Raw genomic sequence first — 103,026 nt, forward strand, 5'->3', positions numbered from 1 at the left:
GAGGGCGAGGTCACGGACGCGGACTCCTACATCGAGCACCGTGCGTGGAGGGTCACCGGCAAAGAACTCCTCGTGGGCGTGAAACAGGACGACACCGACACTCCGGTGCAACTCGTCGTGGTGCTTCGTGAGCCCGGTGCGGATGATGAGGCGTACGACGACTGGTTGTGATGCGGGCGCGCGGTCCGGGGACCGGGCCGGCGAGGTGTGACAGGCGGAGTGGGCGGCGGCCGGGCCCTCTCCGGCGGGTGGAAAAGCGACGTGGGACGCGCCTCGGTGAACTCCCGGACCCACCGACGCAAGCCTTCGCGCCTGGGCCCGGGACGGCGCGGCACCGGGTGCAGCCCGGAGACGCCCGGTAACGGGAGACTGCGGACCGGCAGCCCCGTCCTTGCCCTCAGTAGGCCGGCAGGCGCGGGTTGCCGACGGCTCCGGGGAGGTCGCACCACGGGCGCAGTTCCTTGTACGCCTTGGCCTGGTCGTAGTAGAGGTTGGCTCCGTACCCGCTGTGCGCCTCGGCGAGGGCGACGCACGCGGCCTCACTCTCGGTGTCCACCGTCCCCGGGTCCAGCTGCTCGGCCCCGTTCACCGCGGCCTCCCGGCAGTTGGCGAGACTGCCGTGGTCGTCCGCCGCCTCACCGCTCCTTGCGGCCTTGTCCAGGGCCACGACGGCGTCCGCGCAGTCGCGCGGCATCTTCGTCGCCTCGAAGCCGATCCCCTTGGTCAGTTCGTCCACTGCCGCGTCGGTGGACCTGTCGTGCTTGCCGTAGGTGTAGAGGAGGTACTTGCTGTACGGCAGCCACCACACGCGGTGGCTGTTCCTGCGGGAGCCGTCGTAGTCGGGGAGCACGTCGGTGCCGATGGTCCAGTGCATGGCCTTCTTGTCGCCGATGTCGGCCAGTGCCCGCTCCTTCACCGAGATCACCGACTCCTCGGTGGAGCTGAGGCCGTCCTCGCTCTCGGTGGACCACATGGGGCCGGAGTCGAGCTGGCCCTCACGGATCTGGTCGAGGGTCAGAGCCGGGGAGTAGAGGATGCGTACGCCAGTATCGGGGTCGTCCTGCAGGGAGAAGTCGACCCTGGTCGCGACGGTCGGTCCCGAGGACCAGCCGTATCCGGGATCCGCGTCCTCGTCGCTCGACTGGAGCACCAGCTCCGAGTCGGCGGGAACGGTGATCCGCAGGCCACCGAAGACGTCCACCGGCACCGGTTCCTGCTCCTCTTCGGCGATGGCCTCCTGCGCGCTCGGCGACTCGTCCGCGGTGGGAGTCGCGGTGGTCGCGTCCGGGCTCGGTGCCGTCCGTTCCGGCTCGGCCGTCGTGTCGGTGACGGTGTTCCGGTCGGCGGCTCCCGTCCCGGTGTCGCCGGCGGTCACGACGGCCGCCAGGCCCCCGACGGTGAAACTCACGACCGCGGCTGCCAGCACATAGAGGAACCGCCGTCGTGTACGGCGCCTGCCGGGTGAGGGCCCAGCAGGAAACGCCCCGGGAGCCGAAAGCGGTGCGGGAACCGGTGAGTGGAGGGGAGGCGGGGGAACCGGCGGTCCGGTCCGCGCGGTCACCGGCGGCGTCGGTTCTCCGAACACCTCCGAACGGGCCGAAGGCGAAGGTTCCGGGGACACCGGCGGAACAGCGGGGGCGTCACCCGCGGGTCCTCCGCCGGCAGGCGCCTCCTCGGCGGGATGCCCGGCGGGCAGGGGGACGTTCCATCGCTCGCGGTCCAGGGGCGCGGTGACACCGGTGCCGGTGTCGACGCCGGTCTGCCCTGGGGCGCGGTCGAGGGACCGCGTGTAGGCGATGGTCGGGAAGACCGCGGTGCCCGTCGGCCCGTACACGGCGGCCGTCCGCTCGGCGACCTCCGCCGCGCTCGGGCGCCGTCCGGGCTCCTTGTCCAGGGCTTCGCGCACGAGGGGCAGCAGGGCGTCGGGCACGCCTCTGAGTGAGGGCGCGGCACTGACGATGCGGTGCGTGATCCCCGTGGGCGCCCCGAAGGGGTGGGAGGCGGCTGCGGCATAGGCGACGAGCAGGCCCCAGGTGAAGATGTCGCAGGCCGGGAGGGTGGTGCCGTCGGTGAGCTGCTCCGGCGCCATCCAGCCGGGGGTGCCGGTCATCACCGAGGTCGCGGTGATCGCGGTGGCGTCCAGGTGGTGGGCGATGCCGAAGTCCACGACGCGCGGTCCGTCGGCGGCGAGGAGCACGTTCGTCGGCTTCAGGTCGCGGTGGGCGACCCCCGCGTCATGGATGCAGGCCAGGGCGTGGGCGACGGCCGCCGCGAAGGTCAGCAGGTTGTCCGGGCTCATGGCCCCGGTGTCCCGGACGTGCTGGTGCAGGGTGTTGCCGTGGACGTAGGCGGTCGCCAGCCAGGGCAGGGGGGCGTCGGGGTCGGCATCGACCAGAGGGACGAGATAGGGGCCTATGACCTTGCGGAGCGTGGTGGTCTCGCGCCGGAAGCGGGCCCGGTGGGCGAGGTCGGCGGCGAAGTCCTGGTGCAGGACCTTGACGGCGAGGGGGAGTCCGCTCTCGGGGTCGGCCGCGTAGTAGACCGTGCCCATGCCGCCGGTTCCGAGGTGCCGGGTCGGCCGGTAGGGGCCGATGCGGGCGGGGAGGTTCACCGGCACGGTGCCCCTCCTCGCGCTGCGGAAGCCTGTCCGGCGGACAGCGCCTGCTCACGCGGATCGCACTGATGAATCATGTACCCCCCTGTTGTTCAACGCCCTCATGGCCGCCGAGCGATCCGGCGCGGGCGGCCTGTGGTCCGTCCGTACGGGCAGGCCTCAGCAGCTCGACGAAGCCCCCTGATCGGCGGAGACACTTAATGCCGAACTACCGAGAGTCGACAAAGAGTCAGTCGCACGTTGTCGTATGCACGTTCCACCGGATGTCCGACACCGTCGTTCACACTCGGTGACACGCACCCGCGATAGTACACACACCTAGAAGCAAGTGACACGTCATCCTGTTGACATCGCTAACGCGCATACGTCACCATCTGATCGGCAACAGCGTGAGGGGCCAACAGCACCAGCCCCCACCTGCCGTCGCCGCTCAATGAGCGCCCCCTCTATCACAACAACCTGCGTAACTGTCTTGCACCACGCCGCCGACACCATGTGATCGTCGTCTAGTATTGCCCGACCAGTGAAGGAGATGTGAAAGTCTCCGTCACTTCGTTTGCGCGGCAGGGGTGTACGTGGCACGCCACCGCCCTCTCCCCGTCGCGCTCCGATCTGCACAAAGTCCCGGCTTCACCGGGCAAGGGTGGGGAATGTTCACCGGGACACAACTCGACAAAGGGGTGGCCGCACGTCACCTCGAGGACGCGGCGCAGAACCCTGCGCTCGCCCCACGCGCCGAAGAACTGCGCGCCCTGGCGCGGGCACTCGACTCCACCGACGCAGAAGCCCTCAACGCATGGGCCGATCTCGACCTGATGGCCCACTTCGCCCGGCCCGAGAGCATCGCCGAACCGGTGGACACCGGTCGGGGCGGAGGGCTCGACTCGGTGCTGGACTGGGTTCTGGGGGCCCTGGTCTTCCTGCCTCTGCTCTTCACGTGGTTCGGTCTGTGGCAGGCGTCGAGTGCCTACGGGGCGCTCACCGGGGACGACCCCAAGGCCGCCGGCCGACCGTTCCTGCAGTTGTGGCAGTCCGGGTTCGACGGACACCTGAGCGGGGCGTACCGCTTCGGCCATGTCGCCGTGGGCGGGTGCCTGGCCCTGGTGATGCTGTTCGTCCTCACGGCCGTGCACGGCTACCGGCGCACGCGCGCGGAGCGTCGCGAGGAGCAGGCAGGGGAGCGTGCCCGTGCGGCTCTGGCCCGCCTGGTCCCGGTCCTCACGCGTGCTCAGCTCTCGCTCAACGAGCACCGGTTCGCCTCGCCGCAGCGCTTCGCGGCGGAGCTCAACTCGGCGGCCGGCCGGCTGCAGCGGATGCACACCAAGGCCATCACCACGCAGGAGGCGCTCAGTCGAGCCGCCGAGCTGGTGAGCGAGGCCGCGGACAAGGCGGAGCAGCGTCTCGTCCAGGCGGAGGCGTACGTACGGCCGATCGAGCAGGTGGTGCTGCGGATCGAGGAGACCGTCCGGGACAGCGGCACGGCCATTCAGGCCACCGTCCAGGGCTTGGAGGACCCGTTGACGCAGGCGGGCCGTCGACTGGCCGACGCCGTCAGCGGGCAGACCGGTGTCCTGGACAAGGCGTTGGAGGACCTGAGGACGGCCGGCGACGACATGCGCGACGTTCTGTCCCGTGCGGCGGACCGGCTGGAGACGGCGGTCGGCGACAACGGTGACCGCGTGCGCGGCGCGCTGTCGGATGCGGCCCGGCAGGTCGAGGAGTCGCTGACCGTGCTGGCCGCCTCCCAGCGCGGGTTCACCACCGGCATCGAGGTCGTGGCGGATGTCAACGGACGCCTGCTCGACGACCTCGGCACGGTGGCCGACCGAACCGGTGAGGCCGCCGAGGCGTCACGGGAGGCCCTGCTCGGCATCGAGGCACGCAGCCGCGCCGTCCAGGAGGCGACGGATCGCTTCGTCGCGGTCACCGACGCCCTGGAGCGGGCACTCCGCGAGACGGAGGCGGCGCGGATCGAGGCGGAGGCCGCGCGGGGCCAAGCAGAGACGGCGCGGATCGAAGCGGAGGCCGCGCGGGGCGAAGCAGAGACGGCACGCAGCGAGGCGGAGACGGCGCGCGTGGGTGCCGAGGCGGCCCAACGGCGCGCGGAGAGCGAACTGCGGCAGGCCGAGAAGCTGCGGGCCGGGATCGGACCGGACTGGTGAGCCCGTTGAAGAGGCGTTTCCGGTTCACACCGCTTCACCTGGCCGGGTGGCTCTTCGCCGACATGCTGCTCGTGCTCGCCCTGGTGTCCATGGGAGACCGCGGTGATCCGCTCGCCGCGCAGGCCAGCGCCAGTCCCTCGAAGTCGGCCGATGCCACGCCGTCTCCCGAACCGAGTCCGACGCCGACGGGACCGCGGTCGGTGGCGCGCAAGCCGGTGAAGATCCATCTGACCGCAGCGGTCGGCGACACCACGCGGATGGTGGAACAGCTCCGTGCCGCCACCACCCGCTACCAGGGACGCGAAGCCGCCTTCGTACTGACCTTCGGCCAGGCACCGGAGCCCAGTGACGGCCAGGCATACGCACGGGAGGTGAACAAGGCCCTGCGGAAGGCGCGGCCGGACATGTTCACCGAGGCGACGACGCGGAACTTCTGGAGCGGCGGCCCTTCGGGCTCGGCCGACCTGGAGATCTACTTCTACACCCGTTGACGGCCACGCCGTCTCATCAGCTCAGGAGAACCAACCCATGCAGCTCCTCCCCTTCTACGTGGTGTGCGACGAGTCCGGCTCCATGGCCGGCGACGGCGTGGACACCATCAACTCGGCGTTGCCCGAACTGCACCACGAGATCAGCACCAATCCGAGCGTCGCGGACAAGACCCGCTTCGCGCTGATCGGTTTCTCCACGCAGGCCTCCGTGCTGCAGCCGCTCGCCGACCTGAGCGAGCTGACGCAGCTGCCGTCCCTGTCGGCGGGCGGCGTGACCTCCTTCGGCGCCGCTTTTCAACTGGTCAAGGACACCATCGAGAAGGACGTCGCGGCGCTGAAGGCAGAGGGCCACGACGTGTACCGGCCCGTGGTGTTCTTTCTCTCCGACGGCATCCCCACGGACGAGGGCTGGCGCACCGCGCTCAACGACTTGAACGCGTTCCGTTACGCACCGAAGATCATCGCGTTCGGAATCAGCGACGCCGACGCCGCGACCATCACCGAGGTGGCCAACTTCAAGGCGTTCATCCAGAAGGACGACGACTCCATCACCCCGGCCATCGCACTGCGTGAGTTCGCCTCCAGCCTCACCCGGTCCATCGTCAACTCGGCGACCAGTATGGCCGCCCAGGGCGGGGAGGGCTTCCAGCTCCAAGTGGACGAGCAGGTGCCCGGCTTCACGAGCCTTTCCCTGGACAAGCTGTGAGCGGCCCGATGCATCACGGAGAAGCCCCAAGGGCGCACGAGGATGTGACGGGTCTCGGCGGGCCCGCCCACGGTGACGGTCTTGACGAACACTTCGCGAGCCTGCCCACCGACATCGTCGTCCACGAGACGCGCATGCTCGGGCCCGCCGCTTCCACAGAGCAGCCTGCGCCTCCGGCGACGGAGCGCCTCATGCCCCCTACGCCCCCTGCGGAACCCGGGGACGCTCTGTTGCGAGGGGTGCCTGCGCACGTCGGTCAACGGCCCCCCAGCTATCCGCCCCACCCTCTGCAGTGCCCTTCCGTGCGGGACGGCGACGAGTTCGCGGCCTTCACTCCGGCGGTGCTGCTGGACGGGGCCCAGGTCGGACGGCTGACGGTGCGGGCCGCCTCCGTGCGCGGTGACTCCCACAACTGGGAGGGCAGTTGCCGCCAAGACGCCATGGTGGTGACGCGTGTCGGCCCTCCGGAGGCCGAGTTCCTCCTGCTTGCGATCGCCGACGGGGTGGGCTCCGCGAAGTACTCGCACACCGGCTCACACCTCGTCGTTCGCCAGGCAGCTCTCCACCTGGACCAGGAGGCGGAGAGCATTCATGCGGCGTTGACCACTCAGGACGAGGGGGAGCTGCGCGGGCTCGCCAACAAGGCGATCGCGCGCGCCGTCACCGAACTGAGCGCCGGGCAGGACTATGCGACCACCCTGCATGTCCTGCTGGTGCCGACCGACGCCCGCATCCGCGAGCGTGTCGTGTTCAGCGTGGGGGACGGCGGTCTGTTCGTGCTGCGGGAGGGCCGGTGGGAACAGGGCAATCCGGTGGACGACGGAAGTCTCCTGGACACTCGTACCGAGGCTCTTCCGCACGCCTATCGCAGCGTCAAGGCCAAGCTGCTGCGTACCGAACCGGGCGAGGTCCTCCTCCTGGGCACCGACGGCATCACCAACCCGCTCACCCAGAAGGACCCCGAGTTCGCCCAGCGCCTCGCGAACGCGTGGGGCGGGCCTGAAGTGCCCTCGCTGTCCGACTTCCTGTGGCAGGCACAGACCAGGGCCAAGTCCTACGACGACGACCGGACCGTCATCTGCGTGTGGGAGAAGCCGGAATGAGCGCGGAGGACGGGGCCGACGTCGCACGGTCGTCGCTCGCCCTGGGTGAACGGGTCGGCAGCGGCGGCCAGGGGGACGTGTACGCGATCACGGGTGGCCCGCTCCTGTTCAAGGAGTACAAGGACCCGTCCAAGGCCAACGGCACCGCCCTTGCGGACCTGGTCCGGCTGCGGCAGGGCCTCGGCCAGGCGGACCGGAACCGCCTCGACGCCCTTGCCGCATGGCCCCTGTGCCGTGTGGTCGAGGGCGGCCGGACGCTCGGCTTCCTCATGAGGCGGGCCCCCGCCCACATGACGTGGCGCACCGCGACGGGGGCGACGAAGCTCCTCGAGCTGCAGTACCTGATCAGGCCGCCCAAACCGGCCTGGCAGGACGTCGTTCAGCCGAACCCGGAGCAACGCAGGGCTCTCGCGCTGGCCTGCGTCGAGACCATCGGTTGGTTCCACGACGCCGGACTCGTGATCGGTGACATCTCGCAGGCCAACGTCCTGTGGTCCCTCTCCCCCGAGCCCGCCGTCCACTTCCTGGACTGCGACGGCTTCCGCCGGGTGGGACGTGCGGCGGTCCAGGACCAGGCCGCCACTCCGGACTGGAACGACCCGCTGGCGCCCTCCACCGACGCCACGGTGGACACGGACGCCTACAAGACGGCTCTGGTGGCGGGGCGCATCGTCGCCCAGGAGCCGTATGTCAGACCGGGCCAGGACCTGAAGATCGTCCCCGGCTGCCTCAACGACCGCCAGAACGACGGAGTGCGGAGGCTCTTCGCGCAGGCCGCCGGCGAGCGCGGCAGCCGGCCCCGGCCGAGCGAGTGGCAGACCGCGTTGAGCGACCGCGGCGTCATCACGCTCACCGCGGCCGCGCCCCGGGTCCGGCCCGCCGTCGACCACACGGTCCTGGACGGGACGCGCAACCGGACACCGATCAAGCTGCGGGGCCCGGCGCAGTAGTGGGGCACCGGCTCCCCGGACGTCGGGGAGCCGTACTCCGACTCAGGTGGACGCCGGTTCCCAGCGGTAGGCGTCGGCGGCCTCGTCGTACGGACGCAGCAACGGATCCAGTTCCGTGCGCACCAGGTCCGCGTCCCCCGGCGGCAGCGCCAGTGACGCCCGTCGCATGCGCACGCTCCACGTCGTCGGGTCCGGGAAGACCGACAGCCGGGGCACCAGGTCACGCAGGATCAGCCCGTCGCGAAAGGGGGCCAGACCGGACACCTCGAGGCGGCAGCCCTCCGTGAAGGATCGGTCGCCGAAGACGACCGGCTCGTCCAGTGCCCGTACGGGAGTGGCGACCGATGCCCTGGCGATCACCCGGCCCAGGTCTCGGGTCGGATTCCGGAAGCAGCCGCGTGTGGTGTAGAGGAAGATCTCGTCGCCCTCTTCCAGCGTCCGCGCCGCCTTGGCCCGCCCGGGCGGGAACGCCATCCGCTGCCCGGTCACCACCCAGCTCAGGGCGGCCCGGTCTCCGATGATCAGCAGGTGCGCGGACGACATGCCGATCACCTTATCGAGGCACCGGGCCCCTGATCGTCGCCCTACCGGTCAGAGCCCCGCACGCGCCAGCAGCACCGAAAGCGCCTCCGGCTTCACCTTCTGCACCGACCGCACCTGCCCGAGCCCCAGCTCGTCCCGGCCCACGGGGTCGCGGTACAGCGCCTTCGTCGCCTCGGGGAGCAGAGTCGCCCCGACCAGGTACGGGACGCCGGGGTCCTCCAGGTTTTCCCAGGGCTCCCCGTTGACCTCGGCCACCGCGGCGACCGCCGACTCCGGGTGGGTGAAGAAGAACCAGAGGCGGTCGCCCCGCTTCATGCGGTTGCGGCGACTGAGCCAGAGTTCGAGTCCGGGATCCTCCTCCGCCAGTCGATGCATCGTCTCCTTGTCGGACAACTCCCCGTCCAGCGTGTCCTTGTTCGGATTGAGGATGTAGATCCAGTCCGCCACAGCTCTCCCTCGGTCAGCACACGCAACCCGTCATCCACCCCTGCGTGCACGCCACGCACCGTTCCCGCAGCAGTGGCCACGCCACACGGCGCCAAGTCACTCGGGTATCCACAGCCTCCTGTTCCCAACAACACACACTTCATGTCCGGCATGATGGCCCCATGCACGGTGGGGTGGATGTGTGGGCGGCGGCGACCGCCTTCGACCGGGGCACGGTGGCCGAGGACGAGGCCCGGGCCGACGCGGAGCGCAAGCAGGTTCTCACCCAGTTCCCTTTGCAGGACTGGCCGGTGCTCCCTCTGGAGCGCTACGCCCTCGGAGTGGAGACATCCGACGCGCACGGAGGAGGAACGGGGTACTGCCGGCTGATGGAGTTCGGGACCCCACACCTCGGCAGCATCAGGGGAGGCAGTGCCGCCAAACACATCATGTACCGCCACAACTCCGGCGAGTGGCGGATGGCGGCCCCCCTACGAGGCAGGGAACCCCAGGACGCGTGGGCACACCTGCGGACGCAGTTCCTCCAGGCCTTCGAGGCGGTGGACCGCCAGGACTTCGACGCGCTGGACGAACTCGACCTGCTGCGCTTCGGCCCGGCCCTCGTGACGAAGTCCCTGACCGCCTACTTCCCCGATCACTTCCTGCCCGTCTACTCGGCCGAGCACCTGCGGCACTTCCTCATCCTGCTGGGCGGTACCGCCGAGGCGGACTCCCCCGCCTGGCGCAGCAACCGCCGGCTGCTCGAACTGGTCGGTTCGCGAGCAGAGTTCGGTGGCTGGAGCGGACAGCAGGTGATGCGCTTCCTGTACCGGCACCACGACCCTCGGTCCAACCGGTCCAAGCGGCGCCCCATCTGGAAGATCGCCCCCGGCGAGCGGGGAAGCCGCTGGGACGAGTGCCGCGAGGGCCGGTTCATCTGTGTGGGCTGGGACGCCCTGGGAGATCTGGGCCAGTACCAGAACGACACCGAACTCAGGGCAGCGATCGACCGGCACTGGCCCGGGAAGAACGGCGGCAGTCTGACGCTCGCCCGGCGGCTGCTGGCCTTCCGGGATCTGGAGACGGGCGACCGGATCGTCGCGAATCGGGGAACGGACGAGGTCCTCGCCACGGGTACGGTCACCGACAGCTACCGGTTCGTCCCCGATCGCGCCGAGTTCCAGCACGTCGTACCGGTCGAGTGGGACACCTCCCACACACAGAGGCTGGACAGGCCGCAGCACGGCTGGCGGTCCACCTTCGCCAAGGTCGATCCGGCTCTGTTCGCCAAGTTCACCGCGCCCCGGGCCGGCGCATCTGCCGGCCCTGACGAAGCACAACAGGGCGACACGACGGTCGCGTTGCCCGACGACGTGCAGGCCGTCCTGGACGCGCTGGAGCGCAAGGGACAAGTGATCCTGCACGGGCCGCCCGGGACGGGCAAGACACGGCTCGCGCTCGGCGCGGCCCTCGCCCTGACCGACCGCGCTGACGCCCTCGGTGCCGAGCCGCGCGAACGCGCCCAGGCCCAGGCCGAGATGCTGCGCGGTGACCGTGTCCGCCTCGTCACCTTCCATCCGTCGTACGGCTACGAGGACTTCGTCGAGGGCTTCAAACCGGACCTGAGCGCCACCGGGCCCGGGCTCACCCTCGCCCTCAAGGACGGCCTGTTCCACGACCTGTGCCGCCGGGCCTCCGACCATCCCGACCAACCGTTCCTGCTGGTCATCGACGAGATCAACCGCGGTGACCTGCCCCGCGTCCTCGGCGAGCTGATCACCCTCCTCGAACTCGACAAACGGGGACTGCCGGTCACCCTTCCCGTCAGCGGACGCAGCTTTCGCGTGCCGCCCAACGTCAGGATCATCGGCACGATGAACACTGCCGACCGCAGCGTCAGCCACCTCGACGCAGCGGTCCGGCGCCGCTTCGCCTTCCTGCCGGTCGACCCCGATCCGGACGCCGTGTCGGGGACGATCGGGCCTCTCGACCTGGCGGCCTTCTTCGAGGCCCTCAACACCCGGATCGCCCGCCACCTCGACGCCGACCACCAACTCGGGCACGCCTATCTGCTGCGCGACGGCGAGCCGATCGCCACGGAGGACGATCTGGCGGCCGCCTTCCATCACGAGGTCTTCCCCCTGCTGGAGGACTACTGTCTCGGCCGGACCGACCTGCTGCACCGCATCCTGGGCAGCCTGGTCGACGCCGACACCGGGCGTCCCCTGCAGATGTCCCCGCAGGACCTCGCCGACGCACTGGCGGCCGAGTTCACCAGCGGCGGCTCCGGCACCGATGCCTGACCGCCCGGTCGTTCGGCTCGCCGAGTACCAGAGCGTTCCGTTGACCAGGGACCGGCTCACTCCACGGGACGTGGATCGGCTGCACGCCTTGCAGGCCCACGACTGCGTGACCCTGAGCGCGGACCACTCCGGTTGGCGGCTCAAGGCCGAGTCGACCGTGGGCGTCCTGGTGCTCGACCGCCTGCGGCTGGTCATCGAGCCGAAGTTCGCCATTGCAGGTGATCGGCTGATGAGCTGGCTTGACTACGCCTTGGACGCGCCCCGCCCACTGTGGTCCCCCACCCGGCGCTGGGCCACCCGGCCGGACGGTTATGCCGAACTCGTCGCAACGGCGCTGCTGGAGCAGTGCGAGCACCTCGTGCGCGACGGCCTGCGGCGCGACTACATCCGTCGCGAGACCGTCGAGCCGGTACTTCGCGGACGTTTCGACGTAGCAGCACAGGCCGTGCGCCGTTACGGGCAACTGGACCGGCTGCACGTGCGCGCGTTCGACCGGGAGAGCGATATCTGGGACAACCGCGTCCTGGGAACCGCACTGCGAGCCGCGCTGCGGCTGACGACCCATTCGGGGCTCGCCCGCGACCTGCACGGTGTCGCCGAGTTCTTTCCCCCGGCCACTTCCCCCGCCGCGGCGCTCCATGCCCTGGACCGCATCCGCTACACCAGGCTCAACGCGCGTTACCGCGCCGCCCACACCTGGGCCCGTCTCATCCTGCGCGGCGGCGGTGTGAGCGATCTCCTCACCGACAGGGGCACAGCGGCCGACGGCCTGCTCCTGCGCATGCCCGCTCTCTGGGAAGCCGTCGTCCGACGCCTCGCGGTCGAGGCCGCCGCCCGGCACGGCGGCCGGGTCCTTCCCAGTGGTGGCGGTGCCGGCATCACGGTCCGCGGGGACCTGGGGAACACCTCCGCCTTCCGGCCCGACGTGCTGCTCGAACTCCCCGGCCGGAGCGGCTCCACCCGCTCGCCGCTACCCGTGGACGCCAAGTACAAGCGCTACGACCGACACAGCGTCAGCGCTGCCGATGTCCACCAACTGCTCACCTATGCCGCCGGTTACAGTGCCTACGCTCCGGCGAGCGCCGTCATAGTGCATCCCCAGCCCGGTGGCCGTGCCCATCGCTTGCTGGAGATCAACGGTCCGCGGGGCATGCTCTCCACGCTCCACGTCATCGGCATCGACACCGCCACGCATCCCGAGCAGGCGGTCGCGTGGGTCGGGAACACGTTGCTCTGAGTCGACCGCCAACCGTCAGGCACACCAACGGTTCTCCCCTCCCCTCCTGACACGCATGATCGACCCACCCGTCGAACAACCCTTCACGTGTACACGCTTTCGAGTTATCTTAATTCTCGTTAACCTGTTGACATTGCTCACAAATCTACGTCACCCTTCTTGCGGTAACACTCGCCCGTCACTCTCAGGTGCGTCTCATCTCGCACTGCCGTGGAAGGAACAGTTCGTGATCGACCAACCGCAGGATTCCGTCGACTCCCCCGCCGGTCCCCTGCCCTCCGTGCGGGAGTTACTCCTCGCTCGGCTCGACGGCTCGGATCTCACCCCGGAGGCGCGGTCCCAACTGCGTGAACTGCTGCCCGACGAGCGCACCAGGAGCAGCGAGGGCCAAACCGGGCCGGTGCACCTGCGTTCCATCACCGCCGTCGGCTGGCGCGGCATCGGCCCGCACACCACGCTCGAACTGCCGCCCGGTCCGGGGCTGGTGGTCGTTGCCGGGCCCAACGGCTCCGGCAAGTCGAGCTTCGCCGAGGCCGCGGAAACGGCCCTGACCGGACGCAACTCCCGCTGGGAGAAGCGCCGGACCGGGGACTGGAAACAGGGATGGCGCAACCTGCACAGCCCCGACGTGGTACCGGAGGTGTCCGTCGAACTGAACGTCGGCGAACACGGCGAGCCCGTCACCGTGCGCCGGACTTGGCACGGGGCCAAGGTGGACGATGCGCGCACGCGCGCCGAGGGGCCCGACGGCACAGAGCGGAAGCTCGACGAGATCGTCGACGCCGACGCGCTCGACCTCGCCCGGCCCTTCCTGCCGTACAGCGAACTCGGTTCGATGATCAACGGCACGCTCTCCGACTTGCACGACGCCTTCTTCAAGCTCCTCGGCCTGGAACTGCTCGCCGAGCTCGACGGACGCGTCAAGGACGCCGTGAGCGAGTGCGAGAAGGCCGACAAGCACGGGAAGCAGCGCACGGAACAACTGCGCGGCGAGTTGGCCGGGTTGGACGACCCGAGGGCCCGGGACGCGGTCGAGGCGCTGTCCGGCACTCGGCCGGACACGGGCAGGGTGCGGGCACTGCTCGCGAGCCGCTCTCCCTCGGTCGAGGTGGAACTGTCGGGGCTGCGGCGACGGGCCGGCCTCACCGGCCCCGAACTGCGCGAGGTCTCCGGTGCCGTCGCGCGACTGCGCGAGGCGGCGGCTCGCGCCGAGGACGCCCGGCACGGCAGTGCGGAGGACGCCCGGCGGCTGGCGAGTCTGCTGGAGGCTGCGCTGGATCACCGGCGGCGGTCCCAGTCCCCGGACTGCCCGGTGTGCGGCAACGCCGGACAACTCGACCAGGCGTGGGCCGAGCGGGCCCGGGCCGAAGTGGAACGGTTGCAGCGGGAGGCGGTCGAGGCGGAGACCGCTCTGCAGGACGTCGCGAAGGCCCGGCAGGCCCTCCATGACGTGATCGAGCCCGTCCCGGTGTGGCTGCAGACGGACGACTCGCCGCTCGCCGAGCTCTGGCGGCAGTGGGCTCGATGCCGGAGCATCACCGACGCCTCGGACCTGGCCGACCAGGCGGAGCGAGCCGCCGTCGCTCTGGAGGAGGCGTGTCGGCAGGTACGGGATGAATCACTCCGTCGGCTGGCCGACCAGGACGGCGAGTGGCAGCCGATGGCCGTGCGGCTCACGGACTGGCTGGCCGTGGCGGAAGCGGCCGAAGCCGCCCGCGCCCGTCGCCCCCACGTGAACAAGGCGCGCACCTGGCTGCGGACGGTCATCAACGAGCTGCGGGACGAGCGGCTGCGCCCCTTCGCCGAGCGCTCGCAGGAGGTGTGGCAGCAGCTGTGCGAGCACAGCAGCGTCACGCTGGGCTCCGTTACCCTGGCCGGGACTCCCGGCCGCGGCAGGGTGGAGCTGGGCGTCACGGTCGACGACATGACCGCGCCCGCCTACAGCGTGATGAGCCAGGGCGAGCTGCACTCGCTGGCGCTCTCGCTGTTCCTGCCGCGTGCGACGCACGAGGCCAGCCCGTTCGGCTTCCTGGTGATCGACGACCCCGTGCAGTCCATGGACCCGGAGAAGGTTGAGGGACTGGCCCGGGTGCTCGACGCCGTGGCCAAGGACCGCCAGGTGATCGTCTTCACCCACGACACCCGGCTTCAGCAGGCGATCTCCCACCTCGGTATCCAGGCCACCGTGCTGCGGGTCACCCGTCAGACCGACTCCGTGGTGGGCGTCGAAACGGTGACCGATCCCGTCGACCAGGCACTCGCGGAAGCGCGGGCCATCTCCCTCGACCCGTGGGTGCCCCAGGACGTGGCCGATCGCGTGCTGCCGGCCATGTGCCGGGGTGCTGTCGAAGTCGCCTGTCTGGTCACGGCGCGCCGCCGGCTCCGCGACGAGCACGGACTGCCGCTGTCCGAGGTGGAGAAGCGCATCGCGTCCCTGGAGCGCACCAAGGAGTACGCGGCCCTCGCCCTGTTGGGGGACGGAAAGCGGAGCGCCCACGAGGCCGTGGAGCGGATCCGGGAGGGTGGCTGGAAGCTGATCGAGGCGTTCAACTCCGGTACGCACACGTCGCTGCCCACGGTCGACGACCGCAAGGCGCTGGTGTCCCGTACCAAGGCCCTGGCGACCGCCATCCTCCGCTCCGGCACTCCGGGCAGTGGCGCACAGGCCCCGGGGACCCCGGGGGGTGCGCGATGACGGTCGCCCCGGAAAGCCTGGTCACCGACGCCGGCCGACTGCTGCTCCCTCCGGCGGGGACCGCGCAGACTTTGGCTCCCGGCCTGCGGGCCCGTGCCGCCGCGGTCCTGCTGCGCCTGGCCCTGGAGCAGGCCCTCGACGCCTATTGGCGGCAGGTCACCCCGCGGATGACCCGGATCGGCAAGCACCGCATGCTGTGCCTGGAGTGGTACGCGGGACATGACACCGCGCGCCGGTGCCGCACTACGTGGGTGGCGCTCAGCGCGGCCTGCCACTACCGCACGTACGAACTGCCACCCGCCCCGGCCGAGATCCAGGCCCGGCTGGAGGAGGTCACCGCGTTGCTGGCCGCCCTGGGTGCCGGTCCGGGAACGGCAGCGGTGGGTCGGCACACGGACACATGACCGACGGCTCCGCCTTTCGCGGACGCGAGCGGCGGCGCCGGTCGGTCGACACATAGGGTCCTGGAGGACGGTCCAGGCTCTCCACGGACGAGGAGCAGGTGTGAGCGAGGAGTACGAATCCCCCTCCGGGACGGCGCAGTACCCGGAGTTCCGGCTGCGGCTGCCGGGCGGCGGGCCCGAGGCCCGGGGGCGGCTCCTCGCGGACAAGGGCACCAACGGCAGTCAGAAGTTCGTCGTCCTGGCCGGGTCGCCCGGCCGGACGGAGGTCGTGCCCTCGTTCCCGCAGCGCATGCAGTCGTCGTACCGGCTGCGTCAACGGCTGATCGCCGCGGGGGCACTGGTCGAGTCCACCCGCTGGCCGGGCCGGCTGGAGACGACCCGGGACGTCGAGTGCAACTCGCCGTCGGCCGCCGCCGAGATCCTGGCCGGGCGCAGCTCCAACGGGTGGAAGGAATGGAAGTCGGCCGACGGGCATCCGCTCGCCGACTACCTCGACCAGGTCTGGTGGGGACGCAGCAGGGCCTGGCTGGTGCGGGGCTCCAACGTCTCGGGCCTCGACCTCGTGCGACGACTGTGGCTGTCCGAAGGGCTGGTCTCCCTCTCGGCCCGTCACCTGCGCAAGGGCATCGAGCAGGGCATCAGCAAGGACAGGCTGCGCACGGCCGTCGACGAGGACTACGCGTCCAGTGCCACGTACAACCAGAAGATGCAACTGGTCGAGGACATCCACGCGTTCCTCTCCCGCATGCGGCCCGGTGACACGATGTGCACGATCTCCGGTGGTCTACTCCACGTCGGCGAGATCTCGGGACCCGCCGAGCAGGTCGACTCCGAGGACGGACGGTCCAATCTGCGCCGCCCGGTGGACTGGGCGGAGCAAGGGCATCCCTACGACGAGTTGCCGGAGGAACTGCAGCAGCGCCTCTCGGCCCAGCACGACGTGGTCGACCTCACCGTGGTCAAGGACCTCATCGACGGCCTCGGACTGAGCGACCAGGACCTGATCGACGAGGCCGAGGCCACCGACCGCGATCCCAGCGTGGAGATCCCCGCCCTCACGGCCCGTCGGGAGCTGGAACTGCCTCGACCGACGGAGGAGCTGACCGCCGACCTGCTCGTGCACGACGCGGCGTGGCTGGAGGAAGTGCGCGATCTGCTCTGGGACGAGCGGCAGCTCGTGCTCTACGGACCGCCCGGCACCGGCAAGACCTACCTCGCCCTTAAGCTCGCCGAGTTCCTCGGCGGCGGCCCCGAGCAGGTGAAGCTCGTTCAGTTCCACCCCTCCTATTCCTACGAGGACTTCTTCGAGGGGTTCCGGCCGCAGGAGGATCCGGAGACCCGCGAGGTGGCCTTCCGGCTCACCGCCGGGCCGCTGCGCGAGCTCGCCGATCTCGCGTCCCGCGAGGGCAACCGGCACATCCCGCACTTCCTGGTCATCGACGAGATCAACCGCGCCAACCTCGCGAAGGTCTTCGGCGAGCTGTACTTCCTGCTGGAGTACCGCAACAAGTCGGTGCGGCTGACGTACTCCGGGGACGACTTCGCGCTGCCGCCGAACCTGTTCGTGATCGGGACGATGAACACCGCCGACCGGTCCATCGCGCTCGTGGACGCCGCGATGCGCCGGCGCTTCGCCTTCGTCGAGCTGTCACCGCGCGTCGAGCCGACGAGCGGCCTGCTGCGCCGGTGGTTGGAGCGGGAGGGGAAGGACTCCGAGCCGGCGGACCTGCTCGACGCGCTCAACACGCGGATCGACGAGCCGGACTTCCGTATCGGGCCCTCGTACCTGATGAAGAAGGGCGTGTACCGGGAGGGCGGCCTCGAGCGCACTTGGCGGACGAAGATCCTTCCGTTGCTCGAGGAGCACCACTACGGCGAGGGCGTGGACGTCGAGAAGCGGTACGGGCTGGCGGCGCTGCGGGAGTCGTCGGGGTGACGCCGGTCGTCGAGCTCGTCGAACATGCCCCGGCGGTCAGCGTGGCTCTGCCGGACGGCGTGGGGCGGGCGCTCGCGGAGCTGCGCGTCGTGGACGCCGCGCCGGACCCGTACTCCCCGGGCCGCTGGTCGCTGCGGGCGGGCAGCAAGGTCGGGGCCGTCACGCTCACGGCGTCGGGCCACGACGCTCCGCTCACGGTCCGCGTCGTCCCCAAGGTGCCCGTCGCGCGTCTCTTCTTCCTGCTCGGTTACGGCCTCGATCCCGCCGGTGCCTGGCGGGACGGTGAGGTCGAGGTGGCCGAGCACCGGGACCTGTTGCCGGCGCTCGCGCATGCGGTGGAGCGGCAGGTGGACCGGGCCCTGCGGCAGGGGCTGTTGCAGGGGTACCGGGTGACGGAGGAGACCTCGGTGGTCGTGCGGGGGCGGATCCGGGAGGCCGAGCAGATACGGCGCCGGTTCGGGGCGACGCTGCCGGTGGAGGTGACGTACGACGAGTTCACGACGGACATCGCGGAGAACCGGATCCTGCGGGCGGCCGTGGAGCGGCTGCTGCGGCTGCCCGGGGTGCCGCGCGAGGTGCGCCGGAGGCTGCTGCACCAGCGGGCGCGGCTGGCGGACGTCACGGTGCCGGTGCGCGGTCGGCCCCTGCCCGAGTGGCGTCCGAGCCGCCTCAACTCCCGGTACCACCACGCCCTGCACCTGGCGCGGGCCGTGCTGCAGGACGCCTCCCCGGAGCACGGGCCCGGCGGACTGCGCGTCGACGGGTTCCTGTTCGACATGAACGAGCTCTTCGAGGACTTCGTGACCGTCGCCCTGCGCGAGGCCCTGTGCGGGTCGGGCCGCACCGCCCGCTTCCAGGACAGCCATCACCTCGACGAGGCCGCCGCCATCCGCATGCGGCCGGACTTCGTGCTGTACGGGCCGGACGGCGCCCCATGCGCGGTCGCGGACGCGAAGTACAAGGCGGAGAGGCGGGGCGGTTACCCGGACGCCGATCTGTACCAGATGCTGGCGTACTGCACCGCCCTCGGCCTGGGCGAGGGACACCTGGTCTACGCGAAGGGCAACGCCTCGCACGCGGCCCACCGGGTGCGCCACGCGGGCATCCTGATCCACCAGCACGCCCTCGACCTGGACCAGGAACCGGCGGGGCTGCTCGCCGACGTCGCGGAGGTCGCGCGGCGCATGCGGAATGGCTGACGCGACCTCCTGGTGCGATTCCTGCTCCTGCGGTTACCGCAGTTTCCACTCGCCGGTCTTGTCGGCGAACCCGGAGTCCATGGTGAACTGCACGGTGTCGACCTTCGCCGCCTCGGGAACCTCGAAGACGATCCAGCCGAGGCCCTTGGCACCGGGCTTGAGCTTCAGGCTGGAGGCCATGGACGGCCCGGCCGTGATGTCCCCGAAGGTGGCGTCGAACTGCTGCCCCTCGGTGTCGGCGACCTGGGCGCCGTTGGACGGGCTGTCGCTGTAGGCCGCCTCGCCGGTGTTGACGAGTTGGAACTGGACGCCGACGAACCGCTTGCCGGAGGCGGGCTCCATGAACTCGTCGGCCGACTTGGCGGGGTCGGCGACCTTGACGACGGTGACGTCGAGCTTGCTGCCCTCCTCGAAGCCCTCCAGGGTGAGGGTGTCGCCGACCTTGGCGACCTCGGGAGCCTCGGACTTCTCCTTCTCGGTGTCCTTGCCGCTGTCCGCCCGGGCGGCGGCGTTCTCCTTCGGCTTGTCGACGACGGTGCTGCCGGTGTCGCAGGCGGTGAGAGTGAGTGCGCCGACGGCGGCGGCTACGGCGGCGGCGATTCGGATACGGGCGTGCATGGTCCCCCCAAGGACAGTGCTGGATGTTCACGTACACACCCCGCCACTTCAGTCACGGCGGGACTGCACATGTAAACCATAGATATGGTCAGTTGATAATGTCAACGGACCGCCAAGGGGTGCCCACGCGATGAGGTGGCGGTCGGGCGGTGTGCACCCGATGCGTATGATCGGCCCGGATGGTCCATTCAGGGTCGGGGGGACACGTGCCGCAGCTTGCGTTCGCCAACAGCTTCTGGGAGAGCTACGACGTTCTCGAGAAGCCCGTCAAGGCCGGTGTGCGCAAGGCGATGCGCAAGTTCCAGCAGCTCACCGTGCCCGAGTTGCAGGCGGACAAGGGTCTGCACCTGGAGTCCGTCGAGAAGGCGCGCGATCCGCGGATGCGAACCATCCGCATCAACGACTTCTGGCGCGGTGTGGTCCTCGCCCCGGACGACGGCAGTGACGTCTTCCTGCTGGTGAACGTCGTCCGGCACGACGACGCCTACACCTGGGCCGCCAAGCGGCTGTACACGACGAACGCGGCGACCAGGGCGCTCGAGGTCCGCAACGTGGTGGCGATCGAGCAGTTGACGCCGCAGCTGGAGAAGGCCGCCGCCGCTGCCGGTTCCCTGCTGTTCGCCCGGTACTCGGACACGGTGCTGCGTGAACTCGGCCTCGACGACCAGGTGCTCCGTGCGGTGCGCACCGTCATCGACAAGCCCCAGCTGGAGGCGTTCGGCACCCTGCTGCCGGAGGACCAGTTCGAGGTGCTGCAGTACCTCGCCGAGGAGTTCAGTCCCGAGGAGGTCTACCGCGACGTGGTCGCCGTCCGGCGGCCGGTCGCCGCCGGGCCCGACCCGGACGAGAGCCTGGCCACCGCGATCGCGAACACCACCAGCCGCATCACGCTGGTCACCGGGCCGGAGGAACTCGCCGGCATCCTGGAGAAGCCCTTCGCGGCCTGGCGGGTGTTCCTGCACCCCTCGCAGCGACGGGTCGCCCACCGGGTGTCCTACGGCGGCCCGGTGCAGGTCACCGGTGGTCCCGGGACCGGGAAGACGGTCGCCGCACTGCACCGCGTCCAGCACCTTCTCGGCCGCTCACCGCACACCCGTGTCCTGCTCACCACGTACACCAACGCACTGGCGGCCTCGTTGCGCGAGAACCTGGCCCTGCTCCTCGACGGCGACGAGCATCTCCTGGAGCGGGTGGACGTGACGACGGTCAGCTCCTACGCGCACGGTGTCGTGAGCCGCCTCGACGGCAAGGCTCCCTCCCCCGTCGGTGACCGCGAGGAACGGCAGCTGTGGCAGCGCGTGGTCAGGAAGCTCGGCCTGCCGTGGACCGAGCAGTTCCTCGCCCAGGAGTACCGGCACGTCGTGCTCGCGCAGGATCTGCGCACCCTGGACGACTACCGTGCCGCCTCCCGGCGCGGCCGGGGCACCTCCCTGTCACCGGGCAGGCGTGAGCAACTGTGGCCCGCCGTCGAGTTGTTCGAGTCGATGCTGCGCGACCGGCAGGGGACCACGTACCTGAAGGTGTGCGCGCGGGCGGCCGAGTTGCTGGCCGCTTCCACACCCACGCACGACCATGTCGTGGTGGACGAGGCGCAGGATCTGCACCCCGTGCAGTGGCGCGTGCTGCGCGGCGCGGTGGCCCCCGGCAACGACGACCTGTTCATCACGGGCGACCCGCACCAGCGGATCTACGACTCGAAGGTGTCGCTCGGTTCGCTGGGCATCGCGGTGACCGGGCGCACCCACCGGCTGCGGCTCAACTACCGCAGCACCGAGGAGATCCTGACGTGGTCCACCGGGCTCCTGAGCCCGGTGACCGTGGAGGACCTGGGCGGCGACGGCAACGACACGCTGGCCGGTTACCGCTCGCTGCTGCACGGCCGCAGGCCTCACGTCACCGGGTACGGATCGGAGCAGGAGGAAGTGGCGGCGCTCGTGGCACGGGTGCGGGACTGGGTGGCGCAGGGCATCCGCCCCTCGGAGATCGGGGTGTGCGCCCGGTTCAACGTCCTGCTGGACAAGGCCTACGACAAGCTCGGTGCGGCCGGCGTGCCGGTGGTCCGGGTCAGGGACAATCCGGGGCGTGACGTGGACGGGGTACGGCTCGCCACGATGCACGCCATGAAGGGGCTGGAGTTCCGGTGTGTCGCCGTGCTGGGCGTGACGGCCGGCGCGGTGCCGTTCGGACGGGAGGTGACGCCGGCCTCCGTGGACGCTCTGCAGCACGAGTCCGATCTGCTGCGGGAACGGTGCCTGCTGTTCGTGGCGTGCACCAGGGCCCGGGAGGCGCTCGCGGTGTCGTGGAGCGGGGCGGGCAGTCCGTTCCTGCCCCGGTGAGCCCGGGGCGTCGGCCGTCGCGTCCCGTCAGTCGCCGGGCTTCAGGGCGCCGTTGCTGACCCCGTCCCGCGCCAGTGCGGCGATCTGCCTGCTGAGTTCGGCCACCCTTCGCGACCGCTCCTCGAACTCCCTGAGTGCGCCGAAGACCGCTCCGTAGCGGCGCTGTGCCGCGATGTCCATCTGGGGGATGCGGGCGCCCTTGCCGTCGAACCGGAAGGTGCCGCTGGTGGTGGTGGAGCGGCGGCTGTTGACTGCGCTGTGCAGGAAGCCCTGGAGGAAGTCCGTGTCGAGTTGGTCGCTGACCGAGACCGGTTCCGGGTCCGCGTACTCGACCAGTCCGGCCCTGACGAGGTCGGCGACGCTCACACTGGCCCCGTCGAGGGGGCCGGGCCCCTCACCGGCGACCAGGGTGGGGAGCAGTTCACCCAGGCGTTGCAGCTGCTCGGCCAACTCGCGGTGCAGGGCGTCGTATTCGGTGACGAAGTCGCGGTGGGACCCGTCGACGTGGCGGCCCGGGGTGAGGTCCACCAGATCGTCCAGCAGGTCGATCTGAGCGACGTCGGTGACCTGCTCGGGGCGCGGCTCCAAGGGCCCGTCCGGATCGTTGGCCGTGAGGTCGACCATGCGGACGGTGGCGGCGGTGTCGCCCGGTGTCCGTGGCCGCCGCAGGTGCCACAGGTGTACGGGCAGGGAGTGCGCGGCGGCCGTCCCCGGGGGCAGGGCGGTGACCTGGGTCAGGATGCCGCGACGGACGAGCTCGGCACGGATGCGGCGGCCGGCCTTGCGGTAGGCGACCGACGCCGGCATCACCATGACGACCCGGCCGCCCGGCGCGGTGTGCGCGTAGGCGTGCTGCAGCCAGGCGAGCTCGCCCTCGGCCCGGGAGGGCGTGCCGAGTTCCCAGCGCGGGTCGAGGAGCAGGTCCTCCCGTCCCCAGTCGGTGTCGCTCACCGGCGGGTCGCAGACGACGAGGTCGGCCTTGAGGTCCGGCCACTGGTCGGCGCGCAGGGAGTCACCTTGCCTGACCTCGATGGGAGCCGGCTTCGCGAGCTCGGCCCTCCATCGCGCGAACCGTGCGCTGTGGGTGTCCACTTCCTGGCCGTACCGCCTGCTGCCGCGGTTCGTCCCGGTGGTCAGGAGGAGGGTGCCGATTCCGCAGGCCGGGTCGAACAGCACCGCGTCGGCCGCGAGGTCACCGGCGCTGTGCCGGACGGCGCGGATGACGCGGGGCGAGGTCACCTGATCGGATCCGGCCCGCCGCACGGACTCCGTGAACCGCTCGGCCAGCCCGGTCACCACGTCGGCCGGGGAACTCTCCTCCGCCATGCGGCGGGCCAGGCGGACCGCCTGCGCCGGCAGTACGGACGGCTCCTCACCCCCGGGGACGGCGAGAGCCTGTGCGACGTCCGCGAGCCCGCCGAGGATGTCCTCGCCGTAGGCTCCGCGCAGCACCTGCCACAGCTGGACCTCGTCGGTGACGTCCTGTCCCTTGTGCTGCTTGTTCAGCCACGCCTGCACCTCGGCCAGGTCGAAGAGGGGGCTGTTGGCCCCGCCTCCGGCCGGAGCGGGGAAGTCGTCGTACCGTCGCCTCCAGTTGGACACGGCGGCTCGGGTCACACCCGCGATACGGGCGATCTCGGAACCTGTTACCAACGGGTTCGTCGGAGTGGCCGGGTTCTGTGACATGCCTTCCACCGTACACAGCCCGCCTGCCTGCATCAATGCAAGGCGACCGTTGACGACGTTAACGAGACATATCCCCTCTCAGCGCTCCAGTAGCGCTCCAGCCCGGTTTCGTGCTCCGACGCGGGTGCGGCGCCTGTCCGTGAGTGCGCACATGAGCTGCCGGAGTCGAGCGTCTCGGGTCGGCGGGAAATCGGGCGCTGCGGGATGGCCCATCGTGGGGTCAGGAGCACGGCCACAAGGTTCCGGCACGTCCCGAGGAGGACCGGGAGGACCGGGAGGACCAGGAGGACCGGGAAGAGAGAACGACGGCGGCGGCGCGGACACTCCAGCCGAACTCCCCTCCCCAGCCACGGACACGCGATCCCGGCATGCAGACGGTGGCCGGGCCCGACGGCGGGTCCGGCCACCGGAGTTCTCAGCAGGTGATCTTCAAGTCCGCCCAGTCGGCGTGGTCGTACTCGTTGCCGTCGCCGCCGTCAGTGACGACCAGCGTGACGGTCCGGGCGCCGCTCACCTCAGCGGTGAGTCGCTGCGCGTCCTGGGAGTTGGTGAGGAGGCCGGTGGCGGCCGCACGCTCGCCGTCGGCGCGGATCTCGAAGACGACGGTGCCGCGTGTCCCCGTCTCGTCGTCGAGACCGACCAGGGCCGTGACCTGTTCGCAGCGCCCCGCGGTGAAGTACTCGACGCGGCTGTGGGCGTGCACGCCCAGGCCCTTGTCCCAGGTGCGGCCGCCGATGGTGAGCGTCCCGCCGTCACCGGCCGCCTTCTCGCCGTTGCTCCGGTCCTTCTCCACCGGCCCCCAGCCGTTGACCGCTGTCAGCGGTGTGAGGTCGCTGAGGTAGGTGGTGCCGTCCTCCGGCGCGACGGCCACCTTCACCTGGACCGGGGAGACGGAACGGACCTCCCGCCCGGACGGCGTGCGGTACGTCGTGGTGAGCTTCAGCTCGTAGGTACCGGGGTCGGTGCCCTCCGGAACCCTCGCTCGCCACGTGGTCCGGAACTCCGCGCCACCACGGAGCAGCGGGCTCCCGGGACGGGAGTCGGCCTTCGTCCGCCACCCCTCGGGGCCGGTCAACGCGAGGGAGACGGAGTGCACCGGGCGGCGCCCGAGGTTCGCGGTCACCGCGGTGAGCCGTGCGCTGTCACCCGCCTCGGTGATCGCGACGCCGCCCGCTCCGGAGTCCACGGCGGGCGGCAGCTGGGCCCAGCCGCGGTCCGGACCCACCCGCACCAGCACGGTTCCGTGTCCGGGCACGGTCGCGGAGATCTCGCCCGCCGTGTGGGTGGAGCGGTGCTCCCACAGGTCCCGCACCCGATAGCCGGCCGCGTGCGGCAGGCCGACCGTACGCGCCGTGGTGGAAATCCGCTGCGGCCGGTCGCTCTCGTTGAACAGGGCCACCGCGCGGCTGCCGTCGGCCAGTTCCTTGGCCACGACCCAGCGGCCGTCCTCGGAACTGATCACCTTGCCCTGCTTGCCCAGCTCGTCCTGGTCGACGGCGATGACCTCCTCGTTGGAGAGGATGTCGAAGGCCGACTGCGGCGCCGACCGGAGGTCCGCGCCGATGAGCAGGGGCGCGGCCATGATGGACCACATCGAGAAGTGGGTGCGGTACTCGGTGTCGGTCATGCCGCCGTTGCCCACCTCCAGCATGTCCGGGTCGTTCCAGCCGCCCGGGCCCGCGTACTCGTCGAGGGGCAGGTTCTCCTTCATGATCGACAGCATGGAGTCCCAGTCGTCACTGATGTCCCCTGTGGTGCGCCATGACTGCCCGACGCCCCTGGCCCATTCCCAGGGCTTGTTCTCACCCCACTCGCAGAGGCTGTAGAGGATCGGACGCCCGGTGGCCTCCAGCGCGTCGCGCATGGTCGTGTAGCGCTGCTTCGCGTCCACGCCCTCGTTGTTGCAGTTGTCGTACTTGAGGTAGTCGACACCCCAGTCGGCGAACTGCTGGGCGTCGCTGTACTCGTGGCCCAGTGCGCCGGGGAAGCCGATGCTGCTGCACGTCTTCGTTCCCGCGCTGGTGTAGATGCCGAACTTCAGGCCCTTGCCGTGCACGTAGTCGGCGACGGCCTTGATGCCGTGGGGGAACCGCGCCGGATCGGGCACGAGCTTGCCCTCGGCGTCGCGCTGGGGCAGGGCCCAGCAGTCATCGAGGTTGATGTACTCGTACCCGGCGTCCTTGAGCCCCTTCTCCACGAAGATGTCGGCCATGCCCTTGACCAACTCCTCGTCGAACTCCGCTCTGCAGTGGGTCGAGTTCCAGTTGTTGAACCCCATCGGTGGTGTCAGTGCCAGGTGGTCGTCGATGCCCGCCGGGGCCGCGGAGGAGGCACGGGCTTCCTCCGGAGCTTCCGCGGCCGACGCCGGTGTGCCGAGCGCGGTGGCGCACAGCAGCCCTGCGGCGAGCGTGGCGAGCGCAGTGCGTACGGGAGTGCCGGACCGGGTTCTCCACCCGGGAAAGTGAGCCATCTGCATGTCTCCCTCGTCAGGCGTCCTGAATCGTTCCCCTGGTGCGACTGCCGAGTGAAGAGGCTACGGGCTGTTGGACTTTGTTGGAAGAAGTTCGACAACGAGCGTCCTTTCAACCGTTCCGGAGAGACCGTCACAGGCCGCACCTTCATGGGCGTGCGCCTGCACAACCCGGTGACCGGCCGCCCCGCCACAGGCCGAGTCCGGGAACCCTCTCACCGACGCGCATCTGGACGATCATGGAATTGCGACGCTTCACGACACCGAGGAAGGCCCCCACCACCGAACCGTCCCCGAGGAAGCCGATCTTTCATCGAACTAACGCGCCATGTAAGTTCACGTGTGCATAAGGGTGTTGACGATGTGCGTGTGACGGGGGTTGCGGCATGGCGGGCCACAGGCCGAGTGACTGGCATGTCCTGGACCTGGACAAGGACCCCACCCCCGGCGACCCGCAGCGGGTGCGCAGGCTCGCCAAGGTCCTGCACGACTTCGCCGACGACGTCTCCGAGGCGCTGCGCCTGGTCAAGGGCATGGCCGGCGAAGGGACGCTGGCGGAGTGGGCGGGCAAGTCGGCCACCGTGTTCAAGGAGGAGTTCTCCGGCGTCCCGAAGAACCTGCGGAAGCTGGAGAAGTCCTACGGGATGTGCGGCGACGCGCTCGCCGCCTACTGGCCGAAGCTGGAGCGGGCCCAGGCGCTGGCGGACAAGGCGCTGGCCAAGGCCCGCGAGGCCCGCGCCGACCTGTCCTCGGCGCAGTCGAAGCTGGCATCGGCGGAGTCCTGGGTGGGACGGGCCACCAGGGAGGCCGACAAGTACCAGGACGACCCGACCGGGTCGAAGTCGGACGCGGACCGGCCAGACGAGGCGAAGGTGCGGGCCGCGACCCGGGACGTGCAGAGCGCCAGGTCCGCCCGGACCTCGGCCCGCTCGGACGTATCCGAGGCCCAGGACGCCCTCGCGGCGGCGAAGAAGATGGCCGAGGACGCCCGGAAGATGCGCGAGGAGGCCGCCCGCGACGCCAAGAACAAGATCGACGAGGCCTCCGACGCCGGTATCCAGAACCGGTCCGTGTGGGAGGAGGTCGGTGACTGGTTCACCGACAACTGGGACACCATCGTCGCCGTCTGCAAGGTCGTCGTCGCGGTCGTCGGCATCGTCGCCCTGATCATCGGCGGGCCGATCCTCGGCGCCATCGTCCTGATCGCCGCCCTGGTCGTCCTCGCCGACACGCTCCATAAATATTCCAAGGGCCAGGCGTCCCTGTGGGACGTGGGGCTGGCGGCGCTGGACTGCATCCCCGGCATGAAGGGGCTCACCACCCTCGGCGGACTTGCCAAGGGCCTCAGGGCGTTGGGCAAGACCGGCCTCAAGGGCATGACACTCGGGGTCAAGGGATTCGGCCCGCGTCTCAAGGGCCTGGGCCGGCAGATGAAGAGTCTCTTCACCTGTGGCGACCCCATCGACATGGCCACCGGTCAGATGGTCATGTCGATCACCGACGTGGCACTGCCGGGTGTCCTGCCTCTGATCGTCGAGCGCAGCCACCGCACCGGGGTAAAGGCAGGAGGCTGGTTCGGGGCGAGCTGGACGTCCACTCTGGACCAGCGACTCCTGCTCGACGACGACGGCATCCGGTTCGTCAGCGCCGACGGGACCGTGCTCCAATACGCGATCCCGGAACCGGGCGAGCCCATGAGACCACTGGTGGGCCCCAACTGGTCGCTCGGCTGGGACGGCACGCCGGATGCCGACATGACGGTTTCCCAGTCCGAGACCGGCGTGACACTGCACTTCCGCCGCGTGCCCGGTGGCCGCGTGGCAGAACTACCGCTCTTCGCTGTGAAGGACCGCAACGGCAACTCCATTGAGCTGCTCTACGACGCAGACGGTTCGCCACGCGAGCTGGTGCATCACGGCGGATACCGCCTCGGCATCACCACTGCAGCGGGGCGTGTGACCGGCCTGTCCCTTATCAGTGCTCCCGATCAACCCAGGCTCCTGTCGTACGAGTACGACGGCCGTGGTCACCTCGCCGGAGTGCTCGACTCCTCGGGTGCCGCGCAGCGATACAGCTATGACCAGGATCGGATCACCGGTTGGCAGAGCCGGGGCGGGTACTGGTACCGCTACACCTACGACCTGGTCGGCCGCTGCGTACGAACGACCGGCGACGGCGGCGTGCTCGCGTACACCTACGAGTACGACGAGGACACGCGTACCAGCGTGGCGACGGACTCGCTCGGCCACTCGATCACGTACACGTTCAACGAGGACTGCATGCCCCTCCGGGAGACCGACCCGTTGGGACATACGGTCACCCGGAACTGGGGCGAGGACGGGCGACTTATCGCGCTCATCGACCCACTCGGTCGCACCACGGGCTTCAGCCACGACGCCCAGGGCAACGTCACGCACATCATCCGTGCCGACGGCAGCGTGGAGCGCAGGGAGTACGACGAACACGGTCAAGTGTCGAAGGTGGTGCGGCCGGACGGCAGCACGTGGGAGTCGGCATACGACGACCGAGGCAATCGTGTCGCGGTCGTCGATCCCCTGGGTGGGACCACATCCTTCACGTTCGATGACAACGGGGCACTCACCAGCATCACCGACGCCCTGGGCGTCCGGCAGCGAGCCCTCGTCAACAATGACGCGGGCCTTGTCATCGGCCAGACGGATCCGCTGGGTGCCACGAGCACGTTCGTACGAGACGCTTTGGGGCGGATCACCGAACTCACCGATACGTTCGGGCAGACCACGCGGGTCGGCTGGACCCTGGAAGGACGCATCGCCTGGCGTCACCTCCCCCAGGGGACGTTGGAGCACTGGTCCTACGACTCCGAGGGCAACCCGCTGGAATTCCGCTCTTCGAACGGCCGCCGCACGAGCTATGCGAACACCCACTTCGATCTCTGCTCGCTGCGGGAGAGCGAGGACGGGAACCTCGAGCGCTACGAGTACGACACCGAACTGAGGCTGCGGAGTGTCACCAACGCCATCGGTCAGAACTGGACCTACACGTACGACGGTGTCGGCAGGCTCATAACGGAGACCGACTACAACGGCCGTACGCTGGCCTACTGCTATGACGCGGCGGGACAACTGGTCGAGCGGACCAACGGGGCCGGCGAGACGACACGGTTCCGTCACGACGTGCTCGGCAACATCGTCGCCATGGAGGCGGGCGGCAGCACCACCACCTACGAGTACGACCTGCTCGGTCGGCTTGTCCGGGCTCGCAACGCGGACGTCGAACTCACCCGGGAGCACGACGTGGCGGGTCGGCTGCTCGCCGAGTCGTGGAACGGCCGGGAAGTGCGGTCCGAGTACGACATCACCGGGCGTCGTACTGCCCGCAGGACTCCCAGCGGGGCCACGACCAGGTGGGCGTACGACTTCGAGGGCCGCTCGATGGTCCAGGGCATGGGCGGACACGAGGTCGCCTTCCACTACGACGTGGTCGGCCGCGAGATCGAGCGGGTCCTGGGAGAGGCCACGCGCCTCACCCACGAGTGGGACGCGGACCAACTGCGCACCACCCAGAGGGTCGTCACCAGTGCCGGAGAAACCAGGAAGCGCGTCTTCCAGCACAGGGCGGACGGCCTGATGTCGTCGGTGACGGACGCCGTCCGTGGCGAACGAGTCTTCGAGATCGACCGTGCCGGGCGGGTGACGGCCGCACGGGGCGGGGCCGGATGGGACGAGGACTATCAGTACGACGCCGTGGGCAACCTGATCGGCTCCAGCACCTCGGCACCGCTGGGCGACGAGGAGAACGGGCCCGGTGACCGCACGTATTCGGGCACCGTCATCGAACGGGCCGGCCGCACGTTCTACCGGCACGACAGGCAGGGGCGGGTGGTCCGCCGGGTGACCAAGCTGCTGTCCGGCGGCAGCCGCGAATGGCGTTACGTCTGGAACGCCGAGGACCAGTTGACGGACGTTCTGACTCCGGACGGTCGCCACTGGCACTACGTCTACGACCCCGTCGGCCGACGGATCGCGAAGCAACTGTTGGCGGAGGACGGTACGACGGTCCTGGAGCAGGTGTCCTTCTTCTGGGACGGGGACGACCTGGCCGAGCAGACGGACGGGGCGGTCAGCCTGTCATGGGACTGGACCGGTGGGCAGGTCCCGATCAGCCAGCGGGTCCGGGGGACCGGTCCGATCGGGCCGGACACCCCACAGGAGCAGATCGACGAGCGGTTCTACGCGATCGTCACCGACCTCCTGGGCACTCCCACGGAACTGGTGGACCCCGAGGGGGGCGTCGTCTGGACGCAGTCGACCACGTTGTGGGGCGTGCGCGTCGCAGCCTCCGGTGGCAGCGGCATCGAGTGCCCGCTGCGGTTCCCGGGTCAGTACTTCGACGTGGAAACCGGGCTGCACTACAACCATCACCGCTATTACGAGCCTGGCACGGCACGCTACCTGAGCCCGGACCCCCTGGGCCGAACACCGGCGCCGAACCACTATGCGTACGTCAAGAATCCGCTGCAGTGGAAGGATCCACTCGGGCTGAAAGCCCCCTGCACAGTGGATCTGTACCATGGCACCTACGGAAACGCCGCCGACAACATCACCGCCCATGGGATCAACCCCAATATCTCGCCCCGAGAGATGGACTTCGGATTCGGTGGGTTCTATGTGACGAATGACCCACGACAGGCCCTGGACTGGGCGAAACGACTGGCGAGAAAAAACAACGATGTCCCTGCGGTGCTGCACTTCCGAGTACCCAAGAGCGAGCTGGACAAGCTGAACAGCAAAATCTTCGATGGTCCGAGTGATGAGCTTTCCGACTTCATCAGACGTCACCGCCTGGACCGAACCGGCGCTGACATGCACAGCTACGAGATGGTTGAAGGGCCCATGCTCCGGAACGTGGGGCCTTTCAAGAAGGGGGCGGACGGCGTGTTCAACGGACACCAGATTGCGATCTACTCCGATCGCGCTGCCCAACTGTTCGACAATTCTCTACTGCGGAGGTTGGGTCCATGACAAGGACGGAAGAGTTCCTTACGGTACTCGACGAAGGAATGCTTCAGTATTTTCGAGAAATCGCCGACGAACTGGTCGGCCGGTTCGGTATGTCCCGGGCCGAGGCCGTTGCACGCATCAATGCGGCATACGAAGGGGCTGACATCGACCCTTATCCAGATCTCATGTGCCATGAAGAACCGGATTACTGGGCCTACGGGCTCTACTTCCAGGACAGGGGTGGAAGAGTGCCGCACAGTGGGTCCACCGAGGACCTCTCGCAGTGGGAAACGCGGCCGGCTCCTCCAAAGGGCTCGCACGTCTGGACACTCACCGAGTGAACGCCTCGGACCGAGGCCCTTTGGCAGGCAGCACCTCGGCAGGCCCGTTCGGATCACCCGGCGAACTCCTCACTGAGCGTTTTCAGCGCTGCCTCTCCAGGGTGAGGACGGCCTTGGCGACTGACGTCATGCGGTTGGGACTGATCCGGGACCTTCGGAAGGTCCGCCAGGACTTCAGCAGTGCCATGCCCCGTTCGACGGGCGCCCGGGACGTGGCCAGTGCCCGGTTGACCGTCCGCTGTGTCGGGGACAGCTGCCCGCCGGGCGGCCGTCTGCGTCCGGTGGTGACCCAGGGGCCGGCGCCCTGGTAGGCGCGGTCGGCCAGGATGGGGACGCCTTGGCGTTCGCAGATCCGGATGATCCGGTGGGTGCGGGCCGCGGTCAGGTCGTGGCACCGGCCCGGCAGGGCCGGCGACATCCACAGCACATGCCCGGCCGGGTCGGTCACGACCTGCACGTTCACGCCGTGGCGGCGGTGCTTGTGCGCGTGGTCGGCCCGGCCGTCGCCGACCCGGTCGCACTCGGCGAGCGTCCCGTCGAGCAGGACGTACTCCGGTTCGTGCTCGCGCAGGACCTTGAGCAGACCGGGCGCCCGGGTGGCCAGGAGGTCGATCACCGCAGCGGTGTAGGCGTGGACGGTGCCGACCGAGATGCCGAAGCCGGCGGAGATCTGGGCCAGGGTGTCGTGCTTGCGCGGGTACACCAGACCGACGAGCGCGCGCTGGTGCGGCGGGAGCTTGCAACGGCGGTCACCCTCGCGGGTGACGATGAGCATGGTGACCCACTCGACCAGCGCATGGGGCAGGTCGAGTGCGGCAGGATAGGAGACCAACGAGGCACCTGCGCTGATGAGTTGAGACTTCGAACACCTCCCTCAACGGCACGGGTGCCTCGTGCGTTGCGCCCTCGCCGCTGTCACCCCATCGGTGGCCACTCTGAAAACGCTCAGTGAGTCCGCGGGGTCACACGCGCGAGCGGCGAACCGCCGCGGCTCGGATGGAGACTCGATTTCATGAAGGGGTCGAGTCATGGCACGATCTTCCCCTACCCGCTCGAGCTGCGCCGTCGTGCGGTGCGCATGGTCGCCGAGGTGCGCGACGACTACCTGAACGAGACGTCCGCTTTGCAGGCGGTGACCAAGGAGCTCGACATCGGGTCCCGTGAGACGCTGCGGAACCGGGTGAAGCAGCACGAGATCGACGCGCGGACGCGTCCGGGGACGACGACCGAGGAATCCCGCCCGGCTCAAAGCGTTGAGGAGGGAGAACGCCGAACTGAAGCGAGCCGACGAGATCCTGAAGGCCGCGGTAAGTTTCCTCGCGGCCGGGCTCGACCGGACGACATGCCGATCACTTTACCGAGGCACCGGGCGCGCGGCCGCCGCCGTACCGGTCAGAGACCCGCCCGCGACAGCAGCACCGGCAGCACCTCCGGCTTCACCTTCTGCACCGACCGCACCTGCCCCAGTCCCAGTTCGTCCCGGCCCACGGGGTCGCGGTACAGCGCCTTCGTCGCCTCGGGCAGCAGAGTCACCGCGACCAGGTAGGGGATGTCGGGGGCGTCCGGATCGTTCCAGGGCTCCTCGTCGACCTCGGCCACCGCGGCGACCGCCGACTCCGGGTGGGTGAAGAAGAACCAGAGGCGGTCGCCCTCCTTCATGCGGTTGCGGCGGCTGAGCCAGAGTTCGAGTCCGGGCTCCTCCTCCGCCAGCCGACGTATCGTCTCCCTGTCAAACGGCTCCCCGTCCAGCGTGTCCCTGTCCGGATTGAGGATGTAGATCCAGTCCGCCACGACTCCCCCTCGCTCAGCACACCAGGCCCGTCGCCGGGCCCCATGCACGCCACGCACCGCTCCCACAGCAGCCGCCACGCCACATGGTGCCAAGTCACTCCGGTATTCGCAGCTGCCGGTCCCGAGAAGTCGCACTCCCGTGTCCGGCACGATGGCTCGCGCACGGTGGAGCAAGTGGGTCGGGCAGCCCGTCTCCACCCTGATGTGCCCGGGGCGTCGGCCGTCGCGTCCTGTCAGTCGCCGGGTTTCAGGGCGCCGTTGCCGAGTCCGTCCCGCGCCAACAAGGCGATCTGCCTGCTGAGTTCGGCCGCCCTTCGTGACCGCTCCTCGGATTCCCCGAGTGCGCCGAAGACCGTTTCGTAGAGGCGCTGTACCGCGACATCCAGTACGAGGTCTTCGGCCCCGACCTGTGGCAGGCCGACCTGGACTGACCGTCGTGGCTGCGGCACCACGACCGGCACCCGAGTTCTCCCCTGGGCTCAGGGCGGTTCAGTTCCTGCGGGGCAGGACCAACAACGCGTCCCCGACGGGGCGTTCGCCGGCGGCGTCGGACGGGGCGTTGATGACCCGGCCGTCGGCCACCATCGTGGTCGAGCCGCCGCCGTCGAGGTTGACGGCGGCACGCAGTCCGAGTGCCCTGGCGACCTCGGCGCTCTCGCCGATGCTGAGCCCGAGGGCGTCGGTGCCGCGTCCGTCGGCGGCGACGAGCACGGTGCGGCCGGCGGCGTCCACTCCGGCCAGGGTGCGCGGGTTGCGCTTGTGCACCCAGCCGTAGTACCAGCTCGGGTCGCCCGGGCGCACCATGCCGTCGGTGGCGGGCGTGACGTGGAGCCGCCCGTCGCGGACCAGTTCGGGGCCGGCGTTCAGGATGTCGGTGCGGGGTGAGGGAGAGACCCGGTGTCCGCGTTCGTCCAGCAGGGTCGCCTCGACGCGCAGGCGGTCGCCGACGCGTGCGAGTCCTGTCAGCCCGGCGACGTGTCGGCCGGTCGCCTGCACGGAGCTGCCGCCGTCCGGGAGCGGCCCGCCGCGGGGTGAGCGCAGCTCGACGACCCGGTCCCGGGCGTCCAGTACGGCCTCCAGTCCCTCGCCCTGCGGCGTGCGGCGGCCGTAGTCCGGTGTGAAGGCGACGAGTTCGTCGGGATTGGTGCAGGTGACGTCGTGCAGGGGCAGCGCGGTCGGAAGGTCGTCCTCGGATCCGCCGCAGTTCCTGATCAGGCCGGGGACGCGGTTGACGCCGTTCAGGCGCAGGGAGGAGTCACGACTGATGACTTGTCCTCGCCAGGTGAGCCGGGTGATCTCCGTCCGTCGGCCGTCGTCGTGGACCACCAGGCCGGGGCGCCCGCTCACCGGTTCGCTCAACAGGCGTCCGTCGTACACGCCCACGCCGGCCGGATCGCCCGGCGCGCCCGCTTTCGGGTCGAGGACGAAGAACCCGGCGTTGACCGCCGCGGTCGCGCCGGCCGCCTCCGCCAGTTCGCTGATGGTCTCGCGGTTCTCCAGGTCCGGGCCGTACGAGGCCGTCAAGTCGCCGCGGAAGGCGCGCGGGTCGATGGTGAGCACGTCGACCCGCCAGGGGCCGCGGTCCGTGGCGTCGCCGTCCCAGCCGGTGTAGACGGCGGCTCCCGTGTGACCGGCCGCCCGCAGCCGCGCGCGTTCGGAGGTCGCGGCGGACTGCGAGTCGTAGGAGCCGACGCGGACCCGCCACCCCAGCGTGCCGCCGGCGTAGTCGGCGACCTTCGCCGTCGTCACCTTCTCGACCCGGGCGGTGAAACCGTCCCGTTCGAGTCCGGCGGCCAGTTCGTCGGCGCTCGCCTTGTCCTTCAGGGCGGTCGGGGGCGCGTCGGGGTCCGGTGAGATGTCACCGCCGGGGATGGAGACCTCGACCGTCCAGTGCAGTGCCGGGGCGTCGTCACCGCGCACGATGCGGGTGAGGGTGACACCCGGCTGCAGGGTGGTCGTGGTACGGGTCTCGGTCAGACCGGACGGGCCCAGGGGCAGGGCGGCGTGGTGACGCCGTGGTGGGTCCAGGGGCGCCGCAGGCGCCGCCAGCGCGCCCACCGTGATGAGGACGCCGAGGACGGCACCCGCACCGGACAGTCTCTTCTTCATCGGCACCGCCTGGAAGGATGGCATGAGGATGTGACCGCGGTTCGTCGGTACCCGCCCCAGAAGTCACGCTGCCGGTGGACCGCAGACCGGGTTCGAACGAGCACCATTCCCCCGCCTCGTGCCGACACGGCTATGGACAGCTGGCTGTGTGCGCTGCACCAGTATCGACCGGTCCTGGCTCACGTCAAGATCCTCGAGAACGGGACCACGGCACCGCACATCCGTGTGAGGGCCTGCCCGGGGCGCCGCGTGTGCGGGATGGTCAGGGCGCACGGACCGCCGAGATGTCGAACTCGAGCTCGATCTCCTCGCTGACCATCAGGCCACCGGTCTCCAGCACCGCGTTCCAGGTGAGGTCCCACTGGGTGCGGTTGAGGACTGCTGTGCCGTCGAAGCCGATCCGCTCGACGCCGAAGGCGTCGACCACCGAGCCCGTGTAGAGGAGGTCGACGGTGATCGGATGCGTGCGGCCCTTGACGGTGAGGGCGCCCGTCATCCGGAAGCGGTCCTCACCGACCTGCTCGATGTGGGTGCTGCGGAAGGTGATGGTCGGGTAGCGCTCGGCGTCCAGGAAGTCGGCGCTGCAGAGGTGACGGTCGCGCTGCGCGACGCGGGTGTTGACGGTGTCCGCCCGAATGACCACCCCGGCTCCGGAGCGTTCCGGTCGTGCACCGTCCAGCTGAAGCCAGCCGTCGAAGCCGGTGAAGCTCCCCCGGACCCGGGTCACCACGGCGTGCCGGGCGGCGAACCCGACGGTGCTGTGCGCCTGGTCGAACATCCATTGCCCGGAGAGCTGGGCCCGGGAGGGGTCGGCAACGAACGGCCGGGCGCCTGCGCCCGTCGGCGGGGCCGGCGACGGCGTCGGCTCGGTGTCGGCGGACCGTGCGTTGCGGAAGAGAGAGCGGAAGTCCATCAGATCTCCCGGTGAGGGTGCTTGACATCCGCATGTGCGGCTTCAGGAGACCGCTATTCAACAGGTGTAGAGCACACCAAAACGATCTTGCCCGGATTCTTTCTCAACTTGAGATCTTCGGCGTGGGCCGGGACCGGCGGCAGGGCTGGAGGGGCCGCGACTTCGGCGGCTCGCCGTGAGCTGCGCCGAGGCCCCGGACACGGACCCGATGTGGATCCCGCGCGGGCGGACCTCAGCCCTCGCGCCACGGCGACGGTCTCCCCGGCGCCTCCCGCCGGAACGGCGCTTCAGCCGCGTCCGGCGAGGAAGGCCTCCACCTCGTCGCGGCGGGCGAGGGAGGGCTGAGCACCCGCCCGGGTGGTGCTGATCGCCGCGGCGGCGCAGGCCCAGCGGGCGGACTGCTCGAGGGTGCGGCCCTCCGCGAGGGCGACGGCGAGCGCGCCGCAGAAGGAGTCACCGGCGGCGGTGGTGTCCACGGGCCGGACGGAGAAGGCGGGGACGTGCAGGTGCGAGGTGCCCTCGAGGAGGAGCACCCCGTCGCCGCCGAGCGTGACGATCACCGCGCCCGCACCGGTCAGCTTCCGGGCCGCGGCGACGACCTCGTCGATCGTCTCCGGTACGGGCGTGCCGGTGAGGGCCGCCAGTTCCGTGCGGTTGGGGACCAGCACGTCGACGTGGGGCGGCGGGACGGCGCCGGCGACGGCGGGGGCCGGGTTGTACAGCACGATGCCGCCGACCAGCCGTGCGGCGGCGTGGTTGGCCTCGTCCGGGACCTCCTGCTGAAGGACGGTCACGGCCGCCTTCCGCAGCACGTCCGCGGCGGCCTCGCAGTCGGCGGCACCCAGGCGGCCGTTGGCACCGGGGCTGACGATGATGGTGTTCTCGCCGGCCGGATCGACCGCGATCAGGGCGCGGCCGGTCGCCGTGTCCGGGGTGCGGGTGATGTGTGTGGTGTCCACACCCTCCTCCCGGACGGCACCGAGCATGACACCGGCCGCGTCGTCCTCGCCGACCCGGCCGACGAAGGCGACGCTCCCGCCGAGCCGGGCGGCGGCGACCGCCTGGTTGGCGCCCTTGCCACCGGGGTGCTGGGCGATACCCCCGCCGAGGACCGTCTCGCCCGGCACCGGATGCTGGGGAACCGGTACGACGAGATCCAGGTTGAGGCTTCCGACGACTGCGATCACTGGTTTTCCTCTGAGGTGCGGGTACTGCCGGTGTCCTGCGCCGAGGCGGCGCGGGGTGCGCTGGAGGCGCGTACGACGAGTTCGGGGGCGAGCCGGACCGACCGTCGCGGCCCGTCCGGCTGCCCGTTCTGCTGCCCGGCCAGCCGGTGGCCGAGCAGGTGCGCGGCCTCGGTGGCCAGTGCGCGCACGGGCTGGCGGACGGTGGTCAGGGGCGGTTCGGCGAGGTCCGCCACGGGGACGTCATCGAAACCGGTGACGGCGATCTCACCCGGGACGTCCACGCCGAGTTGCCGCAGCCGTCGCAGCGCGCCGACCGCGATGAGGTCGTTGGCGCAGACGATGGCGTCCGGCCGGGAGGGCAGGATCCGGTCCACCGCGGCCCGCCCCCACTCCAACGAGAAGTCGCCGAGTTCGACGCGGCCGGGGGCTTCCGCGTCCAGGGCGCCGGCCCCCGCCTTGTACGCCGCGAGCCGCTCGACCGCCGCCGAGGCGGTTCCGGCCGCGCCCACGAAGCACGGGCGACGGCGGCCGGTGGCGGCCAGATGGTCCAGGACGAGTGCCATGCCGGCGGTGTTGTCGGTCGCGACCGAGTCGGCGACGCCGGGCCCGCAGCCGCGGTCCAGCAGCACCAGGGGCACGTGGGCCGCCGCCATCGCCACCGCCTCCCTGCTGTGCGTCTCGTCGACGGGGATGACCAGCAGGGCGTCGACCTGCCGGTCCAGCAGGGCGGTGATGCGGGCCGCCTCGGTCTCCGGGTCGTCGTCGCAGTCGGCGAACAGCACGGCGCGGCCCTCGGCGTGCAGCGCGTGCTCCACCTCCCGTACGAGGGAGGGAAAGAAGGGGTTGGTGATCTGCGGCAGGACGAGACCGATGGTGCCGGTGGCGCGGCTGCGCAGGGCGCGGGCGACCTGGTTGGGCCGGTAACCGAGACGGTCGGCCGCCTCCTTGACCCGGCGGGCGATCTCGGGCCCGACCGGACGGGTTCCGCCCAGCACCCGGGACACCGTGGCAACGGAGCAGCCCGACGCGCGAGCCACGTCCTTCAGTGTGACCTCGGCCACTGCCGAGCCCCCCTTCACTCGGTGCGACTCCGCTGCGCTCGCCGGGCTTTCGCCGGGCGGGAAGCGGCCTTCCGGGACTGTTTCCGGCAAACGTTATCACCTGAGATTGCCGATCATCGGCCCATCCGCGGGGAGTCGTGAGATATCGGTCATTGACAACTGCGGGTTCCATGAGGAACTTTTCTGGAGAACGTTTTCCCAAACCGTTTCCAAGGAGGTGCACAGTGTTCACCCCGATCACCCCGATCGCCGCCGGCGCCAGTCGGTCGCCCCGTGCCGCTGCCGTCCCTCCGGTGACGGTGACGGAGACGGTCACCACCGCCGGCGCCGGGCGTACGAGCCGGCCCGCCCTCCGGTAGCAGCCCTCCTTCGGCGCTCCAGAGATCCGCTTCACCCCCCGTTCCACCCGTTCCGCCTTGAGCAAAGGGGCTCCCGATGGCCAAAAAGATCATCCTCGACTGCGACCCCGGGCACGACGACGCCATCGCGATGCTGCTGGCGCACGGCAACCCGGACATCGACCTGGTCGCCGTCACGACCGTGGTCGGCAACCAGACGCTGGAGAAGGTGACCCGCAACGCCCTGTCCGTGGCGCGCATCGCCGGGATCACCGGCGTGCCCTTCGCCGCCGGCTGCCCGCGGCCGCTGGTGCGGGCCATCGAGACGGCCCCGGACATCCACGGCGAGACCGGTCTGGACGGACCGGAGCTGCCCGAGCCGACCCTCGAGCTGGACCGCCGGCACGCCGTCGACCTCATCATCGACACGGTGATGTCGCACGAGCCCGGCGAGATCACCATCGTCCCGACGGCGGGCCTGACCAACATCGCCCTCGCCGCGCGCAAGGAGCCCCGCATCGTCGAGCGGGTCCGCGAGGTCGTCCTGATGGGCGGCGGCTACCACGAGGGCAACTGGAGCGCGGTCGCCGAGTTCAACATCATCATCGACCCCGAGGCCGCCCACATCGTCTTCAACGAGAGCTGGCCGGTCACCATGGTCGGTCTCGACCTGACGCACCAGGCCCTGGCGACGCCCGAGGTCGCCGAGAAGATCGCCGCGGTCGGCACCAAGCCCGCCAAGTTCGTCGGCGAGCTGCTGGACTTCTTCGGCGCCACCTACAAGGAGGCGCAGGGCTTCGAGCACCCGCCCGTGCACGACCCCTGCGCGGTCGCGTACGTGATCGACCCCTCCGTCATGACGGTGCGCAAGGCTCCCGTGGACGTCGAGCTCAGCGGTGGTCTGACCCTGGGCATGACCGTGACGGACTTCCGCGCCCCGGCCCCGGCCGACTGCCACACCCAGGTCGCGGTCGAGCTCGACCGCGAGCGGTTCTGGGACCTCGTGGTGGACGCCCTCGAGCGGATCGGTGACGTCGAGGCATGAGCGCACCCACCACCACGAGCCGGCCCGACGAGGTGTCGGGCCGCCGCACGACCCGGGTGGGCGTGCTGATGGTCGCGCTCCTCGCGGCCTGTTTCGCCTTCCAGCTCAACGCGAGCATGCTCAGCCCCGCGCTGAAGAACATCGAGGAGAGCTTCGGGGCCAGTTCGGCCGAGATCGGGCTCACCCAGACCGCGTTCTTCACCTCGGCGGCCCTGTTCTCGCTCTTCCTGCCGAGGCTGGGCGACGTCGTCGGCCGGCGCAAGGTCCTGGCCGGCATGCTGGCGCTCATGGCCATCGGCTGTGTCGTCGCCGCACTGGCGCCGAGCGTGCCCGTGCTGTTCGTCGGCCGCATCATCCAGGGTGTGTCCGGCCCGGTCGTCCCCCTCTGCCTGATCATGCTGCGGCAGGAGGTGCGCGAACCGAAGAAGTACGGCACCCTGCTGGGCGTGATCACCGCCGTCAACGGCGGCATCGCCGGTATCGACGCCCTCGCCGGTGGCTACCTCGCCGACAACTACGGCTTCCGGTCGGTCTTCTGGACGATGGCCGTCGTGGCGGTCCTCGCCGCCGTGATGGTCGCCACCCTGACCCCCGAGACCAAGGCGCCCAACGCGGACCGGATGGACTGGCCCGGTGTGGCACTCCTCGTCGTGTCCGTCGGCGCACTGCTCACCGCGCTGAACGAGGCCGGCAAGCTCGCCGACGCCGACTGGCTCCTCGTCGCCGTCCTCATCGTCGTCGGCGCGATCGCCTTCGCCCTGTTCTGGCGGACCGAGGACCGCAGCCCGCACCCGCTGGTCGCCACCCGGCACCTGAAGCAGCGCTCGACCTGGGCGACCCTGCTGACCACCCTGCTCACCATGACGGGCGTGTTCGCCGTCATGAACGGGCTGATCCCGGCACTGGCCCAGGACGGGAACGCCGGGCTCGGCATGGGCGCCGAGCAGTCCGCGTGGTGGACCCTCACCCCGTACGCCCTGGCCGGCCTGGCCATGGGGCCCCTCGCCGGCCGGCTCGCCGCCACCTTCGGGTACGGCCGTGTCCTGCGGCTGGGGCTGATCGGGGCCGTGGCGGGCGTGCTCCTGATGATCCTCACGGTCGACTCCCAGTCCCGCGCCATGCTGCTGCTGACCTCGGTCCTGGTCGGCATCGCCTACGCGGGTGTGGCGAACATCGTGCTCAACGGGCTCGGCATCGTCCTGTCCCCCAAGGAGAACCCGGGCTTCCTGCCCGGTCTCAACGCGGGGGCGTTCAACCTCGGCGCCGGTCTCAGCTTCGCGCTGCTGTACGCGGTCAAGACGGCTGCCCTGCCGGACGATCCCACGTCGCCCGCCGACTACACCGCCGGCATGATCGCCGGAGTGGTCATCCTGGCCGCCGCCTTCGCGACGTCCTTCATGATCCCGAAGCCGGTGGAGGCCGAGGCGCGCGACGACTGAGTCAGCCCTTCCGGTACCGCCGCGACCCGGCGGCGGTCCGGTCCGGTGACCTGACGACGGCCTGCGGCACGGGCCCGGGGATTCCTCCCGGGTTCCGTGCCGCAGGCCGTTCGCCCTCCGGCTCCGTCCCGGCGCGCGCCCGGGGCGCCCGGCACCTCGAACTCGTCCCACATCTTGATACGGGCTGACTGGCACGTGAGATGTTTGAGAACCTTGGAATGTCTGTACCGTACACGCGGCCTTCCTCCGGGGAGGCGCCTGCTGTCGGACGGCCCGTCGGCGGCACACCGCCGGCGTCTGTTCTCCGCCCTCGTGCGAAAGACCGAGAAATGCCCGCACCAGCCACCAGCCCAGCCCCGGCGCCCGTCAACTCGCGGTCCCGTGTCCTCGTCGCGAGCCTCATCGGCACGACGATCGAGTTCTACGACTTCTACATCTACGCGACCGCCGCCGTCCTGGTCTTCCCCGCGCTCTTCTTCCCGAACAGCGACCCGACCACCGCGCTGCTGTCGTCCTTCGCGGTGTTCGGCGCCGCCATGGTCGCCCGTCCGATCGGCGCCGTCGTCTTCGGACACCTCGGCGACCGGCTCGGCCGCAAGGGCACGCTGGTGGCCTCGCTCCTCACCATGGGCATCGCCACGTTCCTCATCGGCGTGCTGCCCACCTACGAGCAGGCCGGCTGGATCGCCACCGCGCTGCTGGTGCTGATGCGGCTCGCCCAGGGCTTCGCGCTGGGCGGCGAGTGGAGCGGCGCCGCGCTGGTCGCCACGGAGAACGCCCCGAAGAACAAGCGCGCCCTCTACGGCACGTTCCCGCAGCTGGGTGCCCCGCTCGGCTTCATCATCGGCAACGGCCTCTTCCTGATCATCGGCGCGCTGCTGCCGTCCGCCGCGGGCGCCGACCCGTCGCAGCCCTCCGAGGCCTTCCTGAGCTGGGGCTGGCGCATCCCGTTCCTGTTCTCGGCCGTGATGGTCGTGATCGGTCTGTGGGTGCGGATGCGTCTGGTCGAGGCACCGGTCTTCGCCAAGACCCAGGAGGCCGGGCTGGTGCGGAAGCTGCCGCTGGCCACCGTCTTCCGCAGCCACTGGCGGCAGTTGGTCCTCGGCACCTTCTTCATGCTGGCCACGTACGTGCTCTTCTACCTGATGACCACGTTCTCGCTGAGCTACGGCCGCACCGCGACGGACGCCGCCGTGCCCGGCCTGGGGTACAGCTACACCACCTTCGTCCTGATGATGATCTTCGGGGTGCTGTTCTTCGCCGCGTTCACCCTGATCTCGGGCCCGCTCGCCGACAAGTACGGCCGCCGCGCCACCCTGATCTGGGTCACCGCCGGAATCCTGGTCTTCGGTCTGGTGTGGGTGCCGCTGATGGGCCTCGGCACGCTCGGTGTGGTGCTGTGGCTGGTGCTCGGCTTCACCCTGATGGGCATGACCTTCGGCCCGATGGGCGCGCTCCTGCCGGAGCTGTTCCCGACGAGCGTGCGCTACACCGGCTCCGGCATCTCGTACAACGTCAGCTCGATCCTGGGCGCGGCCGTCGCCCCGTTCATCGCGGTGGCGCTGTGGGAAGCCGCCGACGGCTCGCCGTGGATGGTCGGCGTCTACCTCTCCGCGATGGCCCTGCTGACCCTGGTCTCGCTGCTGATCGGCAAGGAGACGAAGGACACCGCCCTCGACGAGGGCGAGGCCGCCGCCGACGCCCCCGCCGACCGGGACGGGTCCCCCGCCACCACCGCGGCCCGCTGAGCCGTCCGGCGTTCCACCGCGGCCCCCTTCCCCGGCACAAGGACGAAGGGGGCCGCGGTGTCTTCCCCAGCGCCGCCGTGTGCGAGCCGCTCGCAAGCATGGCCTCGCCCCTTGGGTCAACGCCGCCGAGGGCACCTGCACCGACGCCGAAACCGGCCAGTGGACCGCCCTGGCCCCGCTGTCCCCGTACAGCCGTCACCCCGTACCGCAGCGCGGTCGTGCCCTGCCGTACCGCCCCGAGTTGCCTGCTGAGCAGCCGCGCGCGGGTCGGCCCCTCCCAGCGGAATACTTCACTTTCCTGTGCCCGATCGTCGAGCACATGGTTCGCTCCGCGCCCCAGGACGCGGCATCCCTCGCCGCGACGGTCAAGGAGTTCCGAGAGACCGGAGCCGAGTAAGCAGCATTCCTCCCCACCGGCTCCGGCGTCGACCGGCTGGAGCGACTGCTCGCCGAGTTGGCACCGGGCGGCCTCCGGCCCGGGCACCGGCGTCCGCTGCGGGACACCCATCACGTTTCGGCAACCTGGCTGAAACCCCCTTGACGTTTCTCCGACCTCGCTCTTAACTGCACTAAGTAGTTGGTAGTTACAGCAGTTCACGTGCTGCGGCGCTTTCCGCAGTGTTTTGACAGGCACAGACACAGACCACCTGTCGGTGGCTTCGTCATGCCTGTTTTGTGCTCCCCGTGCCGCCGACGGGTCCTCCTCTAAGGCGGATTCATGGCACAACGTTCGAGCGTCAAGGGTGTCGCCGACGTCGTTGCGCTCATCGACGGGCTGGGCAAGATCACCGGCCGGGCGCAGATCATCTGGCTTCTCGTATTCGGTGGGCTGTTCCTCGACGCCTACTCGAACGCGGCGCTGAGCGCCGGTCTGGGGCCGATGACGTCCCAGATGGAACTCACCAGCACCCAGGTGTCGATCCTCACGGCCACCGCTCCGGCCCTGGCGATCATCTTCAACCCGGTCGGTGGCTGGCTCGCCACCCGCATCGGTCGCGTCACCCCGCTGCTCATCGCCAAGGTGTTCGCGATCGCGGGCGCCCTGCTCGCCGCGTTCGCCGACGACTTCAGCGTCGTCTGGCTCGGCCGAGTCCTGGTGGGTGTCGCGTACGGCATCGACTTCGCGGTCGCCATGGCGCTGCTCGCCGAGTACACGCCCGCGAAGCTGAGCGGTCGGCTGAACCTGTGGCAGGCCGTCTGGTACGTCGCCACCACCAGCAACCTCGCGCTGGCCCTGGTCTTCTTCAACCTGGACGTCGGCGCCGACATCTGGCGCTGGTCGGTCGGCTCGGCCGCGGTCATCGCCGCCCTCCTGCTCCTGGGCCAAGCCCTGATGCTCAAGGAGAGCCCGACCTGGCTGGCCAGCAAGGGCCGGTTGGAGGAGGCGGCGACCAACCTGGACAGGATCTACGGGATCAAGGCCGTCGCCGGCACGCCCGACGAAGCGACCCGTACCGCCGCCGAAGCACCCGCCATCGGGTTCCGCCAGGCCGGGATCCTGTTCAAGGGCGAGTACCTGCCGCGCACGATCCTCTCCTCGGTCATCTCGCTCGGGCAGTCGATGCAGTACTTCGCGGTCGGCTGGTACCTGCCGCTGATCAGCCTGGCGATCTTCGGCCAGAGCTTCGAGAAGGCCACCGTCGGCTCGATGGTCTTCAACGCCGTCGGTATCGTGGGCGGACTGCTGTCCGCGTACTTCGGTCGCCGACTCGGACTGCGGCTCAGCTCCGCCGCCGGTTTCGCCGGGGTCTTCGTGGCCCTGGTGGCGATGGGGCTGACCTTCGAGAAGGTGCCCACGGCCGTGGCGTTCCTCCTGCCGGTGCTGTTCATCCTCTGCCACTCGACGGGCCCCGGCGCCAACGGCAAGTCCATCGCAGCGCTCTCCTACAGCAGCGACATCCGCGCCCTGGGCACCGGTGTCACCGGAATGGTCGGCAGCTTCGGCAGTGTGGTCGGGCTGTACGTGTTCCCTCAGATCAAGGACTCGCTCGGACTCGCCAACACCTTCCTGGTGCTCTCCGCCGTGCCGCTGCTCGGGCTGATCACCTGCCTGGTGATCAAGTGGGACCCGATGAAGGCCGCTTCGCCCGACGAGGTGGCCGGACAGGACCGCAACACCGCCGCGGAACAGCCCGCGACCGTGCGCTGACCCGTCACACCACACGATGGCCCCTCCCCTCCGTTTCCCTCCACCCCTCCGTACGGCTCGCTCGCAAAGCTCGCACTGAAAGGGCTGCAATGACGCAGACGTTCCTCGGCGCCACCCCACGGCGCGGTGTGCTGTCCATCGACGAGGGCACCACGGGCACCCGGGCCGGAGTCGTCCTCGACTCGGGCACCGTCCACGAGGTGTTCTACCGATCGATCGAGGTCAGCCATCCGGACAACCTCTCGGTCGAGCAGGACCCGATGGAGATCTGGACGGCCACCGTCGGGGTGGCGCGCCAGGCCGTCGGCCGGGCCAGGGAGGAGGGCATCGAGATCGCGGCGGTCGCGGTGTCCACACAGCGGGCGACGGCGATGCTGTGGGACCGGGTCACGGGACGGCCGCTGCTGCCGGCCGTGGTGTGGCAGGACCGGCGGTACGCACACGAACTCACCGCGTACGAAGCGGAGTGGGACGCCGCCCTGCTGGCCCGTCAGGGCCGGCCGGTCGGCGCCCGCTCACCGTTCCTCTGGGCCGCCCGGCAGATCGCCGCGCACCCGGAGGTCGCCGAGGCGCACCGGGCGGGGCGGCTGCTCTTCGGCACCGTCGACACCTGGCTGATCTGGCGCCTCACCGGTGGCGCCGTGCACGCCACCACCCCGACCAACGCCGCGTCCACCGGTGGCTACCTGCTGGAGCGGCACGCCTGGGACGAGGAATGGATCGGCCACCTGGGCTTCCCCCTCGACCTGCTGCCGGAACTCCGCTCCGACGACGCCGGATTCGGCACGACCGACCCGGCCGCCCTCGGCATCGCCGTCCCGCTGGCCGCCTCCATGGGCGACCAGCAATCCGCGCTCGTCGCACTCGGCGGTATCGCCGTCGGGCAGGGCATGTGCATGTACGGGACCGGCGCGTTCGTCGACGCGGCGACCGGTACCCGGCCCGCCCTGCCCCGGCCGGACATCTCCGGCGTGGTCGCCCAGCCCGGTCGGCGGCAGGGCGGCATCAGCCACTACAGCCTGGAGGCGTACACCTCCACCGCGGGTTCGGCACTGCGCTGGCTCTGCGACGACCTGGGGCTGTTCGCATCGCCGCAGGAGCTCGGCGAGGAGGCGAGCCGCGTCGCCACCAGGCCGGGCCACACGCCGCACTTCGTCCCGGCGCTGGCCGGGGTCCGTACGCCGGTCTGGCACCCGGATGCCACCGCTTCCCTCACCGGGCTCACCCTCGCCACCACCCGGGCCGACCTCGCACGCGCCGTGCTGGACGGGATCGCGCACTCGGTGTGCGACCTGATCGACGGGGTCGCCGACACCATGGGCACTCCGTTCACCCGGCTCCGGGTCGGCGGCGGCGTCTCCGGCAGCGATCCGCTGATGCGGATCCAGGCCGACCTGGCCGGCCTGCCGCTGGAACGGGTCTCCGACTCCGCCACCGCCAGCCTGCGCGGCACCTCCTATCTGGCCGGGGTCGCCCAGGGCCTGTGGTCCTCACTCGAAGAGGTCGTCGAGGCGCAGCCGCACGGCCAGGTCTTCGAGCCGTCGATCACGGCGGCCGAGCGGACCGAGCAGCGGGCCGCCTGGCGCGACGTGCTGATCGCCCACCTGAACGACCCCGCGCTGCTCCCCCTGCGGGAAGGCGCACCCGAACCTCACACCCCCCACTGACGGCCCCGCCGCATCAGAACACCAGGAGTTGATGTTGTGATCACCATGCCCGCCCGGAAACCGCGGCGCAACGCCGCGGCGACCCGCCGGACGCCCCTGCTCCTAGACCGGGTGGCCCTCAAGCGCCGGCTGGCCGACGACACGTACGACGTGCTCGTCATCGGTGGTGGCATCACCGGGGCGTACGCCGTGCTCGACGCCGCTTCGCGCGGTCTGCGCGCGGCCCTGATCGAGAAGGACGACTTCGCCTCCGGCACCTCGTCGAAGTCGTCGAAGATGGTGCACGGCGGCCTGCGCTACATCGAGCAGGGCAACGTCAACCTGGTCCGCCACTCGCTCCTGGAGCGCCACCGCTTCCGCAAGAACGCCCCGCACCTGGTGCACCGGCTGCCGTTCCTCTTCCCGATCCTGGAGAAGGAGGGCATCTTCGACGCCCGCCTGGCCAAGGGCTTCGAGGGCCTGCTGTGGACGTACGACCTGGTCGGCGGATGGCGGATCGGCAAGCTCCACCAGCGGCTCACCGTTCCCGAGGTCCTCGCCCAGGCGCCGACGTTGCGCGCCGAGAACCTCAAGGGCGGGCTGCTGTACTTCGACGCCCGCACCGACGACGCCCGCCTCGTCCTCACCATCGTCCGCACTGCCGCCGCGCTCGGGGCGACGGTCCTCAACGGAGCCAAGGCCGAGGGCCTGCTGATGCAGACGGGCAAGGTGTCCGGTGCCCGAGTCTCGGCGGACGGCGACACCATCGACATCCGCGCCCGAGCCGTGGTCAACGCCACCGGGGTGTGGACCGACGAGCTGGACGCAAAGGCGGACGACGGCCACAAGCCGCAGGTCCGGCCCGCCAAGGGCGTCCACATCGTGGTGCCGTGGGACAAGGTACGGATCAACTGCACGGTCACCGTGCCGATCCCCGGCCGGGCCCGCCGCGCGACCTGCACCCGCTGGGGCAACACCGTCGTGGTGGGCACCACCGACGAGGACTACCAGGGTTCCCCGGACGACGTGCACTGCACCCGCGAGGAGATGGACTTCCTGCTGGAGGGCGCCAACACCGCCTTCGAGGCGAAGCTCACCCCGGACGACGTGGTCGGCTCCATCGGCGGTCTGCGCCCACTCGTCGGCGGCAAGGAGGGGGCCACCCTCGACATGCGCCGCGACCACCACATCACCATCGGCCGCACCGGCATGGTGACGGTGACCGGCGGCAAGCTCACCACCAGCCGGCACATGGGCGAACTCGTCATCGACAAGGTGATGACGGTCCTCGGCCGCAAGGGGAAGAGCCGCACCACCGACCTCCCGCTCCTCGGCGGCGCCGGTTACGACTCCGAGGCCGTCGCCGCGTCCGGTGGCATCGCAGCGCACCTGGGCGAGCGCTTCGGCACCGAGGCCCGCTTCGTCGGCGACCTCATCCAGGACGACCCGTCGCTGGCCGAGCCGATCGTGGCGGGGCTCCCGTACACCAAGGCCGAGGTCGTGTACGCGGCCCGCGCCGAGCTGGCCCGGTCGGTCGACGACGTCCTCTCCCGCCGCACGCGTGCCCGGCTGTTCGCCCGGGACGCCTCCGTCGACGCCGCCGAGACCGTCGGCGCGATCCTCGGCCGGGAACTGAACCTCACGAAGGCGGAGGTCGAGCGCTCGGTCGCCGAGTACCTCGCAGCCGTCCGTCACGAAAAGTCCGTACTCCTCGAAGGGGCAGCAGCATGATCAGCCGTCAGACCATCACCCACCCGTTCAACCGGGGCAACTACACCGTCGGTGCCCCCAGCTTCGCCAAGTGGGCGCAGAACACCCCGATCGGCGACGGCGAGGCCGCGCTCCAGGTGGACCCGGTCGAGGTGCCCGAGACCGTGGTCGAGGCGCTGCGCGAGGCCGCGCACGCGGTGCACACCTCCCGCGACGAGGTCGTCACCCGGACCCGTGACTGGTGGGCCGGTTCGATGATCGGCGAGACCGAGGGCCGCCCCGCGACCCCGAACGCCGTGATCGTCGAGGCCGCCGACGCCGACCAGGTCGCGGCCGTGCTGCGGATCTGCCACGAGGCCGGCATCCCGGTCACCCCGTCCGCGGGCCGCTCCAACGTCATCGGTGGCGCGCTTCCCGTCTTCGGCGGCGTCGTCCTGGACGTGTGCGGACTGAACCGGATCATCGGCTTCGACGCCGAGTCGAACATCGTGGACGTCCAGGCCGGCATGTTCGGCGACCTCTTCGAGAAGCAGCTCCAGGAGGAGTACGGCGTCACCACCGGCCACTGGCCGTCCGCGTTCGCCATCTCCACCGTCGGCGGCTGGATCGCCTGCCGCGGCGCCGGCCAGCTCTCCACCCGGTACGGAAAGATCGAGGACATGGTCGTCGGCGTCGACGTCGTGCACGCCGACGGCACGCGGGCCACGTACGGCGACTACGCCCGCGCCGCGGTCGGCCCGGACCTGCGCCAGCTGTTCGTCGGCTCCGAGGGCACCCTCGGCGTCATCGTCTCGGCCCGGCTGCGGGTCCACCCGCTGCCGGAGTACGCCTCCGCCGTCGCGTACGGCTTCAAGACCTTCGCGGAGGGCCTGGACGCCTGCCGCAGGATCATGCAGCGCGGCGCCACCCCGGCCGTCCTGCGCCTGTACGACAAGCTGGAGTCGGGCACCCACTTCGGCCACCCGGAGACCAACCTCCTGCTCATCGCCGACGAGGGCGACCCGGCCATCGTCGACGCCTCGATCAAGGTGGCGAAGGAGGTCTGCGAGGAGTACGGCCCCGAACTGGACAGCCAGGCCGTCTTCGAGCGCTGGCTGGACGAGCGGATGCTGGTCGGCAAGTCCGCCGACGGCTTCAAGCCCGGTCCGGGCTTCGTCGCCGACACCCTGGAGATGGCCGCGTCCTGGACCGACCTCCCGGTGATCTACGACGAGGTGGTCGCCGCGATCCAGGCGGTGGACGGCACCCTGGCCGCGTCGGCCCACCAGTCCCACGCGTACACCGACGGCGCCTGCGTCTACTTCTCGCTCCGCGGGAACGTGGCGCCCGAGTCGCGCCGCGACTGGTACCGCGCGGTGTGGGACGCGGCCAACGCCGTGCTCGTCAAGCACGCCGCGGCGCTCAGCCACCACCACGGCTGCGGTCTGCTGCGCGGCCCCTACCTGGAAGAATCCCTCGGGGCGGGCTTCGCGACGTTCGTCGCGGTGAAGAAGGCCCTGGACCCGGCCGGGATCCTCAACCCTGGCAAACTGGGCCTCCCCAGCCGATTCGGTACGTCTCCGCTGAGCTGACCTCAGCAGCCACGAACCCTTCCTCTCCAGGCAGGCCCTTGCCATGATCCCTTCCTCGTCCCGGTCCGGTGCCGCACTCGACCCCCGGCTCGCCTCCGCGTTCGCCGAGGTCCCGGTCGTCGCGTCGGTCGTGGGCACCCAGCCGGTGCGGCAGTTCCTGACCGCACCGGCCAAGGTGTGCATCGTCGCGTCGCTCACGGTGGGGCAGTTGCCCCAGGTCGTGCCGGCGCTGGGCCGGGCGGGGAAGACCGTGTTCGTGAACGTGGACAGCAGCCCCGGTCTGGCACAGGACCGGGGCGCGCTGGAGTTCCTCAAGAACATGGGCGCCCACGGCGTCGTCAGTACCCGGCTGTCGATGACGGAGAAGGGCCGGTCGCTCGGCCTGCTGACGATGATGAAGGTGTTCGTCACCGACCGGTCCAATCTGCGCCGCTCCACGGACGCGATCTCGCGCGGGGCGCCGGACCTGGTCGAAGTCATGCCCGCCCCGATCATCGCCCGGATGAGCGCGCAGGCACAGCGCGCGATGTCCCCGTCGATCGCCGCGGGCTTCGTGGAGACTCCCGCGGACGTGGCACTCGCACTGGCCCTCGGGTCCGTCGCCGCCGCCACCTCCGACCCCCGCCTCTGGCACCTGCGCCGGGACCAGCTGCCGCCGGTCCCGCGCGCCGCGATGAAGAGGCCCGCCGCACCGTCCAAGGAGTAAGTACCCCATGTCATACGTCGTGGTCGCCCGCTACCGCACCAAGGAGGGCGAGGAGAACAACGTCCTCCCCCTGCTCGACACCATGGCCGCCGCCTCCCGGCAGGAGCCCGGCAACCTCGCCTACCGCGTCCACCAGGGCACCGAGGACCCGCGGGCGATCGTGCTGTACGAGGAGTACGTCTCCGAGGCCGACTTCACCGCGCACTGCGCCACCCCGCACTTCCAGGAGATCGTACTCGGCAAGGTCGTCCCGCTGCTGGAGAGCCGTGACGTGTTGCGATGCGTCCCGCGTCCGGAGGCGCGGGCATGAAGACCCGGGCGGTGGTGCTGCGCGGTGTGTCGACGGCCCGCCCCTACTCCGAGACCCGCCCGGTGGAGGTGGAGGAGCTGGAGCTGGGCGCCCCGCGCGAGGGCGAGGTGCTGGTGCGGATCGCCGCCGCCTCGCTCTGCCACTCGGACCTGTCGGTGGTCAACGGCGACCGGGTCCGCCCGCTGCCCATGGCGCTGGGCCACGAGGCGGTGGGCGTCGTCCAGGACACCGGACCGGGCGTCAGCCGGGTCCGTCCCGGTGACCACGTGGCCCTGGTCTTCGTGCCGAGCTGCGGCTTCTGCGCCGACTGCGCGGCGGGCCGACCCGCCCTGTGCGCACAGGCGGCCGCGGCGAACGGATCGGGTGCGCTGCTGCACGGCCCGTCGCTGCTGACCGACGCCTCCGGAGCCCCGGTCCACCACCAGCTGGGCGTCTCCGCGTTCTCCGAACACGCAGTGCTGGCCCAGGAATCGGTGGTGCCGATCCCGAAGGACATCCCGTTCRCGGTGGCGTCGATGTTCGGCTGCGCCGTCCTGACCGGCGCCGGAGCCGTCATCAACACGGCGGCCCTGCGCCCCGGCCAGTCGACGGTGGTGTACGGCCTGGGCGGCGTGGGCCTGTCCGCGGTGCTGGGTGCCCGTGCGGCGGGCGCGTACCCGATCATCGCGGTCGACCCGGTCCGGGAGAAGCGCGAGCTGGCTCTGCAGCTGGGCGCGACTCATGCCTGCGCTCCCGGCGAGGCGATCGAGGAGATTCGCGAACTCACGGGCGGTGGAAGTGAGTTGGCCGTGGAGGCGGTGGGCAGCCCCGAGGTGATGGCGCAGTGCCTGACCGCTGTGGCCCGGGGCGGCAAGGTCGTCTCGGTGGGCCTGCCCGCCCCCGACCGGGTACTGGAGGTTCCGGCCCTGGCGTTCGCGGGCGAGGGCAAGTCCCTGCTGGGCTCGTACATGGGCGACGCGGTCCCGCGCCGTGACATCCCCCGGTTCCTGGACCTGTGGCGGGCCGGTCTGATGCCGGTGGAGCGGATGCACACAGGCACACTGCCCTTGGCCGACATCAACGCGGCGATGGAGGAGCTGGCTTCGGGCCGGGCGATCCGCCAGGTCATCGACGCCTCGGGCATGCTGGGCGTCTGACGCGGCCTGCCGGGCCCGGCCGATGGCGCTCCTCCCGGTCACGGGAGGGGCGCCATCGGTGTCTTCCCGGTCCTGCGCGTCGCCGCCCGCGGTCGTGAGTACGTGATGGATGTCGTCCAGGGCGTCCTCCTCCAGCACCGGCGCTCGTGACAGTCTGCGCTCAAGCCACTCACTGTTCGTCATAACCGCTGCTCACCCCCTCTTCGAGATACCAGCTGCATCCCAGAGGAGAGTGCGAGTCCTCCGGGAGAACGACGTCCTGTCCCTCTCGGACGAGGCCCGGTCCGTGTGAGGTTCTGGCCCGAGGTGGGCAACCTGGAGGAGGGCTCCCTAAAGTGCGGTGCATGTCACCGGTATCACGTCCACGCAAGTCGAAGAAGGCCAAGCGCTCGAAGGGGGGCGGTGCGGGCGGGGCCGCCGTGTCCCGCGGCGCGGACCAGCCGTTCGGCGGCGCTCTGCTGCCCGGGCAGCGGTCGGCTCTGGCCGCACTCGCCCAGGGCCTCGGGCATGACCGGGAGAAGGCCGACTGGTACGCCGAGTCGAGTGCTCGCGTGCTTGACGAGGCGGGGGTGCTTCTCGGAGCCGACGGGCCACGTGAGGTGGAGGACGCGACGGCTGTGCTGCTGGGTGCCCGGCTCCATGAGCGTGTGCACGGCGATGTCGGTGGCCTGTGGTTCAGTGCCTGGTTCGAGCAGCTCGCGCAGGCCGCGGCCGAACAGGTCCGGGCCGGCCTGGAGGGGGACGGCGGCGCGTGGGAGGCGCCCTGGCGACTGCTGCACGGTATGGCGTCGATCGGAACTCCCGACCTGTGCGCGGTGGCCCTTCGGATGATGAACGGCGTGCGGAAACAGGTCCGTGGGGCGGTGCGACCGCCCGACTGGTTGCGGTTGCTGCCCAAGCCGACCGCGACGGGCGAGGTCCGGCTGCTGAGGGACCCCTGTCTGCCGCGGATCGGGGTGATGGCGGAGTTCGCCTATCCCGGTGGGGTCGACCGCCATGTCTATCTGTGGGACGTCGATGCCTGCGAGATCCCGTGCCTGGCCGGTGGTGGCACCCATGAGGACTTCGCGCAGGCGGCTGCGGCCTGGCGGTCGGCCGTCGGCGACACGGCCGGACAGCGCGCACCGCACGTACCCGATCAGGCGGATCTGCAATGCCTCGTCCAGCTGGATCTCGGCGAGGAGATGCTGCGGGGCACGGAGAACCGCGGTCGGCTGGACGAGTGGTACCGCGTCGGCCGCCGCCGGTACGACCTGGACCGCGCCCTGCGCAAGCGCGGGCAGGGGCTTCCGCCCCGCCAGTCGCTGTACACGGGCGTCGAGACGCAGTGGGCTGAGGAAGCGTTCGGTGAGTGGTACGCCGAGCGGAACGGCGGACGGCGCCCCGAGCCGGAGGGAGCGGCCGCGCTCGCCGAGGAATGGCTGGAGGGAGCTCTGCCGGGCACCGAACTGCAGCCGTCCCCCCACCGGGTGCAGCACCAGTACGCCCTGATCCACGACTGGAGGCCCGACCACCCCGTCACCGCGTCGGCGCATGCCCTCTTCCCGGACTGGGTCCGCTTCCTGGCCGAGCGCGGAGGCTACCCGGAGGCCCTCGCCGAACGGGCCGCCACGACCGCGACGACCGGCGAACGCACCCCGGCGGACTGCCCGATCGAGGACTTCAGCGGCTTGGAGGGAGCACCGGACAGGCCGCGCTCGGCGGAGTGACGGCCCGCCCTGCCGCCGGCCGGGGCGAGTTCCGTGGCGCCGGACCACAAGGTGGTGATGAGCGGCGGCAGCCACGGCAGCAGCACCGCGTCGGGCAACCGCCCGAACGAGTTCGACACCGCCTCCACGACCACGTCCGCCCACCCCGGTACCGGCTCCGGCGCGTGGACGAAGCCGCGGAGGTGACGGGGGCAGGCGGGCACCACCAGCGGATGGTCCGACAGTGCGTCGCACCGGCTCCGCAGTCCGGCCCGGGCGACGTGCCGAGCTGCACCTGCGCCGCCCACAGCAGGGCAGTCTTCGACGGTCCTCGGGGTGGGACCGGGGGCTCCACAGGCTGAGTCTTTCTGCAGGATGCGCAGAGAGACTCCTGACCTTCGTGGATGTTCCGTAGGCACGCACAGGGGCGACCAGCCGGGGTCAGTTGCGTGAGGTGGTTTCCCGGACCCAGGGCAGCGCGAACCGCTCCATCAGCACCAATGCGAAGTAGAACAATATGCTCATCAGTCCGATCAGGATGATCGCCACCCAGGCAGTGGCGACGTCGCCGACCCCGCCGGCCTGCACGATCAGATAGCCCAGCCCGCTCTCACCGGCCTGGAACTCGCCGATGACCGCGCCGATCGCGGCGAGTGGCATGGCCACCTTCAGCCCGACGAAGATCTGCGGCAGCGCGGCGGGCAGCCGTACCTTCCGGAACGCCTGCCAGCGCGAGGCGTCCAGTGAGCGCGCCAGCTCGGCCAGGTCCGCTGGGGTCGACGTGAGGCCGGTCGCGGTGGAGAGCACGATCGGGAAGAAGCAGAGCAGAAAGACCATGGTCAGGACCGGCTTTTGCCCCCAGCCGAGCGCCCCCACGAGCAGCGGCCCGAGCGCGATCTTCGGAACAGCGTTGACGGCGACCAGCAGCGGCGTGAACATCCGCTCCAACAACGGCGAGCCGGCCAGTGAAAGCCCGATCAGAACTCCGCAGGCGGTGGAGAGCGCGAAGCCTGCAAGCGTCTCCACCGTGGTGTCGCCGGTGTGCTCCAGGAACCGGGCCGGGGCTGCTGTGAACGCTGAGAGCACGGCACCGGGCGGAGGCAGCACCGCCGGGTGGACCGCCTTCAGCACCGACGTGAGCAGCCACCATCCGCCGAGGGCGACCAGCAGCCCGGCCGTGGGCAGCAGCACGGTGCCGGTACCCGCCCCGCGCTGCAGGCCAGATCGCGGCACCGGCTCCGGGCCCGCCGCTGAGGTCTGCCGCGGCGGCGAGAGTTCGGTCATCCCATCCTCCTGGGGCCGCCCGGCACCTCCTCATACCCGGACCGCTCAGCGCGGAGTCGGGGCGGCAGTGTCGATGCTCCCCGCCGGTCACCGACGGGGAGCACACGTTCGGGCAAACAGTGTGATCAGGCTTTCGGTACGAGGTCGAAGTCGATGATCTGCTCAGGAGTCATGCCCTGCGGCAGCGCACCCGCGTCCTGCAGGATCGCGATGCTTTTCGCAACCCGCCCGGAGTCCAGCGTTCCGACAGCGGACTTGGAACCGTCAGGCGCGACGTACGCGGCCATCAGGTTCAACTCGGCTGCCGCAGCAGCCGGGTCCGCGGCGTCCACGTTCCGCTTCAGGATCTCGGCGGCCTCCTTCGAGTTGGCCAGGCTGTACTCCAGGCCCTTGAGCAGCGCAGTGGCGAACCGCTTCACCATCTCCGGCTTCTGCTCGGCGATCTTCGTCGAGGTGATCAGTGCGTTTCCGTAGAGATCGGGCATCACGTCGCTGTACGGCAGGAGGACGGCCTTCTTCTCGGTCACCGCCTCGATGGTCGGCTTGCCCACCACGAACTGGCCGATGCCGTCCACCGAGCCGCTGGCGAGCGTGCCCATCAGGGTCTGCGCGTCGCCGTTGACCCAGGTCACCTTGCCGGCGTCCATCCCGGACAGCCGGGCGTACGTCGGGAAGAGGTTGCGTACGACGGAGCCGGGTGTGTCGGCGAGACGCTTGCCCTCGAGGTCCTTCGGGGAGGCGATGCCCTCGCCCTGGGTGGTGGCGATCGCGGCCATGGTGCGCTGCTGGATGGCGGCCACCGCGACGAAGTCCTTCACCTGGCCGCTGCCCATCTGCAGCAGACCGCCCGTCAGGTCGATCGGGCCGAACTGCGCCTGACCGCTCACGACGGCCGAGATCACGCCGCCGGTGCCCTGGCCTGGCTTGATCTCCACGTCGAAGCCGGCCTCCTCGAAGAACCCCTTGTCCTTCGCGACCCAGGCGTACGCGTCCCGGCCGAAGTTGCCGAACGAGGTCAGGTAGGTCACCTTCTCCAACTCCGTGCCGTCCGCACCGGCAGCCGTGTCGGAGTCAGATCCGCCGCATCCCGACACAAGCGCCAGCGCCATGGCCAGGGCCATCGCGGCGACCGTACGGGCGAGTCTGTTCATGTGCACCGTGTCGTCCTTTCCGACCGCTGACCTGCGTCGGCGGAGGGGATCGTCGAGACAGAACGGCGTAACGTAACCGCCGGGGTACATGACACTTCGCGCGAGTGACAGCGTACGAGACCCCCGCCTGTGTGACACCAGGTGCGAAGAAAATGCTGACAGGACGACAGGTACCGCTGGGCCGCCTGGTCCGGCTAACCTGACCGGGGGTTACGAACCGGCCGGCATTGTTCGTCGCCAGTGGATGGGGGAGACCGCCGGATGATCAGACTCACCGGTGCATCCCGGACCTTCACCGGCCGGTCCGGTTCCACGGTGGCGCTCCAGGGCGTCGATCTCCACATCGCCGAGGGCGAGTTCGTGGCGGTGGTGGGCCGGTCCGGGTGCGGCAAGTCCACACTGCTCCGGCTGATCGCCGGACTGCTGCCGGTCTCCGAGGGTGAGATCACCATCGGCGGTGAACGAGTCACCGGAGCCCGGCGGGACGTCGCCATGCTGTTCCAGCGGCCGGCCCTGCTGCCCTGGCGGTCCGTTCTCGACAACGTCCTGCTGCCCGTGGAGATCTTCGGCTGGCGCAAGGCCGAGCACCGGGTCCGGGCGCACCGGCTCCTGGAGACAGCCGGCCTGGGCGGCTTCGAGGAGCACCGGCCGCACGAGCTCTCCGGCGGTATGCAGCAGCGTGTCTCGCTGTGCCGGTCGCTGATCGGCGAGCCCCGCGTGCTGCTCATGGACGAGCCGTTCTCCGCGCTCGACGCGCTCACCCGCGCGGAACTCGCGGCGGAGCTGCAGAGGGTCCACATGGAGAACTCCGCCACCGTCGTCTTTGTCACCCACTCGATAGACGAGGCCGTGCTGCTCGCCGACCGTGTGGTGGTGCTCAGCCCGCGCCCGGGCCGGATACGCAAGGTGGTCGACATCGACATCCCCCGGCCGAGGACGCTGGGCCGTACCGCGCATCTCGGCGAAGTGGCCCGGTGCAGCGCCGACCTGCACGAACTGCTGATGGAACGGGACATGTCGGCGCCGGCCGGAGTGGAAGGACGATGACCGTGCGGATCTGCGTCTTCACCGAGCCGCACCGCGGCGCCGACTACGACGATCAGCTGCGCTTCGTACGACTCGTCGAGGACGGCGGGTTCGAGGGTTTCTTCCGGGCCGACCACTACCAGGCGATGGGCGCCGATCCCGGGCTGCCCGGCCCCACCGACGCGTGGCTGACGCTGGGTGCGCTCGCCCGGGAGACCTCCCGGATCCGGCTGGGCACCCTGGTCACCTCGGCCACCTTCCGGCTGCCCGGCCCGCTGGCCGTGATGGTGGCACAGGTCGACCGGATGAGCGGCGGACGGGTGGAGCTGGGCGTCGGCGCCGGCTGGTACGAACGGGAGCACACCTCGTACGGCATTCCGTTCCCGGCCGTCGGGGAGCGCTTCGACCGGCTGGAGGAGCAGCTGGCGGTGATCACTGGCCTGTGGCGGACACCGATCGGCGAGAGTTTCAGCCACCACGGCGACCACTACCAACTGGTCGACGCGCCCGCCCTGCCGAAACCGGTGCAGGTGCCGGGGCCGCCGATCATCGTCGGGGGTCGTGGCGCCAAGCGCACCCCGGCGCTAGCCGCCCGGTACGCCGACGAGTTCAACATGCCCTTCAAGTCGGTGGCAGAGACGGCACAGGCGTACCAGCGGGTGGCCGAGGCGTGCGACCGGACCGGTCGGGCCGACGCCGGTCGGCCACCGCTGGTGCTCTCGGCCGGTGTCGTGGTCGCGATCGGCCGTACCGACGCGGAGGCGCGGCGGCGGGCCGCCCCGCTGCACGTCAAGAGCGCGCTGCCGCCGGAGGATCCGGTGGTCGGATCCCCGGCCCAGCTCGTCGAGCGGCTCGGCGAGTTCGCCGCGATCGGCGCGAGCCGGCTCCATCTGCGACTGACCGACCTCACTGACCTCGACCACCTGGAGCTCATCGCGAGTGAGGTGCTCCCGCAGTTGGCGGACGTGAAAACCGGGGCACCCTGTAGCACTCTCAGCGTTTCAGCCAGGTCCGCCTTCGATGGGCCGAGCTGAGTGGGATCAAGCGCCAAGGCCCTGCACGTACTCCTCGAGGAGCACCGATTCCGCAAGAACGATGCGCTGATGCCCCCGGAACGGTTCCGGAGCGCTTCGTGTACTTCCCGGCTGATCCGGGTCCCGTCCGCCCTGTAGTGCATGAGTACGCTCCGGGAGCGGCCGGACAACCTGCCCGTCGTCGTGATGAAGAAGATGGGTGCCGGCCGGCCGAGGCCGGCCCGGACGCCGGGAGGCGTTGCCCTGCTCCTGAGCCGCGATCAGAACCACGGAGTTCGCAGCGCCGGCTGTGGACGCAGCACAGCCGTCTCGTGCGGTCAGTGCGTACACCAGCGCCCGAGGTGCCGACCTGCTCGCCTGCGGCGTGACGGGAGGTCCGAGTAGAGGGGTCCTGCGGTCGCCGTCCTGAACCGCGTGATGCGAACGCTGCGACGCGTTGACCGACGCACGTGCGGGAGCGGACGCCTGCCCGGCCTCCTCCGGCGCCGGCAGCCACTGCTGGGCGACGGCGAGCCGTCCACCGGTGAGGAGGTGGTCCACGCTGCGACCGGACCGTTCCCGGCCCCGGCCCACCGCTCCGACTCGGTCCGCTTCCACAACCGCTCCATCCGAGCCTCCACCTCCTGACGCAGGGGCGCCCGCTGCCGGAACAACGCCTTGCGCGTCGCCTCGTGCGTCACCTCCGCGTACACCTCCCGGCCGGCTCGTCCGGTCCCGTCCCGGCCGGTCGTTAGCCCACCCGGGGCACCCGGACCACCCGGTCGCGATGGTGGCCGCGCGCCCCGGGGCCGCCGACCGCACGATGACCGTGTTGCCGACCGGCAACCGATCGGTACCGGCCGGATGCGAAGGAGGCCCCGCGGTGGGCGAGCTGTACATCGACGGCGAGTGGACGAAGGCGGCGGCCGGCGGGCGGCGGGAGGTGGTCAACCCGTACGACGCCTCCGTCGTGACCACCGTCGACGAGGCGGACGCCACCGATGTGGACCGCGCGGTGCGCGCCGCCCGGCGTGCCTTCGACGAGGAGGACTGGGCGAACGCCCCCACCCGTCGGCGCGCCGACCTCCTGCTGCGCGTCCACGACCTGCTGCTGCGCGACAAGGAGGAGATCGCCCGCACCGAGACCGCCGACACCGGCAAGACGCTGACCGAGGCCCGCTTCGACGTGGAGGACGTGGCGAACGCCTTCCGTTACTTCGCGGAACTCGCGGGCAAGGACGGCGGCCGTGTCGTGGACGTCGGCCCGGACGTCCTCAGTCGCGTCGTCTACCAGCCGGTCGGGGTGTGCGCGCTCATCGCCCCCTGGAACTACCCGCTGCTGCAGGCCTCGTGGAAGGTGGCGCCGGCGCTGGCCGCCGGCAACACCTTCGTCCTCAAACCCAGCGAGACCACACCGCTCACCACGATCGCCATGATCCGGCTGATCGAGGAGGCCGGCGCCCCGCCCGGCGTCGCCAACCTGGTGCTCGGCTCCGGAGCGACCGTCGGCGCTGCCCTGACCGGCCACCCCGAGGTCGACCTGGTCTCCTTCACCGGAGGCCTGGCCACCGGTCGCACCATCATGGCCGCCGCCGCCGAGGGGCCGAAGACCGTCGCCCTGGAACTGGGCGGCAAGAACCCCAACATCGTCTTCGAGGACGCCGACTTCGCCGCCGCCGTGGACTACGCGCTGGACGCCGCCTTCCTGCACGCCGGGCAGGTCTGCTCCGCCGGTTCGCGCCTGCTGGTCCAGGACTCCCTGTACGACCGGTTCGTCGAATCCCTCGCCCGGCGCGCCCGGTCGATCCGCCTGGGCAACGGCATGGAGGAGGGCACGGAGAGCGGCCCGCTCAGCTCCGCCGAGCACCGTGACAAGGTCGAACGCCACATCGCCGTCGCCCGGGAGGAGGGCGCCCGGCTCGTCACCGGCGGCACCCGCCCCGACGACCCGGCGCTGAGCCGCGGCTTCTTCCTGCTGCCGACGGTCTTCGCCGACTGCGACAAGTCCATGCGCATCGTGCAGGAAGAGGTCTTCGGGCCGGTCGTCACCGTCGAGCGTTTCCACACCGAGGACGAGGCGGTGGAGCTGGCCAACGACACCCGCTACGGCCTGGCCGGCGGCGTGTGGACCTCCGACGCGAGCCGTGCCCAGCGCGTCGCCCAGCGGCTGCGGCACGGCACCGTGTGGATCAACGACTTCCACCCCTACGTACCGCAGGCCGAGTGGGGCGGCTTCGGCCGCTCCGGCGTCGGGCGTGAGCTGGGCCCCACGGGCCTGCGCGAATACCAGGAGGCCAAGCACATCTACCAGAACCTCGCCCCGGCACCCTCCGGTTGGTTCAAGGGCTGACCAGGCGCAGCACGGCGCGGCAGCACGACGCAGCACACCACCCGCCCCACCCGACGGCACCGAAGAAAGGCACTCCATGGCCCCCACCACCCCGCACGGCGCCGAGTCCTCCTACGACTACGTCATCGTCGGCGGCGGCACCGCCGGCTGCGTGCTCGCCGCCCGCCTGAGCGAGGACCCCGACTGCCGTGTCTGCGTCATCGAGGGTGGCCCCAGCGACGTCGGTGACGAGCGCATCCTGCGTCTGCGCAACTGGATCAACCTGCTCGGCACGGAGTTCGACTACGGCTACACCACCGTCGAACAGCCGCGCGGCAACTCCCACATCCTGCACTCACGGGCCCGCGTACTCGGCGGCTGCTCCTCCCACAACACGCTGATCAGCTTCCTGCCGCTGCCGCAGGACCTCGACGACTGGGTGGGCCAGGGCTGCACCGGCTGGGACCCGGCGACGATCCTCCCCTACCGCGACCGGCTGCTCACCAAGATCGTCCCGGTGGCCGAGGCCGACCGCAATCCCATCGCCAAGGACTTCGTCACCGCCGCCTCCCGCGCCACCGGCGTCCCCGTCATCGACGACTTCAACGCCGAGCCCTTCGCCGACGGCACCGGCTTCTTCTCCCTGGCCTACGAGCCGGAGGGCAACCTGCGTTCCTCCACGTCCGTCGCCTACCTCCACCCCGTCATGGACCGCCCCAACCTCACCCTCCTCCTGGAGACCTGGGCCCACCGGCTGCTCACCGACGAGTCGGGGAGGCTGACCCGCGTCGCCGTCCGCGGCGCCGACGGCGAGCCCGCCACCGTGCGCGCCGAACGCGAACTCCTGCTGTGCGCCGGCGCCATCGACACCCCGCGCCTGCTGATGCTGTCCGGCATCGGCCCGGCCGACGACCTGCGCCGCCTGGGCATCGACGTACAGGTCGACCTGCCCGGCGTGGGGGAGAACCTGCTGGACCACCCCGAGTCCGTGATGGTCTGGGAGACCAAGGGCCCGCTGCCGCCCAACTCCGCGATGGACTCCGACGCCGGCCTGTTCCTGCGCCTCGAGAAGGGGCAGCCGCGCCCGGACCTGATGTTCCACTTCTACCAGGTGCCCTTCACCGTCAACACCGAACGTCTGGGCTACCCCGTCCCGGAGCACGGGGTGTGCATGACGCCGAACGTGCCCCGGGCCCGCTCCGTCGGCCGCATGTGGCTGCGCAGTTCCGACCCGGCCGAGCACCCCGCCCTGGACTTCCGGTACTTCACCGACCCCGACGGCCACGACGAGCGCACCATCGTCGAGGGGCTCAAGGTGGCCCGGGAGGTCGCCGCGACCGATCCCCTGAGCGGCTGGCTCCTCCGCGAGGTCGCGCCCGGCCCGAACGTCACCTCCGACGCCGACCTGTCGGAGTACGGGCGCCGTGCGGCCCACACCGTCTACCACCCGGCGGGCACCTGCCGCATGGGCGCGGCGGACGACCCGATGGCCGTCTGCGACCCGGAGTTGAGACTGCGCGGCATCGAGGGCGTGCGCATCGTCGACGCGTCGGTGTTTCCGACGATGCCCACCATCAACCCCATGGTGACCGTCCTGCTCGCCGCCGAACGCGCCGCCGACCTGCTCACCGGCAGCCCCGGGCCCACCGGCCGGGAGACGGCACGGTGACCGGTCCGCGCCCTCACGCCCTCGCGCACAGATGCCCGCAGGTCAACACGGCCGGCCGCCGAGAGCCGGCGTCCTCGCCCCTGTCCTCGTCCTGAGCGAAGGAGGAACCCGACCGTGTCGACCGATGGAGACAAGGGCACCGGAGCCGTGCCGGAGGAGATGTCGGCGGAGGAGGTGCCGATGGGCACGGTCCGGCTCAAACCCGTGGTCTTCTTCGGGTCGGCCGTCCTCATCCTCGCGATCTCGATCTGGGCGATCATCACCCCCTCCGGTGCGGAAACGGTCATCGGAGTGGTGGTCGGCAAGATCTCCCGTTGGTTCGGCTGGTACTACTTCCTCGCCGCGAGCCTGTACCTGCTGTTCGTCGTCTTCATCGCATTCTCCAAGTACGGCACGGTCAAGCTGGGCCCCAAGCACTCCAAGCCCGACTACGGCATCTTCACCTGGGGGTCGATGCTGTTCGCGGCGGGCATCGGCATCGACCTGATGTTCTTCTCGGTCTCCGGACCCGTCAGCCACTACCTCGCGCCGCCACAGGGCGACCCACAGACGCTCGAGGCCGCCCGGCAGGCCGTGGTGTGGACCCTGTTCCACTACGGCATCACCGGCTGGGGCATGTACGCGCTGATGGGCATGGCGCTCGCCTACTTCTCCTTCCGGTACCAGCTGCCGCTCGCGATCCGCTCCGCGCTCTACCCGATCATCGGCCGCCGGATCCACGGGCGGATCGGCGACACCGTCGACCTGGCGGCCATCATCGGCACCGTGTTCGGCATCGGCGTGACGCTCGGCATCGGCGTGGTGCAGCTGAACTACGGACTGAAAGTCCTCTTCGGCGTGCCGGAGGGGCTTTCCGCACAGATCGCCCTGATCGTCGTCGCGGTGGCGATGGCCACCGCGTCCGCGGTGGCCGGCGTGGACAAGGGCATCCGACGGCTGTCGCAGCTCAACGTCCTGCTCGCCGCCCTGCTGGTGCTCTACATCCTGGTCGTGGGTGAACCGTTCCGGTTGCTCAACGCCCTGGTCCAGAACGTCGGGGACTACATCAGCCGTTTCCCGTCGATGACCCTGAACACCTTCGCCTACGACCAGCCCATCGAGTGGCTGGACGCGTGGACGCTCTTCTTCTGGGCCTGGTGGATCGCCTGGGCGCCGTTCGTCGGGCTCTTCCTGGCCCGCATCTCCCGCGGCCGCACCCTGCGCGAGTTCGTCGCGGCGACGCTGGTCATCCCGTTCATCTTCACCGGTCTCTTCCTGTCGATCTTCGGCAACAGCGCCCTGTTCCTGGTGCGCGACGGGAACATCGAGTTCGGTGAAACGGCCATGAACGTCCCCGAGCATGGCTTCTACAACCTGTTGACGGAGTATCCGGGGTTCCTGTTCAGCGCCGGACTCGCGACGTTCGTCGGGCTGCTGCTGTACGTCACCTCCGCGGACTCCGGGGCCCTGGTCATGGGCAACCTCAGCGCCGAACTGCCCACCCCGGTGACCGACGCGCCCTCGTGGCTGCGCATCTTCTGGGCGGTGGCGACAGGGCTGCTCACCCTCGCCATGCTCATCGTGGGCGGTGTGCATGCGCTCACCAACGCCACCATCATCATGGGTCTCCCCTTCTCCTTCGTCATGTTCCTGATCATGGCCGGGCTCTATCTGGCGTTGCGCACCGAGCGGATGCGGGCGGAGGCGAGGATCACCACGCTGCCCGGGAGGCTCTCCGGCCGTACGGTGCAGCACGGTCTGTCGGGGGCGCCGACCTGGCGGCATCGGCTGGCGCGCACGATGGCGTTCCCCGGCAGGCGGGCGGCCGCGAGATTCGTCGACCACGTGTGCCGCCCCGCCTTCCAGGAGGTCGCCCAGGCGCTGCGGGAGCAAGGAACGGAGGCGGAGGTCCTGGAAGGCACCGACGAGGAGAACGGCCTCACCCACGTCGGCCTGCGGGTGCCGATCGGCCCCGGCGACGAATTCCTCTACGAGGTCCGGCCCGTCGAGCTGCCGACCCCCGCGTTCGCCACCCGGTCGGTCAGCACGCACGACACCTACGTACGGTTCGAGGTCCGGCTCGCCGAGGGCAACCAGGACTACGACGTGATGGGGTACACCAAGGAACAGCTCATCGCCGACGGCCTCGACCAGTACGAGCGGCACCTGGAGTTCCTGCGGATGCGCCACGAGGCGGCCACCCGCTCGAGCTTCCCCAGCCACCGCCTGGACGCACCGGACGCACACCTGCCGGAGGAGTAGGCCCCACGCGGGGGCGGCGGCAGGGCGGCGAGCCGGTGCGTCCAGGAATGTGCGTCGAGGTGCGAACGAGCGGCGGCCCGGAGCACCTGCTCCGCGCAGGCCGACCGGACCAGTTCCGCCGGCGCCTCCGCCGGCGCGCCGAGCCCCGGTTCCGCCGGACCGCCCGGCTCGTCCATGTACAGGTCCCTGCGGACCTCGATCACCAGCGCGCTCACCCGTGGGTCCTTCCCGTAGTACCCGAGCGGTACGTACGTCCCCGCGAAGGGGCTGTCGATCCCCGTGCCGCCGAAACCCGCGAACGCCTTCTCCGCGCGGGCGAGCAGCTCGGCCGGGGTGTGGAAGGGGTTCGTGCCCAGGCAGACGGACGGGCGGGGCCGGTGCCGTGGAGTTCGTACGGCAGGGGCTCGGTCGGGTACGAGTGCACGTCGATGACGACCGCCCGTCCCACCGCATCCCGCCGCTCGGCGACCGCGTCGGTCATGGCCTCGGCGTACGGGTGGAAGTACCGCTCGACGAGGGTGCAGTGGTCGCATGAGGTCGATGAGGTGTCGATGCCCGGCGGTCCGGTACTGGAGCTCAGGGCCGGCGGCCGAGGGCTGCGCCGAGAGCGGCGATCCAGACCAGCAGCAGGGGCAGTGAGACGAACGCCGTCGGGGCCAGGGCGGTGGCCGGCAGCAGGTAACCGATGCCGGACGCGGTGATCGTGACGGCGAGGGCCCAGCCGGTGACGGCCTCCCAACGCCGCAGCAGTGAGTCGTGCCGCGAGGTCGCGCAGGCGGCAGCGGCGAGCGCGGCGAGCGCGAACATCTTGACGCCGTCCACGCGCTGGACCACCTCGAACAGTGCGCCGGTCCTGCCCGGTGACGCCGGGTCGGCTCCGGACACGGCGATCAGCTCCAGGACGAGCTGCACGAACGCGAGTGCGCCCGCGGCCGTCCCGGCCCGTCCGGCGAAGCGAGCCATGGCGTTGCCGGTCCGGCGGGCCCGGTCGAGCAGCCCGGATCCGACGACCGCCAGGGCGGCGGCCGCCACACCGTGCACGAGCAGCGCCTGGGCGATCGCCTGGACCGGACGGTCGGCGTACGCGGTCGCGATCCGGGCGTGTGTGTCGCCGACTTCGGGTGTGGCGCCCCAGGCGACGGCGAGCCCGACGATCCATGCGGCGGCGTGTGTGTATCCGGCGGCGCGGGGGGCGGTGGAGGCGGCCGGCCCCGCAGCGATCACGGTCATGCGGTGTCTCCCTGGCTCTTGTCGTGGATGGCACGGGTGAACGCCTCGCAGCCGACTCGCCACGCGGCGTCCAGGTCCGCGTCGGGCGGGAAGCGGCCGTCGAGTTCGAGCACGGCCATGCCGTGCGCGAACGCCCAGAGCGAGCGCGCGATGTCGATGTCGCCGTGCGCCGCGCGGACCAGCGGCATCGCCGCGCGGGCCTCGAGCCCTTCGGGCAGGGCGGTGCGGGCGAGCGGCCGGGTGTGGGTGATGCGGTAGAGGTGCGGGTTGGCGAGGGCGTGCCGCCGGTAGGCGCGGGCGAGTGCGGGCAGGGGCGGTTCGACGCCGACCTCGGCTTCGGCGGCCTCCAGTTCCTGTGCCAACTGGGCCATGCCCTGCGCCTGGAGGGCGGCCTCGACGGCGGCCTTGTCGGGGAAGTGCTTGTACAGGGACGGTGCCCGGATGCCGACGCGCTCGGCGATGCGCCGCATCGACAACGCGTCCGGCCCTTCGGTCTCGAGCAGTTCCCGGGCAGCGGCCGTGATTTCCTGCGCGCGGTCAGCCACGGCGCGCCGTCCGCACGGTGACGGTGCCGGTGGGCCGGCCGGGGCCGGCGACGGGCGGGGTGCTGTCGGTGGGTGTGGTCGTGGTGGTGGTCACGGTGGTCCTTCCACGCCGGACTGGTCCGATGGGGCTAACGGTGTTAGCCGCACGGTCGCCACCCTACGGCTAACGCTGTTAGCCGTCAATCGTCGAAGTCCCTCGTCCGTGAGCACCCCGGCCATGCCGGTGCGGCGGGCATCGGCCGGATGCCGATGCCCGCCGCCGGTTCTCGCCGGTTCAGCTGTACGGGATCACCAGCACGGACTTGTCCGTGCCCGTCTGGAGCTTCGAGGTGCCGTTGCCGATGGCGCTCCACACCTCGAGGCGTACGGTGCCGCCGTTCAGATCGCCCGGTGTGCCCGTGGGCGCCTTGAGACCGCGTGCCTGCGTGTACTCCTCCCACCCGGTGACCGGGTCGGTCGCGAAGTAGTGGTACGTCTCGGTCCGGTCGAAGGCGCCGTCGCCGGTGAAGTCGTAGCTGATCCGGGCCTGTTGGCCCAGCCCGACCGTGCTGCCCGCGTCCACCTGGAGCCGGAAGGCGGTCTGCGCGCCCGGGGTGAGCGTGCCGTTGATGCCGCGGACCTCGTAGACGAGGGGTTGGTACGGGGTGCCGTCGTGGTTGGCGCCGCCGGCGGAGGCGATGGTGTCGCTGCCCGCCGTGCCGCCGGTCGCCGTGGTCAGGGCGCCACCGCTGCGCAGCTGGAAGGTGTTACCGGTCGGCGGTTCCGGCTCCGGGTCGGGGTCGGGGTCTCCTGAACCGGTTCCGGTGCCGGTCGCGGTGGAACGGGCCGGTACGGAGAGGGTCTTGCCGTCGGAGAAGGTCACGGTGCGCGCCGTGGCTCCGTGGTTGTGGGCCGCGTAGGTGCGGGTGGAACCCTTGGTGAAGACGGCGGAGGTGGGGATGTCACCGGTCACGGCGGCGTCCGGGGCGCCGAGGGCGTCGAGGGTGTTGATCCAGTGGTAGGTGTGCGCCTTCGACTCACCCTGCTCCGGGGTGTAGCCGGCGTGGCCCGCGTCCCATTTCGCCTTGGCCGCACCCGGGTCGGCGAAGGACTGGAACTCCCAGAGGATGTCGCGCCATTCGACGGCCGGGCCGTCGTTCTCCCGCTCCATCTCGGCGATGTTGCGCCGGATCGCGGCCTTCTCACCGCCGAGGTGGAGCGATCCGCCGGTCACGGGCAGGACGTTGATGCCGTGGATCTCCTCGGGGTTGGCGGTCCACCAGGTGGCGTAGGCGGCGCCACTGCCCCACACCATGCCGACCGTGTCGTGGCCGAACGAGGACGGGAAGACCTGCTCGTCGGCGTCGAACCAGTACTGGGCGATCGACTCCGACTCGGTGGTCAGCAGGAAGGTGCCGAGGTCACGCAGCGAGGTGTCACCGGTCGCGGAGCCCCACAGGACGAGGGCGGCGCTGAGGTTGGTGGACTCGGAGGAGGACTCCTGGTTGTTGCCGGCGGCGAAACCCTGGTGCCCGGAGGCCCAGCTGTGGCCCGCGTAGACGTCGAAGCCGCGCAGGAAGGGGAAGGCGGTGTCGGTACGGCTGGGGTTGGCGGTGTCCCGTACGAGGGTCTTGACCATGCCGCCCCAGGCGGAGTCGGCGGCCCAGCCCTGGTCGTACTGGGCGACGATCGCCGCCGCGTAGACGTAGTAGCCGTAGTGGAAGTGGTGGTCGTTCAGCTCGGTGTCGCTGCCGTAGGAGGCGGGGTATCCGGTGAGCGTCTTCCAGTCCTTGTCGTAGCTGAACTCGTTCGCGCCTCCTGCCGTGAACCAGTCCTGGAGCCTGCCCTTCATCAGGCCCAGCAGCCTGTCGCGGATGCCGGTCTCACCGATCTGGTCGGCCACCGGGACGAGCTGGGCGAGGCGGCCGAGGGCCTTGCCGGTCCAGTAGGTGTCGGTGGCGCCGGAGAAGGGGTCGGCGGCGTTCACGACCTCGTTCAGGTACCCGCGCAGTCTGGCGGCGTCCACGCCGTTCGACTTGGGCAGCGCGGGCAGCACCGCCGCGGCCTTCTGGCTCGTGGTGAAGGAGGCCGACTCGCGGACCTTCATGGTGCCGCGCGGTGAGACGTAGGTGTAGGAGGTGAGGGGGTCCGTGGTGTTCAGCCACTGGTGGCGGTAGAGGGCCTGGAGCGTGCCGCGCTCGGTGCCTTCCTTCGCCTCGGTGGTGAGCGTGTAGGTGGCCCTGACGGTGCCCCCGGTGTAGCTCCAGGTGACCTTGGAGTCGGTGACGAAGCTGTAGGCGTACTTCTTGAAGGTCGCCAGCGCGCCGGTGGACGGCAGCACGGCGACGGAGAAGTAGTCCTTGGAACCGAGACCCGCGGTGACGGTGGAGCCAGCGACGTTCCAGTCGCTGCCGGTCGGCGCGAAGAGGGCGTAGTGGTGCCCGGCGACGGTGATGCCGAGGACGTTGCCCTGGTCGGCGAAGACGGTGGGCGCGCCGGCGGTGGTGATCTGGGCGTTGCCGCCGGAGCCCTTGGCGTACACGAACGGGGAGCCGTGGCCGATGGTGGTGCGCAGGGTGCGGGCGCCGTCGGACCACTGGGGGGTGACCGTCCAGTCGGACCAGTCGTCGGCCTTGGTGTCGGGTGAGTTGAGGCCGGTCAGTCCGATGGTGAGGTCGCGCTTGTGGGCGTACTCGTACTGGCGGCCGTCACCGACGATCGCGGGGGTCGCCGGGTAGCCGACGTCGAGCCCGCCGGCCGTGGCCTGGTAGGTGAGGGGGTGTCCGTACATGGGGGTCGAGTACGGGTTGTCGCCGTAGCGCTGGAAGGCGAGGGAGGACCACCAGTCGTTGGTGGGCACGGGCCGGTTCCGGGCGGCGGCGGTCAGCTTGGGCGTGACCGGCGTTCCCGTGTTGGTGGTGGGGCCCGACGTACCGGGGGGCCGGGTGTCGGAGTAGCTGCCGGAGCCCACGGGGACGGTGGCGGCGGCCGCCGGTGCGGCGGCCGGGCCCAGGCCGACGACGGCGAGGGCTGAGGCCAGGAGCAGTACCACTGCCGGTCTGGTGCGGGCGCGGGGGGATGGCATGGGGCACCTCGAGTTGTGACAGGGGGGAGTCTGAGAGCGCTCTCAGGTGGCCGGAACGTAAAGCCCCTGTAATGCACGTGTCAATAGGTTGAACACAATGTGCAGGTGGTGCCGAACCTAAAACCCGTTATGTCTTCGCGTCCTGACGGGGCGAGCACCCGGGTCCGGCACGCGTGAGCTGACACAGTCCCGGGACCCGAGCCCCGGACGGGGTTGCCTCAGACCGCTGTGAACTCGGTGATGCGCCCGTGGTCCACGGTGAGCCGGGAACCGGTGAACCGGGACCGCATCCGGCGGTCGTGGGTGACGACGACCACGGCACCCTGATAGTCCACCAGCGCCTGCTCCAGTTCCTCGACCAACACCGGGGTGAGGTGGTTGGTGGGCTCGTCCAGCAACAGCAGGTCCATCGGGTCGCTCACCAGCCGGGCGATCTCGATCCGGCGCCGCTGTCCGTACGACTGGTCCTTCACCCGTCGTCGAAGGTCGGACGGGCTGAACAGGCCCAGGGAGAGCAGTTTCCCGGCGTGGTCCTCCACATAGCCGTCCCGGCCGTGGGCGAAGGCCCCCAGGACGGTCAGCTCGGGCGGCCAGGGAATCTCGTCCTGCCGCAGGTGCCCGACCCGGCAGTCGACGCGCACCGAGCCGCTGTCCGGCTCCAGTTCCTTGGAGAGCACCCGCAACAAGGTGGACTTGCCGGCACCGTTGGGGCCGGTGACCAGCAGTCGCTCGCCCGGCCGGATCCTCAGGGAGGCGACGGCGAGCCGGCCCGTGACCCGCACGTCGGTGAGCTCGGCCACCGCCTCCTCCGCCTCCTGGCCCGCGGTGGCGATGCGGGCGGTGAAGGACAGCGGGTCCGCGGGGGTCGGCACCGGATTCTCGGTCAGCTGCGCCACGCGTTGCTTGGCGTTGCGGATCCGCACCATCGCGCCGTGGTCGCGTCCGCGCCTGCGGTACGCACCGTGACCGAACACGGAGAGGGGCATCTTGCGTGGGATGCCGTCCATCCGCGCCACGTTGGAGGCGATCAGCCCATGGTTCCGGTCGAGTTCGGCGCGCCACTCCTCGTACTCCCGCAGCCGCTGCTCGCGTTCCACGGCCTTGGCCGACAAGTAGCCCTCGTAGCCGTTGCCGTAGCGGGTGACGCGGCCGGAGCCGACCTCCAGGATCGTGGTGGTGAGCCGGTCGAGGAACACCCGGTCGTGAGTGACCGCGATCACGGTGCCGCGGTGGCTCCGCAGGTGTTCCTCCAGCCATTCCGTCGCCCGGTCGTCGAGGTCGTTGGTCGGCTCGTCGAGCAGTAGCAGTTCCGGCGCCGAGGCCAGGGTCGCCGCGAGCGCGAGGCGGGAGCGCTCGCCGCCGGAGAGGGTCCCGAGCTTCCGGTCGCGGTCCAGGCTCGGCAGTCCGAGGCCGTGCAGCGCGATCTCCACCCGCACATCGGCCTCGTAGCCGCCACGGGCCTGGTACTGCTCGACGAGGCCGGCATAGCGCTGGAGGACGGCGGACAGCTCGGGTCCGGTGCCGTCCGTGTCGTGCTCGGCCAGTTCCGCCTCGGCCTCGCGCGTCGCCGCTTCGAGCTCGCGCAGGTCGGACAGGGCCAGGTCGACGGCGTCCTGGACGGTGGAGTCGAGCGGCAGTTCCAGTGTCTGCGCCAGGTAGCCGACGCCGCCGGGGGCGACCACGGTGAGCGTGCCGTTGTCGGGCTGCTCGCGCCCGGCGAGGACCTTGAGCAGCGTGGACTTGCCGGATCCGTTGTCGCCGATCACGCCGACCTTCTCGCCCGGCCTGATGCTGAAGCCGACCCGGTCGAGCACGACGCAGTCGTGGTAGCGCTTGGTGATGTCATGCAGTGCGCATTGCGCAATCGACACGTGGGTGTCTCCTGATTCGCCGTGCTGATGAGGGAATGCGTGAGCGCGCTCGGCACAACCGCCGGGAAAAGACGACACGGACGGGGCCGCAGCGGACAGAACCGGTGCAGTGGTGTGTCACGAGCACGCTGCTGGATGCGGCAACGGAGTCAGCTCAACGCCGCGCATCCTCATCCCTCACAGAGATCCCATGCGAAAAACCATAGAGGAGCGACTGGAGCCCGGCAAGGGGATATGGCCCCACCCGGCCCGACCTGACGCGGTCGGAACGACGTGACCGCCCACCGTCGTCGCCGCGCAGACGCCCACGCAACTGGCCGGCCCCGTGGTCATGCCTCCGGGACCCGCCTGCGGGGGCCCGCCGACGCCGCACACGGTGCCGCACCCGTACGGCTACGCCGAACCCCGCAGCGGAGGCACACGGGGACCCAGGAGGGCCGTGATCATTGCGGGGGCCGCGGCGACCGCGACCGGGACACGCCGTTTTCCGCGAGTGAACCGTCGGCCGCGGCCGGGTCGGCTCAGCCACCGACCGAACCGACGCCGTCTCAGGCCGGGTCGGCCCGGTCCGCCGAGGCGCCCGTCCCCAAGGAGCCGCCGGTGGTGGGCACCTGACGGGGCGGCTACCTCCGCAACCAGGGCAAGACCCGGCTCGGGCTGGACATCACCTCGTCCGGCGGCGGTGTTCGGGTTCTCCGCGCATCCGGACAACCCCGATGTCCCCACCGGCTCCTTCGCCGTGATCGGGACGTGCGGGGAAGGCCGAACGGTCCTGCGCGGGGACCGCCGGATCGATCAGCCCGACGACTACCTCATGGTCGACCTCGAGGCGGACGTGCCGCAGGAGAACCCCGCCGCCAACGAAGGAGAAGTCGTCAACTCCTTCGGCTGTTCCACCTTCTCCGTCGTACGGCAGTGACGGGCCGAGGTCCACCCCGGGTGTCGCTCACCTCGATGTGTACGGTTCCGGTCGCAGCGTCGGATGGTGTCCCGCCGGGTGGTGTGGGGGATCTCTGCGGTCCCTGCGCTGCGGGGCCGGAGACGGGTGCCGTGCGGAAAACCGTGAGCAGTCGGCGGGCATGTGTCACTTAAGCGCTCAAATGAGCGGCCTCAGGACAGTGGTGGCCAAAGTGCTCACGGTTTTCGGGCGGTGTGTCCTCCCCGGGGTGTGGACGCGTGTCCCGGCACCGCCCACGTCGAGGCCGCCGAGCGGCACCACCGACCCCGACCCGCGACGCCACCTTCAGATCCCTTACAGCGCCCGCAGGGACCATTTCCGCAAGCGCAGCTCAGCGCGCGGAAAGGCCCCGGATGGACACGGCTTCCCAAGTCGAGGGCTCAGGCCCGGGGTCACAGTGACCCCAGTCGAGCCCTCTCCATGAGGTCGATCATGCCCGTCATCCTCCTCGCCGCTGCCCTCGCCCAGGGCGGCGCACTCGACATCGCTGAGAGCCGGGGCCGGCGCATCCCGCCGTGCGAAGACGACGAGGAGGGCGGCGACGAGGGCCGCCCCCGGCGCACCGGGCCCGGGCGCTCGCGAGGGGAGCGGCCGGGCCCGGTGCATTCGGTGATGGGGCGTCAGCAGTTCGGGATCACGGTGCCGTTGTTGTCACGTGCTTCGTCGTTGCCCCAACGTGACAGGTAGTACGCCGAGACGTACGCCCCGCGCCCGTTCTTGCCGGCGTAGGTGGTGTCGAGGTCCGTCTTCAGCCACCAGTGGTTGTAGGTGCCGTTCGCGCCGCGGATCTCCTGGCCCCACACCTTGCAGTACACGTAGTTGGTACCCGCGTTCAGCACGCCCTGCGCGTCGTTGGTGTTCGGCTGAGCGTAGCCCGTGGCGTTGGTGAAGGTGTCGACCCAGTACTTGCCGGTACCGCAGCCGTTGTCGCTGGTCAGGTGGTGGCTGCCGTACGAGCCGGGGTAGGCGAGCGAGGTTCCGTTGATCTTGATCTTCTGGCCGACGCCGTTGTAGAGCTGCTCGTAGTGGATGTGCGCGCCGAAGCTGTTGCCGGTGTTGCCGGTGGTGCCGATCTGCTGTCCCTGGCCGACATACGCGCCGCTGGCGACGGAGAAGGCGCTCAGGTGGAAGTAGTAGGTCTGCCAGCCGCCGCCGTGGTCGATCTTGATGTAGTTGCCGGCGCCGTTCGCCTGGTAGTGCCGGGTGGCGGTTCCGGAGGCCGAGGCGAGCACGGGCGAGCCGTTGGTGGTGCCGCCGTCGCTGCGGACGAAGTCCAGCGCCTCCCGGACCTCGGCCGAGTGGTGGCTGTACGTCCATTTCTGGCCACAGGCGAAGGGGGCTTTGAAGAGGGGCGCCGCCTGCGCGGGCGTCGCCGCGAGCAGGCCGCCCACGAGGGCCACGAGGCCCAGCAGGGCAATGCGTATCGATCGCAATGCTGTCTCCGAACTACGAAGTGTGTGGAGGATCAGTCTCCTCATGCGCGGACGGGCCCAGAATGCCGAAGCTTGACGTGTGCGCAACAGTCCCCTTAGGGAAGTCCCTAGAGCACGCCGACGAGGCCGTCCGCATCGTCAGCGCTTTCCAGGCGGCGGGCTCCCCCCCATGCGGTCGGCTCGCTGTGGCACATCGACGACGTGATCGGGGCCGACGTCACCCGCACGGCCGAGGCCCTGCACCAGGCCGTACGCACCCTGCGCGACGCGTATCCGCAGACCCCGAGCCTGGGCCTCCCAGATGCATGCGAGTCCCCAGCTGTCGTCAAACCTCGGCCGATGACCACCCAGGATCAGGGCTGGTCGAGCTGTCGCAGCAGCAGTTGCGTCGCGGGTCTTGGGAGGTCTGCGGTCAGAGGGGTGTGTCAGAGTCTGCGCATGCTCGAGGTCGTGGTGAAGACAGAGAACCGGGAGCGGCACGTCCGCGTGTCCGCCGAGGAGCTGGAGGGGCTGGTCCGGCGAATCGGTGGTGACGGTGACCGCTTCCTGGTGATCCAGCGCATACCCGACCTTCCGGATGTCTTCGCCCAGGTCTGGCACGAGGCCGGTGGTGACTACACACTGGAGCACCGCGACGGTGTCGCCGACCGGCACTTCCAGGCGATGGCCGGCGGGCCCGAGGTGGTGATTGCGGCGCTTACCGGCTGGGCCCGCCAGGAGACCGGATGGGAGGGTGGTCTGGCTTGGTCGCTGCTGGACATGGGCCCCGTCCCCGAGGTGCCGCCGCTCGACCTCGACGAAGACGAGCGCGCGGAGTTGGAGAAGCGCGTCCGCGAGGTGCTGGTCGGCGGCTACGCCTCCCGCGCCGAACTGGCCGAGCTTGCTGAGGAGTACCTGGCCACCGAAGACCGTCGGCCCGTCTCGCGCGAGCAGGCACAGGCGCTGTCCGACCGGATGTGGCTGGAACGGGTCGCGGAGCAGGCCACATGGCAGGGCGAGACCGACCCTGAGCGGCTCACCCGCGCGTTCACCACCCTGCAGGAGGCCGGTATCACCGCCCGCGAGAACTTCACCTGTTGCCGTGGCTGCGGCCAGTCCGAGATCGGCGGCGAAGGCGGGCCCGACGCCCGCGGCTTCGTCTACTTCCACACCCAGTGCACGGAGTCTGCCGCGGCCGGCCGCGGACTGATGCTCCTGTACGGCGGCTTCGACGGCTCGTCCGAGACCACTGCGGTCATCGGCCACGAGGTCGTGGCTGCCCTCGAAGCAGTCGGCCTCCACGCCGAGTGGGACCATGACCCCGGCCGGGCCATCACCGTCACCCCCCTGGACTGGCGCCGCCGCCTGATCGGCTAGGACCTGTCCGGCCGCTCTTGCGGCTGCTGCTCCGGCCGCTCGTCGGGCCGAGCATGGACCTGGGGAATCGACGAACGGCGAGTGGCCGCTTCAGGGGCTGTATCTCCCCGCCGTCTCCCGCCCCCGCCTATGACAGCCCTGTGACCGGAACTGTTGCCTCCATCACATGTGCGGGGGTCGCACTCTGATGAGATGACAGGATGCGCAGATTCGCTGACCTCCGCCCGGCTCTCGCCGCGACCACCCCCTTACTGTCGGCTCTCACCGCGACCGCTCTGCTGCTCACGGGCTGTGGGACGGAGCGTGCGGGTGCCGGGAGCACCGGCGCCGGCACGGCCGCGTCGCAGGAGGGCACGCGGATCGACGATCCGGGCAAGGACGGCGTACGGATCACCTCGCTGACCCTCCCGTCGGCCTCCCCCTCACCCACCCGCAGCCACTCCGTCTCCGCCGACAGGCTCACCACGGGCTCTGACTCGGGGGTCTCCGCCGCCTATGAGGTCACCAACGAAGGCGCCGAGACCCTGACCTACTCGATCGTCTTCACCTTCACGAGCGGTGACGGCGGGGCCGTGACCAACCAGACTGAGACCGTGCGCGACGTCGGCCCCGGACAGACCGTGCGGGGCACGGTCCGGGCCGGGGAACTGCCGCCCACCGCGCCGCGGGTGACGCAGGCCGAGGTGCTCGAAGTGACCAAGGTCCCCGCGGGCGAAGCGCCGGCCGAACCGGGCTCCTGCCCCGCCTCCGGGATCCGGATCAGCATCGACGAGGGCAACGCGGCCATGGGGCTGCGCGTCGTGGGCCTGCACCTCGACAACTGCGGCACGCGCGCCTACACCGTCGAGGGCTACCCGCTGCTGGAACTCCTGGACGAGGGCCTCGAGCCCGTCGACGGCGTCGAGATCCTCGACGGCAGCGGCGACATCACCACCGGCGCCGGGCCCGACGAACAGCCCCGGCCCGTCACGCTCGAGCCCGGCGAGTCGGCGACCGCCGGCCTGGTCTGGCGCAACACCACCGAGTTCGGTACGCCGGTGAACGTGCCCCACGTGCGGGTCCGGGCGAAGGAGGGCGCGGACCCGGTGACGGTGACCCCGCACCTCGACCTCGGAACCACCGGAAAGCTCGGGGTCAGACCCTGGGAAAAGGCGGAACAGTAGACGATGCCCCTCACCTCGTCGACCGTGGGGGGCCAGGGTGATCCACGCGCCGTCCTCGTTGCGGTCGCACACGACGAACTCCTCGGGACGCAGCCGGTCCACAAGCGTGGGCGAGTGGGTGGCGCGGTGTTCACCACCCCGTCGACGACCTCTTCCGGCGTGCCGACCAGCGGGGCTGGGCAGCCGACACGCCGCAGCCCGGGTATCCGGCGACCTCCGGGGTGTCACTGGGCTTCACCCAGCAGACCTCCCAGGGGGCGAGCGCGACGCCGACGGCTTGCCGAGGCACGTCGCCCCGGTCCTGGTGGGGGAAGGGACTACTGCGATGGCTTCGGAAGCGGGCCGAGTCGGAGCGATGGGCCGTGGACCGGGAGCGGTCCGGACGCAGCGTGGACCACCTCGAGGTGGCTGGTGGCGCTGGAGGGGGCCGGGCAAGGGGCGGTGACGGCGGGCCGGCGTTCCACTCGGGTGTCGGAGGCCTCCACGCGCAGCCGCCCACCGTCCGCCCCGGCGGCCGGCCGGATGTGGAAGTCCCGGCCGGGGACCCGCCCGGGGCGTACGGCGTCGGCGCACAGCGCGGTGGTGACGAGGGCCGTTGTCTCGTTGACGTCGCTGGCGTAGGGGTGGCGCCAGGAGTCCAGGCGGTGCCCGACATCGTGCACCTGAGCGGAGGCACAGGGCGGCTTGCGCCGGTCGGCGCTTCTCTCAGCTCAGAGAATCGCCACAGCCCGTCCGGCGACCTCGCCCTTGGCGAGCTTGTCGACGTACTCCGGGATCTGCTCGAACGTAATGGGCACGATCTTCGAGGTGATGTTGCCACTGGCCATGAGCTTGAGCACTTCCTCGGCCTCGGACTTCTCGCCGTTCGAGGCGCCGACGATGGTGATCTCCTTGAGGGTGACCTGCTGCATGGAGATGGTCGCTTCCTCGCGGGCCAGTCCGATCTGCACGATCCGGCCGCCGTGCTTGACGGCGTCCACAACCTCGCGCCCGGGGCCGAGTTCGTGTTCTGGGTCCTCTTCGCCATGACGGTCGTACCGCTCGCTGCGGGACTGTGGCACGCCCTGCGGGATCCGAAGTCGTTCCTGCACCAGGGGACAGGCGGCGGTGCAGGGCGACCTCTTCGCCGGATACCCCTGGCCCTCACCTGCTCACCCGTGACCAAGGACCTGAGTGGTTACCGTGAACAGGCAGATTGTTCCTGGGGCGACACGTTTCCCTGCATGCGAACCAAGATCCGGAGGGTTTCGCGAGCTTCCCGGCGACGGCTCGACCGCTTCGAAAAGGTGGCCACAAGCGCGATGGCTGCGGCAACACCGACGTAAGTCATGCAACAGATGAGCGAGAGCATCCCGAGCGCAGCCGGGACCAATTCGACCATGAAGTAATGGGGTTATCGCCCCCTTCGGCGACTAGACATCCGTTTTCCGCCAGCCTACGGCCTCTGACTCCTCGGTGTCTGCTCGCAAACAAGCCATACGCCCGCCCGAGAGACCCCCCATCCCGTTCGCCGCTCAGACAGCCGGGTGGAGCTGTGCGCACGAGCCTTCGACCGGCTCGCCGAGCACGCCGTGCGGGGCCGGCGGCCCGTGGGCTCAGCTGAACCCGTAGGCGCGCTCGACCTTGGCCACGTGGAGCGTGAACGAGGAGTACCAGTGCTCTCGTCCGTGCGCCCGGGCCGGGGCGTGCTCCGCGTGATCCCGCCAGGCGGCGATCGACTCCTCGTCCCTCCAGTACGACACCGTGATCCCCAGGCCGTCCGCACCGCGAGCGGAATCGACCCCGAGGAATCCCGGCTGGTCGGCGGCCAGTTCCAGCAACCGCTCGGCTGTCTCCCCGTAGCCGTTGTCGCCGGCGGTCCGCACGGCGGTGAACACCACGGCGTAGTAGGGCGGGGCGGGCAGCGACGCGGGCACAGGATAGGTCACGGAGGCCCTCCAACGGACGACACCGGCAGTATCGCCTCGAACGATCTCGCGCACCCACCTGAAATCACAACCCCCGCTGTCCGGTTACTGACCCGTGCTCCAGGCGTTCGCGGTGGCACTGTAGAGGTGAACCACGCCGGTGTACGCGGTTCAGCGGTCGCGGAACGGCGGCAGCACCTTCTGCTCCACCAGGCGGTCGAACAACTGCAGCAGCCGCGTCTCGGTGTCGAGCGCGTCCGCGAACCCCGCCTGACGGATCTTCACGGTGGAGGTGATGTTGTCCGCCTCGTGGTGGAACAGGAAGTCCCCGACCGGCCAGGCGACGAGCCTCTCGTACGGCGTGGGGACCAGGCCGTGACGGTCGACGAGTCGCTGCCACACGTCCGACCGGGTCGGCATCGCCTCGGTGAGCGACATCTGCTGGGGCGGGGCGTAAGCCATGCCGAAGTGCTCGGCGAACCGCGGCCAGAGGCCGGACCAGCGGAACTGGTCGCCGTTGGTCACGTTGAAGACCTGATCGGCGGCGGCCCCGGCTGAGCCCGCCCACACGGTCGCCCGGGCGAGCAGTTCGGCGTCGGTGGTCTGGTACAGCACGTCGTAGGCGGCGCGGGTGCCGGGGAACCGCATGGGCAGGCCGAGTTCCTTGCAGATCGCGGCGTAGACCCCGATGACGAGCAGGAGGTTCATCGGGTTTCCGGTCGCATAGCCGGTCACCCCCTCGGGACGCAGCGCGGTGAACGCGAAACCCCGTTCGGCGGCGGCCTGCCGCAGGAGGTCCTCCTGGGTGGAGTAGAAGTGCGGGGCGACGAGCCGCGGGTCGCTCTCCTTCGCCGGTGTCGTGAAATACCCGAGGTGATGGCCGTACGCCTTGCCGCCCTGGTAGAGCGTGACGTGTCGGAGCGGCGCGCCGGCGGCTCGCAGCGCGTCGAGGGTGTTGCGCAGGAGCGCGTCGTTGACCTCGATGAGTTCGGCGTCGGTCGGCTTCTCGATGTAGGCGGCGAAGACGAGGTGCGTGACGTCGCCGAGGCCGGCGAGGCCGGTCGTCGCGCTCTGGGCGTCGAGCAGGTCGACGCTGTGGTGCTGCCAGGGCGCGTCGTCGAGGGCACGGCGGCTCACGCCGTGGACGGTCCATCCCAGTCGGGTGTACTCGCGGGCGGCGTGGCTGCCGATGAGGCCGCCGTCTCCGGCGACCAGGACGGTGCCGCCGTTCACGGGCAGGTCGGTCAGCCCGAGTCCTGGCGTGGTGGGGGCGGGGGGCGTGCTCATGGACGGGATCTCCGTTCGTGGGGGGCTCGGTGCGGCCGGACCGGCCGCGGAGCGACCGGCGGCGATGCTCAGGCGAAGGGCTGCGACACGGCGTCGAGGGCGGCGAGGTCGGCCTCGGTGAGCCGCAGCGACGGCGCGGCCAGGAGAGCCGGGAGCTGCTCGACGGTGCGGGCCGAGGCGATGGGCGCGGTGACGCCCTTCGCGAGCAGCCACGCGAGTGCGACCGTGGCCGGCTCGGCGGCGTGCGCCTCGGAGACGCGGACGACCTCGGCGACGACCTTCAGGCCGGGTTCGGAGACGTAACCGTGGGCCTGGTCCTGGCGGGCCCGGCCCTCGAGGTCGGCGAGGGAACGGTACTTGCCGGTCAGGAAGCCCGCGGCCAGGGAGAAGTAGGGGAAGACGGCTGCGTCGAACCGCTCGGCGAGCGGACGGTAGCCCTGCTCGTAGTCCTTGCGGAAGACGAGGTTGTACTGCGGCTGGATCGCGACCGGCACGGCGAGGTTCTCCGCGGTCGCGTGCTCGAACCAGCGGAGCATGCGCTCGGGCGAGTGGTTGGAGAGCGCGATGTGACGGACCTTGCCGGAGCGGACGAGCGCGTCGTAGGTCGCGGCCTGGTCCTCGATCGCGACGTTCTCGTCGTCCTGGTGGGAGTAGAAGAGGTCGACGTGGTCGATGCGCAGGCGCTTCAGGGAGGCGTCGAGCGCCTCGGTGACGGTGTCGCGGTCCTGCTTGTCGAACGGCGGGAGCATGCCGACCTTGGTGGCGACGACGATGTCGTCGCGGTTGCCGCGTGCGGCCATCCAGTCACCCAGGATCGTCTCGGACTCGCCGCCGGTGTGGCCCTTTGCCCAGACCGAGTAGACGTCGGCCGTGTCGACGAGTGTGCCGCCGGCCTGGGCGTAGGCGTCGAGCACGGCGAACGACTCCTCACGGCCGGAGGTCCAGCCGAAGGTGTTGCCGCCGAGAACGAGCGGAACGGTGGTGAGATCGGTGCGCGGAACGGAGACGAGGTCGGTCTGGCCGCTGACTGCCACTTGGGGTCCCTTGCTGTGGTGCGTGTCGTGCCCGAGGGATTCCCCGCCCTCAGGTCACGGAATTATCACTTGCTTCGGAAAGTGACTGTATGGACCAATGACTTTCCGTGTCAAGTGACTGTTAGGGTGTCGGTCATGGAGTCCGAGAAGGAAGCGCGCTGGCTCGCGCCGGAGGAATCCGAGGCGTGGCTCGCGGTCTGGACGATGACGGTGTGGTTGCCCGTGCGGCTGGACGCACAGCTTCGTCAGGACTCCGCCCTGAGTCTCCCCGAGTACCACGCGCTCTCGCAGATCTCGATGGCGCCGGACCGGACGCTCCGGCTCAGCGAGCTCGCGACCGTCGCGAACATGACGCTCTCCCACCTGTCGCGTGTCGTGTCACGCCTGGAGAAGGCCGGCTGGGTGCGGCGCGTCCCGGACCCCACCGACGGCCGGTACACCCTCGCCGGGCTGACCGACGAGGGGTGGTGCAAGGTCGCCGCCGCGGCGCCCGAGCATGTCGACGCCGTGCGTCGTTACGTGTTCGACAGCCTCACGCCCGAGCAGCGGCGAGCCCTCGGCGAGGCGGCGGCCCGCATCGTCGAGGCCCTCGACCCGCCGGGGTTCGCGCGGGCCTGACCGGCAGCCCGTCCGCGCGACCTCCGAGGCGCTGCCCGGGGCGGCGGACGCGCTACGGCGTCCCGGTCAGGCGCAGGCGGGTGCGGGAGGGGGCCGACGGGGGCAGTGCGGCGATGATCTCGGCGAGCGAGGTCGCGGCGAGGCTGTGCCGCCAGGCTTCGTGGGCTTCGGCCATTTTCTGGGCGAGGATGCAGGGGTTCAGGCACTCCTCGGCGGGCAGTGCCCCCCGCCCCTGTTGGCGGATCTCGCGGCACTCGTACGGCGCGGACGCACCGTCGACCGCCTCGACGATCTGCAGGAGCGTGATCTCGGAAGCGGGCCGGGCCAGCCGGAACCCGCCGCGCGGGCCCGTCGTCGCGGCCAGCACACCGGCCTTGACCAGCGCCTGCAGCTGCTTGGCGAGATAGGCCGCCGGCAGGTCGAAGTACTGGGCGAGCTGTGCCGCCGACGCGGTGGTCCCTGCCTCGAGCTGCGCCAGCGACGTGGCGCAGTGCAACAGCCATTCCGTGCTCACAGGCAGCTTCATGGCCGAATCCTATCCCGGATATTGCGGACCTCTTTAGTCCGAGATAGCGTCCGGCGGCAGTGCGAGAGACAGAGGAGAGATCACCATGCGGACCATGCGAATCGCCGTGGCCGGAGCGACCGGGAACATCGGGGCCCTCACCGTCGCCGCCCTGGAACAGGCCGGACACCACGTCGTGCGCATCAGCCGTTCACTCGGCGTGGACCTGACCACGGGCGACGGCCTCGACGCCGCCCTGACCGGCGTCGAGGCCGTCGTGGACGCCACCAACTGCACGGCGACCGACCGGGACGAAGCGGTGACGTACTTCGGCACCGCCACCCGGACGCTGCTCGCCGCCGAGGAACGGGCCGGTGTCCGCCACCACGTGCTGCTCTCGATCGCCGCCCTCGACCGCGTCGAAGGCAACGCGCACTACGCCGGCAAGCGCGAGCAGGAGCGTCTCGTGGCCGAGGGCCCGGTGCCGTGGACGATCGTCCCGGCCACCCAGTTCCACGACTTCGCCGCGATGGTGACGAGCTGGACCGAGCGGGAAGGCACCGCCACCATCGCGCCCCTGCTCGTCCAGCCGATCGCACCCGCGGACGTGGCCGACATCCTCGCCGAGATCGCCACGGGCGCACCGCAGGGGCGTTACCGGGAGGTCGCCGGTCCCGAGCCGCAGGACCTGGTGGACATGGCCCGGCGCACCAACGACGCGCGCGGCCGTGCGGTCAAGCTCGTGCCGACGTGGTCAGCGCTGTTCGGCCCGGCGATGGCCGGTGACGTGCTGCTGCCCCGTGCGGGCGCCCGCATCGCGCCGACCACCTTCGACGAGTGGCTCGCACAGCAGCGATAGCGTCCCCTTCCGCAGCGCCCCGCGCTGCTGCTCGCCGGCACCGGACAAGGTGCCGCAGGAGACCGCCAGCAGGAAGAGTCCGACCAGTGAGCGGCAGGTCCACGCGTCAGGCAGGTCTGGACGATCAAGCACGAGCATCAGGCCCCTGCCGGACTGATCGCCGACCTCGCCAGGGCGCGACGGATCATCTTGAGGTGAGTCTGCTCCTCGTCATCGGATGCACCTCTGTCAGGACTCGCCGCGGGACATTGACCCCGGCGCCCCGGAATCAACCGTGATGACGAGCTTTCCGGGCGCGTTGCCCGCGGCCAGGTCACTCACCGCGGTCGAGGCCTCCGCAAGGGAGTACGTGCGCCCGACGGCCGGTCGCACGGCCCCGGCCTCGATGAGGTCGCGCAGCGCGTCCAGGTCGGCGGTGCGGGTCAGCGCTAGCAGCGCGTCCAGACGTTGGCGCGTGAACGGGGTGATCAGCCGKGCGGCCAGCGGCCGGCCGAGCCCGCCGAACCACCGACCGCCGCCCTCGCCGCCGACGATGACGAGCCGGCCGCGCTCGGTGAGCAGCCCGCGCAGCAGGGCCAGCGGYCGGAGGCCCGCGATGTCGATGATCAGATCGTACGTACCGGTGAGCGGCTCGCGCGTGTAGTCGATGACGGCCCGGGCGCCCAGCGACCGGACGAGGTCGGCCTTGGCCGTGCTGCACACGGCGGTGACGTGGGCGCCGCCGGCGACCGCGAGCTGCGTCGCGAAGCTGCCCACTCCGCCGCCGGCGCCGAKGACCAGCACCTTCTCGCCGGCGGTGACCYGGCCGACGGCCCGCAACGCGGTCACYCCKGACACGGGTGTGGCCGCCGCTTCGGTGAAGCTCAGGTTGGCGGGTTTGCGGGCGAGCTTGCCCGGGCGGGCGAGCGCGAACTGCGCGTACGCGCCGGTCGCCTCGCCGTACACCTCGTCGCCGGGGCGGAACGCGGTCACGTCGGCGCCGACGGACTCCACGACGCCGGCCACGTCCATGCCCGGCACGCGGTTGCGGGGTCGGCGCAGGCCGAAGCCGAGGCGGCCGATGAGCGGCAGCCCGGTCATGAGGTGCCACACGCCGTAGTCGACGCCGGCCGCGTGCACCCGGATCAGCACCTGGCCGGCGCCGGGCGTCGGGATCGGGACCTCGCCGAGGCTCAGCACRTGCGGCGGGCCGTACTCGTCCTGGACGATCGCCCTCATGAGGGGTCTCCTTCGGTGTCGGGGTACTGGAAGACCTCGTCGAGTCCGACCCGGAACACCCGGGCGATGCGGAACGCCATYTCCARCGAGGGGGAGTAGCGACCCTGTTCGATCGCGATGATGGTCTGGCGGGTGACGCCGACCCGGTCGGCCAGCTCGGCCTGRGTCATCTGGTCGTGCGCGAACCGCAGGGCCCGGATCGCGTTGGTGACCCGCGTCGGCTTCACCACGTCTGGAAGCCGCCCTTGCGGTACGCCACGATCTTGGCGAACGAGCTGAGCACCGCGGACAGCACGAACGCCAGGTAGACGGCGTTGGCGATCCAGAAGTGGCGCAGCTCGGCGAGGGCCAGGATCAGTGCGGCGAGCGCGCCGACGACGACCATCGACTGCCCGATGCGCTCACTGACCTGGTTGATCTCACGGTCGCGCTCGTCGGTGCGGTCGGCGCCGGGGCCGCCCACGACGGCCATCGCGATGTGGGCCACGATCGTGGCGACGATGGCGCCGCCGACGGTCCACAGCAGGGTTCCCGCGTAGGCGACGTCGGCGAGCGCGCCGTCGCCGGCCCGGCCCAGGACGGTCGTCACGTAGAGCGTGTACGCGGCCAGGGAGACCAGGATCATCACCCAGGCGCGCTTTTCCTCGAAGGCCATGCCCGCTCCTCATGTAAAACAAAGCTGACATCCGTCAATGTAAAGCGCCCCGGACATTGTGTCAAAGTTTATTTACATGATCGGTCGGCGACACCATGGCCCTCGCCGCGGTGCTGCCGCAGAACGTCCACAGCCGGCCGGACGGCACAGGTCGCACCGGCCCGCCCTCACCGGAAGAGCCGCAGGACCTGGCTACTCCGGTTCGCGCCGCTCGGCGGCACCCTCGCCGCCGCCCAGCGGCAGACGCTCGGCCACGTCCGGCCGCACCTCGCCGTAGATCTTCATGCCCTGCCTTCCACTTCCTGATCCACACCCCGAGCGCACCACCCACCCACCGGCCAGTGGATCAGAATTCACAAAACTTAAGACAGCGTCACCCCGCACGGGACAACACCCCCACGACAGCGATGCCCTGCGGATCTCTCACGTACAGGACAGTAACCCCACGTCCCTAAACCACCACCGACCAGCAACAACACACCCAGGTCCGCTGTCTCTCACCCCACTGTCCCGAAACCGAGAGATCGCAGCGAGCGCCAGAGCGTGCTCGTGGCGCAGCCGCTCCAACTCGGCCTGTAGGGCTGCCGCCTCGGTCCAGGCGGCGATGTCCTGCCGCGCTCCGGTCGGCGCCTGGTATCCGACGGCCTTCTCGTCGGGCGGGGCGGGGGCGTTGAGCCCCCACCGCGGCCAGCGGGAAGACGGCCAGCAGCAGCCGACGGCGACTGCCGACCACTCCACTGAAACGAACCCGACACATCGCGGCCGGGCGTCTCGTGGGCGGAGTGTTCCCGGGCGAGGCGGCTGATCCCGTGGGTCTGCGGGCTTTGCTCAGCGCGTGCCGGTCCTCGCGGTGCTGTAGGCGTACAGGGCGACGACGCCGACCACACAGGCAAGGACCATCCAGGAGACCAGGCTCATCCGTCTCCCTTTCCGCTCGGGCCGTTGCGGCTTCCCGGGCCGCTGGGTCCGGCCGGGAGCCGCCGGGGCGGGCGGTGCGGCGTCGGCGGCGGTCGCGGCGAGCAGGCGGCGGCAGGCCGTGGCGAGCTCGCCGCTGCCGGCACCGAGCGGTACGAGAGTCTCCGAACGCGCCGGAGCGGTGGTGCCGCCGTCGAGGATACGGCCCGCCCGGAGCAGGATTTCGTCCCTGCGGCCCGAGGGGGCCAGACTGATCCAGCGCTGCACATGCTCTCCGCGGATGACCACACCCCCGGCCCGGTCCCGGTACACGGTGTGCCGGCGCCAGAGCATGGCCGCCAACTGCACTGCAGTTTCTCTCAGTTGGGCGCTCAAGACCCGTCCCCCAGAGCCGTACGGCCAAGCGAACGGGAATCGTACTCCAGCATCTCTGTGTCGCTCGGGGCGGCCCAGAATGGGGTGATGCGGTCCGCGCAGGCAGGGGAACACAAAGCGGCGCCGGGGCTGGCGGCCAGGGTGACGGCGAGGACCAGGAGCAGGACGACACCCGGGCCGCCACGGATTCGGCGCTGCTGCACTTCTCCAGTCCGCGCGTGCGATCTCTCATCGCATGCCAGTGGCCACACCCGCGGCAGGACCGATTCCCAGTTCGCCGGCCAGCACGTCCGGACAACACCACGGGACAGGGCTTCGGCGTAGTTCGGTGTCGTCCGTTTTGATCATGTGAGGCCGAGGAGGGCTCTGGAAGGCCTTCGGCTCGAGCGGGCGCCCGGCGGCCGCGCACGCCTGAGCGGCCCCGGACCGGCCTGCCCGAATTGTCCGTTCGGGTGGGTTTATTCGCGTGCATTGATGGAAGGCGGCCAGGAAGAGCCCTCGCCACTCATGCCCCACGGCAGGAGAGGACGGAGATGACTTCCCCAGGTCCACAGACCCAGCCACCGCAGCAGCCGGCCCCGCCCCAGGCCGGGACCCAGACCGCGGAGACCCCCGCTCCGGAACCACAGCAGCCCCCGGCGGAGCACCCCGAGGAGAAGCGGACGGGCGGCAAGCTGCTGCACCTGCATACCGCGCACGCCCGGGTTCCGATCCCCTACGTGACCCCGGGCGACATGTTCTCCACCGCCCGCCCGGCCACGTCCATCCTCCCCTCGCCCCGCAAGCTGGCCTTCTACGGCCTCCTCGGCGCCATGGCCGTGGTCGAGGCCGTGGAGTGGCCGATCGCGGTCGCCGTCGGCGCCGCCACCGAAGTGATCACCCGTGAGCAGGCCGCACGCCAGCGCGCCGAACACGCGCGCATCGAGCGGGACCGCGCCGAGCGCGACCAGGGCCGGCAGGTCGCCACCGAGCGGACAGAGCCCGGGGGGCCCGCGCAGCCAGCGATGGCATGACACGTCGCTGCGGGCGGTCGCCTTCGGCGGCCGGCGGCGGTGCCGGCACCGGCGCACGCCGGGGCCGGCCATGGCTTCACCGTACGCTCGGCTGCTCGATCGTGAAGGCGCTGCCGGTGTGGGAGAGCCGCAGCAGCCGGGCCAGGACGTGCGGGACCGCGCACAACCGCAACTCGGCCCCGGCGGCCTGCGCCGCGCGGGCGGCGGCCAGCAGCGCGGACAGTCCGGAGCAGTCGCAGAAGGACAGTCCGGCGCAGTCCACCTCCACCCGCTCGTGACGGCTCACGGCGTCGCGGAGGGCGTCGCGGACGGTGGGGGCGGTGCACACGTCGAGGTCCCCGGCCACGGTCACCCGGCAGCTGTCGGGCCCGGTGGCGTGGGATTCCACCCGGATCATGTCGTACACCGCGCCCCCTGCGCGTCGCTGAGCGGGCCGTGCCTTCACCGTACGCCGCAACACCGGGGCAGCGCGCTCTTCGCCGTGATGCCGGTGGCCGCGACCAGGCGCCAGAGACGGGAGCCGGTGCGGGCAGCTCCAGGGCCGGTCATGAGTTCCTCCGGGCGCCGAAAGCGCGAGCGCGCCGCGCCGTCTCCCGGCAGACGCACGCCCGGTGGCGTCAGGGGGTGGTGCGCGCCTCGGCGGCGGAGATGACCTTCTGGCGCTGCCGGTGGCGCCGTTCGTACTCCTGGACCTGGCGGGCGATGCCGGCGGGCACGTTCCGCAACCGGGCGATGAGCTCGTCCGGGCTCATGGTGTCGTAGCCGGGCCAGGGTTCGCTGCCGCGCAGCTGCTCGATGGCGTCCAGGACCGGGGGGCGGTTGGCGTGGGTGCGCTCGTATCCCTCGATGACCGTCAGGTCCGACTGGGAGAGGATGCGCAGTTGCCGCTGGATGTCGTCGACGCTGAGTTGGCTGAAGCGGGGGATCGGCAATTCCTCCTCCCGGGTCACCGCACCCTGGACCTTTTCGGCCATCCGGGTCGGCTCGGGCATCTCGCGCACCGCGCCCGCGGCGGCACCCCGGGCCCGCCGGCCGCCGCTCTGGGCGACGTCCTGCACCCGGTTGGCGGCGGTCCGCATGGCGCGGGCGGCCGCGTCGGCCCAGTTGCCGCCGTTCTCCTGGACGAAGCCGTTGGCCGCGGCCGCCACGGCCCGGGCGTTGTGGGCGATGCTGTCCTCCAGTTGTTCGAGCAGTTCCTCGTCCTGGCGGCGCAGTGCGGCGAGCAGGTCGGCGGTGGCCTGGTCGTGGGCCTCTTCGGCGATGCTCTGCCCGGCTCGGCAGGCCGCCAGCGCCCGGGCGGTGACCGCGTACTCGTCCTGGGCGTTTTTCAGCAGCCGCCGCTCGTCGGTGGGCCGCCGGCCGCGCAGCATGTCCGTCACGAGCGTGGATCCGATGGTCAGCGGGAGCAGGACGGTGCGTACGGCGCTGTGCGAGAGGAACCGCGCGAGATCGGCGCGGTCCTCGCCCAGCCCGCTGGGGGGCCGCAGCTCGCGCGCGTGGTGCTCGATGCGTTGGAGGCTGTCCTGGACGTGGTCCGCCTGGCGCTCGAGCAGCTGCCGGTACGGGCCGGGCGGCGTGATGGTCGCATCCGCCCGCAATCGGTCGACGAGCGCCGCATGCGCCTGGCGGGTGTCCTCCAGCGCCGGTACGAGCGCGTCCGTCATCACTGCCATGGGGTGCTCCCTGGGGGTGGGGGTCAGGCGGCCGGCCAGAGGGCCGCGCAGGTGGAAACGGCTGCCTGCCGGGCCCGTCCGGGCGGCCGGGCAACCGGGAACCATCCTGAGGGACACCGAGCAGGATCGCCCGGAGGCTGGGCCCCGACCGGCCGGGGCGCACCACCCCCGGACGCCTGTTGCCCCGTGGGGCCCAGGCAACGGACGGGGAAGAAAATGTGTTCCCCTTTCCGAAGCGGCTGACCCTCGCCCGCGGACCCGGGTGGGCGCGGTGCCGTTGCGGGGCCAGCGTGCGGGCTGAACGGGTGACGACGGCGGCGGTGCGGTGTCGGAAACCCTCCTCACGCGTTGGTCCGGGCATGAATCCTCGCATCGACGACGCGGTGCCCCACGCTGCACCGCTCGGGCTGACCGGCTCCCGGCTCGAGCGCGATGACCTGGGCGCCGGCGTCCGGCGGGACGGCAGGCCGGGCCGTGATGGTCACCGGCTCAGCGGTGATCGTTGCCGCTGCCGGGGTGCTTGCCGTTGCGGACCGGCTCGCTTGAAAGACTCGGAGATGACCGGCCGGGGCAGGCCGGATGGTCCGCCGGCAGCCGGAATGGATGCGGATGCGGGCCTGTGTGGCCGGCTGGCCGAGGCGATCGCCTCCCTTCGCTCGCAGACAGCGGTGATGCTGTCGCACGCCCCCGGCCGTGTCGGTGAAGCCGRTGCCACCGGCCCGGAGGGCCAGTCATCACCYGGCGCGCAGCCCTGAGCAGAACCTGGGCAAGCCCGGATGGGCAGCCAGGGCGCGTTGTCGGCCGACGATGCCGCCACCCGACGGCGACCGGGCGGTGCGGGCCYGGGCAGCTTCGGGCGACGCGGCGACAGCGGCCGGGAACCAGCCGGCAAGGCGCCTCAACCGTGCACGGACGGGGACGAAGCTGTGCGATGTCTCCGTACGTGTTTCTGAACTCAGTTGTGGGTCAGGACCGGGCGTGAAACTGGTGGGTTCGCATTTTGACGGTTTAACCGATCGGCTCCGGGTTCCGTCGGCTTGGCGATCAGTCGCTGTGAGAAGTGCTCAGCTGCGGACTGCGGTTCCTCGCTGAGCACGGGTCTGCGGACGCCGCCATCGCCCGCCCCTCCTCGTGCATGGATGCCCTGCACCCCGCGAGGGGGTGCAGGGCATCCATGCACGAGGAGGGATCTAGCTGATGTAGTAGACGGCGACGGTCACCTCTCCGTCGGGACCGGGGATGGTGTAGACACCGGGACCGTGGAAGGGCTCGCAGCCGTTGGCGAGGACGTCGTCGGCGTTGATGCCGGTGTCGTCTTCTCCCACGTATGCGCACACCTCGCTGATGAGGTGGTCGGCGTACCGGTGGGTGACTCCGAACTCCGGGTAGCGCGGCAGGGTGGGGGTGTTGATGTCCAGGTCCGGGTGCTCCCACAGGGTGGTGTGTCGAAGGCCGTCCTGGACCAGGACCTGCCCGTAGGGTTCGGGGAGGTCATTGTCGTCTTTCTCCTGGGGGTTGGAGAACTCGATCGAGTAGGTGATCAGTCCTCCGGGGTGCGGTGCCTGAGCCGCGGGCTGTGCCTGAGCCGATCCGGTGCTCACCATGCCGGCCAGCACGAAGGCCGTCGATGCGAGAACCGCCAGTCGGCCCATGAACGTTGGACGCATCCCGTCTCCCTTTCACTCTTCGTAGTCGTCTGACTACACAAAGGAAGATTAAGGTGCGGTCTCTGGCGGATCGATGAGCGCCCCGGGCAAACCACCCGGGTGTATGGCGCTGATGCACTTGGCCAGGCCGGAGTGCGCGGGGTGGCCAACCCCTTACGGTACAGAGTTGATCGCCGCTGGTTTCCTCGGCCAGCTGGGGGTGGCGCCTTTCCGGGCCAGGCGCCTGGTCATGAGGGTGATGGCGGCCCAGGTGATCAGGGTCTCGGAATGCTGAACGAGACGTTCGTAGTCCCGGGCATGCCGGCGAGCGTGCATCATCCACGCGAGCGACCTCTCCATCGCCCAGTCACACTGCACATATGGATGGTCTGGACAGTGAGCGGGCGCCGATAATCGGTCGTGAGGGCCTGCTGCGGCTGGCCGCGGTGGCCGAGCGGCTGCGGGACCGTGACAAGGGAGATGAGTCGCCATGTGCGACGACAGTGACGTCGGCCCCAGAGAACGATTCCGGCGGTGCCGGACGGGCAGGTGTGGGCAGCACTACCGGAGGTGAACCGGCAGGCGGTGGTGGGGCAGTTGGTGCGGCTGGCGAGCCGCGCGTTGCCTGCCGCAGCGACGGTGAGTGAGCGGGACCGGCGATGACCTCGGTGATGCCGTGGGAGCGGCCCGGCAGCAAGATCGACGACCGTCACCTGCAGCGGCTCGCGGTGGTCTATATCCGCCAGTCCACCCGCCGGCAGCTCGTCGACCACCAGGAGTCGCCCCGGTTGCAGTACGCCCTGGTGGACCGGGCGGTCGCGCTCGGATGGCAGGCGGACCGGATCCTGGTGATCGACGAGGACCTGGGCAGGTCGGCATCGAGTGCGGTCGCCCGCACCGGCTTCCAGCGTCTGGTCACCGAGATCGGGCTGGACCACGTCGGTCTCGTGCTGGGGATCGAGATGTCCCGCCTGGCCCGCTCCGGCAAGGACTGGTACCAGCTGATCGAGCTGTGCGCCCTGTCGGGTGCGGTACTGGCGGACACCGACGGGGTCTACGACCCGGCCGAGTACAACGACCGGCTGCTGCTGGGGCTCAAGGGAACGATGAGTGAGGCCGAACTTCACCTGATCAAGCAGCGGATGTGGAGCGGGCGCCTGAACAAGGCCCGCCGCGGCGAGCTGGCCTTCCCTCTGCCCAGCGGTTACGTCCGCCGTCCGTCGGGGGAGGTCGTTCTGGACCCGGACGAGCAGGTGCAGACCGTGATCCGTCTGATCTTCGCGCAGTTCGAGCGGCTCGGCACATTGCACGGTGTGCTGCGCTATCTCGTCGAGAACGACATCCAGTTGGGCATCCGGCTGCGGGAGGGACCGGACAGGGGCACCCTGGAATGGCGAAGGCCGAACCGGATGACGCTGCAGACCCTGCTGCACAATCCCGCCTATGCCGGGATCTACGCCTACGGGCGGCGTCGGGTCGACCCGCGCCGCCAGGACCCGGCCCGGCCGAGCACCGGACGGGTCGTCCGCTCCCGGGACGGATGGCATGTGATGATCCCGAATGCCCTGCCCGCCTACATCACCGTCGCCCGGTTCGAGGCGAACGAGACGAAACTGGCAGCCAACCGCGCCCGCGCCGAAACCATGGGCGCAATACGAGGCGGCCCCGCGCTCACGGCCGGGCTGGTGCACTGCGGGCGCTGCAACCGGCGCATGAGCGTGCGCTACCACACCCAGCGCAGCAAGGCCCTGCCCGAATACGTGTGCGCCCGGGACGTGACCAACTACGGCGCGCAGAAGAGTTGCCAGCTGCTCAACGCCGCCTGCGTGGACGCCTTCGTCGAACAACAGGTCCTCGCGGCACTGACGCCCGCTGCCGTCGAGGTGTCCCTGCGCGCGGCCGACCAGGTCCTGGCCGAGCGGGCCGAGCTGGAACGGTTGTGGTCGCAACGGCTGGAACGCGCCGCGCAGGATGCCGACCGGGCCCGCCGCAGCCACCACCTTGCCGAACCGGAGAACCGCCTGGTCGTGCGCCATCTGGAGAAGGAGTGGGAGGATGCACTCGCCACCCAGCAGCGGCTTCGCGAGGACTACGACCGCTTCACCCGCAGCAGTCCGCGCATCCTCACTTTGGCCGAGCGGCAGACCATCACGGCTCTGGCCGGCGACATCGAGGGTCTGTGGCGCGCGAACAGCACGACGACAGCGGACCGCAAGGAGATCATCCGCGCGGTCGTCGACAAGGTCGTCGTGACCGTGCTTGGCACCAGCCAGCGGGTGAAGGTCACGATCGTCTGGGCCGGCGGGACCACGACCGCGGGAGAGGTCGTCCGCCCGGTCCAGCGGTTGGAACAGCTCAGCTACTACCCGCAACTGACCGATCGGATCCGCGAACTCGCGGGCCAGGGCATCGGAGCCAGCGGGATTGCCGACCGTCTGGAAGCCGAGGGCTTCCGGCCCGCGAAGGGCGGCAAACGGATCTCCGCAGCCACCGTCCGCGACCTCATGCGCCGCCTCGCCTGCCCCGCAGGCCGTGTCCACCGGCACCGCCCCGCACCACCCGGCGAGGAGCCCGGCCCCAACGAGTGGTGGCTGGGGCACCTGGCCGCCGAGCTGGACATGACCACTTCCACTCTCTACGCCTGGATCAACCGCGGCTGGATCACCACCCGCCGGGAGAGCTGCTGGCCCCACTGCCTCATCGCCCACGTCGACCAGCGAGAACTCGCCGAACTCCGCGAACGCCGCACACGCCCGCCCGGCTGGTACAGCCGCCGCATCTGGACCGAGACCGCCGAGACGGCAGAGCAACAGACTCCATGAGTGCACTGTGCTTGACAGATCTCGACGACCCAGCGGCGGGGCAGCACGACGAAGCCGGAGGCGTCCTTAGGGCGGCTGACGGGTTTGATGGTGAGGTTGAGGTGCTGTTTCGCCCAGTCGACGAGCTTCCCGGCGTAAGCGGAGTCGGCCCACACAATCGTGATCTCGGGGTGCATCAGACGGAGGCGGAACAGGACTTCCTTCGCGGCTGCGGCGTCGTGCAGGTCGGCGGGGGTGACCATGACTAGGAGGGGCAGGCCGCGGGTGTCGACGACCAGGTGGCGCTTGCGGCCGTTGATTTTCTTGCCCGCGTCGTAGCCGCGAGTGGCCTTGGAGACGGTCTCGGCTGCTTTCACGCTCTGGGAGTCGATCACGGTGGCCACCGCGCGGGGGCCTTTGCCCATGGCCCGGCGGATCCGGCCCGCCAGATGATCACGGATCTGGCCTACGATCCCGGCGGCTGCCCAGCGGGCCATGAACCTGTACCGCTCGGAAAGTCATCGCTGCAGGTGCGTACCCATGTCCTGGAGCGTCGGTAGCAGCCGGGATGCTGTCGTGGTGATCGTCTCGCTGCTGTACAGGGTGACCCGGAAGCTGCCGGCCGTCCCCGGCATACTGCTGCGCCGCGACACCACGAAGGAAGCTGAACTGTTCGTGCTGCGGCACGAGAACACGGTCCAGGCAGCACCGGTCATGTCGGCTGGGTCATGCTCCGTCGGCCCACACCGGAGCGCCGTCAGCCTGCACGTGCAATGTCGGAGAGTGCTCGCGATACCCCCATTGCGTCGCGCCCTCGGCCACCACCCAGGCCCTGGCTTGAAAAGCCTGAGCAGGCATCAGCGAGCTGGTGCACGTACCGCTTGGACTGGTTTGCGTCGCCCCGGCAGGGACGGTGATCTTCGCCGATTTCCCCCATGGATCAGGGCAGGTCTGTACTACTTGAGCCTGGACGTAGGCAAGCTTCGTCTTCACAGTGACCGGCTTGCTTGAAGCGTTCGTGAGCTGCACCAGGAAGGACACCTTCCCGTCCTCCGTGACGAGCGCGCACGGCTTCCACGACACCACCCCAGTACTGCGGGCCATACCGCACCGATAGTTGTTGCCCTCCAGGCTTTCGGAAGTGGCTGACGCGGAAGCCTCCGGTCCACCCACGTCCATCCCCTGCGCGCTCGGTGTGGCGGGGCCGTCCGGCTTCTTGCCGGTGGTGGCCGGCTTACCGTCACCAGGCCACAGGAGCAGCGTGATGGCCCCGGCCGCTACCATCGCAGCCGCCCAGATTCGCCAGTCCTTCCACAGGCGACGCCCAGCCGTCAGGTCGTCGGACACGGTGCCCTCGACAGGCCCGGTCGGTTCAGCAAGCGGGGCGGGCTGCGCAGTGACGCTGGCCAGGACCCGGTCACGCCAGCCCTGCCCGGCTGTCACATCAAGCCTGCGCGCCAGGTCGGCGATCTCTCGGCCGATCCTCGGCAGCTGCTGGGCGTTCTCGGGCGCCTTCTCCTTCAGCGCCCGGGCGATGGCCGCGCAGTCCTCCTCGCTGGGCAGCCGGTTGCGCTTACTGCCTGGCAGTAACTGGCCGCGCCCCTTCAGCCAGTACGACAGCAGGGCCTCGTCGATCCTCTTGCGGGACTGCCCGGCATCCGCCAGTTGCTCCCGCTCCCTCTCCAGGGCGGCCACCAGAGCCTTGCGGGTCGGCTTCCCGATCGTGGTCGGCTCCCCAACGCACGTCGCCCACGCGTCCAGCGCCTGCACGAGGCCGTATGCCAAGTCTGTGAACTGATCCCCCTGATCCCCCATCAACGGCTCCCCTCCAAGGGACATTTCGTTGCAGTGCAATCGAGAACCAGCAGGTTACGGACGTGCAAGTTGCGCCGCAAATCCTCGCCCCTCTTGCACTGCTGATCTTCCTGTCCGGCTCCTGGACAGTCGATTCCGGCGGCGCGGAACGTCCGGCCGCTATCCCCTTACTGGGGACCCGACGGCACAGGAGAACAATCGCCATGAACAAGATCAGAAGCTCTTTCGCGGCGACCGCGGCCGCCGCCGTGCTCGCCGCAGGAACCGTCACCGCGCTGTCCGCACCCCCCGCAGAGGCGGCCGCACCGGTCGGGCGCGCCTGCCTCTTCCTCGACATCGGTGGCGCCAATGGCGCCGGCCACACCGCCTGGGCGCTGCGCGACCCGCAGAACCGCAAGCAGTGGATTTGGGGTTCCATCGAGGGCCGCAACGACCTCACCGTCCCGGCCGGTAAGCCGAACGGCAGCAAGCTGGGCTCGGGCACCTGGGAGTCACTGCGGGCCAGCTTCATCAGCCTGCGCCGCTACGAGTACTACCGCTGCATCAACACCGCTGGCGGCAGCCTGAAGGCGGCCAAGGTGAAGTACCAACAGACCGCACGCAACGGCTACGACGTGCGGAACAACAACTGCCTCACCAAGTCGATCGCCATCTTCCGCAGTTACAGCACGGCCTTCACGTCGGCGAGTCTGCCCGGCGGGGCGAAGACGGCGCCGTCCTACTACTTCAAGGTCACCCTCGACCGCGCCCGCGGCTGGGAGCAGATCCACTCCTACTGACACCAGCGACGCCCCACCCCGACAGGGAAGGAAGAAGCACTCATGGCGTGCAAGCGATGCAAGGGCAACGGAAAGTGCACCACCTGCGGAGGAAGCGGCCTCCGAGGACTGTGGAAGTGCGACAGCTGCCGGGGCAGCGGCGACTGCAAGGCGTGCGAAGGCCGCGGCTGACCTGACAACCCCGGGACAATGAAGGGGCCCCCGCCGAGTCGACCGGCGGGGGCCCCTTCTCGGATGTACGGGCGACGGCCACTCGTTCCTCCGGCGGTCAGTGGCCAAAGGCAGCAGGACGCGCTCGGCTCGTTGCTGGGACCGGAAGGACGCCCGCAGCGGCTCGGTGCTGCGGCCGGGAGCCAGCTGGCAGGGCGTTCTCCAGGGCGCCCCGCAAGGTGTTTCGCAGGGCGCCTCACCGATCCGGTCCTGACGGGAAAATCCGCACGTCACAGGCCTGGTCAAGACATCTCACGGCGCTAAGAGTCAAGCTGCGGCGGCCTGGAGGAAGGGGGCGAAGGCGCGTTGTTCGTCGAAGTGCTGCCCGGTCTGAAGGCAGTGGTAGAGCTGTCCGAGCATGCGGTTGAACAAGTTGCGCTGGGCAGCCGCGTGCCAGTCGCCGCGTTCACGGCGGCGCCGGTAGTGGGCGCCCGCGCCGGGCGAGGCACTGATGGAGGCGAAGGCCCACAGGTAGCCGGCGTGGACCAGTCGGTCGTTCTTGACGAACCGGCGGCCGACGTAGCGTTTCTTCCCCGAAGCGCGGATGATCGGGGCCGATCCGGCGTATGCCTTCAGGGCGCGGGCGTCGGCGAAACGAGTCCGGTCGTCTCCGATTTCTGCGAGCAGCCGGGCACCGAGGAGGTTGCCCAAGCCGGGGAAGCTGGTGATCACGTCAGCGTCCGGGTGCTGCTGAAAAGACGCCTCCACCGCCTCGGCGAGGTCGTCGGCGCCTTCCGCGGCGGCGTCGAGCTGGCGGAGGAGAGTGAGCATCTGCCGACCCATGGCCTCCTCGACCAGCGCGGGCTGGTGGGCGTACTCGGCGCGGAAGACCCCCTGGAGCCGCGTGGCCTCCGCTTCCGTGGAGCGCTGGCGGCCTCCGCGCTTGAGTGCGGCCTTGATCTGCGTCTTCGTCAGCTTCGCGGCCTTGGCCGGGGTCGGCGCGACGGCCAGGACGGCCCGGGCCTCGGGGTGCGCGAGGCCGCCTTTGCGGCCAGTGACGAAGGCGTCCAGCGCGGCCGGGTAGTACTCGCGCAGCAGCGAGCGGAGCTGGTTGGCGATGGTCTGGCGGTTCCAGACGGCGTCCTGCTGGGCACGGGCGAGCACCGCGATGGCCCGGGCGAGTTCGCTGTCGGCCGGCAGTGGCCGGTGCATGTGCAGGTCGGTCCGCAGGATGTTCGCCAGGACCAGGGCGTCGCCGGGGTCGGACTTCTTCCGGCTGACGCCGTGCCGGTCGCGGTAGCGGGAGGCGGCGAGCGGGTTGATCGCGAAGGCCTGCCGCTTGCCGGTCCGCAGGACCGACACCAGCAGGCCGCGGGAGGTCTCGATCGCGACCGGTATCGGCTCGGTCTCGCTGTCGCCGTGTTCGGCGAGCAGGTCCAGCAGCTTGCGGTAGCCGGCCGCGTCGTCGCTGATCCTGGCCTTGGCCAGCATCTTCCCGGCGTCGTCGACCAGGGCGACGTCGTGATGCTTCTCCGCCCAGTCGATCCCGCAGAACACCCTCACATCCGCACCTTTCATCCGGTTGTTTGCGCTGGTCACGAGCGCATGCGGGCCACGCGGCGACCTAATGCCAGGACTCGTCGGTCCGCCATCTCACAAGCCGTTCGCGGCACCAGCGCACCGCACGGGCCTCGGTCTTGCTCAGAGCTCACGGGCTCGCGGAGACGAAGGGTGAGGTCACCATGCGGAGGGCTCGCACCACGTAGATCAACGTGTGCCGCATGCCGGTGAGTTTCGTGACGGTCGGAGGACGCCGGGGGCTGCCTGTCTTGACCAAGGTCTCAACGGACCGAAGGGGGGTCGGAGTCACCCCGGCGCCCACCAGACCGCCACGAAACTCACCACGGAGACGGTGCCGCTCTTCGGTGAGACCTCGCCAGCCGGGAGAAGACGCGACATCCGTTTCGCTCCGTCCAAGACCTGCCTTACCGGGCGCGTCTCGGACCTCGTACACACTGCATTAGGGGGGCCCGCCGCACCGGCTACTTCCCATGCCCTGAGGCACCCCTCCGGCCGCGGGAACGTACGACCCGAGGTGCCGTCGGCCTCCGCTGCCGCACTCCTGCTTCCCCGTCCCGGACGCTCCAGCGGCCGGGCGAGCGCGGAGGCCCCGCCGACGCGCAACACCACGTCCACGCCACCGATCCCCCGGCGAGCCGGCCTCCGCCCCAGCCCTGCCCCACCCCTTCTTCTTCCTGCTGGTGGGCGGCCAAGGAGGCTCTCGGGGGATGTCAGACCCCCGACCACGCCAAGAAACGCGTGGTGACCAGCGGCAACGCTCGGCCGGCCAAGCAGCTCACGCAAGAGATACCGCAGGGGATGGCGCAGGAAGTGACGCAAGAGAGGGTGCCCTCCGGCCAGTCCCGGGCGCGGCCACCAGCGGCGTCGCTTCCCCGTGGTGGAGCCGTGCACGGTCGTGCCCGGCCCCCGTCGGCGCCAGGGCTGGCGCGAGGACAACGGGCGCCGGAAGCTGCAGGTCCTCGATGCGAGGCGGCGCGTTCGTCCAGGCGCGCCTTGCAGTGCCTGGCCTCGGCGAGGGCGCGGGCGGTGCGTTCGCCGGCGAGCGCCAGGGCATGCTCGTGGCGCAGCCGGTCCAGCTCGGCCCGCAGCGCGTCCGTGCCGACCGGGTCCTGCTGCGCCTGGGCCGGCGCCGGGTCGCCGACTCCCTTCTCATCGGGTGGGAAGGGGGCGTTGAGCCGGAAGCCGGCGGCGAGCAGGTCCTCCAGCGGGATGAGCCAGCCGCGGTCGTCGTCGAGCACGGCCCCGGGCAGTTCGCCGGCTTCCCGGCGGCGCCGGATCGTCGTACGGCTCACGCCACACGCGGCAGCGGCTTCCCGCTGGGTCAGCAAGGGGGCGAGAGGTGCTCATGCTCCGTATCGTCCCTGGCCGCCGTCTCTGGCAGCAGACCGACGCACAGACCGGGGCCCCCTCCGATCGGGTGCCGGTTTCCACAGAGATTCGAGAAGCGACCGAACACCCCCGCGTCGGCGGGGAGGACTCGAGGCGCCCGTCCTCGAACGCCTTGCCCATCGGAACACCCCCGCGTCGGCGGGGAGGACGCAAACTGCGGATCGTGGGCGATCTCATCGTGCGGAACACCCCCGCGTCGGCGGGGAGGACCACGTCAGCGCGGTCTCGGCGGGCGCCGGCACCGGAACACCCCCGCGTCGGCGGGGAGGACCCGAGCTGGACCAGTGGGCGTACCGCCGCGTCCGGAACACCCCCGCGTCGGCGGGGAGGACGGGCTCGAGGACGACACGGCGCGGCGTGTCTTCGGAACACCCCCGCGTCGGCGGGGAGGACACGACGGCGGCCTCGGACGCGGGCTCGGGAAGCGTCCTCCCCACCGACGTGGGGGTGTTCCGTCGACCGCGTCCCGGCCGCTGCTGGCCGAGGCGTCCTCCCCACCGACGTGGGGGTGTTCCCCCGAGCCCGCTCGAGCGGCTCGAGCGGTTCTCGTCCTCCCCACCGACGTGGGGGTGTTCCGGTCGGGTAGCTGCGGGCGTCCGCCGAGAAAACGTCCTCCCCACCGACGTGGGGGTGTTCCGCTGCGCCGGGACCTGGGCGCGGTGCTCGATGCGTCCTCCCCACCGACGTGGGGGTGTTCCGACCTCGACAAACTCCCCGTCCCCGACCGGGCCGTCCTCCCCACCGACGTGGGGGTGTTCCGCCGACCGCCGCGACCTCGCCGCCCTACTCGACGTCCTCCCCACCGACGTGGGGGTGTTCCTGTAGACATAGCGCTTTTTCACCTTGCCCGCGCGTCCTCCCCACCGACGTGGGGGTGTTCCGCCCTCCAGGACAAGAAGAGGGCCGAGGCCGAGGTCCTCCCCACCGACGTGGGGGTGTTCCGCTATGTCGAATCTGTACCCGGAGACGGGTACCGTCCTCCCCGCCGACGCGGGGGTGCTCCGGACCCGGTCGAGCAGAGCGCGGCGGCTGTCGCGTCCTCCCTGCCGACGCGGGGGTGCTCCGATCTGGGATGCCTCGGTCTCCGGCAACCCGGGGTCCTCCCCGCCGACGCGGGGGTGTTCCGCCGACCGTGGACCTGTCCCGGCTCGTCGCCGCGTCCTCCCCGCCGACGCGGGGGTGTTCCGCCATGTCCGCCGCGGCCAAGTCCCAGGACGAGGTCTTCCCCGCCGACGCGGGGGTGTTCCGGCCACCGATGCGGTCAGTGCCTCGCAGTCCCTGCTCTCCCGCCGACGTGGGGGTGTTCCGCAGCCGGTCTGGGACCAGGAACCGGTGCGTGCGTCCTCCCCACCGACATGGGGGTGTTCCGCTGTTGCCGCCGTACTTGGCCTTGGCCTTCTCGTCCTCCCCACCGACGTGGGGGTGTTCCGCTGACCAGCTCGAGGAGGCGTTCCCGGGCGGTGTCCTCCCCACCGACGTGGGGGTGTTCCGGTCACCTCGTCCACCACACCGATGCCCAGCAGGTCTTCCCCGCCGACGCGGGGATGATCCGATGGCGTCCTGGTCGTCCGGCGCAGCGCGTATGTCCTCCCCGCCGATGCAGGAATGATCCGATGAGTCGGGGCGAGGTGCACCTGTCGCCCGGGTCTTCCCCGCCGACGCGGGGGTGTTCCGGGCGGGTATCCGCGGGCCAAGGTGCCCAAGGCGTCTTCCCCGCCGACGCGGGGGTGTTCCGGAGTCACCTCCTGTCCTGCTGGGCGCACGAGAAAACCTCACTGACAACCGACCCGGCGCCCGGGGTGCCCTGGACATGCTCAATCGAACGAGTCACCATCGTCGGCTTCCCACATGTAGAAGTGGCTGTCGTCTTTGTGCTTCCACTCAGGCCAGAGATTGCGTGTGTCCTCAACCCTGGCGCTTCGTGCGGGCAGTTCCTCGTCTCGGAGAAAGGCACCGAGGCAGGCGATGGCGTCGGCGCACAGTTCGATGATGGCGACCCGCCGTTCGCCTCCTGTCCGCCTGTCGTCGGGCGGGGAGAGAGGCATGTAGAACGTGTCTTCCCTGACGCGGGTACGTAGCTTGGTGTCCGGGATGCTGTGTAGCAGGACTTGCACCTTCGCAATGCGGTCGTGCAGCGAGCGGAGGCGTTGTTGCCACTCATCCCCGTCGGGCGTCCTGGCCTTCCGGAAATCGCGGTGGATCTCCAGCAGTTCAGCCAGTGCGGCTTCTGCGGCCGCAGCCGCGCGCGCCCGCTGCTGTTCGGCGCGCGCGGTGCGTTCTTGTGCCCTATGGGTCCAGCGCCCTGACCAGATGGTCAGGGCGCCGCCGGTGGCTGTTCCGATGATCCCTGCGACCGCACCGATCCACGCCGAGGCACTCATGGAAGTAATCTTCGCGAACCACCGGGCGCTGCGGAACCGGGTGGAACCGGCTTCGGAAAACGCGTGGTTGCACTCCACGCACGATGTTCTGCACTCTCCGCGCGAGTGCAGAACATCGTCGGTGCGTACCGGCCGCATCGGGTGCACCGCACCGGGTGCGCTCAGCGGCCGGCTTCTGGCCCGTGGTGCGGGTCCGGCTGCTGGGGACGGTGCGCACACTGGTCGTCCTCGCGCCCCGGGTGCGGTGCGCCGGTTTCCTTCCGGTCGGCGTACCGGTTCATCGTCTTGCGGGCCTGGTCGGCCGCCTTCGTGAAGGCGCCCTGGAGGCGGCGCAGTTGCTCATCGGTGAATTCCAGGGCTTCCACGTCCGTGCGTGACTTCTTCAGGGCTCGCAGCGCCGTCAGGTCCATCGCGGACCGGGGCTCGTCCTCCGGCTCCGGGCGGTCGGGGTCGGTGTCCTGGTGGGCAAGCAGGAGCTCGGGCATCGCCGCCTGCTGGTGCGCGGCCACGTCGTACGCCCGGCCCCCGACGGCGGTAGCGGTGGCGGTGCGCAGCTTCTCCCGCACCATCGCACCCGCGAGGACGGCACGGTCGTAGCGCAGCGGGAGGCGGGGTATCTCCCACTCCCCCGTCTCCTGGTCCGGGGGCCGGGGCGCAGCTGGTGCGCCGGGGTCGGCCGGGGGTTGCCGGTCCGGGTCGGGCACGGGGGTTGGTGGGCGGCGCCGGGCGGGGAGGTCGGACAGCGCCCACCGGGCTGTGTAGAGGCGGTAGCCGGGCTCCTGGCCGCGTGACGTCTTGGGCTCGCTGATGTCCAGGCAGTGCGCGGCGATGGCGGCGTCCACGATCCGGTCGTCCAGGCCGGGATCGCGGCGGCGGCCGCGCAGGACGAGGGCGAGGTGGCGGCGGGTTTCGGCGAGCAGGTGCCGGCGGTGGAACCGGCCGCCGTCGTTCAACACGAACACCATCGCGGTGACGTCGACGGCCGCCAGGGCGACGTCGACCACGGAAGCGACCCGGGCCCGAATCACTCGGGCGGCAGCGCGGGCGCGCTCGAGGAGGGAGTTGATGACGTCGACGGCCACTCCGGAGGTGAGGATCGCACTGGTCTTCCACCAGACGCGCAGCTGCGCGAGCGGCCGGGTCCTCTGCTTGGCCGGGCGGGTCTTGCGGGCGGCGATCCGGTTCAGCTTGGCGCGGGCCCTCTCGGAGACCACGGGCAGGAACCGCGGCTCGCCGTCGTCGTCGACGCTGGTGACGTACTCGTGCTCCAGGTCCTGACGGCAGGCGGCGATCTGGTCGCTGCGGCGGGCGGTCCAGCGGATCAGCTTGTGCGGCACCCCGGCGATCTCCATCACCGGGCGGCGTCCGGCGGTGACGGTGCGCGGCTCGGTCGCCAGCCCCAGCGCCTCGCAGACCTCAGCGGCCACGGTTTCGTTGTAGAGCGCGGAGGCGGCGACGGTGTTCTCGTGCAGGGCCGTGGTGTGGATCGAGCCCCACTTCCCGTCCAGGCGCTGCCCCTTCACGGACAGCAGCAGATGGTCATGGAGCAAGGGCATCCCGGAGCGCGCCTCGTAGTGGCGGAAGCGGGCGACGACCAGACCGCCGGGCGGCCGGTCCCGGTAGATGCCGTCCTTGCCGTACCGGATCACCGCCACCTCGTCCTCGATCCACTCCAGCACCCGCTCGATCGCTCGCTCGTGCGCGGCCTCGATCACCTTGCGGGTCTCGTCATCCCCCAGCGCCCACAACAGGTAGATCGTCGGCTGCGGCCGGAAGACGAAGTCGACACCGGTGACCGTCACCCGGCGTCCGAGGGCGCCGGCCTTCCACGCCTTCTTCGGGGAGTCCCCTTTGGCTAGCCGGTCGGCCTCAATCTGGTCCGCGTACGGGTGCCGGCCCCTCTCGCCGAACAGGTTCCGTAGCTGCTGCTCGGTGACCTCCTGCCCCGGCGTCAGTCCGAGCACGGCCAGGCCGCGGCCCATCCATCGCCCGGCCGGGACACCGGCCTCTTCCTGGGCCTCGCGGAGCGATGTGCGGGCCGGGCGGCGGCCGTCGCCGACAACGGTCTGGCGCAGGTAGTAGCGGTACATCTGCCCGGCTCTGATCAACGTGATATCCACTGTCATGGAGACCACGCCACACGGCTCTGACCTGCAAGGAAAGGCCGGTCAGCCGTACGTCCTGCCAGGCGGGAGCAGCGGCCGAACTTTCTTCGCCGGTGCCCGCCAGGCGGGAAGCGGCTCCGGCCGGTCAGCGAATGTCATCGCTCTCCGGCAGCCCCTCACATCACCCACCGCCACCCCACGAACCGGGCGACACCAACACGCACACCGAGCACCAACG

Annotated in this window: 79 protein-coding genes, 5 pseudogenes and 2 CRISPR repeat arrays (1 of these 86 cut by a window edge); of the genes and pseudogenes, 40 read left to right on the plus strand and 44 right to left on the minus strand. The window is 70.5% G+C overall.

The window, feature by feature from the left end; all coding sequences use genetic code 11:
* Window positions 1-171, plus strand: partial view of a hypothetical protein gene (locus DIZ27_RS18880; RefSeq protein ID WP_146228958.1) — the 3' portion only. It extends 339 nt beyond the left edge of the window; the window shows 171 of its 510 coding nt (coding positions 340-510); its start codon lies off the left edge, out of view; the stop codon is at window positions 169-171.
* A gap of 226 nt (window positions 172-397) precedes the next feature.
* Here the strand turns inward: DIZ27_RS18880 and DIZ27_RS18885 are convergent, their stop codons facing one another.
* Window positions 398-2,617, minus strand: coding sequence for a serine/threonine-protein kinase (locus DIZ27_RS18885; protein WP_109379606.1), 2,220 nt, complete (start codon window positions 2,615-2,617; stop codon window positions 398-400).
* Between the two features lie 647 nt (window positions 2,618-3,264).
* On the opposite strand from DIZ27_RS18885, the gene DIZ27_RS18890 reads away from it, so the two are divergent.
* The 5 genes from DIZ27_RS18890 (at window position 3,265) to DIZ27_RS18910 (ending at window position 8,026) form a co-directional block, all read left to right on the plus strand.
* Entirely contained in the window at window positions 3,265-4,776 is a 1,512-nt protein-coding gene (locus DIZ27_RS18890; protein WP_109379607.1) for a hypothetical protein, read from the plus strand.
* Window positions 4,773-5,267 (plus strand): hypothetical protein, encoded by a 495-nt coding sequence (locus tag DIZ27_RS18895; protein ID WP_258308443.1) that lies wholly within the window; start codon window positions 4,773-4,775, stop codon window positions 5,265-5,267. The genes DIZ27_RS18890 and DIZ27_RS18895 overlap by 4 nt, the downstream gene beginning before the upstream one ends.
* A 37-nt stretch (window positions 5,268-5,304) precedes the next feature.
* A complete protein-coding gene (locus tag DIZ27_RS18900) occupies window positions 5,305-5,973 on the plus strand; it encodes a VWA domain-containing protein (RefSeq protein ID WP_109379608.1) in 669 nt (222 codons plus the stop codon).
* A gap of 302 nt (window positions 5,974-6,275) precedes the next feature.
* Complete coding sequence (locus DIZ27_RS18905; RefSeq protein WP_258308444.1) at window positions 6,276-7,076, plus strand: protein phosphatase 2C domain-containing protein; 801 nt, start codon at window positions 6,276-6,278, stop codon at window positions 7,074-7,076.
* The gene (locus DIZ27_RS18910; RefSeq protein WP_109379609.1) at window positions 7,073-8,026 is read left to right on the plus strand and encodes a hypothetical protein; all 954 of its coding nucleotides are present in this window, start codon (window positions 7,073-7,075) and stop codon (window positions 8,024-8,026) included. The genes DIZ27_RS18905 and DIZ27_RS18910 overlap by 4 nt, the downstream gene beginning before the upstream one ends.
* A gap of 42 nt (window positions 8,027-8,068) precedes the next feature.
* Here the strand turns inward: DIZ27_RS18910 and DIZ27_RS18915 are convergent, their stop codons facing one another.
* Both DIZ27_RS18915 and DIZ27_RS18920 read right to left on the minus strand, forming a co-directional pair.
* Window positions 8,069-8,569 (minus strand): hypothetical protein, encoded by a 501-nt coding sequence (locus DIZ27_RS18915; RefSeq protein WP_109379610.1) that lies wholly within the window; start codon window positions 8,567-8,569, stop codon window positions 8,069-8,071.
* Between the two features lie 48 nt (window positions 8,570-8,617).
* A complete protein-coding gene (locus tag DIZ27_RS18920) occupies window positions 8,618-9,016 on the minus strand; it encodes a hypothetical protein (protein WP_109379611.1) in 399 nt (132 codons plus the stop codon).
* 161 nt (window positions 9,017-9,177) lie between these two features.
* On the opposite strand from DIZ27_RS18920, the gene DIZ27_RS18925 reads away from it, so the two are divergent.
* The 6 genes from DIZ27_RS18925 (at window position 9,178) to DIZ27_RS18950 (ending at window position 18,769) form a co-directional block, all read left to right on the plus strand.
* Window positions 9,178-11,298 (plus strand): McrB family protein, encoded by a 2,121-nt coding sequence (locus tag DIZ27_RS18925; protein WP_109379612.1) that lies wholly within the window; start codon window positions 9,178-9,180, stop codon window positions 11,296-11,298.
* Window positions 11,291-12,535 carry an McrC family protein gene (locus DIZ27_RS18930; RefSeq protein ID WP_109379613.1) on the plus strand — a complete coding sequence of 415 codons (1,245 nt, stop codon included), beginning with the start codon at window positions 11,291-11,293 and terminating at the stop codon, window positions 12,533-12,535. The genes DIZ27_RS18925 and DIZ27_RS18930 overlap by 8 nt, the downstream gene beginning before the upstream one ends.
* A gap of 226 nt (window positions 12,536-12,761) precedes the next feature.
* Window positions 12,762-15,230, plus strand: a complete 2,469-nt coding sequence (locus DIZ27_RS18935; RefSeq protein ID WP_109379614.1) for an ATP-binding protein — start codon at window positions 12,762-12,764, stop codon at window positions 15,228-15,230.
* Window positions 15,227-15,634: a hypothetical protein gene (locus DIZ27_RS18940; protein WP_109379615.1), complete on the plus strand. Its 408-nt coding sequence runs from the start codon at window positions 15,227-15,229 to the stop codon at window positions 15,632-15,634. The genes DIZ27_RS18935 and DIZ27_RS18940 overlap by 4 nt, the downstream gene beginning before the upstream one ends.
* A gap of 100 nt (window positions 15,635-15,734) precedes the next feature.
* On the plus strand, window positions 15,735-17,570 hold the full coding sequence (locus tag DIZ27_RS18945; protein WP_109379616.1) for a DUF4357 domain-containing protein: 1,836 nt from the start codon (window positions 15,735-15,737) through the stop codon (window positions 17,568-17,570).
* The gene (locus tag DIZ27_RS18950; RefSeq protein ID WP_109379617.1) at window positions 17,567-18,769 is read left to right on the plus strand and encodes an McrC family protein; all 1,203 of its coding nucleotides are present in this window, start codon (window positions 17,567-17,569) and stop codon (window positions 18,767-18,769) included. The genes DIZ27_RS18945 and DIZ27_RS18950 overlap by 4 nt, the downstream gene beginning before the upstream one ends.
* A gap of 33 nt (window positions 18,770-18,802) precedes the next feature.
* Here the strand turns inward: DIZ27_RS18950 and DIZ27_RS18955 are convergent, their stop codons facing one another.
* Window positions 18,803-19,387: a DUF4352 domain-containing protein gene (locus DIZ27_RS18955; RefSeq protein WP_109379618.1), complete on the minus strand. Its 585-nt coding sequence runs from the start codon at window positions 19,385-19,387 to the stop codon at window positions 18,803-18,805.
* 206 nt (window positions 19,388-19,593) lie between these two features.
* Between DIZ27_RS18955 and DIZ27_RS18960 the strand changes: the two genes are divergently transcribed.
* Window positions 19,594-21,723: a UvrD-helicase domain-containing protein gene (locus tag DIZ27_RS18960; RefSeq protein WP_109379619.1), complete on the plus strand. Its 2,130-nt coding sequence runs from the start codon at window positions 19,594-19,596 to the stop codon at window positions 21,721-21,723.
* Between the two features lie 27 nt (window positions 21,724-21,750).
* Here DIZ27_RS18960 and DIZ27_RS18965 read toward each other — a convergent pair whose 3' ends face one another.
* Window positions 21,751-23,409, minus strand: coding sequence for an N-6 DNA methylase (locus DIZ27_RS18965; protein ID WP_109379620.1), 1,659 nt, complete (start codon window positions 23,407-23,409; stop codon window positions 21,751-21,753).
* A gap of 415 nt (window positions 23,410-23,824) precedes the next feature.
* Window positions 23,825-25,879: an NPCBM/NEW2 domain-containing protein gene (locus tag DIZ27_RS18970; protein ID WP_109379677.1), complete on the minus strand. Its 2,055-nt coding sequence runs from the start codon at window positions 25,877-25,879 to the stop codon at window positions 23,825-23,827.
* Between the two features lie 386 nt (window positions 25,880-26,265).
* Here DIZ27_RS18970 and DIZ27_RS18975 point away from each other — a divergent pair, with 386 nt between their 5' ends.
* Window positions 26,266-30,882: an RHS repeat-associated core domain-containing protein gene (locus DIZ27_RS18975; protein WP_109379621.1), complete on the plus strand. Its 4,617-nt coding sequence runs from the start codon at window positions 26,266-26,268 to the stop codon at window positions 30,880-30,882.
* Window positions 30,879-31,202 carry a hypothetical protein gene (locus tag DIZ27_RS18980; RefSeq protein ID WP_109379622.1) on the plus strand — a complete coding sequence of 108 codons (324 nt, stop codon included), beginning with the start codon at window positions 30,879-30,881 and terminating at the stop codon, window positions 31,200-31,202. The genes DIZ27_RS18975 and DIZ27_RS18980 overlap by 4 nt, the downstream gene beginning before the upstream one ends.
* A gap of 82 nt (window positions 31,203-31,284) precedes the next feature.
* Here DIZ27_RS18980 and DIZ27_RS18985 read toward each other — a convergent pair whose 3' ends face one another.
* The 7 genes from DIZ27_RS18985 to DIZ27_RS19015 all read right to left on the minus strand — a co-directional run bounded on the left by DIZ27_RS18985 (window position 31,285) and on the right by DIZ27_RS19015 (window position 38,239).
* On the minus strand, window positions 31,285-32,034 hold the full coding sequence (locus tag DIZ27_RS18985) for a transposase family protein (RefSeq protein WP_109379623.1): 750 nt from the start codon (window positions 32,032-32,034) through the stop codon (window positions 31,285-31,287).
* Window positions 32,035-32,594: 560 nt separating this feature from the next.
* Window positions 32,595-32,993 (minus strand): hypothetical protein, encoded by a 399-nt coding sequence (locus DIZ27_RS18990; RefSeq protein ID WP_109379624.1) that lies wholly within the window; start codon window positions 32,991-32,993, stop codon window positions 32,595-32,597.
* 233 nt (window positions 32,994-33,226) lie between these two features.
* A complete protein-coding gene (locus DIZ27_RS18995) occupies window positions 33,227-33,454 on the minus strand; it encodes a hypothetical protein (RefSeq protein ID WP_109379625.1) in 228 nt (75 codons plus the stop codon).
* 28 nt (window positions 33,455-33,482) lie between these two features.
* Window positions 33,483-35,102 (minus strand): phosphodiester glycosidase family protein, encoded by a 1,620-nt coding sequence (locus DIZ27_RS19000; RefSeq protein ID WP_181383589.1) that lies wholly within the window; start codon window positions 35,100-35,102, stop codon window positions 33,483-33,485.
* 262 nt (window positions 35,103-35,364) lie between these two features.
* Window positions 35,365-36,015, minus strand: a complete 651-nt coding sequence (locus tag DIZ27_RS19005) for a YceI family protein (RefSeq protein WP_109379626.1) — start codon at window positions 36,013-36,015, stop codon at window positions 35,365-35,367.
* Between the two features lie 287 nt (window positions 36,016-36,302).
* Window positions 36,303-37,202 (minus strand): ribokinase, encoded by a 900-nt coding sequence (gene rbsK / locus DIZ27_RS19010; protein ID WP_109379627.1) that lies wholly within the window; start codon window positions 37,200-37,202, stop codon window positions 36,303-36,305.
* Window positions 37,199-38,239, minus strand: coding sequence for a LacI family DNA-binding transcriptional regulator (locus DIZ27_RS19015; RefSeq protein WP_258308445.1), 1,041 nt, complete (start codon window positions 38,237-38,239; stop codon window positions 37,199-37,201). Before DIZ27_RS19015 ends, rbsK begins: the two co-directional genes overlap by 4 nt.
* A gap of 459 nt (window positions 38,240-38,698) precedes the next feature.
* On the opposite strand from DIZ27_RS19015, the gene DIZ27_RS19020 reads away from it, so the two are divergent.
* From DIZ27_RS19020 to DIZ27_RS19075, 12 genes are all read left to right on the plus strand, one after another.
* Window positions 38,699-39,646: a nucleoside hydrolase gene (locus DIZ27_RS19020; RefSeq protein WP_109379629.1), complete on the plus strand. Its 948-nt coding sequence runs from the start codon at window positions 38,699-38,701 to the stop codon at window positions 39,644-39,646.
* Window positions 39,643-41,085, plus strand: a complete 1,443-nt coding sequence (locus tag DIZ27_RS19025; RefSeq protein ID WP_109379630.1) for an MFS transporter — start codon at window positions 39,643-39,645, stop codon at window positions 41,083-41,085. Before DIZ27_RS19020 ends, DIZ27_RS19025 begins: the two co-directional genes overlap by 4 nt.
* 329 nt (window positions 41,086-41,414) lie before the next feature.
* Window positions 41,415-42,833, plus strand: a complete 1,419-nt coding sequence (locus DIZ27_RS19030; RefSeq protein WP_109379631.1) for an MFS transporter — start codon at window positions 41,415-41,417, stop codon at window positions 42,831-42,833.
* A gap of 79 nt (window positions 42,834-42,912) precedes the next feature.
* On the plus strand, window positions 42,913-43,230 hold the full coding sequence (locus DIZ27_RS48450; protein WP_181383590.1) for a hypothetical protein: 318 nt from the start codon (window positions 42,913-42,915) through the stop codon (window positions 43,228-43,230).
* Between the two features lie 321 nt (window positions 43,231-43,551).
* Window positions 43,552-44,982 (plus strand): MFS transporter, encoded by a 1,431-nt coding sequence (locus DIZ27_RS19040; protein WP_109379632.1) that lies wholly within the window; start codon window positions 43,552-43,554, stop codon window positions 44,980-44,982.
* 89 nt (window positions 44,983-45,071) lie between these two features.
* Window positions 45,072-46,649, plus strand: coding sequence for an FGGY family carbohydrate kinase (locus DIZ27_RS19045; RefSeq protein WP_109379633.1), 1,578 nt, complete (start codon window positions 45,072-45,074; stop codon window positions 46,647-46,649).
* A gap of 36 nt (window positions 46,650-46,685) precedes the next feature.
* Window positions 46,686-48,359 (plus strand): glycerol-3-phosphate dehydrogenase/oxidase, encoded by a 1,674-nt coding sequence (locus DIZ27_RS19050; protein ID WP_109379634.1) that lies wholly within the window; start codon window positions 46,686-46,688, stop codon window positions 48,357-48,359.
* The gene (locus tag DIZ27_RS19055) at window positions 48,356-49,909 is read left to right on the plus strand and encodes an FAD-binding oxidoreductase (protein WP_109379635.1); all 1,554 of its coding nucleotides are present in this window, start codon (window positions 48,356-48,358) and stop codon (window positions 49,907-49,909) included. The genes DIZ27_RS19050 and DIZ27_RS19055 overlap by 4 nt, the downstream gene beginning before the upstream one ends.
* Before the next feature lie 46 nt (window positions 49,910-49,955).
* Window positions 49,956-50,615 (plus strand): glycerol-3-phosphate responsive antiterminator, encoded by a 660-nt coding sequence (locus tag DIZ27_RS19060; protein WP_109379679.1) that lies wholly within the window; start codon window positions 49,956-49,958, stop codon window positions 50,613-50,615.
* A gap of 7 nt (window positions 50,616-50,622) precedes the next feature.
* Window positions 50,623-50,925, plus strand: coding sequence for a putative quinol monooxygenase (locus tag DIZ27_RS19065; RefSeq protein WP_109379636.1), 303 nt, complete (start codon window positions 50,623-50,625; stop codon window positions 50,923-50,925).
* Window positions 50,922-52,061, plus strand: coding sequence for a zinc-binding dehydrogenase (locus tag DIZ27_RS19070; protein WP_109379680.1), 1,140 nt, complete (start codon window positions 50,922-50,924; stop codon window positions 52,059-52,061). The genes DIZ27_RS19065 and DIZ27_RS19070 overlap by 4 nt, the downstream gene beginning before the upstream one ends.
* 344 nt (window positions 52,062-52,405) lie before the next feature.
* Entirely contained in the window at window positions 52,406-53,770 is a 1,365-nt protein-coding gene (locus DIZ27_RS19075) for a hypothetical protein (RefSeq protein ID WP_109379637.1), read from the plus strand.
* Window positions 53,771-53,790: 20 nt separating this feature from the next.
* Here DIZ27_RS19075 and DIZ27_RS47160 read toward each other — a convergent pair.
* From DIZ27_RS47160 to DIZ27_RS19090, 3 genes and pseudogenes are all read right to left on the minus strand, one after another.
* Window positions 53,791-54,086: pseudogene (locus DIZ27_RS47160) on the minus strand (hypothetical protein); the annotation flags it as partial.
* Between the two features lie 104 nt (window positions 54,087-54,190).
* Window positions 54,191-54,940, minus strand: a complete 750-nt coding sequence (locus DIZ27_RS19085) for an ABC transporter permease (protein ID WP_258308446.1) — start codon at window positions 54,938-54,940, stop codon at window positions 54,191-54,193.
* Between the two features lie 218 nt (window positions 54,941-55,158).
* Window positions 55,159-56,184, minus strand: coding sequence for an ABC transporter substrate-binding protein (locus DIZ27_RS19090; protein WP_109379639.1), 1,026 nt, complete (start codon window positions 56,182-56,184; stop codon window positions 55,159-55,161).
* A gap of 261 nt (window positions 56,185-56,445) precedes the next feature.
* On the opposite strand from DIZ27_RS19090, the gene DIZ27_RS19095 reads away from it, so the two are divergent.
* The 5 genes from DIZ27_RS19095 (at window position 56,446) to betT (ending at window position 64,462) form a co-directional block, all read left to right on the plus strand.
* Window positions 56,446-57,231 (plus strand): ABC transporter ATP-binding protein, encoded by a 786-nt coding sequence (locus tag DIZ27_RS19095; protein WP_109379640.1) that lies wholly within the window; start codon window positions 56,446-56,448, stop codon window positions 57,229-57,231.
* A gap of 2 nt (window positions 57,232-57,233) precedes the next feature.
* Entirely contained in the window at window positions 57,234-58,244 is a 1,011-nt protein-coding gene (locus DIZ27_RS19100; RefSeq protein WP_109379681.1) for an LLM class F420-dependent oxidoreductase, read from the plus strand.
* A gap of 862 nt (window positions 58,245-59,106) precedes the next feature.
* Window positions 59,107-60,573, plus strand: a complete 1,467-nt coding sequence (locus tag DIZ27_RS19110) for an aldehyde dehydrogenase family protein (protein WP_109379682.1) — start codon at window positions 59,107-59,109, stop codon at window positions 60,571-60,573.
* A 76-nt stretch (window positions 60,574-60,649) separates the two neighbouring features.
* The gene (locus DIZ27_RS19115) at window positions 60,650-62,221 is read left to right on the plus strand and encodes a GMC family oxidoreductase (protein ID WP_109379642.1); all 1,572 of its coding nucleotides are present in this window, start codon (window positions 60,650-60,652) and stop codon (window positions 62,219-62,221) included.
* A 114-nt stretch (window positions 62,222-62,335) separates the two neighbouring features.
* On the plus strand, window positions 62,336-64,462 hold the full coding sequence (gene betT, locus DIZ27_RS19120; RefSeq protein ID WP_309074875.1) for a choline BCCT transporter BetT: 2,127 nt from the start codon (window positions 62,336-62,338) through the stop codon (window positions 64,460-64,462).
* A 107-nt stretch (window positions 64,463-64,569) separates the two neighbouring features.
* Here betT and DIZ27_RS19125 read toward each other — a convergent pair.
* The 5 genes and pseudogenes from DIZ27_RS19125 to DIZ27_RS19145 all read right to left on the minus strand — a co-directional run.
* Window positions 64,570-64,979, minus strand: a pseudogene (locus tag DIZ27_RS19125) (N-formylglutamate amidohydrolase); the annotation flags it as partial.
* Between the two features lie 59 nt (window positions 64,980-65,038).
* Window positions 65,039-65,692 carry a hypothetical protein gene (locus DIZ27_RS19130; RefSeq protein WP_109379643.1) on the minus strand — a complete coding sequence of 218 codons (654 nt, stop codon included), beginning with the start codon at window positions 65,690-65,692 and terminating at the stop codon, window positions 65,039-65,041.
* Entirely contained in the window at window positions 65,689-66,237 is a 549-nt protein-coding gene (locus tag DIZ27_RS19135) for a TetR/AcrR family transcriptional regulator (RefSeq protein ID WP_109379644.1), read from the minus strand. Before DIZ27_RS19135 ends, DIZ27_RS19130 begins: the two co-directional genes overlap by 4 nt.
* Before the next feature lie 274 nt (window positions 66,238-66,511).
* Window positions 66,512-69,301, minus strand: a complete 2,790-nt coding sequence (locus DIZ27_RS19140; protein ID WP_109379645.1) for a glycosyl hydrolase — start codon at window positions 69,299-69,301, stop codon at window positions 66,512-66,514.
* 218 nt (window positions 69,302-69,519) lie between these two features.
* Entirely contained in the window at window positions 69,520-71,172 is a 1,653-nt protein-coding gene (locus DIZ27_RS19145; protein ID WP_109379646.1) for a TlrC/CarA/OleB/SrmB family ABC-F type ribosomal protection protein, read from the minus strand.
* Window positions 71,173-71,854: 682 nt separating this feature from the next.
* On the opposite strand from DIZ27_RS19145, the gene DIZ27_RS19150 reads away from it, so the two are divergent.
* On the plus strand, window positions 71,855-72,091 hold the full coding sequence (locus DIZ27_RS19150; RefSeq protein WP_109379647.1) for a hypothetical protein: 237 nt from the start codon (window positions 71,855-71,857) through the stop codon (window positions 72,089-72,091).
* Between the two features lie 659 nt (window positions 72,092-72,750).
* On the opposite strand, the gene DIZ27_RS19155 is transcribed toward DIZ27_RS19150, so the two are convergent.
* The gene (locus DIZ27_RS19155; protein ID WP_109379648.1) at window positions 72,751-73,563 is read right to left on the minus strand and encodes a M23 family metallopeptidase; all 813 of its coding nucleotides are present in this window, start codon (window positions 73,561-73,563) and stop codon (window positions 72,751-72,753) included.
* Window positions 73,564-74,001: 438 nt separating this feature from the next.
* Between DIZ27_RS19155 and DIZ27_RS19160 the strand changes: the two genes are divergently transcribed.
* Both DIZ27_RS19160 and DIZ27_RS19165 read left to right on the plus strand, forming a co-directional pair.
* Entirely contained in the window at window positions 74,002-74,919 is a 918-nt protein-coding gene (locus DIZ27_RS19160; protein ID WP_109379649.1) for a DUF6891 domain-containing protein, read from the plus strand.
* 200 nt (window positions 74,920-75,119) lie between these two features.
* Window positions 75,120-76,082, plus strand: coding sequence for a DUF4232 domain-containing protein (locus DIZ27_RS19165; protein WP_109379650.1), 963 nt, complete (start codon window positions 75,120-75,122; stop codon window positions 76,080-76,082).
* On the opposite strand, the pseudogene DIZ27_RS48770 reads toward DIZ27_RS19165, so the two are convergent.
* The 6 genes and pseudogenes from DIZ27_RS48770 to DIZ27_RS19190 all read right to left on the minus strand — a co-directional run.
* A pseudogene (locus tag DIZ27_RS48770) lies at window positions 76,082-76,205 on the minus strand (AAA family ATPase); the annotation flags it as partial. The gene DIZ27_RS19165 and the pseudogene DIZ27_RS48770 sit on opposite strands and share 1 nt — an antisense overlap.
* A 194-nt stretch (window positions 76,206-76,399) precedes the next feature.
* Entirely contained in the window at window positions 76,400-76,744 is a 345-nt protein-coding gene (locus DIZ27_RS19170) for an ATP-binding protein (protein WP_109379651.1), read from the minus strand.
* 48 nt (window positions 76,745-76,792) lie between these two features.
* Window positions 76,793-77,143, minus strand: coding sequence for a zinc-binding dehydrogenase (locus tag DIZ27_RS19175; RefSeq protein ID WP_146228959.1), 351 nt, complete (start codon window positions 77,141-77,143; stop codon window positions 76,793-76,795).
* A gap of 534 nt (window positions 77,144-77,677) precedes the next feature.
* On the minus strand, window positions 77,678-78,010 hold the full coding sequence (locus tag DIZ27_RS19180; RefSeq protein WP_219933625.1) for an antibiotic biosynthesis monooxygenase: 333 nt from the start codon (window positions 78,008-78,010) through the stop codon (window positions 77,678-77,680).
* Between the two features lie 150 nt (window positions 78,011-78,160).
* Complete coding sequence (locus DIZ27_RS19185; protein ID WP_109379653.1) at window positions 78,161-79,276, minus strand: SDR family oxidoreductase; 1,116 nt, start codon at window positions 79,274-79,276, stop codon at window positions 78,161-78,163.
* A gap of 68 nt (window positions 79,277-79,344) precedes the next feature.
* Window positions 79,345-80,310, minus strand: a complete 966-nt coding sequence (locus DIZ27_RS19190; protein ID WP_109379654.1) for an aldo/keto reductase — start codon at window positions 80,308-80,310, stop codon at window positions 79,345-79,347.
* A 135-nt stretch (window positions 80,311-80,445) separates the two neighbouring features.
* Here DIZ27_RS19190 and DIZ27_RS19195 point away from each other — a divergent pair, with 135 nt between their 5' ends.
* The gene (locus tag DIZ27_RS19195) at window positions 80,446-80,928 is read left to right on the plus strand and encodes a MarR family winged helix-turn-helix transcriptional regulator (protein WP_109379655.1); all 483 of its coding nucleotides are present in this window, start codon (window positions 80,446-80,448) and stop codon (window positions 80,926-80,928) included.
* A 52-nt stretch (window positions 80,929-80,980) separates the two neighbouring features.
* Here DIZ27_RS19195 and DIZ27_RS19200 read toward each other — a convergent pair whose 3' ends face one another.
* Window positions 80,981-81,454 (minus strand): Rrf2 family transcriptional regulator, encoded by a 474-nt coding sequence (locus tag DIZ27_RS19200; protein WP_109379656.1) that lies wholly within the window; start codon window positions 81,452-81,454, stop codon window positions 80,981-80,983.
* 85 nt (window positions 81,455-81,539) lie between these two features.
* Here DIZ27_RS19200 and DIZ27_RS19205 point away from each other — a divergent pair, with 85 nt between their 5' ends.
* Complete coding sequence (locus DIZ27_RS19205) at window positions 81,540-82,292, plus strand: SDR family oxidoreductase (protein WP_258308447.1); 753 nt, start codon at window positions 81,540-81,542, stop codon at window positions 82,290-82,292.
* A 228-nt stretch (window positions 82,293-82,520) separates the two neighbouring features.
* On the opposite strand, the gene DIZ27_RS19210 is transcribed toward DIZ27_RS19205, so the two are convergent.
* The 4 genes from DIZ27_RS19210 to DIZ27_RS19225 all read right to left on the minus strand — a co-directional run bounded on the left by DIZ27_RS19210 (window position 82,521) and on the right by DIZ27_RS19225 (window position 85,413).
* A complete protein-coding gene (locus DIZ27_RS19210) occupies window positions 82,521-83,510 on the minus strand; it encodes an NAD(P)-dependent alcohol dehydrogenase (RefSeq protein WP_109379657.1) in 990 nt (329 codons plus the stop codon).
* Window positions 83,507-83,710, minus strand: coding sequence for a helix-turn-helix transcriptional regulator (locus DIZ27_RS19215; RefSeq protein WP_307824952.1), 204 nt, complete (start codon window positions 83,708-83,710; stop codon window positions 83,507-83,509). Before DIZ27_RS19215 ends, DIZ27_RS19210 begins: the two co-directional genes overlap by 4 nt.
* A 23-nt stretch (window positions 83,711-83,733) precedes the next feature.
* On the minus strand, window positions 83,734-84,165 hold the full coding sequence (locus DIZ27_RS19220) for a hypothetical protein (RefSeq protein ID WP_109379659.1): 432 nt from the start codon (window positions 84,163-84,165) through the stop codon (window positions 83,734-83,736).
* Between the two features lie 828 nt (window positions 84,166-84,993).
* On the minus strand, window positions 84,994-85,413 hold the full coding sequence (locus DIZ27_RS19225) for a hypothetical protein (RefSeq protein WP_109379686.1): 420 nt from the start codon (window positions 85,411-85,413) through the stop codon (window positions 84,994-84,996).
* Between the two features lie 575 nt (window positions 85,414-85,988).
* Here DIZ27_RS19225 and DIZ27_RS19235 point away from each other — a divergent pair.
* Window positions 85,989-86,468, plus strand: a complete 480-nt coding sequence (locus DIZ27_RS19235) for a hypothetical protein (RefSeq protein ID WP_109379661.1) — start codon at window positions 85,989-85,991, stop codon at window positions 86,466-86,468.
* A gap of 76 nt (window positions 86,469-86,544) precedes the next feature.
* Here the strand turns inward: DIZ27_RS19235 and DIZ27_RS19240 are convergent, their stop codons facing one another.
* The 5 genes and pseudogenes from DIZ27_RS19240 to DIZ27_RS19255 all read right to left on the minus strand — a co-directional run.
* Complete coding sequence (locus DIZ27_RS19240; RefSeq protein WP_258308449.1) at window positions 86,545-86,865, minus strand: STAS domain-containing protein; 321 nt, start codon at window positions 86,863-86,865, stop codon at window positions 86,545-86,547.
* Between the two features lie 220 nt (window positions 86,866-87,085).
* Window positions 87,086-88,141, minus strand: coding sequence for a hypothetical protein (locus DIZ27_RS19245; RefSeq protein ID WP_109379663.1), 1,056 nt, complete (start codon window positions 88,139-88,141; stop codon window positions 87,086-87,088).
* Window positions 88,142-88,482: 341 nt separating this feature from the next.
* The gene (locus tag DIZ27_RS45770; protein ID WP_181383591.1) at window positions 88,483-88,626 is read right to left on the minus strand and encodes a hypothetical protein; all 144 of its coding nucleotides are present in this window, start codon (window positions 88,624-88,626) and stop codon (window positions 88,483-88,485) included.
* 705 nt (window positions 88,627-89,331) lie between these two features.
* Window positions 89,332-89,808: a hypothetical protein gene (locus tag DIZ27_RS19250; RefSeq protein ID WP_146228960.1), complete on the minus strand. Its 477-nt coding sequence runs from the start codon at window positions 89,806-89,808 to the stop codon at window positions 89,332-89,334.
* A 171-nt stretch (window positions 89,809-89,979) separates the two neighbouring features.
* A pseudogene (locus tag DIZ27_RS19255) lies at window positions 89,980-90,153 on the minus strand (IS5/IS1182 family transposase); the annotation flags it as partial.
* Window positions 90,154-90,446: 293 nt separating this feature from the next.
* On the opposite strand from DIZ27_RS19255, the gene DIZ27_RS19260 reads away from it, so the two are divergent.
* Entirely contained in the window at window positions 90,447-92,609 is a 2,163-nt protein-coding gene (locus DIZ27_RS19260) for a recombinase family protein (RefSeq protein WP_219933626.1), read from the plus strand.
* A gap of 20 nt (window positions 92,610-92,629) precedes the next feature.
* On the opposite strand, the pseudogene DIZ27_RS19265 reads toward DIZ27_RS19260, so the two are convergent.
* Both DIZ27_RS19265 and DIZ27_RS45775 read right to left on the minus strand, forming a co-directional pair.
* Window positions 92,630-93,088, minus strand: a pseudogene (locus DIZ27_RS19265) (transposase); the annotation flags it as partial.
* A 226-nt stretch (window positions 93,089-93,314) separates the two neighbouring features.
* Window positions 93,315-94,403 (minus strand): hypothetical protein, encoded by a 1,089-nt coding sequence (locus tag DIZ27_RS45775; protein WP_181383592.1) that lies wholly within the window; start codon window positions 94,401-94,403, stop codon window positions 93,315-93,317.
* 203 nt (window positions 94,404-94,606) lie between these two features.
* On the opposite strand from DIZ27_RS45775, the gene DIZ27_RS19280 reads away from it, so the two are divergent.
* Window positions 94,607-95,182 carry a Tat pathway signal protein gene (locus DIZ27_RS19280; RefSeq protein ID WP_109379666.1) on the plus strand — a complete coding sequence of 192 codons (576 nt, stop codon included), beginning with the start codon at window positions 94,607-94,609 and terminating at the stop codon, window positions 95,180-95,182.
* 477 nt (window positions 95,183-95,659) lie between these two features.
* On the opposite strand, the gene DIZ27_RS19285 is transcribed toward DIZ27_RS19280, so the two are convergent.
* From DIZ27_RS19285 to mobF, 4 genes are all read right to left on the minus strand, one after another.
* Window positions 95,660-96,910 (minus strand): IS110 family transposase, encoded by a 1,251-nt coding sequence (locus DIZ27_RS19285; RefSeq protein WP_109379667.1) that lies wholly within the window; start codon window positions 96,908-96,910, stop codon window positions 95,660-95,662.
* Window positions 96,911-97,623: 713 nt separating this feature from the next.
* Window positions 97,624-98,241: a helix-turn-helix domain-containing protein gene (locus DIZ27_RS19290; RefSeq protein ID WP_109379668.1), complete on the minus strand. Its 618-nt coding sequence runs from the start codon at window positions 98,239-98,241 to the stop codon at window positions 97,624-97,626.
* 120 nt (window positions 98,242-98,361) lie between these two features.
* Window positions 98,362-98,695: a CRISPR direct-repeat array (repeat unit 29 nt; unit sequence CGGAACACCCCCGCGTCGGCGGGGAGGAC).
* Window positions 98,696-98,728: 33 nt separating this feature from the next.
* Window positions 98,729-100,037: direct repeats of the CRISPR family, unit length 30 nt; unit sequence CGTCCTCCCCACCGACGTGGGGGTGTTCCG.
* Window positions 100,038-100,116: 79 nt separating this feature from the next.
* The gene (locus tag DIZ27_RS19295) at window positions 100,117-100,761 is read right to left on the minus strand and encodes a hypothetical protein (RefSeq protein ID WP_109379669.1); all 645 of its coding nucleotides are present in this window, start codon (window positions 100,759-100,761) and stop codon (window positions 100,117-100,119) included.
* 83 nt (window positions 100,762-100,844) lie between these two features.
* Window positions 100,845-102,809, minus strand: a complete 1,965-nt coding sequence (gene mobF, locus DIZ27_RS19300; protein WP_146228961.1) for a MobF family relaxase — start codon at window positions 102,807-102,809, stop codon at window positions 100,845-100,847.
* Window positions 102,810-103,026 lie beyond the last annotated feature (217 nt).

This window comes from Streptomyces sp. NWU339, from assembly GCF_003143855.1.
GTDB lineage: Bacteria > Actinomycetota > Actinomycetes > Streptomycetales > Streptomycetaceae > Streptomyces.

Coding starts and splice junctions, on each gene's coding strand:
- DIZ27_RS18890 (WP_109379607.1), top strand. CDS start 3,265: ATGTTCACCGGGACACAACTCGACAAAGGGGTGGCCGCACGTCACCTC.
- DIZ27_RS18900 (WP_109379608.1), top strand. CDS start 5,305: ATGCAGCTCCTCCCCTTCTACGTGGTGTGCGACGAGTCCGGCTCCATG.
- DIZ27_RS18910 (WP_109379609.1), top strand. CDS start 7,073: ATGAGCGCGGAGGACGGGGCCGACGTCGCACGGTCGTCGCTCGCCCTG.
- DIZ27_RS18915 (WP_109379610.1), bottom strand. CDS start 8,569: ATGTCGTCCGCGCACCTGCTGATCATCGGAGACCGGGCCGCCCTGAGC.
- DIZ27_RS18925 (WP_109379612.1), top strand. CDS start 9,178: ATGCACGGTGGGGTGGATGTGTGGGCGGCGGCGACCGCCTTCGACCGG.
- DIZ27_RS18930 (WP_109379613.1), top strand. CDS start 11,291: ATGCCTGACCGCCCGGTCGTTCGGCTCGCCGAGTACCAGAGCGTTCCG.
- DIZ27_RS18940 (WP_109379615.1), top strand. CDS start 15,227: ATGACGGTCGCCCCGGAAAGCCTGGTCACCGACGCCGGCCGACTGCTG.
- DIZ27_RS18955 (WP_109379618.1), bottom strand. CDS start 19,387: ATGCACGCCCGTATCCGAATCGCCGCCGCCGTAGCCGCCGCCGTCGGC.
- DIZ27_RS18965 (WP_109379620.1), bottom strand. CDS start 23,409: ATGTCACAGAACCCGGCCACTCCGACGAACCCGTTGGTAACAGGTTCC.
- DIZ27_RS18970 (WP_109379677.1), bottom strand. CDS start 25,879: ATGGCTCACTTTCCCGGGTGGAGAACCCGGTCCGGCACTCCCGTACGC.
- DIZ27_RS18975 (WP_109379621.1), top strand. CDS start 26,266: ATGGCGGGCCACAGGCCGAGTGACTGGCATGTCCTGGACCTGGACAAG.
- DIZ27_RS18980 (WP_109379622.1), top strand. CDS start 30,879: ATGACAAGGACGGAAGAGTTCCTTACGGTACTCGACGAAGGAATGCTT.
- DIZ27_RS19000 (WP_181383589.1), bottom strand. CDS start 35,102: ATGAAGAAGAGACTGTCCGGTGCGGGTGCCGTCCTCGGCGTCCTCATC.
- DIZ27_RS19005 (WP_109379626.1), bottom strand. CDS start 36,015: ATGGACTTCCGCTCTCTCTTCCGCAACGCACGGTCCGCCGACACCGAG.
- DIZ27_RS19020 (WP_109379629.1), top strand. CDS start 38,699: ATGGCCAAAAAGATCATCCTCGACTGCGACCCCGGGCACGACGACGCC.
- DIZ27_RS19025 (WP_109379630.1), top strand. CDS start 39,643: ATGAGCGCACCCACCACCACGAGCCGGCCCGACGAGGTGTCGGGCCGC.
- DIZ27_RS19030 (WP_109379631.1), top strand. CDS start 41,415: ATGCCCGCACCAGCCACCAGCCCAGCCCCGGCGCCCGTCAACTCGCGG.
- DIZ27_RS19040 (WP_109379632.1), top strand. CDS start 43,552: ATGGCACAACGTTCGAGCGTCAAGGGTGTCGCCGACGTCGTTGCGCTC.
- DIZ27_RS19045 (WP_109379633.1), top strand. CDS start 45,072: ATGACGCAGACGTTCCTCGGCGCCACCCCACGGCGCGGTGTGCTGTCC.
- DIZ27_RS19055 (WP_109379635.1), top strand. CDS start 48,356: ATGATCAGCCGTCAGACCATCACCCACCCGTTCAACCGGGGCAACTAC.
- DIZ27_RS19065 (WP_109379636.1), top strand. CDS start 50,623: ATGTCATACGTCGTGGTCGCCCGCTACCGCACCAAGGAGGGCGAGGAG.
- DIZ27_RS19075 (WP_109379637.1), top strand. CDS start 52,406: ATGTCACCGGTATCACGTCCACGCAAGTCGAAGAAGGCCAAGCGCTCG.
- DIZ27_RS19090 (WP_109379639.1), bottom strand. CDS start 56,184: ATGAACAGACTCGCCCGTACGGTCGCCGCGATGGCCCTGGCCATGGCG.
- DIZ27_RS19095 (WP_109379640.1), top strand. CDS start 56,446: ATGATCAGACTCACCGGTGCATCCCGGACCTTCACCGGCCGGTCCGGT.
- DIZ27_RS19115 (WP_109379642.1), top strand. CDS start 60,650: ATGGCCCCCACCACCCCGCACGGCGCCGAGTCCTCCTACGACTACGTC.
- DIZ27_RS19130 (WP_109379643.1), bottom strand. CDS start 65,692: ATGACCGTGATCGCTGCGGGGCCGGCCGCCTCCACCGCCCCCCGCGCC.
- DIZ27_RS19140 (WP_109379645.1), bottom strand. CDS start 69,301: ATGCCATCCCCCCGCGCCCGCACCAGACCGGCAGTGGTACTGCTCCTG.
- DIZ27_RS19160 (WP_109379649.1), top strand. CDS start 74,002: ATGCTCGAGGTCGTGGTGAAGACAGAGAACCGGGAGCGGCACGTCCGC.
- DIZ27_RS19165 (WP_109379650.1), top strand. CDS start 75,120: ATGCGCAGATTCGCTGACCTCCGCCCGGCTCTCGCCGCGACCACCCCC.
- DIZ27_RS19185 (WP_109379653.1), bottom strand. CDS start 79,276: ATGAGCACGCCCCCCGCCCCCACCACGCCAGGACTCGGGCTGACCGAC.
- DIZ27_RS19195 (WP_109379655.1), top strand. CDS start 80,446: ATGGAGTCCGAGAAGGAAGCGCGCTGGCTCGCGCCGGAGGAATCCGAG.
- DIZ27_RS19200 (WP_109379656.1), bottom strand. CDS start 81,454: ATGAAGCTGCCTGTGAGCACGGAATGGCTGTTGCACTGCGCCACGTCG.
- DIZ27_RS19205 (WP_258308447.1), top strand. CDS start 81,540: ATGCGGACCATGCGAATCGCCGTGGCCGGAGCGACCGGGAACATCGGG.
- DIZ27_RS19220 (WP_109379659.1), bottom strand. CDS start 84,165: ATGGCCTTCGAGGAAAAGCGCGCCTGGGTGATGATCCTGGTCTCCCTG.
- DIZ27_RS19225 (WP_109379686.1), bottom strand. CDS start 85,413: ATGCTCTGGCGCCGGCACACCGTGTACCGGGACCGGGCCGGGGGTGTG.
- DIZ27_RS19235 (WP_109379661.1), top strand. CDS start 85,989: ATGACTTCCCCAGGTCCACAGACCCAGCCACCGCAGCAGCCGGCCCCG.
- DIZ27_RS19240 (WP_258308449.1), bottom strand. CDS start 86,865: ATGATCCGGGTGGAATCCCACGCCACCGGGCCCGACAGCTGCCGGGTG.
- DIZ27_RS19245 (WP_109379663.1), bottom strand. CDS start 88,141: ATGGCAGTGATGACGGACGCGCTCGTACCGGCGCTGGAGGACACCCGC.
- DIZ27_RS19250 (WP_146228960.1), bottom strand. CDS start 89,808: ATGCGTCCAACGTTCATGGGCCGACTGGCGGTTCTCGCATCGACGGCC.
- DIZ27_RS19260 (WP_219933626.1), top strand. CDS start 90,447: ATGACCTCGGTGATGCCGTGGGAGCGGCCCGGCAGCAAGATCGACGAC.
- DIZ27_RS45775 (WP_181383592.1), bottom strand. CDS start 94,403: ATGGGGGATCAGGGGGATCAGTTCACAGACTTGGCATACGGCCTCGTG.
- DIZ27_RS19280 (WP_109379666.1), top strand. CDS start 94,607: ATGAACAAGATCAGAAGCTCTTTCGCGGCGACCGCGGCCGCCGCCGTG.
- DIZ27_RS19285 (WP_109379667.1), bottom strand. CDS start 96,910: ATGAAAGGTGCGGATGTGAGGGTGTTCTGCGGGATCGACTGGGCGGAG.
- mobF (WP_146228961.1), bottom strand. CDS start 102,809: ATGACAGTGGATATCACGTTGATCAGAGCCGGGCAGATGTACCGCTAC.